General features: G+C 71.6%; 105 protein-coding genes, 1 pseudogene and 1 riboswitch (1 of these 107 cut by a window edge). Of the genes and pseudogenes, 59 read left to right on the top strand and 47 right to left on the bottom strand.

Translation table 11 applies throughout. The annotated features are described in order from the left end of the window. Both plsX and AB0B72_RS28710 read right to left on the bottom strand, forming a co-directional pair. Positions 1-923, bottom strand: partial view of a phosphate acyltransferase PlsX gene (gene plsX, locus AB0B72_RS28715; protein WP_367742196.1) — the 5' portion only. Its footprint begins 106 nt before the window's first position; the window shows 923 of its 1029 coding nt (coding positions 1-923); it begins with the start codon at positions 921-923; its stop codon lies off the left edge, out of view. Positions 924-982: 59 nt separating this feature from the next. Then, complete coding sequence (locus tag AB0B72_RS28710) at positions 983-1552, bottom strand: DUF1707 domain-containing protein (protein WP_367742194.1); 570 nt, start codon at positions 1550-1552, stop codon at positions 983-985. A 549-nt stretch (positions 1553-2101) separates the two neighbouring features. Here AB0B72_RS28710 and AB0B72_RS28705 point away from each other — a divergent pair. Next, positions 2102-3091 carry a hypothetical protein gene (locus AB0B72_RS28705; RefSeq protein WP_367742193.1) on the top strand — a complete coding sequence of 330 codons (990 nt, stop codon included), beginning with the start codon at positions 2102-2104 and terminating at the stop codon, positions 3089-3091. 53 nt (positions 3092-3144) lie between these two features. Here the strand turns inward: AB0B72_RS28705 and AB0B72_RS28700 are convergent, their stop codons facing one another. The 4 genes from AB0B72_RS28700 to AB0B72_RS28685 all read right to left on the bottom strand — a co-directional run bounded on the left by AB0B72_RS28700 (position 3145) and on the right by AB0B72_RS28685 (position 5639). Beyond that, positions 3145-3318: a hypothetical protein gene (locus AB0B72_RS28700; RefSeq protein ID WP_367742191.1), complete on the bottom strand. Its 174-nt coding sequence runs from the start codon at positions 3316-3318 to the stop codon at positions 3145-3147. 62 nt (positions 3319-3380) lie between these two features. Next, positions 3381-3917 carry a YbhB/YbcL family Raf kinase inhibitor-like protein gene (locus tag AB0B72_RS28695; RefSeq protein ID WP_367742189.1) on the bottom strand — a complete coding sequence of 179 codons (537 nt, stop codon included), beginning with the start codon at positions 3915-3917 and terminating at the stop codon, positions 3381-3383. A 26-nt stretch (positions 3918-3943) separates the two neighbouring features. Then, positions 3944-4741: an ABC transporter ATP-binding protein gene (locus tag AB0B72_RS28690; RefSeq protein WP_367742188.1), complete on the bottom strand. Its 798-nt coding sequence runs from the start codon at positions 4739-4741 to the stop codon at positions 3944-3946. Beyond that, positions 4734-5639 carry an ABC transporter permease gene (locus AB0B72_RS28685; RefSeq protein ID WP_367742187.1) on the bottom strand — a complete coding sequence of 302 codons (906 nt, stop codon included), beginning with the start codon at positions 5637-5639 and terminating at the stop codon, positions 4734-4736. Before AB0B72_RS28685 ends, AB0B72_RS28690 begins: the two co-directional genes overlap by 8 nt. A gap of 394 nt (positions 5640-6033) precedes the next feature. Here AB0B72_RS28685 and AB0B72_RS28680 point away from each other — a divergent pair, with 394 nt between their 5' ends. From AB0B72_RS28680 to AB0B72_RS28645, 8 genes are all read left to right on the top strand, one after another. Further along, positions 6034-7719, top strand: a complete 1686-nt coding sequence (locus AB0B72_RS28680; RefSeq protein WP_367742185.1) for an ABC transporter substrate-binding protein — start codon at positions 6034-6036, stop codon at positions 7717-7719. Positions 7720-7846: 127 nt separating this feature from the next. Further along, positions 7847-8773 carry an ABC transporter permease gene (locus AB0B72_RS28675; RefSeq protein WP_367742183.1) on the top strand — a complete coding sequence of 309 codons (927 nt, stop codon included), beginning with the start codon at positions 7847-7849 and terminating at the stop codon, positions 8771-8773. Further along, entirely contained in the window at positions 8766-9716 is a 951-nt protein-coding gene (locus AB0B72_RS28670; RefSeq protein ID WP_367742182.1) for an ABC transporter permease, read from the top strand. The genes AB0B72_RS28675 and AB0B72_RS28670 overlap by 8 nt, the downstream gene beginning before the upstream one ends. A gap of 13 nt (positions 9717-9729) precedes the next feature. Beyond that, complete coding sequence (locus AB0B72_RS28665) at positions 9730-10761, top strand: ABC transporter ATP-binding protein (RefSeq protein WP_367742181.1); 1032 nt, start codon at positions 9730-9732, stop codon at positions 10759-10761. Continuing rightward, complete coding sequence (locus AB0B72_RS28660; protein ID WP_367742180.1) at positions 10745-11761, top strand: ABC transporter ATP-binding protein; 1017 nt, start codon at positions 10745-10747, stop codon at positions 11759-11761. The genes AB0B72_RS28665 and AB0B72_RS28660 overlap by 17 nt, the downstream gene beginning before the upstream one ends. Before the next feature lie 178 nt (positions 11762-11939). Continuing rightward, on the top strand, positions 11940-12221 hold the full coding sequence (locus tag AB0B72_RS28655) for a DUF3263 domain-containing protein (protein ID WP_367742200.1): 282 nt from the start codon (positions 11940-11942) through the stop codon (positions 12219-12221). Continuing rightward, a complete protein-coding gene (otsB, locus tag AB0B72_RS28650) occupies positions 12218-13039 on the top strand; it encodes a trehalose-phosphatase (RefSeq protein ID WP_367742179.1) in 822 nt (273 codons plus the stop codon). Before AB0B72_RS28655 ends, otsB begins: the two co-directional genes overlap by 4 nt. A 9-nt stretch (positions 13040-13048) precedes the next feature. Beyond that, complete coding sequence (locus tag AB0B72_RS28645) at positions 13049-13651, top strand: hypothetical protein (RefSeq protein WP_367742178.1); 603 nt, start codon at positions 13049-13051, stop codon at positions 13649-13651. Positions 13652-13664: 13 nt separating this feature from the next. On the opposite strand, the gene AB0B72_RS28640 is transcribed toward AB0B72_RS28645, so the two are convergent. Then, positions 13665-15089, bottom strand: coding sequence for a trehalose-6-phosphate synthase (locus AB0B72_RS28640; RefSeq protein ID WP_367742177.1), 1425 nt, complete (start codon positions 15087-15089; stop codon positions 13665-13667). A 103-nt stretch (positions 15090-15192) separates the two neighbouring features. Between AB0B72_RS28640 and AB0B72_RS28635 the strand changes: the two genes are divergently transcribed. From AB0B72_RS28635 to groL, 5 genes are all read left to right on the top strand, one after another. Beyond that, positions 15193-15744, top strand: coding sequence for an RNA polymerase sigma factor (locus AB0B72_RS28635; protein WP_367742176.1), 552 nt, complete (start codon positions 15193-15195; stop codon positions 15742-15744). A 96-nt stretch (positions 15745-15840) separates the two neighbouring features. Beyond that, a riboswitch (SAM riboswitch) is annotated at positions 15841-15981 on the top strand. A gap of 14 nt (positions 15982-15995) precedes the next feature. Further along, positions 15996-17246 (top strand): threonine synthase, encoded by a 1251-nt coding sequence (gene thrC / locus AB0B72_RS28630; RefSeq protein WP_367742175.1) that lies wholly within the window; start codon positions 15996-15998, stop codon positions 17244-17246. A 45-nt stretch (positions 17247-17291) separates the two neighbouring features. Then, positions 17292-17567 (top strand): MoaD/ThiS family protein, encoded by a 276-nt coding sequence (locus AB0B72_RS28625; RefSeq protein WP_367742174.1) that lies wholly within the window; start codon positions 17292-17294, stop codon positions 17565-17567. 257 nt (positions 17568-17824) lie between these two features. Further along, positions 17825-18025 (top strand): cold-shock protein, encoded by a 201-nt coding sequence (locus AB0B72_RS28620; RefSeq protein ID WP_030509192.1) that lies wholly within the window; start codon positions 17825-17827, stop codon positions 18023-18025. A 266-nt stretch (positions 18026-18291) separates the two neighbouring features. Next, positions 18292-19914, top strand: coding sequence for a chaperonin GroEL (gene groL / locus AB0B72_RS28615; protein WP_367742173.1), 1623 nt, complete (start codon positions 18292-18294; stop codon positions 19912-19914). A 155-nt stretch (positions 19915-20069) separates the two neighbouring features. Here the strand turns inward: groL and AB0B72_RS28610 are convergent, their stop codons facing one another. The 3 genes from AB0B72_RS28610 to AB0B72_RS28600 form a co-directional block, all read right to left on the bottom strand. After that, a complete protein-coding gene (locus AB0B72_RS28610) occupies positions 20070-20891 on the bottom strand; it encodes a DUF4190 domain-containing protein (protein ID WP_367742172.1) in 822 nt (273 codons plus the stop codon). 136 nt (positions 20892-21027) lie between these two features. Continuing rightward, the gene (locus AB0B72_RS28605; protein ID WP_367742171.1) at positions 21028-21534 is read right to left on the bottom strand and encodes a GNAT family N-acetyltransferase; all 507 of its coding nucleotides are present in this window, start codon (positions 21532-21534) and stop codon (positions 21028-21030) included. 10 nt (positions 21535-21544) lie between these two features. Next, the gene (locus AB0B72_RS28600) at positions 21545-23527 is read right to left on the bottom strand and encodes an AAA family ATPase (RefSeq protein WP_367742170.1); all 1983 of its coding nucleotides are present in this window, start codon (positions 23525-23527) and stop codon (positions 21545-21547) included. Positions 23528-23640: 113 nt separating this feature from the next. Between AB0B72_RS28600 and AB0B72_RS28595 the strand changes: the two genes are divergently transcribed. After that, positions 23641-23946, top strand: coding sequence for a hypothetical protein (locus AB0B72_RS28595; protein WP_367742169.1), 306 nt, complete (start codon positions 23641-23643; stop codon positions 23944-23946). 487 nt (positions 23947-24433) lie between these two features. Here the strand turns inward: AB0B72_RS28595 and AB0B72_RS28590 are convergent, their stop codons facing one another. Next, entirely contained in the window at positions 24434-26104 is a 1671-nt protein-coding gene (locus AB0B72_RS28590) for a DNA repair helicase XPB (protein WP_367742168.1), read from the bottom strand. A gap of 68 nt (positions 26105-26172) precedes the next feature. After that, positions 26173-28599, bottom strand: coding sequence for a helicase-associated domain-containing protein (locus AB0B72_RS28585; RefSeq protein ID WP_367742167.1), 2427 nt, complete (start codon positions 28597-28599; stop codon positions 26173-26175). Positions 28600-28817: 218 nt separating this feature from the next. Between AB0B72_RS28585 and AB0B72_RS28580 the strand changes: the two genes are divergently transcribed. After that, positions 28818-29216, top strand: coding sequence for a cold-shock protein (locus tag AB0B72_RS28580; RefSeq protein WP_367742166.1), 399 nt, complete (start codon positions 28818-28820; stop codon positions 29214-29216). Positions 29217-29255: 39 nt separating this feature from the next. Here AB0B72_RS28580 and AB0B72_RS28575 read toward each other — a convergent pair whose 3' ends face one another. Then, positions 29256-30515 carry an MFS transporter gene (locus AB0B72_RS28575; protein ID WP_367742165.1) on the bottom strand — a complete coding sequence of 420 codons (1260 nt, stop codon included), beginning with the start codon at positions 30513-30515 and terminating at the stop codon, positions 29256-29258. 109 nt (positions 30516-30624) lie between these two features. Here AB0B72_RS28575 and AB0B72_RS28570 point away from each other — a divergent pair, with 109 nt between their 5' ends. Then, complete coding sequence (locus AB0B72_RS28570) at positions 30625-31422, top strand: DUF3027 domain-containing protein (RefSeq protein ID WP_367742164.1); 798 nt, start codon at positions 30625-30627, stop codon at positions 31420-31422. A gap of 2 nt (positions 31423-31424) precedes the next feature. Continuing rightward, positions 31425-34463 carry a hypothetical protein gene (locus AB0B72_RS28565; protein WP_367742163.1) on the top strand — a complete coding sequence of 1013 codons (3039 nt, stop codon included), beginning with the start codon at positions 31425-31427 and terminating at the stop codon, positions 34461-34463. 35 nt (positions 34464-34498) lie between these two features. Here AB0B72_RS28565 and AB0B72_RS28560 read toward each other — a convergent pair whose 3' ends face one another. After that, on the bottom strand, positions 34499-34741 hold the full coding sequence (locus AB0B72_RS28560) for a DUF2530 domain-containing protein (RefSeq protein WP_367742162.1): 243 nt from the start codon (positions 34739-34741) through the stop codon (positions 34499-34501). A 128-nt stretch (positions 34742-34869) separates the two neighbouring features. On the opposite strand from AB0B72_RS28560, the gene AB0B72_RS28555 reads away from it, so the two are divergent. Both AB0B72_RS28555 and AB0B72_RS28550 read left to right on the top strand, forming a co-directional pair. Beyond that, on the top strand, positions 34870-36333 hold the full coding sequence (locus AB0B72_RS28555) for an NCS2 family permease (protein WP_367742161.1): 1464 nt from the start codon (positions 34870-34872) through the stop codon (positions 36331-36333). 245 nt (positions 36334-36578) lie between these two features. After that, on the top strand, positions 36579-37655 hold the full coding sequence (locus AB0B72_RS28550; protein ID WP_367742160.1) for a hypothetical protein: 1077 nt from the start codon (positions 36579-36581) through the stop codon (positions 37653-37655). An 87-nt stretch (positions 37656-37742) separates the two neighbouring features. Here AB0B72_RS28550 and AB0B72_RS28545 read toward each other — a convergent pair whose 3' ends face one another. Together AB0B72_RS28545 and AB0B72_RS28540 are read right to left on the bottom strand one after the other, a co-directional pair. Beyond that, positions 37743-38885, bottom strand: a complete 1143-nt coding sequence (locus AB0B72_RS28545) for a calcium:proton antiporter (RefSeq protein WP_367742159.1) — start codon at positions 38883-38885, stop codon at positions 37743-37745. Positions 38886-38984: 99 nt separating this feature from the next. Continuing rightward, the gene (locus tag AB0B72_RS28540) at positions 38985-39710 is read right to left on the bottom strand and encodes a class I SAM-dependent methyltransferase (protein ID WP_367742158.1); all 726 of its coding nucleotides are present in this window, start codon (positions 39708-39710) and stop codon (positions 38985-38987) included. A 242-nt stretch (positions 39711-39952) separates the two neighbouring features. Between AB0B72_RS28540 and AB0B72_RS28535 the strand changes: the two genes are divergently transcribed. The 3 genes from AB0B72_RS28535 to thpR are packed head-to-tail and all read left to right on the top strand — an operon-like array spanning position 39953 to position 42175. Then, complete coding sequence (locus AB0B72_RS28535; protein WP_367742156.1) at positions 39953-40396, top strand: MarR family winged helix-turn-helix transcriptional regulator; 444 nt, start codon at positions 39953-39955, stop codon at positions 40394-40396. 5 nt (positions 40397-40401) lie between these two features. Continuing rightward, positions 40402-41655 carry an MFS transporter gene (locus tag AB0B72_RS28530; protein WP_367742155.1) on the top strand — a complete coding sequence of 418 codons (1254 nt, stop codon included), beginning with the start codon at positions 40402-40404 and terminating at the stop codon, positions 41653-41655. Further along, the gene (gene thpR, locus AB0B72_RS28525) at positions 41618-42175 is read left to right on the top strand and encodes an RNA 2',3'-cyclic phosphodiesterase (protein ID WP_367742154.1); all 558 of its coding nucleotides are present in this window, start codon (positions 41618-41620) and stop codon (positions 42173-42175) included. The genes AB0B72_RS28530 and thpR overlap by 38 nt, the downstream gene beginning before the upstream one ends. Before the next feature lie 97 nt (positions 42176-42272). Here the strand turns inward: thpR and AB0B72_RS28520 are convergent, their stop codons facing one another. The 5 genes from AB0B72_RS28520 to AB0B72_RS28500 form a co-directional block, all read right to left on the bottom strand. After that, positions 42273-43244, bottom strand: coding sequence for an aldo/keto reductase (locus tag AB0B72_RS28520; RefSeq protein WP_367742153.1), 972 nt, complete (start codon positions 43242-43244; stop codon positions 42273-42275). 145 nt (positions 43245-43389) lie between these two features. Further along, on the bottom strand, positions 43390-44061 hold the full coding sequence (locus tag AB0B72_RS28515) for a class I SAM-dependent methyltransferase (protein WP_367742152.1): 672 nt from the start codon (positions 44059-44061) through the stop codon (positions 43390-43392). A 164-nt stretch (positions 44062-44225) separates the two neighbouring features. Continuing rightward, a complete protein-coding gene (locus AB0B72_RS28510) occupies positions 44226-44873 on the bottom strand; it encodes a PadR family transcriptional regulator (protein WP_367742151.1) in 648 nt (215 codons plus the stop codon). Between the two features lie 103 nt (positions 44874-44976). Next, positions 44977-45603 (bottom strand): class I SAM-dependent methyltransferase, encoded by a 627-nt coding sequence (locus AB0B72_RS28505; protein WP_367742150.1) that lies wholly within the window; start codon positions 45601-45603, stop codon positions 44977-44979. A 12-nt stretch (positions 45604-45615) separates the two neighbouring features. Then, the gene (locus AB0B72_RS28500; protein WP_367742149.1) at positions 45616-46185 is read right to left on the bottom strand and encodes a PadR family transcriptional regulator; all 570 of its coding nucleotides are present in this window, start codon (positions 46183-46185) and stop codon (positions 45616-45618) included. Positions 46186-46240: 55 nt separating this feature from the next. On the opposite strand from AB0B72_RS28500, the gene AB0B72_RS28495 reads away from it, so the two are divergent. Next, a complete protein-coding gene (locus AB0B72_RS28495) occupies positions 46241-47422 on the top strand; it encodes an FAD-dependent monooxygenase (protein ID WP_367742148.1) in 1182 nt (393 codons plus the stop codon). A gap of 183 nt (positions 47423-47605) precedes the next feature. Next, a complete protein-coding gene (locus tag AB0B72_RS28490; RefSeq protein WP_367742147.1) occupies positions 47606-48682 on the top strand; it encodes a hypothetical protein in 1077 nt (358 codons plus the stop codon). Between the two features lie 172 nt (positions 48683-48854). On the opposite strand, the gene AB0B72_RS28485 is transcribed toward AB0B72_RS28490, so the two are convergent. Both AB0B72_RS28485 and AB0B72_RS28480 read right to left on the bottom strand, forming a co-directional pair. Then, positions 48855-49289, bottom strand: a complete 435-nt coding sequence (locus tag AB0B72_RS28485) for a CBS domain-containing protein (protein ID WP_367742146.1) — start codon at positions 49287-49289, stop codon at positions 48855-48857. A 62-nt stretch (positions 49290-49351) separates the two neighbouring features. Beyond that, positions 49352-49714, bottom strand: a complete 363-nt coding sequence (locus AB0B72_RS28480) for a hypothetical protein (protein ID WP_367742145.1) — start codon at positions 49712-49714, stop codon at positions 49352-49354. Between the two features lie 103 nt (positions 49715-49817). On the opposite strand from AB0B72_RS28480, the gene lhgO reads away from it, so the two are divergent. Genes lhgO through AB0B72_RS28465 form a run of 3 tightly spaced genes read left to right on the top strand, consistent with a single transcriptional unit; the run spans position 49818 to position 53129 of the window. Continuing rightward, positions 49818-51008: an L-2-hydroxyglutarate oxidase gene (lhgO, locus tag AB0B72_RS28475; RefSeq protein WP_367742144.1), complete on the top strand. Its 1191-nt coding sequence runs from the start codon at positions 49818-49820 to the stop codon at positions 51006-51008. A gap of 12 nt (positions 51009-51020) precedes the next feature. Then, a complete protein-coding gene (locus AB0B72_RS28470; RefSeq protein ID WP_367742143.1) occupies positions 51021-51731 on the top strand; it encodes a response regulator transcription factor in 711 nt (236 codons plus the stop codon). 45 nt (positions 51732-51776) lie between these two features. Next, positions 51777-53129, top strand: a complete 1353-nt coding sequence (locus AB0B72_RS28465) for an ATP-binding protein (protein ID WP_367742142.1) — start codon at positions 51777-51779, stop codon at positions 53127-53129. Positions 53130-53149: 20 nt separating this feature from the next. Here AB0B72_RS28465 and AB0B72_RS28460 read toward each other — a convergent pair whose 3' ends face one another. The 3 genes from AB0B72_RS28460 to AB0B72_RS28450 all read right to left on the bottom strand — a co-directional run bounded on the left by AB0B72_RS28460 (position 53150) and on the right by AB0B72_RS28450 (position 55873). Beyond that, complete coding sequence (locus tag AB0B72_RS28460; RefSeq protein WP_367742141.1) at positions 53150-53275, bottom strand: hypothetical protein; 126 nt, start codon at positions 53273-53275, stop codon at positions 53150-53152. Further along, the gene (locus AB0B72_RS28455; RefSeq protein ID WP_367742139.1) at positions 53272-53769 is read right to left on the bottom strand and encodes a hypothetical protein; all 498 of its coding nucleotides are present in this window, start codon (positions 53767-53769) and stop codon (positions 53272-53274) included. The genes AB0B72_RS28460 and AB0B72_RS28455 overlap by 4 nt, the downstream gene beginning before the upstream one ends. A gap of 229 nt (positions 53770-53998) precedes the next feature. Beyond that, complete coding sequence (locus tag AB0B72_RS28450) at positions 53999-55873, bottom strand: efflux RND transporter periplasmic adaptor subunit (RefSeq protein WP_367742138.1); 1875 nt, start codon at positions 55871-55873, stop codon at positions 53999-54001. A 132-nt stretch (positions 55874-56005) separates the two neighbouring features. On the opposite strand from AB0B72_RS28450, the gene AB0B72_RS28445 reads away from it, so the two are divergent. The 9 genes from AB0B72_RS28445 to AB0B72_RS28405 are packed head-to-tail and all read left to right on the top strand — an operon-like array spanning position 56006 to position 65968. Continuing rightward, entirely contained in the window at positions 56006-57184 is a 1179-nt protein-coding gene (locus tag AB0B72_RS28445; RefSeq protein WP_367742137.1) for an efflux RND transporter periplasmic adaptor subunit, read from the top strand. Beyond that, a complete protein-coding gene (locus AB0B72_RS28440; RefSeq protein WP_367742136.1) occupies positions 57181-57921 on the top strand; it encodes an ABC transporter ATP-binding protein in 741 nt (246 codons plus the stop codon). Before AB0B72_RS28445 ends, AB0B72_RS28440 begins: the two co-directional genes overlap by 4 nt. Then, positions 57918-59222: an ABC transporter permease gene (locus tag AB0B72_RS28435; RefSeq protein WP_367742135.1), complete on the top strand. Its 1305-nt coding sequence runs from the start codon at positions 57918-57920 to the stop codon at positions 59220-59222. Before AB0B72_RS28440 ends, AB0B72_RS28435 begins: the two co-directional genes overlap by 4 nt. Positions 59223-59253: 31 nt before the next feature. Then, positions 59254-59859, top strand: coding sequence for a hypothetical protein (locus tag AB0B72_RS28430; protein ID WP_367742134.1), 606 nt, complete (start codon positions 59254-59256; stop codon positions 59857-59859). Further along, a complete protein-coding gene (locus tag AB0B72_RS28425; protein ID WP_367742133.1) occupies positions 59856-60545 on the top strand; it encodes a response regulator transcription factor in 690 nt (229 codons plus the stop codon). Before AB0B72_RS28430 ends, AB0B72_RS28425 begins: the two co-directional genes overlap by 4 nt. Next, a complete protein-coding gene (locus AB0B72_RS28420; RefSeq protein WP_367742132.1) occupies positions 60520-61965 on the top strand; it encodes a sensor histidine kinase in 1446 nt (481 codons plus the stop codon). Before AB0B72_RS28425 ends, AB0B72_RS28420 begins: the two co-directional genes overlap by 26 nt. A gap of 9 nt (positions 61966-61974) precedes the next feature. Next, positions 61975-62523 carry a hypothetical protein gene (locus tag AB0B72_RS28415; protein WP_367742130.1) on the top strand — a complete coding sequence of 183 codons (549 nt, stop codon included), beginning with the start codon at positions 61975-61977 and terminating at the stop codon, positions 62521-62523. A 59-nt stretch (positions 62524-62582) separates the two neighbouring features. Beyond that, positions 62583-64298: an ABC transporter gene (locus tag AB0B72_RS28410; RefSeq protein ID WP_367742129.1), complete on the top strand. Its 1716-nt coding sequence runs from the start codon at positions 62583-62585 to the stop codon at positions 64296-64298. Further along, on the top strand, positions 64295-65968 hold the full coding sequence (locus AB0B72_RS28405; protein ID WP_367742128.1) for a YfjP family GTPase: 1674 nt from the start codon (positions 64295-64297) through the stop codon (positions 65966-65968). Before AB0B72_RS28410 ends, AB0B72_RS28405 begins: the two co-directional genes overlap by 4 nt. Here the strand turns inward: AB0B72_RS28405 and AB0B72_RS28400 are convergent. From AB0B72_RS28400 to AB0B72_RS28375, 6 genes are all read right to left on the bottom strand, one after another. After that, positions 65926-67176 (bottom strand): SPFH domain-containing protein, encoded by a 1251-nt coding sequence (locus AB0B72_RS28400; protein WP_367742127.1) that lies wholly within the window; start codon positions 67174-67176, stop codon positions 65926-65928. The two genes, AB0B72_RS28405 and AB0B72_RS28400, sit on opposite strands and share 43 nt — an antisense overlap. A gap of 25 nt (positions 67177-67201) precedes the next feature. Then, positions 67202-67633, bottom strand: a complete 432-nt coding sequence (locus AB0B72_RS28395) for an NfeD family protein (protein ID WP_367742126.1) — start codon at positions 67631-67633, stop codon at positions 67202-67204. A gap of 56 nt (positions 67634-67689) precedes the next feature. Next, the gene (locus AB0B72_RS28390) at positions 67690-68844 is read right to left on the bottom strand and encodes an Ig-like domain-containing protein (RefSeq protein ID WP_367742125.1); all 1155 of its coding nucleotides are present in this window, start codon (positions 68842-68844) and stop codon (positions 67690-67692) included. Between the two features lie 63 nt (positions 68845-68907). After that, positions 68908-70008, bottom strand: a complete 1101-nt coding sequence (gene fahA / locus AB0B72_RS28385) for a fumarylacetoacetase (protein ID WP_367742124.1) — start codon at positions 70006-70008, stop codon at positions 68908-68910. Continuing rightward, entirely contained in the window at positions 70005-71177 is a 1173-nt protein-coding gene (locus AB0B72_RS28380) for a homogentisate 1,2-dioxygenase (RefSeq protein ID WP_367742123.1), read from the bottom strand. Before AB0B72_RS28380 ends, fahA begins: the two co-directional genes overlap by 4 nt. 208 nt (positions 71178-71385) lie before the next feature. After that, positions 71386-72042, bottom strand: a complete 657-nt coding sequence (locus AB0B72_RS28375; RefSeq protein ID WP_367742122.1) for a helix-turn-helix domain-containing protein — start codon at positions 72040-72042, stop codon at positions 71386-71388. 98 nt (positions 72043-72140) lie between these two features. Between AB0B72_RS28375 and AB0B72_RS28370 the strand changes: the two genes are divergently transcribed. Next, entirely contained in the window at positions 72141-73268 is a 1128-nt protein-coding gene (locus AB0B72_RS28370) for an NAD(P)/FAD-dependent oxidoreductase (RefSeq protein WP_367742121.1), read from the top strand. Between the two features lie 91 nt (positions 73269-73359). Here AB0B72_RS28370 and AB0B72_RS28365 read toward each other — a convergent pair whose 3' ends face one another. Continuing rightward, complete coding sequence (locus AB0B72_RS28365) at positions 73360-74589, bottom strand: serine hydrolase domain-containing protein (protein ID WP_367742120.1); 1230 nt, start codon at positions 74587-74589, stop codon at positions 73360-73362. A 318-nt stretch (positions 74590-74907) separates the two neighbouring features. On the opposite strand from AB0B72_RS28365, the gene AB0B72_RS28360 reads away from it, so the two are divergent. The 4 genes from AB0B72_RS28360 to AB0B72_RS28345 all read left to right on the top strand — a co-directional run bounded on the left by AB0B72_RS28360 (position 74908) and on the right by AB0B72_RS28345 (position 77969). Further along, on the top strand, positions 74908-75699 hold the full coding sequence (locus AB0B72_RS28360) for a helix-turn-helix domain-containing protein (protein WP_367742119.1): 792 nt from the start codon (positions 74908-74910) through the stop codon (positions 75697-75699). 238 nt (positions 75700-75937) lie between these two features. Then, complete coding sequence (locus AB0B72_RS28355; protein WP_367742118.1) at positions 75938-76576, top strand: TetR/AcrR family transcriptional regulator; 639 nt, start codon at positions 75938-75940, stop codon at positions 76574-76576. Then, positions 76573-77250 (top strand): VC0807 family protein, encoded by a 678-nt coding sequence (locus tag AB0B72_RS28350; RefSeq protein WP_367742117.1) that lies wholly within the window; start codon positions 76573-76575, stop codon positions 77248-77250. Before AB0B72_RS28355 ends, AB0B72_RS28350 begins: the two co-directional genes overlap by 4 nt. 5 nt (positions 77251-77255) lie before the next feature. Then, positions 77256-77969: an SDR family NAD(P)-dependent oxidoreductase gene (locus AB0B72_RS28345; RefSeq protein WP_367742199.1), complete on the top strand. Its 714-nt coding sequence runs from the start codon at positions 77256-77258 to the stop codon at positions 77967-77969. Positions 77970-78423: 454 nt separating this feature from the next. On the opposite strand, the gene AB0B72_RS28340 is transcribed toward AB0B72_RS28345, so the two are convergent. Continuing rightward, on the bottom strand, positions 78424-78627 hold the full coding sequence (locus AB0B72_RS28340) for an EF-hand domain-containing protein (RefSeq protein WP_367742116.1): 204 nt from the start codon (positions 78625-78627) through the stop codon (positions 78424-78426). A gap of 73 nt (positions 78628-78700) precedes the next feature. On the opposite strand from AB0B72_RS28340, the gene AB0B72_RS28335 reads away from it, so the two are divergent. Next, positions 78701-79393 (top strand): response regulator, encoded by a 693-nt coding sequence (locus tag AB0B72_RS28335; protein WP_367742114.1) that lies wholly within the window; start codon positions 78701-78703, stop codon positions 79391-79393. 47 nt (positions 79394-79440) lie between these two features. Here AB0B72_RS28335 and AB0B72_RS28330 read toward each other — a convergent pair whose 3' ends face one another. Together AB0B72_RS28330 and AB0B72_RS28325 are read right to left on the bottom strand one after the other, a co-directional pair. Further along, positions 79441-80556, bottom strand: a complete 1116-nt coding sequence (locus AB0B72_RS28330) for a cellulose binding domain-containing protein (RefSeq protein ID WP_367742113.1) — start codon at positions 80554-80556, stop codon at positions 79441-79443. 104 nt (positions 80557-80660) lie between these two features. After that, the gene (locus AB0B72_RS28325; RefSeq protein WP_367742112.1) at positions 80661-81605 is read right to left on the bottom strand and encodes a ketopantoate reductase family protein; all 945 of its coding nucleotides are present in this window, start codon (positions 81603-81605) and stop codon (positions 80661-80663) included. A 478-nt stretch (positions 81606-82083) separates the two neighbouring features. Here AB0B72_RS28325 and AB0B72_RS28320 point away from each other — a divergent pair, with 478 nt between their 5' ends. From AB0B72_RS28320 to AB0B72_RS28270, 11 genes are all read left to right on the top strand, one after another. Continuing rightward, positions 82084-83364: a cytochrome P450 gene (locus tag AB0B72_RS28320; RefSeq protein WP_367742111.1), complete on the top strand. Its 1281-nt coding sequence runs from the start codon at positions 82084-82086 to the stop codon at positions 83362-83364. Between the two features lie 15 nt (positions 83365-83379). Then, positions 83380-84276, top strand: a complete 897-nt coding sequence (locus AB0B72_RS28315) for a terpene synthase family protein (protein ID WP_367742110.1) — start codon at positions 83380-83382, stop codon at positions 84274-84276. Beyond that, positions 84273-85874 (top strand): prenyltransferase/squalene oxidase repeat-containing protein, encoded by a 1602-nt coding sequence (locus AB0B72_RS28310; protein WP_367742108.1) that lies wholly within the window; start codon positions 84273-84275, stop codon positions 85872-85874. The genes AB0B72_RS28315 and AB0B72_RS28310 overlap by 4 nt, the downstream gene beginning before the upstream one ends. A 227-nt stretch (positions 85875-86101) precedes the next feature. After that, positions 86102-88405 (top strand): nitrate- and nitrite sensing domain-containing protein, encoded by a 2304-nt coding sequence (locus AB0B72_RS28305; RefSeq protein WP_367742106.1) that lies wholly within the window; start codon positions 86102-86104, stop codon positions 88403-88405. Beyond that, positions 88402-88821 carry a roadblock/LC7 domain-containing protein gene (locus tag AB0B72_RS28300; protein ID WP_367742105.1) on the top strand — a complete coding sequence of 140 codons (420 nt, stop codon included), beginning with the start codon at positions 88402-88404 and terminating at the stop codon, positions 88819-88821. The genes AB0B72_RS28305 and AB0B72_RS28300 overlap by 4 nt, the downstream gene beginning before the upstream one ends. Further along, the gene (locus AB0B72_RS28295; protein WP_367742104.1) at positions 88818-89192 is read left to right on the top strand and encodes a DUF742 domain-containing protein; all 375 of its coding nucleotides are present in this window, start codon (positions 88818-88820) and stop codon (positions 89190-89192) included. The genes AB0B72_RS28300 and AB0B72_RS28295 overlap by 4 nt, the downstream gene beginning before the upstream one ends. Continuing rightward, entirely contained in the window at positions 89173-89760 is a 588-nt protein-coding gene (locus AB0B72_RS28290; protein WP_367742102.1) for an ATP/GTP-binding protein, read from the top strand. The genes AB0B72_RS28295 and AB0B72_RS28290 overlap by 20 nt, the downstream gene beginning before the upstream one ends. A gap of 107 nt (positions 89761-89867) precedes the next feature. Further along, positions 89868-90764 carry an ABC transporter ATP-binding protein gene (locus tag AB0B72_RS28285; RefSeq protein WP_367742100.1) on the top strand — a complete coding sequence of 299 codons (897 nt, stop codon included), beginning with the start codon at positions 89868-89870 and terminating at the stop codon, positions 90762-90764. Next, a complete protein-coding gene (locus AB0B72_RS28280) occupies positions 90761-91474 on the top strand; it encodes an ABC transporter permease (protein ID WP_367742099.1) in 714 nt (237 codons plus the stop codon). Before AB0B72_RS28285 ends, AB0B72_RS28280 begins: the two co-directional genes overlap by 4 nt. Before the next feature lie 52 nt (positions 91475-91526). Further along, entirely contained in the window at positions 91527-92660 is a 1134-nt protein-coding gene (locus tag AB0B72_RS28275; RefSeq protein WP_367742097.1) for a sensor histidine kinase, read from the top strand. Further along, a complete protein-coding gene (locus AB0B72_RS28270) occupies positions 92657-93262 on the top strand; it encodes a response regulator transcription factor (protein ID WP_367742096.1) in 606 nt (201 codons plus the stop codon). Before AB0B72_RS28275 ends, AB0B72_RS28270 begins: the two co-directional genes overlap by 4 nt. Here AB0B72_RS28270 and AB0B72_RS28265 read toward each other — a convergent pair. The 8 genes from AB0B72_RS28265 to AB0B72_RS28230 all read right to left on the bottom strand — a co-directional run bounded on the left by AB0B72_RS28265 (position 93178) and on the right by AB0B72_RS28230 (position 105100). Continuing rightward, positions 93178-94788, bottom strand: a complete 1611-nt coding sequence (locus AB0B72_RS28265; RefSeq protein ID WP_367742095.1) for a glycosyltransferase family 39 protein — start codon at positions 94786-94788, stop codon at positions 93178-93180. The genes AB0B72_RS28270 and AB0B72_RS28265 overlap by 85 nt on opposite strands. A gap of 437 nt (positions 94789-95225) precedes the next feature. After that, a complete protein-coding gene (locus AB0B72_RS28260; RefSeq protein WP_367742093.1) occupies positions 95226-97205 on the bottom strand; it encodes a multicopper oxidase family protein in 1980 nt (659 codons plus the stop codon). After that, on the bottom strand, positions 97202-97663 hold the full coding sequence (locus tag AB0B72_RS28255; protein WP_367742092.1) for a DUF6220 domain-containing protein: 462 nt from the start codon (positions 97661-97663) through the stop codon (positions 97202-97204). Before AB0B72_RS28255 ends, AB0B72_RS28260 begins: the two co-directional genes overlap by 4 nt. 413 nt (positions 97664-98076) lie before the next feature. Next, positions 98077-98616, bottom strand: coding sequence for an N-acetyltransferase family protein (locus AB0B72_RS28250; protein WP_367742091.1), 540 nt, complete (start codon positions 98614-98616; stop codon positions 98077-98079). 21 nt (positions 98617-98637) lie between these two features. Further along, positions 98638-99717 carry a glycosyltransferase family 9 protein gene (locus AB0B72_RS28245; protein ID WP_367742090.1) on the bottom strand — a complete coding sequence of 360 codons (1080 nt, stop codon included), beginning with the start codon at positions 99715-99717 and terminating at the stop codon, positions 98638-98640. Between the two features lie 132 nt (positions 99718-99849). Next, positions 99850-103437: a protein kinase gene (locus AB0B72_RS28240; protein WP_367742089.1), complete on the bottom strand. Its 3588-nt coding sequence runs from the start codon at positions 103435-103437 to the stop codon at positions 99850-99852. Between the two features lie 114 nt (positions 103438-103551). Further along, on the bottom strand, positions 103552-104700 hold the full coding sequence (locus AB0B72_RS28235) for a cation diffusion facilitator family transporter (protein WP_367742088.1): 1149 nt from the start codon (positions 104698-104700) through the stop codon (positions 103552-103554). Next, positions 104693-105100: an ArsR/SmtB family transcription factor gene (locus tag AB0B72_RS28230; RefSeq protein WP_367742087.1), complete on the bottom strand. Its 408-nt coding sequence runs from the start codon at positions 105098-105100 to the stop codon at positions 104693-104695. The genes AB0B72_RS28235 and AB0B72_RS28230 overlap by 8 nt, the downstream gene beginning before the upstream one ends. Positions 105101-105431: 331 nt before the next feature. Here AB0B72_RS28230 and AB0B72_RS28225 point away from each other — a divergent pair, with 331 nt between their 5' ends. Both AB0B72_RS28225 and AB0B72_RS28220 read left to right on the top strand, forming a co-directional pair. After that, the gene (locus tag AB0B72_RS28225) at positions 105432-106223 is read left to right on the top strand and encodes a glycerophosphodiester phosphodiesterase (RefSeq protein ID WP_367742086.1); all 792 of its coding nucleotides are present in this window, start codon (positions 105432-105434) and stop codon (positions 106221-106223) included. A gap of 219 nt (positions 106224-106442) precedes the next feature. Further along, the gene (locus tag AB0B72_RS28220) at positions 106443-107279 is read left to right on the top strand and encodes an NAD(P)H-binding protein (RefSeq protein WP_367742085.1); all 837 of its coding nucleotides are present in this window, start codon (positions 106443-106445) and stop codon (positions 107277-107279) included. A gap of 20 nt (positions 107280-107299) precedes the next feature. Here the strand turns inward: AB0B72_RS28220 and AB0B72_RS28215 are convergent, their stop codons facing one another. The 3 genes from AB0B72_RS28215 to AB0B72_RS28205 form a co-directional block, all read right to left on the bottom strand. After that, positions 107300-108421: a GNAT family N-acetyltransferase gene (locus AB0B72_RS28215; protein ID WP_367742083.1), complete on the bottom strand. Its 1122-nt coding sequence runs from the start codon at positions 108419-108421 to the stop codon at positions 107300-107302. 252 nt (positions 108422-108673) lie between these two features. After that, positions 108674-109048, bottom strand: a complete 375-nt coding sequence (locus AB0B72_RS28210) for a hypothetical protein (protein ID WP_367742082.1) — start codon at positions 109046-109048, stop codon at positions 108674-108676. 175 nt (positions 109049-109223) lie between these two features. Next, a complete protein-coding gene (locus AB0B72_RS28205; protein ID WP_367742081.1) occupies positions 109224-110129 on the bottom strand; it encodes an SDR family oxidoreductase in 906 nt (301 codons plus the stop codon). Positions 110130-110658: 529 nt separating this feature from the next. Between AB0B72_RS28205 and AB0B72_RS28200 the strand changes: the two are divergent. From AB0B72_RS28200 to AB0B72_RS28190, 3 genes and pseudogenes are all read left to right on the top strand, one after another. Continuing rightward, a pseudogene (locus AB0B72_RS28200) lies at positions 110659-111051 on the top strand (MFS transporter); the annotation flags it as partial. 79 nt (positions 111052-111130) lie between these two features. Continuing rightward, positions 111131-111550 carry a hypothetical protein gene (locus tag AB0B72_RS28195; RefSeq protein ID WP_367742203.1) on the top strand — a complete coding sequence of 140 codons (420 nt, stop codon included), beginning with the start codon at positions 111131-111133 and terminating at the stop codon, positions 111548-111550. A 129-nt stretch (positions 111551-111679) separates the two neighbouring features. Then, entirely contained in the window at positions 111680-112021 is a 342-nt protein-coding gene (locus AB0B72_RS28190) for a hypothetical protein (RefSeq protein ID WP_367742080.1), read from the top strand. Positions 112022-112111 lie beyond the last annotated feature (90 nt).

Here is a 112111-nt window from a genome sequence, read left to right as displayed (position 1 = left end):
CCGCGCGCCCGCGAGGAGCCGTGCGCGATCACGACGGTGCCGTTCAGGCCGAGCAGTACGGCGCCGCCCTGGGCCTCGGGGTCGAGCCGGTCGCGCAGCTCCCGCAGGCGTGCCCGCTGGAGAAGGCCGCCGAGCTTCGCCACGCGGCTCTCCTCGATGGTGCCCCTCAGCTCGCTGAAGGCGTACCGGACGCTTCCCTCAAGCGTCTTGAGCGCGACGTTGCCGGTGAATCCGTCGGTGACGACCACGTCGACCCTGCCGGTGAGCAGGTCGTGGCCCTCGATGTTGCCGGTGAAGTCGATGCCGGGGGCGGCGGCGAGGAGCTCGTGCGCCCGCTTGGCGAGCTTGTTGCCCTTCTCCGCCTCCGAGCCGATCGTGAGCAGCCCGACCCTGGGGGTGGCCATGTCGAACCCCACCTGCGCGTACGCCACCCCGAGGTGGGCGAACTGGACCAGCATCTCGGGTTTCGCGTCGGCCGTCGCCCCGGCGTCCAGCAGGACCGTGGGCCGGGGCCGCGTCGGCAGGGTGACCGCGATGGCCGGCCGGACGACCCCTTGCTGGCCGCGCAGCCGGAGCCGGCCGGTCGCGACGACCCCGGCGGTGGACCCGGCGGACACGACGGCCGAGGCGTCGCCGCGCCGTACGAGATGGCAGGCGATCGCGATGCTCGACCGCGGCCGCCGCAGGCTCGCCAGGGCGCCCTCGTCCATGGCGAGCGCCTCCTCGGCGCGCACGATCGGGATCTCCCCGGTGGCGCCGAACTCGTCAAGGGCCTGCTGGAGGACCCGCGGCTGCCCGACCAGCACGACGGGGACGCCGCGCTCCCGCACCGCCTGTACGGCTCCCGCGACGATCTCCCCGGGCGCGTTGTCGCCGCCCATGGCGTCGAGGGCCACAGGCAGGGGACGGCCTCCGGGCTGCATGGCCGCATCCTAGGTCCTGTCAGGAGCGCCAGGTTCGGCCGCACCCGCTCGGGCCGCGCTCAGACGGAGCGACCCCGGGTCACGACGATCTTGCCGAAGCGCGCGCTTCCCGTGATCCGGATCAGCGGGCCGTCGCCGGGGCTGCCGCCCGTGACGGACCGCTTGGAGAACAGCGCGCTGCCCTCGTCGACGACTCTGGAGTTGCCTGGCACGGTCACGATGAGCTTGCCGCACAGGGAGTTCAGCTCCAGCGTCACCTCGCGGCCGGGAAGGACGGCGTCGCTGAGGTCGACGATCAGCGCACCGAACGTGGCGTTGAGCTCGGTGTGCCGCCCGGCGACCCAGCGCCCACGACGAATGATCTTGCTGAAGACCGCGGAGACCCGATGCCGGTCGGCGCCGGGGCCCGGCGTGTGCCGGACCACCTCGGGAGGCAGGTCCTTGACCACGGGGACGAGCTCGCCGAGTGTCACGGCGCTGTAGACGGCGTCGAGCCTGTCGGCGTGCTCTGCGCTGGTCAGGCGGCCGGTGGCGAGGCCTTCGCCGAGGATGGCCGCGACCCGGTCGCGATCGGCGTCGGAGGCGCGCTGAGTGGGATCGTCGCCGGCGTACGGAGTGAGGGAAGTCACGTGCCCAGAGTACCCAGGGTCGAGATATGTCGCGATAGGGGAAAACCCTGATTTCCGGCGTTCCGCCAAGGCGCACTAGTGCGAGCCTCTCGCATGCGCCCCTCGCACGTGCCTCCTGGCACCTGCCTCCTCGCGAGCTCCGCCGCCGCGGCCCGGCCGGACCCCTCCTGGCCGCGGGCCCCAGGGGACGTCCACCGGCCTTCTGACCGTGAGACGCCGGCGATCGGAAGGGAATCGTGGAATGCGGCGTGAGTGCGGCGCTAAAAGGAGAGGAAAGATATGACGCCCGGCCTGGCGCTATTTTTACCGAGCCTTGCTCGCGGCCGGGTGTCGCCTGACTCCTGGGTGGGCGTGGGCCGTTCTTTGTCCGGACTTTCCCGGCCCTGACCTCGGGTGGAGCCCGGCTCCGGCAGTAATCGCACCCCCCGGCCAAGGTGATAGAAATGCCGTCGTCTTTGTCGGCGCACGCCGACGCACGGGGGTTCTTGGGTTCGTCATTCCCACTCTCGTGAAAAGGAATATGAACCGGGGGCAAGTTAAATGAAACGAGTGGTTAGGACAGCCGTCGTCGCCGTCACGGTCGGCATCGCCGGCATGCTCGCCGCGCCCGCTCAGGCCGACGTGTGCGCCGACACCTGCACCGACGCCCGGATCGCGGCCGTCGTCCGGCTCCTGGCCGATCTGCGGGCCGACACGGTCGGCGGGGCGACGGCCGTCGCCACCGCCCAGGCCGACGCGACGGCGACTGTGGCGGTGAACCTGACCGCGAAGCTCCGCGCCGACCTCGTCGCCGTGGCCAACCTCGCGGGCACCACGACCGCCGACCTGTCCGCCGACGCCAACGCGCACATCACCGCCGCGGCCGCCATCGCGGCGAACGTCATCGCCCACGCCACCGTCGACCTCAGCGCCAACGTGGTCGCGGCCCTCCAGGTGCACCTGTGCGCCGTCGTGAACGCGATCGTCGACATCGACGCGCACATCAACGCCACGCTCGCGGCCAAGCTCGACGCCTGCGCGGCTCTCCTCGCCCAGATCGGCCACCCGGTCGTCGTCACCTCGGGTCAGACGGCGGGCGTGGTCTACGGCACCGCTCCGGCCGTCGCCACGGTCGGCGCCGCCGTGGCCGCGAATGTGAACCTGGATCTGGCGGCCCACCTCAACGCGCTCGTCAACCTCAACGGCGCGGTCGCGGCGACCGGCGGCAGCGCCGGTGGTCTGCTCGCGCTGGTCCCGTGCGACACCCCGGCCGCCCCGACGGCCACCACGCTCACGACCACCACCCAGAACACGGCAGCGCAGGTCGACGCCAACGTCAACGCGAACGTGAACGCGGTGGTCACGACCGCACACGACACGGCCGCTGTTCCGGTCGCCACGACGTCCCAGGCCACGGCTCAGGCCACGGCCCAGAGCGCGGCCACCGCCAGCTCGTCGGCCGCCACCGCCGACGCGGCCGCGTCGAGCGCCGTCTCCTCGGTCCCCTCCACCTTCAACGGCGCGATCCCGCAGAACGCGCGGTCGGGTGCGGGGAGCTGACACTCTCCTTCGTCCGACGTGGAAACGGCCGGCACCCTGTGGGTGCCGGCCGTTCAGTGCGCCAAGGTGCCGGTGACGGTGCGCAGATGAGTGCGCCGGGCGATCTGCGCCTGCAGGCGGGCCATCTGCCAGTGCAGGTCCATGAGCTGTTCGGTGAGCGTCCCGGAGGGAAGCTCCAACGGATCCTCGGCGGCCAGATTGTCGATCGCCGTCGCCAGGTCACTCATCCCGCCCCTCCCCTATGTCGAATCTCCGTTCGAATCATAGTGGAACAGCGACCCCGCGTGTATCAGGTTTCGTACACGGGTGCGATATACCCTCGGGCGAGCGTGTTCGCGGTGATGTTGAAGCCGACGACCGCCGGAGGGGTGTCACCCTCCACGTCGAGCTTGTCGACCCCCAGGGCGTGCACGGCGAAGATGTAGCGGTGGGGGTGGCCGGGCGGCGGGGCCGCGCCGCCGTACTCCTTGGCGCTGAAGTCGTTGCGCGCGTGCCGGGCCCCCTCGGGGAGCCCCTTGAACTCGGGACCGGTGCCGGCCCCGGTCGGCAGCTCGGTCACGCCGGCCGGGATGTCGAACAGCAGCCAGTGCCAGAAGCCGCTGCCCGTGGGGGCGTCCGGGTCGAAGCAGGTGACCGCGTAGCTCCTGGTGCCCTCGGGCGCGCCGGACCAGCGCAGGTGGGGGGAGAGGTTCTGCCCGGTCATCCCCCAGCCGTTGAAGACGTGGGCGTCGGGCTTACGCTCGCCGTCGCGGACGTCGTCGCTCTCGACGGTCAGCGCGGGCACCTCGGGCAGGTGGTCGTACGGGATCGGTGGCGGCGTGGGCACGGTGTGAACCCCCTCCTATGCGGTCGTCATGCCTTGTTGTAGGCCTCCAGGACCTCCTGGGGGTCCCCCTGCATCTTGATCTTGCCCTTGTGCAGCCAGATGACCCGGTTGCAGGTCTCCTCGATCACTTCGAGGTTGTGGGCGACCAGGAAGACGGTCCCGGCGGCGTCGCGCATCTGCTTGATGCGGTCCTGGCTCTTGCGCTTGAAGTCGCGGTCGCCGGTGGCCAGGGCCTCGTCGATCAGCAGCACGTCGTGGGTCTTCGCCGAGGAGATGGCGAAGCGCAGCCGCGCGCCCATGCCGGACGAGTACGTCGACATGGGGAACTGGACGAACTCCCCGATGCCGGAGAAGTCGACGATCTCGTCGTACCTCTCCCGCACCTCGGCCGGGGACATGCCCATGGCGTAGCAGCCGAGCACGATGTTGCGCTCGCCGGTGAGCTCCTTCATCAGCGCGGCGTTCACACCGAGGAGGGACGGCTGGCCGTTGGTGTAGACGGCGCCCTTGTGCGGCGGGAGCAGCCCGGCGATGGCGCGCAGCAGGGTCGACTTGCCGGACCCGTTGCGCCCGATGATGCCGATCGCCTCGCCGTGGTGGGCGACGAAGGAGACGCCCTTGACGGCGTGGATCTCCTTCACCTGCGGGCGCGCCTGCCGGCGCAGGACGCGCATGAGCGCCGTCGCGGCGTTGCCCTTCTCGGCCTCGCTGGCCGAGCCGTACACCTTGTAGACGATGTGGAGGTCGTCCACGATGACGGTCGGCGTTCCCACCGGTGCGTCGTCGGAGGTCACCTGGGACAGCTCCTCGGTCAGCTCACCCACGCCCGTACCTCTCCTCGGCCCGCCAGAAGTACCAGAACCCGACGATCAGCGCGAACACGGCCCAGAACGCGCACGTGGTCCACGCCCAGCGCTCGGGGAACCTCTGGTAGATAAGCAGGTCGCGCATGAACTCGATGTAAGCCGCCGCCGGATTGAACTCCAGGGCCCATCTGAGGATGTCCGGCAGGTCCTTGGTCTTGTCGCTGATCTCGTAGAAGACGCCGGAGGCGTACAGCCAGGTCCGCGTGATGAACGGCAGCAGCTGGTTGATGTCCCGGGCGAACGCGCCGACGCGGGCCATGAACATGGACAGGCCGATGTTGAAGACCAGCTGCATGAGCAGGGCGACGGGGATGAGCAGCCACAGAGTGGTGATCGGCATGCCCATCACGAGCACCAGGAGGATCAGCACGCCCATCGACCAGCCGAGCTGCTGCAGTTCCTGCATGGCGTACGCCAGGGGCAGGGAGGCGCGGGGGAAGTGCAGCGCGCGGATCAGCGAGAGGTTGGAGGAGATCGACTTGGCGCCGCCCGTCACCGTGCGCTGGGTGAACGTGAAGACCATCACTCCGGTGATGAGGAACGCCGGGTAGTGCGCGATGGACTTGCTCTGGGCCAGGATGATGCCGAACATCAGCCAGTAGACGAGCGCGTTGAGCAGCGGCGTCAGCACCTGCCAGAGCTGCCCGAGCATCGACTCGGAGTACTTCGAGACGTTGCGCGACGTGGCGTACGTGAGGATGAAGTGCCGCCGGTCCCACAGTTGGCGCAGGTAGGCGGGCATGCTGGGGCGGGCGATGGCGCGTCGAAGTCCGTGACGCTGGGCGAGCGCGGCCAGCGACTCCGGGGCTCGGCCGCCCGCCTGGGCGTCCGCGAGCGCGGATTCCGGCTGGCTCATGGCAAGGACTCTATTGGATGGAGGTCGGTGGGACGGCTGCCGCACCCGCACTGGCTGCGACTTGGTCAAAGGTAGCTCAGGACACCTTGATGTGGGGACAACGGCACGGGTCTCACCGGGACCTCTCGGCCGCAATTGGGGTGATATGTCGCTTAAGTGCCATAATGTGTGGTTTGCAGGGAACCTGGCTGTTTGGTGCTCGCACGATGGAATGCGTGTGACGCCCCACTGACGCACGTGTGACCGAACTGCAACGCGTCAGAGACTCCTCTGGTGCGTATGGTGAGGGATGCTCGCGGACGACTGGCAGGACGTCAGCTGGCTTGACCGTGCCCGGCAAACCGGTGGTCTCACCAGCGGGAACGTTCATCCTTAGAGGGAGGACCAATCCACCATGCGCGTGACTAAGGGCGCGAAGATCGCCGCCGGCACCGCGCTGCTAGCGCTGGGTGTCGCCGCCTGCGGCGGCGGCAGCGGCGGCGGCTCCGGAAGCAGCGGCAACCCCCGCGCGGCCGATGGCACCGTGTACATCCGCGGCTGTGAGCCTCAGACGGGTTTCGTTCCCGGCAACATCAACGAGACCTGTGGCGGCACGATCAACGACTTCGTGTACAGCAAGCTGGTGAAGTTCAACTCGGACACGGCCGCCCCCGAGCTCGACGAGGCCGCGTCGATCGAGACCAGCGACAACAAGGTCTGGACGATCAAGCTCAAGCCGGGTCTCAAGTGGTCCGACGGCAGCCCGGTCACCGCGAAGAACTACGTCGACGCGTGGAACTACACGGCCTACTCGCCGAACGCCCAGATCGGCAGCTCCTGGTTCGCCGACATCGAGGGCTTCGACAAGGTCAACAAGGCCGACCCCGACGGCCCCGACGGCCCGAAGGAGGCTCCCAAGCCCGAGACGGACAAGATGTCCGGCCTCGAAGTGGTCGACGACACCACGTTCAAGGTCACCCTGTCCTCCCCGATCGCGGTGTTCCGGACCAAGCTCGGCTACGTGACCTTCGCCCCGCTGCCCGAGGCCTTCTTCAAGGACCCCAAGGCGTTCGCGGCCAACCCGGTCACCAACGGCCCCTTCAAGTTCGTGAAGTGGGACCACAACTCGCAGATCGTGGTCGCCGCCAACCCCGACTACGTGGGCACGGAGAAGCCGAAGGTCAAGCAGATCGTCTACAAGATGTACAAGGACGACGACGCGGCCTACGCCGACCTGCTGTCCAACAACCTCGACTTCACCGAGCTGGTCCCGCCGTCCGCCCTCGCGGGTGACAAGTGGAAGAGCGACCTCGGCGACCGGGCCATCGAGGGCCAGCAGGGTGTCATCCAGACGGTCTCGTTCCCGCTGTACGACAAGGAGTTCGGCGGCAACGCCGACTTCCGCAAGGCCATCTCGCTGGCGATCGACCGGGTGACGATCACCGACAAGATCTTCAACAAGGGCCGCGTGCCGCTGGACGCCTGGACCTCCCCGATCGTCGAGGGGTACAAGGCCGGCACCTGTGGCGACCTGTGCACCTTCGACCCCGCCAAGGCCAAGGAGTACCTGGCCAAGGCGAAGGCCGCCGGGTACACCCCGCCCAAGGAGTTCCCGATCTGGTACAACGGCGACTCCGCGCACAAGGAGTGGGTGGACGCCACCGCCAACAGCATCAACCAGGCCCTGGGCGCCGACGCCGGCTTCACGGTCGTGGGCAAGGCCATGCCGACGTTCGACGAGTTCCGCAGCGTCATCACGGAGCACAAGATCAAGGGCATGTTCCGCACCGGCTGGCAGATGGACTACCCGCACATCGAGGACTTCCTGAACCCGCTGGTCAAGACCAACGCGTCCTCGAACGACGGGCTCTACAGCAACAAGGCGCTGGACGCCAAGCTGCACGAGGCCGACACCGCCACGGACCCGGCGAAGTCCATCGCCGACTACCAGGAGGCGGAGGCTATGCTGGCGCAGGACCTGCCGACCATTCCGCTGTGGTCGTACGGCCTGCAGGCCGGCACCTCGAAGTGGGTGACGGGTGTCAAGGTCACGCCGTTCGGCGTCCTCGACCCGCTGTCCATCGCGATCAAGGAAGCCTGACCCCGGTTCGCACGTGCCCCGAGGCCGGTTCCGGACCGGAGCCGGCCTCGGCGGCTGTCCGTTGACGCCCCTGTGTTGACCTACGGGGGGCGCATGTACGACCTTTAGCGTCAGACTGGAGGTGCACATGGGCCGATACGCCATCCGGCGCCTGCTGCAACTCGTACCCGTGCTGCTCGGCACGACCTTCCTCATCAACTACATGGTCTGGCAGCTGCCCGGTGACCCGTTCGCCGGCCGGTGCGGCCAGCGCCCCTGCCCTGACGCGTATGTCAGCGCGATGCGCGCGCAGTTCGGCCTGGACCAGCCCGTCCTGGTCCAGTACTGGAACTTCCTCAAGAACATGCTGACGGGGAACATGGGCGTCGACTTCCACGAAGTCCCCGTGGCCAGTCAGCTCGCCGACGCCTGGCCGATCACCATCCGGCTCGCGCTCCTCGCGGTGGCGATCGAGGCCGTCATCGGCATCGGCGCCGGAGTGCTCTCCGGTCTCAAGCGCGGCGGCTTCCTCGACAACATCGTGACGATCTCCACGCTCATCCTGCTGTCGCTGCCGGTCTTCGTCACCGGCTACCTGCTGCAGTGGCTGCTCGGCGTGCAGTTGCAGGTGATCAACCCAACGGTCTCCGACGAGGCCACGATCACCGAGCTCATCGTCCCCGCCTTCGTGCTCGCCAGCCTCAACATGGCTTTCACGGCCCGCCTGACCCGGACCAGCATCGTGGAGAACCGCCGCTCCGACTACGTCCGCACGGCGATCTCCAAGGGCCTGCCGAACCGGCGGGTGGTCGGCGTGCATCTGCTGCGGAACTCGCTGATCCCGGTGCTGACGTTCCTCGGCACCGAGGTGGGCTCGCTGATGGCCGGCGCGATCATCACCGAGGGCATCTTCAACATCCACGGGATCGGCGGTCTGCTCTTCCGGGCGATCACCGGTCAGGACTTCACGATCGTGGTCCCGATCGCCTCCCTGCTGGTGCTCGTGTACCTCATCACCAACCTGCTCGTCGACCTCCTCTACGGCGTGCTCGACCCGAGGATCCGCTATGAGTGACCCGGCTGTTACGCAAGACCTGGTGCAGGGGGTCGGGGACCCGTCGGAGCCCGCGGTCCCCACCCGGTCGAACCGGCCGCGGAGCCTGTGGGTCGACACGTGGGACATCCTGAAGCGGCGCCCGATCTTCTGGATCTCCCTGGTGATGCTCATCCTGTTCCTGCTGATGGCGGCGTTCCCGTCGCTGTTCACCAGCAAGGACCCGAACTTCGCGACGCTCTCGAAGGGCATGGACGGGCCGAGCGGGGAAGCCTGGTTCGGATACGACCTGCAGGGCCGCGACGTCTTCGCCCGCTGCATCTACGGCGCGCGGGCCTCGATCGTCGTCGGCGTCCTGGCCACGCTGCTGACCGTCCTGCTCGGCGGCGTGGCCGGCGTGCTGGGGGCGTACTACGCGCGGTGGGTGGACTCGCTGTTCTCCCGCCTGGGCGAGATGGTGCTGGGCGTGCCGTACGTGCTGGGCGGCATCATCATCCTCGGCACCATCGCCCCGGCGCAGACCAGCCCGAACGAGTTCATGATCATGGCGGTCGTGATCCTCGTGCTCGCGGTGCTGGGCTGGCCGATCCTCATGCGCATCGCCCGCTCCGCCGTCCTCCAGGCCAAGCACCAGGACTACGTGCAGGCCGCCAGGGCACTGGGGGCGGGCCCGTTCCGGATCATCTTCAAGCATCTCCTGCCGAACTCGCTGGCGCCGATCCTCGTGTACTCCACGATCACCGTCGGCAGCTACATCGGCGCCGAGGCGACGTTCTCGCTCCTCGGCATCGGCCTGCGGCCGCCCGTCATCTCCTGGGGCATCGCGATCGCCGACCACACCCGCTACATCAGGACCGGGGCACACGCGATGCTCTTCCCCGCGGTGTTCCTGTCCCTGTGCGTGCTGACCTTCGTCATGCTGGGTGAAGCCGTGCGGGACGCCCTCGACCCCAAGCTTCGATGAGGAGGCACAGCCAGTGACACAGGTGCTTTCCGAGCACGCGGCGGGCGGCTCCCACAGCGGCGCCCTCCTCGAGGTGGAGAACCTCCACGTGGAGTTCCACACCCGCGCGGGGGTGGCCAAGGCGGTCAACGGCGTCACCTACAGCGTGGACGCGGGAGAGACGCTCGCCGTGCTGGGCGAGTCCGGCTCCGGCAAGAGCGTCACCGCACAGACGATCATGGGCATTCTGGACATGCCTCCCGGCAAGATCACCGGAGGGCAGATCCGCTTCCGCGGCGTCGACCTTCTGTCGCTTCCGGAGGACCAGCGCAGGAAGATCCGCGGGGAGGGCATCTCCATGGTCTTCCAGGACGCCCTGTCCGCGCTGAACCCGGTCTTCCCGGTCGGCTGGCAGATCGCCGAGATGTTCCGCCAGCACCGCGGCACCTCCCGGTCGGAGGCCAAGAAGAAGGCGATCGAGCTCATGGACCGGGTGCGCATCCCGGCCGCCAAGGAGCGCGTCAACGACTACCCGCACCAGTTCTCCGGCGGCATGCGCCAGCGCATCATGATCGCCATGGCCATCGCGCTGGACCCGGAGATCCTGATCGCCGACGAGCCGACCACCGCGCTCGACGTGACCGTGCAGGCCCAGATCATGGGGCTGCTGTCGGATCTGCGGCGCGAGAGCGACATGGGCCTGATCCTGATCACCCACGACCTCGGCGTCGTGGCCGACGTGGCCGACAAGATCGCCGTGATGTACGGCGGGCGCATCGTCGAGCACGCCCCGGTGCACGACCTGTACGCCCGCCCGGCACACCCGTACTCCAAGGGCCTGCTGGAGTCGATCCCCCGGGTGGACCTCAAGGGGCAGGAGCTGTACGCCATCAAGGGCATGCCGCCGAACCTGCTGGAGATGCCGACCGGCTGCGCCTTCCACCCGCGCTGCCCCTACCGGCGGGACAACTGCGTGACCGACGTTCCCCCGCTGTACTCGATCAGCGGCACCCGCGACAGCGCCTGCCACTACTGGAGGGAGGTTCTCGATGACGGCTCCCGCTGAGTCCATCCTCGAAGTACGCGACCTGGTCAAGCACTTCCCGCTGACCCAGGGCATCGTCTTCAAGCGGCAGGTCGGCGCCATCAAGGCCGTCGACGGAGTCTCCTTCGACCTGCACCGCGGCGAGACGCTGGGCGTCGTGGGCGAGTCCGGCTGCGGCAAGTCCACCCTCGCGAAGCTCCTGATGGCGCTGGAACGGCCGACGTCGGGGTCGGTGAAGGTCAACGGCCGTGACATCGCCAAGGCCAAGGGCGGCGAGCTCAAGCGGATGCGCCGCAACATCCAGATGGTCATGCAGGACCCGTACACCTCGCTGAACCCCCGGATGACGGTCGGCGACATCGTCGGCGAGCCGTACGAGATCCACTCCGAGGTCGCGCCCAAGGGCGACCGGCGCCGGAAGGTGCAGGAGCTGCTCGAAGTCGTCGGCCTCAACCCCGACCACATCAACCGGTACCCGCACCAGTTCTCCGGCGGCCAGCGGCAGCGCATCGGCATCGCCCGCGGGCTGGCCCTCCAGCCGGAGATCATCATCTGTGACGAGCCGGTCTCCGCGCTCGACGTGTCGATCCAGGCGCAGGTGATGAACCTGCTGGAGCGGCTGCAGAACGAGTTCAACCTGGCCTACATCTTCATCGCGCACGACCTGTCGGTGGTCCGCCACATCTCCGACCGCGTCGCCGTGATGTACCTCGGCAAGATCGTCGAGCTGGGCCGCGACACCCAGATCTACGAGCGTCCCACGCACCCGTACACGCAGGCGCTGCTGTCGGCCGTGCCGGTGCCGAACCCGGAGGGCCGCGAGCAGAGGCAGCGGATCATCCTGCAGGGCGACCCGCCGTCCCCGGCGAACCCGCCCTCGGGCTGCCACTTCCGCACCCGCTGCTGGAAGGCGCAGGACGTCTGCGCCGAGAAGGAGCCCCTGCTGGAGATCCGTCCGGGCGCCGACCACCCCAGTGCCTGCCACTTCGCGGAGGCGCGCGACGTGGTCGACGCCCGCTAGGGACGGCCGGAAAGGCCCCGGGCGGCGGCCGCAGGGCGCGCCCGGGGCGGTGGCGGTCTCCGGCGGTCTTACGCGTGCGCGCCATACCTGGAATCCCCGCATCCGCCGATCCGGCCGGAACACCCCGAGTTGGCCTACTACGATGGGACGGGTCTGCGAGCCCATCGAGGAGGAGCGGATGGACACCGAACCGGCCGGCGAAGACCGAGTCCCCCTCTCCGACCGCGACCGCGAGATCCTCGCCTTCGAGCGCCAGTGGTGGCGTTACGCGGGCGCCAAGGAGCAGGCCGTCCGCGAGACGTTCGGCGTCTCCGCGACCCGCTACTACCAGTTATTAGGCGAGCTCATCGACCGGCCCGAGGCCCTGGAGCACGACCCCATGCTGATCAAGCGGCTGCGCAGGATGAGAGCGGGCCGCCAGCGCGACCGCGCCGCCCGCCGCTTCGGAATGAGACCATGACCCTTCCCCGGAACGCCGCCCTCGACGCGATCCTCGCCGATCCGGCCGGAGCCGTGATCGGGCTCGACTTCGACGGCACACTTTCCCCGATCGTGCCGGACCCCGCCGCCGCACGCGTCCACCCCGCCGCTCCCGCAGCTCTGGCCGGCCTCGCCGTCCTGGTCCGCGCCGTGGTGATCGTCACCGGCCGCCCGCCGGCCACGGCCATCGCGCTCGGGGACGTCCCCGGAGGGCCGTCCCTCGCGGACGTGCCGGGCCTCGTGGTGCTCGGCCACTACGGCCTGGAGCGCTGGGAGGAGGGCCGGATCGCCGCGCCGCCTCCGCCGCCCGGCCTGGCGCTGGTGCGCGCGCGGCTGCCCGAGCTCGCGGCGCCGTACGAGGGCGTCCTGATCGAGGACAAGGTCCAGGCCGTGGCCGTGCACACGCGCAGGTGCGCCGACCCGGACGCCGTGCTCGCGGCGCTGCGCGGCCCGGTCGCGCGGCTCGCCGAGGAGGCGGGGCTGGTCGTGGAGCCGGGACGTCTGGTGCTGGAGCTCCGGCCGGCCGGGATGGACAAGGGCCAGGCGCTGGCGGCGTTCCTCGCCGAGCGGGAGGCGCGGTCGGTCATGTTCTTCGGCGACGACCTGGGAGATCTCGCGGCGTTCGCGGCTGTCGAGACCGCGGGCGTCCCGGGGGTCACCGTCTGCAGCGGCTCGGCCGAGGTGACCGAGCTCGCGGCCCGGGCCGATGTGGTGGTGGACGGCCCGGCGGGGGTCGTGGCCCTCCTCCGGGAGCTGGCCGAAGCGATCGGCAAGCGTTCTGCAAGCGCCGGGGCCTAGCCTGCGGGCATGCCGAACAAGACGATCACGGCCGGCCTGGCCGGCCTCGCCGTGCTGGCGAGCGTGGCCGCGAGCCCCGCGGCGGCCTTCGCGAGCGACAGCGGGAGCACCAAGCAGCTCCACCTGCGCAAGGGCCTCACCCTGACCATTCCGAAGACCTGGAAGATCGTCGAGCGGCAGAAGGACTGGCTGCGAGTGATCACCGGCCCGTGCCCGCCCTTCCGCACGGACACGTTCGGCTTCCGCGACTCCGGCTGCCACAGCTTCTGGGTCATGGGGCCCAAGGCGCTCAAGGTGGGCCACGAGCTGTTCCGGCCGTACAGCCCTGACGGCCCGTTCTATCCGGCCACCGACGTCGGGCCCTGCCCGTACGACAAGCGGCTCTACATCGGGCAGATGAAGCCGGCGGGCAAGGGGCTGCGCCAGATCGGCCCCGGCCACAAGGCCTACTACCGCGAGTGGTCGGGCACCTGCGTGTCCATGACGACGTACAAGGTGAAGGGCCACTACACGCAGCGGGAGTGGTACCTGCCGAAGTCCAAGATCCTGGTCATCGACCAGTGGAACACCCCGGGGCTGAGCGCCATCCTCAAGCACGCGTCGTGGAACTGACGCCGGCCCCACGTCACCAGAGGGCGGCCAGCTGGTCCTCGAACCAGCGCTGCGGCGGCAGGGCCGTGGCCGCCTCGCGCAGCCGGGCGCACCGCTTTACCCGCTCCTCCTCGGGCAGGATGAGCGCCTCGTGCAGGGCGGCCGCCGTGCCCGTCACGTCGAAGGGGTTGACCAGCAGCGAGTCGGCCCCGAGCTCGACGGCCGCGCCGGCCTCGCGCGACAGCACGAGCGCGCAGCGCGGGGACAGGATCGGGCCCTCCTTGGCCACCAGGTTCATGCCGTCCCGGATGGGGTTGACGAGCAGCACGTCGGCCAGCCGGTACGCCGCCAGCGACCGGGGGTAGTCGTCGTGGACGTTGAGGATCAGAGGGTCCCAGTCCTCGGTGGCGTACTCGTCCTCGATCTCCTTGGCGCACCGCTGCACCGCGGCGGTGTACTCGCGGTACTCGGGCAGGTCGTGCCGGGACGGGTAGGCGAACGCGAGGTGCACGACCTTGCCGTGCCACTCGGGATGCGCGGCCAGGAACTCCCGGTAGGCCGTCAGCCCCCGCACGATGTTCTTGGACAGCTCGGTGCGGTCGATCCGCACGATCAGCCTCCGGTCGCCCACGAGGGCCCTGATCGCCGCCATGTGCGACTCGACGTCGGGCTCGGCCGCCCGTTCGCGCAGCGCCTCTCCGTTCACGCCGAGCGGGTGGACGCCGATCCTGGTGGTCCTGCCCTCGTACGCGACCGTGCGGGCGCCGTGGTCCACCTGGGCGCCGAGGAAGGCCTCGCAGCAGTCCATGAACGCGCGGGCCCACCGCGCGGTGAGGAAGCCGGCGTGGTCGGCCCCGAGGATCCCCGACAGCACCTCGGCCGCGACGTCGTCGGGGAGCAGCGAGAAGTACTCCGGCGGCGCCCAGGGGGTGTGGGAGAAGTGCGCGATGCGCAGATCGGGCCGCTCCACCCGGAGCATCGCGGGAGTGAGGGTCAGGTGGTAGTCCTGCACCATCACCCGCGCCCCGTGCGCCGCCTCCTCGGCCAGCGCGAACGCGAACGCCCCGTTGTAGTCGCGGTACGACTCCCACTCCCGCCGGAAGCGGGTGCCGAACTGCGGCGACTGGGGCGTGTTGTACAGCAGGTGGTTGACGAACCACAGGGTGGAGTTGGCCACGGCGTTGTAGGCCCGGTGGAAGATCGCCGGGGGGATGTCCAGCATCCGGACCGGGCCGGTGTCGAACGCCTGGTCCAGCCGGCCGCCGGGGGCGAGGCGCACGGCGCCCCTGTCTCCGTCGGACAGCGCGGCGCAGACCCACACGGCGGGGGAGTCGCCGACCACCTCCGACAGGCCCGATACGAGCCCGCCCCCGCCTCTGCGCATGGTCAGTGCGCCGTCGTCCGACAGTGTGAAGGAGACCGGCCCTCTGTTGGAGGCGATCAGGACGGTGCTGCTCATGGTTCGGCTCCCCGGGGCTGAGCGGGCGCGCATGCCGGAAGATTAATTAAAAGCCGACAGCGGGCAATAGGATGTCAGCGATTGGGGAAAGGCTTGGTTCGGCATGGCACTGGACGACACGACCGAGGACCTGGCCCGATCGGCCGCTCAGGGTGATCACCGTGCGCTCGGCGAGCTTCTCCGCCGGATCGAGCCCGACGTGCTGCGGCACTGCGAGCGCCTTCTACCGTACCGGCAGGACGCGGAGGAGGCCTGCCAGGACACGCTGCTGGCGGTGGCCCGCAACATCGCCAGGTTCGAGGGGCGCGCGAAGTTCAGCACGTGGCTGCACATCGTGACCGTCAACTGCGCCAGGACCACCTACCGCACGCTCAAGCGCCGCGCGTCCGAGCAGGCGGAGGAGCTGCCCGACCAGCGTCCCGACCCGCACCGGGTCAGCGTCATCGCCGGGTCGCGGCTCGACCTGCTCGACGCCATGGAGTCCCTGGAGGCGGAGAGGCCCGAGCTCGCCCAGGCGCTCGTGCTGCGCGACATCTGCCAGCTCGACTACTCCGAGGTGGCCGACCAGCTCGGAATCCCCCTGGGAACGGTCAAGTCGCGCATCCACCAGGCCCGCAAGTACGTGCAGGCCGCGCTCGGCGAGGCGTACGGCTGACACGTCCCATCTCGCCTTTCGAGACAGCGGAACGGACAACGGGGACGGCGAGGTACAGTGCTGAAGACCTGTCTCGCGACAGGTGACAACTGAAGATGCTCATCCAGAGGGGTGGAGGGACCGGCCCTGCGAAGCCCCGGCAACCTTCCCGGTGACCGATCTCGTGTCCACGAGGCCCGGCCGGGACAGGTGCCAATTCCGGCTCGCGACCAAGGTGGCCGCGAGCGAAGATGAGGGAAAGGCCTCGCTTCATGGCGCACACCGACGCTCCCGAGTTCGGCCCCGCGAAGGGGCTCTCCTGCCGCGAATGCGGAACCCTCTACGATCTCGGGCCGATCTTCGCCTGTACCGAGTGTTTCGGGCCACTTGAGGTGGCCTACGACTTCGGACAGGTGCGCCGGGAGGACATCGAGTCCGGCCCGGCGAACATCTGGCGGTACCGATGCCTGCTCCCCGTCCCCGCCGGCGTGCTGGACAAGCCCAATCTCCAGCCCGGCTGGACCAAGCTCGTGAAGGCCGACCGGCTGGCGGCCGAGCTCGGGCTCCGCTCCCTGCACGTCAAGGACGACTCGGGCAACCCCACCCACTCGTTCAAGGACCGCGTCGTGGCCATCGCGCTTGAGGCGGCGCGCAACTTCGGCTTCCACACGCTGTCGTGCTCCTCCACCGGCAACCTCGCCGGGGCGGTCGGCGCCGCCGCGGCCCGCGCGGGGCTCGACTCCTGCGTCTTCATCCCCTCCGACCTCGAAGAGGCCAAGATCACCATGGCTGCGGCGTACGGCGGCCGCGTGGTGGGGATCGACGGCACCTACGACGAGGTGAACCGCTTCTGCTCCGAGCTCATCGGCGACGAGCTGGGCGAGAAGTGGGGCTTCGTCAACGTCAACCTCCGGCCGTACTACGCCGAGGGCTCCAAGACGCTGGCCTTCGAGATCGCCGAGCAGCTCGGCTGGCGGCTGCCCGACCAGATCGTCATCCCGGTGGCGTCGGGCTCGCAGCTCACGAAGGTGGACAAGGGCTTCCGGGAGCTCATCAAGCTCGGTCTCGTGGAGGACCGGCCGTACCGGATCTTCGGGGCCCAGGCCGAGGGCTGCTCCCCGGTCTCGGGAGCGTTCAAGGCGGGGCACGACGTGGTGCAGCCGGTCAAGCCGAACACCATCGCCAAGTCGCTCGCCATCGGCAACCCCGCCGACGGGCCGTACGTGCTCGACATCGCCCGGCGCACGGGCGGCGCCGTGGAGGACGTGAACGACGGCGAGGTGGTCGACGCCATGCGCCTGCTGGCCCGCACCGAGGGGATCTTCGCCGAGACCGCCGGCGGCGTCACGGTCGGTGTGCTGCGCAAGCTGGCTCGCGACGGCCGGCTCGACCCCGATGCGGAGACCGTCGTGCTCAACACGGGGGACGGGCTGAAGACGCTCGACGCCGTCGCCTCCCACGCGCGGCCCGCCGCCGTCATCCGTCCCTCCCTCGACGCGTTCCGTACGGCTTTCGCCAACTGAATACGCTTCCCGAAACCCATATCGAGCAACGAAAGCGAGACAGCAATGAGCGTTTCCGTGCGGATTCCGACGATTCTGCGTACGTATACCAACGGGGTCGCGGAGGTGTCGGGAGAGGGAGGAACGCTCCGCGAGGTCCTCCAGAAGCTGGACGCCGACTACCCCGGCATCGGGGGAAGGATCCTCGACGAAACGGGCAAGCTGCGGCGTTTTGTCAACGTCTACGTAGGGGAAGAGGACGTCCGATTCTCTGAGGGACTGGACACACCCACGCCGGATGGCGTGCAGGTCTCGGTCATCCCCGCCGTCGCGGGAGGCTGAGCCGTTACGCCGGGTGCGAGCACCTGACATGGGCTTCTATCGTTGCCGAAGTTGAGAGGCCTATCCGCATATGATGCAATTCTCAACTATCGCGTACTAAACCGAATAAGGCCCGATCCCGCTTTCAGCGAACGGTGTCGTGTAGTTTGCGGATTGACTCTGTTGTCCTACGCCTTGACACGGGTATGGTCGATGACGATCGACGAAACCGGGGGCTTCTTGTGTGTGGTCCCCAGCCCAGCAAGAGGAGTCGGAAAGTGGCGCAGGGCACCGTCAAATGGTTTAACGCGGACAAGGGCTACGGCTTCATCGCGGTAGACGGTGGTAAGGACGTGTTCGTCCATTACTCGGCAATCATGATGGACGGTTACAAGGCCCTCGAGCAGGGTCAGCGGGTGGAGTTCGACATCACGCAGGGTCAGAAGGGCCCCCAGGCGGAGGCTGTCCGGGCCGTCTGAGCCGTCATGGACCATCCGGAGGCCCGGCCCGCCACGCGCGGGCCGGGCCTCCGACATAGCTGGACATCTTGTCCAACCTGGTCAGCATGGCTTCCGCTTGCACTCGCAGGGGTAGAGTGCTAAATACTTGTTTGGCACTCTGAGGTCGAGAGTGACAACAATCGGGATCGGGGCGATGGGGCTCGTAGTAGGGAAAGCGGGCCCATGCCGTCGCGGGCGTCGGCTCGGTCCGCTGAAGCCACCCTGCTACTGGGAGGTCTAGCCTTATGGCAGCCAAGATGATCGCGTTTGACGAGGACGCCCGGCGCGGTCTCGAGCGCGGTATGAACCAGCTCGCCGACGCCGTGAAGGTGACTCTCGGCCCGAAGGGCCGCAACGTCGTGCTGGAGAAGAAGTGGGGCGCTCCCACGATCACCAACGACGGCGTCTCCATCGCGAAGGAGATCGAGCTCGAGGACCCGTGGGAGAAGATCGGCGCCGAGCTGGTCAAGGAAGTCGCGAAGAAGACCGACGACGTCGCGGGTGACGGCACCACCACGGCCACCGTGCTCGCCCAGGCGCTGGTCCGCGAGGGCCTGCGCAACGTCGCCGCCGGCGCCAACCCGATGGCCCTGAAGAAGGGCATCGAGGCGGCGGTCGAGCGCGTGAGCGAGGAGCTGTCCAAGCTCGCCAAGGACGTGGAGACCAAGGAGCAGATCGCTTCCACCGCCTCCATCTCCGCCGCCGACCCCGAGATCGGCGCGCTCATCGCCGAGGCGATGGACAAGGTCGGCAAGGAAGGCGTCATCACCGTCGAGGAGAGCAACACCTTCGGCCTCGAGCTTGAGCTCACCGAGGGCATGCGCTTCGACAAGGGTTACGTGTCCGGGTACTTCGTGACCGACCCCGAGCGCATGGAGGCGGTCTTCGAAGACCCCTACATCCTCATCGTCAACTCGAAGGTCTCGGCGAACAAGGACCTGCTCCCGCTGCTCGACAAGGTCGTGCAGTCTGGCAAGCCCCTGGTCATCATCGCCGAGGACGTCGAGGGCGAGGCCCTGGCGACCCTGGTCGTCAACAAGATCCGCGGCCTGTTCAAGTCCGTGGCCGTGAAGGCCCCCGGCTTCGGTGACCGCCGCAAGGCCATGCTGGGCGACATCGCCATCCTCACCGGTGGCCAGGTCGTCTCCGAGGAGGTCGGTCTCAAGCTCGAGAACGCCACCCTCGACCTGCTCGGCCGCGCTCGCAAGGTCGTCGTGACCAAGGACGAGACCACGATCGTCGACGGCGCCGGTGACGCCGAGCAGATCTCCGGCCGGGTCAACGAGATCCGCGCCGAGATCGACCGCACCGACTCCGACTACGACCGCGAGAAGCTCCAGGAGCGCCTCGCCAAGCTGGCCGGCGGCGTCGCCGTCATCAAGGCCGGCGCGGCGACGGAGGTCGAGCTCAAGGAGCGCAAGCACCGCATCGAGGACGCCGTGCGCAACGCCAAGGCCGCGGTCGAGGAGGGCATCGTCCCCGGCGGTGGCGTGGCGCTGCTGCAGGCGGGCGCCAACGCCTTCGACAAGCTCGAGGTCAACGGTGACGAGGCGACCGGCGCGGCGATCGTCCGCAAGGCGCTCGAGGAGCCGCTGAAGCAGATCGCCGTGAACGCCGGCCTCGAGGGCGGCGTCGTGGTGGAGAAGGTCCGCAACCTGCCTGCGGGCGAGGGCCTCAACGCCGCGACCGGCGAGTACGTCAACATGTTCGAGACGGGCATCATCGACCCGGCCAAGGTGACCCGCTCGGCGCTGCAGAACGCGGCGTCCATCGCGGCGCTGTTCCTCACCACCGAGGCCGTCATCGCCGAGAAGCCCGAGAAGGAGAAGGCCCCCGCCATGCCCGGCGGCGGCGACATGGACTTCTAGTCCCTCGCTCCATCCGAGGGGGTCGCTCCGGTGCTTTTCCGGAGCGGCCCCTTCTCGGTTTCCGGGGGACGGATCCGGCCACCACCGGGAACCCGCTGGTTCGTCGGGTGGTCGTCGTGTCCCGAGCCCCGGCCGCAGTGGGGCGGCGCCCCGCCCTAGGATCGCGGCACGGCGCCCGTCAGCTTGCCACGGGAGGCGTCGATCACCATGCAGCTGACCGACCTGCTCCGCCGCCACGACGCCTCGTCGGGCGGGTAGAGCACGAAGCTCTGCAGCCGGTCGAGCATCGGGCTGTCGGCCAGGAGACGGCCGAGCCGCCGGTCGCACTGGTCCGCCGCCGTGTCGCCCGCCGCCTCACGGCCCGGCCAGGCCGACACGGGAAGATCGAACTGGAGGATCACCTCCGCGTCGTGGGGCTGCGCGCACGGCACGCCCTTCACGGCCGTCACGACCACGCCGTCGGCTATCCCGTTGACGCAGTCGCCCGCGCGGATCTGCGTGCTCAACATCGAGCCGCCGTCGGTGATCGTGCCCGTGGCGTCCCGCTGGGGCGAGGTCAGGATGGCTATCACGACGACCGCGGCGACGAACAGGATCCACAGGCTCGACAGGACGAGCCCGGCGACGGCCAGGCCGCGTCCTCTGTCGCCGCGCCTCCTGATCTGGACCAGGGCCACGATCCCGAAGATGACGGACAGCGGGATGCCGCCGATGATCCCGAAGATGAGCGAGGCGATCGCCAAGCCGTTGGTCCGGGGAGGCTGGGGTGGTGCCTGACCGTACGGCGCGTACTGGGCGTACTGCGGATCCGGCGAATACGGGTAGTTCGCCGGATAAGGACTGTTCGGCTGGTACGGGCCGTTCGGTGGGTGAGGACTGTTCGGCGGGTACGGGGGCTGGGGTTGGCCGTACGGGTCGTATGGGCCCGCCGGACCGGGAGGCGGCGCCGGCGGGCCGCCGTAGGAGGAGTTGGTCACGCGGCACCATGGTGGCGGGCGCGAGTCACGACGGCAACGCCGATTCGTTACGTTGCACGCCGTCCCGCTCGTCCCGCGCCGTCCCATCGGCCGCCAGGGGGTCATCGGGAGGTGATCGTGGCGGGCCGTGGGGCGGTCAGGGCTGGGGCATCGGCTTGATCCAGCGGGCCCACTCGGGTTGGGGGGCGTATCCGGCGGCGGACCAGGCGTGGTGCGCGAGCAGGTTGTCCGTGAGCACCATGGCGTCCACGCGGAACGCCCCGAAACCGCGGAACCGCTCCTCGGCCGCGGCGATCAGCGCCCGGCCGACGCCCTTACGGCGATGCTCCTCGGCCACGGCCAGCCGGTAGAGGTGGGCGCGCCAGCCGTCCCAGCCGGCGATGACCGTGCCGACCATCTCACGGGCCGTCTCACGGGCCGTCTCACGGGCCGTCTCACGGGCCGTCTCACGGGCTGTCTCGGGGGCCGTGTCGCGGCTCTCGCCGGCGAGCTCGGCGATCAGCAGCGCCCCGGGGTCCCGCTCGATCAGGGCGACGACCTTTTCGCGGTCGTCGTGCCGATCCGTGCCCTCCGCGGCCTTTCTCCAGAAGTCCAGTACGGCGGTGACGTCGCCCGGCCCGCCGGCGCGGATGTCAATCTTCATGCCGGCCACGCTAACCGAGCAGCTCGGGCGGGAGGTCGTCCCTGTGGACGACGGTCAGCGAGGTGACGGCGCGGGTGAGTACCACGTACAGCCGGGCCAGGCCCCGGTCCTCGGCCGCCACGATGTCGGCGGGCTCGACGACCACCACGTGGTCGTACTCCAGGCCCTTGGCGAGTGTGGCGGGCACGACGAGCACGCGCCCGTCCCCGGTGGAATCAGGGCCGAGCACCGTGTGGGGCACCCCGTCCAGCGCCGCCGAGACCGCCGGCACGGAGGTGTCGGCGGCGATGACGCCGATCGACCCCTCCCGTGCCAGCGCCTGCCGCAGGGCCTCCTGGAGGGCGGGAGCGACGTCGGGGGCCCGCCGTACGGTCAGGGAGCCCGCCCCGGGGCGCAGCGAGCGGGGGGCGGCGAGCTCGGGGGCGACCGAGGGGAGCAGCCGGGCGGCGTAGTCGAGGATCTCGCGGGGCACACGGAAGCCGAGCGTGAGCTCGGTCACCTCACCGGACGCCTGGCCGAGGTGGTCGAGCACGGTCTTCCACGACCGCGCCGACCACGGCGTCGTGCCCTGCGCGAGGTCGCCGAGCACGGTCGCCGACCCGGTGCGGCACCGCCGCCCGAGCGCGCGCAACTGCATGGCGGACAGGTCCTGCGCCTCGTCGAGGACGAGGTGTCCGTGGGAGGGCGTCCGCTCGATCAGGTCGGCCAGCTCGTCGAGCAGCGCGGCGTCCGCCATCGACCACTTCGCCGACTTGTGTGACTTGTACGGCTTAGCCCAAATGATCGCCTCCTGCTCGCGCTGCGACAGGTCCGACCGGGCCGCCCGGGCGAGGAAGCCGGCGTCCGACAGCAGCCGGAAGAGCACCTGCTCCGGCGTGAGCTTCGGCCACGCCGCGTCCACGACCGCCTTGACGGGCTTCGAGCGGGCCACCGCGTCCTGCACCCGGTCGTCGGGCGACTCGCCGCGCCGCTCCATCTGGACGAGCACCGCGTGGGCGAGACGCTGGGCGAGGGTGGCCCGGCCGGGGCCGTACCTCGTCGTGCCGCGCAGTGAGGCGACGATCTCGCGGACCTCGTGATCGGCCACCCGGTAGCGGTTGATGCCCTTGGTGAACAGGACACCCTCCTCGGGCTTCGCCACGTGCAGCCACAGGGCGCGCCGGAGCACCTCGGCCATCCGGGCGTCGCCCTTGACGGCGGCTGCCTCCGGCTCCTCGGGGAGCGCGTGGTCGCCGAGGATGCCCGCCACCGTCGTCTGGTCGACCTTCACCTCGCCGAGCGCGGGGAGCACCGACGAGATGTAGGCCAGGAAGGCGCGGTTGGGCCCCACGATCATCACGCCGGAGCGGGACAGCTTCTCGCGGTGGGTGAAGAGCAGGTAGGCTGCCCGATGCAGGCCGACGGCCGTCTTGCCGGTGCCGGGTGCCCCCTGGACGCACACGGTCACGTCGAGGCCGGCCCGGACGATCTCGTCCTGGTCCGGCTGGATGGTCGCGACGATGTCCCGCATCGGGCCGGTGCGGGGCCGCTCGATCTCCTCGGTGAGAAGCCTGCTCTGGCCGAGCGCCCTGCCGTCCAGGGGCTCGTCCTCGTACGCCGTGAGGTCGCCGCCCCGGTAGCCGAACCGGCGGCGCAGCGCCACGCCCATCGGGTCGGCCGGGCTCGCCTGGTAGAACGCGCGGGACACGGGGGCACGCCAGTCGATCACCAGGGCGTGGCTGCCCTCGTCGTGGACGTGGCGGCGGCCCACGTAGAGGGTGCTGGGCAGGTCGTCGCCGGCCGACCGGTCCAGGCGGCCGAAGAAGAGCGGGGTGTCGGGGTGGTCGGCGAGGGCGGCGACCCGCTGGTCGAGCAGACCTTGGAGCACCTGCTGGGAGACCCAGTCTCCGGCGGCGTCGGCGGACAGCGACTGCGCGTGCTCGCGCATCGCCCTGAGCGCGGCCCGGGAGGCCGCCAGGTGCGCCCGCTCGGCGTCGAGCACATCTCCAGGCATGCGGAATCTCCTCAGGAGGCGGGAAAGACAAGAGCCTACCGACGGCCCCGTGGATGCCGAAACGGTATTTCTCGCGCGTGTCGCCGTTTCGCGGGGCGGGTATCTGTACCCGAGTGACGCGCACCTGGGTTCCTCCAGCGATCCCGGCCGTGGCGAGCCTGCTGCTCGCGGCCTTGTGGGCTCTGTCGGTGTTCGGCGGCTGGGGTCAGGAGGCGTTCTGCTCGGGGGCGCAGCCGTCGCTCGACTGCACCGACCGGATCGCCTCGGTCACGGTGGTCTCCTGGGTCGTCGCGCTGGCCGCGACGGGCATGACGGGGGTCGCCTGGCTCACCCGGCGCGAGTCGCTGTTCGGCGTCGCGGTGGCGGCCTGGCTGGTCGCGCTGGCAGTGCTCTTCGTGGGCGGTGTCGCCGCGCGGTAAGGGCGTTTGAGGGCGGCGTCACCGTGGGGCCCGATGCGGCGGGCCCGGTGTCGCCGGAGGGCCCCCGAGGTGGCGCGCGGTGTCGTCGTTCAGCGTCCGAGGCGGCGGACGGTGGCGCGCAGTGTGTGTGAGGCGGCGGACGGTGTCGTCCAGCGTTCGAGGTGGTGGACGGTGTCGCGCAGTGTGTGAGGCGGCACGCCGTGTGAGCGCGGTCCGGCAGTCCGTTGACTGTTTCTCCCGGTAACCCCTCGCGCCGACGACTATGTCGGAAAATATGGGCATATCAGGTGCATTGCGTGGAACGGTTGGGTAGGTCCGCCATCACGGTGGAACGGTGCGGGGGTCGCGTACGAGGAGGTGGTGTGGTTGTCCCGGGCCTACGGCATTTCGTGGACCTAGATCGTGATTCGTTGGATCGGAGCCGCAGCGCGCCCGGCGATCACGGCATCTCCCTCCAGGCGTGCCCCGCGCCCGTACCCGGCGAGGATCATCTCGCCGGGTTCTCCTCGCCGACGTCGTCGGCGTCGATGATGTGGTAGGCGTAGCCCTGCTCCGCGAGGAACCGCTGACGGTGCGCGGCGAACTCCTGGTCGACCGTGTCACGGCTGACGACGGAGTAGAAGCGCGCGCCGCCCCCGTCGGCCTTGGGCCGCAGCACGCGGCCCAGCCGCTGCGCCTCCTCCTGCCGTGAGCCGAACGTGCCCGACACCTGGATGGCCACGGCCGCCTCGGGCAGGTCGATGGAGAAGTTGGCGACCTTCGACACGACGAGCACCTGGATCTCCTTGTCGCGGAACGCCTGGTAGAGGCGCTCCCGCTCGCGCACCCGCGTCTCACCCTTGATCACCGGCGCGTCCAGGTGCTCTCCCAGCTCGTCGAGCTGGTCGATGTACTGCCCGATGACCAGCACCTGCTCGCCCGCGTGCCGCCGGACCAGGGCCTCCGTCACGCGGAGCTTCGAGGGCGTGGTGGAGCAGAACCGGTAGCGCTCCTCGGGCTCGGCCATCGCGTACGCCAGCCGCTCCTCGTCGCTCAGCGTCACGCGGACCTCGACGCAGTCGGCCGGGGCGATCCAGCCCTGGTTCTCCATCTCCTTCCAGGGCGCGTCGTACCGCTTCGGCCCGATGAGCGAGAACACGTCGCCCTCGCGGCCGTCCTCCCGCACGAGGGTCGCGGTGAGCCCGATCCTGCGGCGCGCCTGGAGGTCGGCCGTCATCCGGAAGATCGGCGCCGGCAGCAGGTGGACCTCGTCGTACACGACAAGCCCCCAGTCGCGCGCGTCGAACAGCTCCAGATGCCGGTAGACGCCCTGCCGCCGGGTGGTCATCACCTGGTACGTGGCGATGGTGACGGGGCGGACCTCCTTCTTCGTGCCGGTGTACTCCCCGATCTCGTCCTCGGTGAGCGTCGTCCGCTTGAGCAGCTCCTGCTTCCACTGGTGGGCGGAGACCGTGTTGGTCACCAGGATGAGGGTGGTCGCCCTGGCGTGCGCCATCGCCGCCGCTCCCACGATCGTCTTGCCCGCCCCGCAGGGCAGCACGACCACGCCGGAGCCGCCGTGCCAGAACGCGTCCGCCGCGTCCTTCTGGTAGGCGCGCAGCGTCCAGCCGTCCTCACGCAGGTCGATGGGGTGGTGCTCGCCGTCCACGTAGCCGGCGAGGTCCTCGGCGGGCCAGCCGAGCTTGAGCAGCGTCTGCTTGATGTTTCCGCGCTCGGAGGGGTGGACGGCCACGGCGTCGGCGCCGATCCGGTCGCCGATGAGCGGCTGGATCTTCTTCGAGCGCAGCACCTCCTCCAGCACGGCCCGGTCGGTGCTGGTGAGGACCAGCCCGTGGACCGGATCCTTGTCCAGCTTCAGCCGCCCGTAGCGCGCCATCGTCTCCGCGATGTCGACCAGCAGGGCGTGCGGCACCGGATAGCGGCTGTGGGTGATCAGTGCGTCTATGACCTGCTCGGCGTCGTGGCCGGCGGCCCGGGCGTTCCACAGCGCCAGCGGCGTCACCCGGTAGGTGTGGACGTGCTCGGGCGCCCGCTCCAGCTCGGCGAACGGCGCGATGGCCTTGCGGCAGTCGCCGGCCTTCTCGTGATCGACCTCCAGCAGCAGGGTCTTGTCGGACTGGACGATCAGCGGCCCGTCGTTCACTGCCAACTCCCTCATACGGTTGTCGCTTATCAAACAAGAGATCGAGCCGAATCAGTCCCGTTTCGCCGAGCCTGGGGACAGGGTCAGCCGAGACGCTCGCCGTACCCGGCCACGCCGGTGATGCGGTGCAGGGCGAAGCGGTGGACCGTGGCCCTGGTCTCGTCGTAGGCGGTGAGGTAGCCGCCCTCCATCCGAGCAGGTTCCAGGATGCGGCTTGTCGCGTGGCCCTGGGAGTCAAGGTAGCCGATCCACACCCGCGTCCCCTGGCGGATCGCCTCCTGCAGCGCGGTGATGGTGGCGGTGGCGGGGGATCGGGGCAGCTGGCCGTCCGGGGCGTCCGCCGGGGGGCGGCGGGTGCGGTGCGCCTCGTCCCCGGCCCGTACGGCCCTGATCGCCGCGGCGACGACCTCGGGATCGGGCGCGGTGGAGGCGGCGGTGCGGGGGTGGGGCTGGCCGTCGGTGCGCCGGGCGTCGGCCCGCGCCACGACCACGTCGCCGTCGAGCGACTCGGCGACCGGCGCGTAACCCATCGCCCGCAGCGAGTCGACCAGCGCCGCCCGGGAGGTCTTGGACGCCAGCACGGTCGGCGCGAGCCGCCGCAGGCGCAGCAGCCCCGCGCGCTTGTCCGCGAGCACCTCGTCCAGAAGGGAGGGGTCGTCGCACCGGACGTACGCCGAGGCGGCGCCGACGCGGATGCGGCCGTGCCGGCGGGCCACGTCGGAGACCAGGTAGCTCAGCGGCTGGGGGACGGGCGTCGTGGAGTGCTTGTCGAGCATGGCGATCACGTCGTCGGCCGACTGGCCGGCGTCGAGCGCCCGCCGGATCGACTGCTCGCCGAACCGGTAGACGGTCGCGCCGCCCTTGGACTCCACGTCAGCCGCGAGCGCGAGCCAGCGGCCGAGGTCGCCGGTGAGCGGGCCGGGCGCCACGGCCGTCAGGTCGGCCTGCAGCAGCACGTGGTCGACAGGCTCGGGCAGCAGCGGGGCGAGCAGGTCGGCCGCCGTGCCGTCCGCGCGGATCATGGCGCGGCCGTGGGAGGACGGCACGCCGAGCCCGGTCACCCCTAGGTGCTCGGCCTCCCGGAGGGTGAACTCGGCGAGCCGGTCGCGCAGCGCCGCCCGGCGGCGCGGCTGCTCCCAGGCGAGCCTGGCCAGGACGGACTCCGAGGTCGGCGCGAGCCCGGGGGCGGCCGACGCCAGCACGCCGAGCGTCCGCGTGCGCACCTGGACGGCGGCGGGCCTGCGCAGGTCGGGATGGAGGGCGTTCAGCGGCCGGTCGCGGTCGTCGCGCTCGCCGATCAGCCCGGGGACCCGGTCCATGCCGGCCCACGCCGACGCCAGCGCCGCCCACCGGTCCTCCGCCGCCCGCACCCGCCACATGTCGTAGCCGGGAGTCGGCAGCCACTCCCCCTCGCCCGCCGCGACCAGCCCGGCCGCGTGGGCGACCTCGACGACCAGCCCGGCCGCCCACTCCGGCACGTCGAGGAGCTGCGCCGTCCTCTTCAGGTCCCGTACGGCGAGACCGCCCGCCCGCAGGACGCCGGGCGGGTCGGCGCTCCACAGCTCGCACAGCTCCTCGACCGTGCGGACGAACGTGAACGCCTGCCCGGCCGCCGTGCGGTCGGCGAGCACCTGGTCGCGGGAGGAGCCCTCCAGCTCCGGAGGACAGGGCGACAGGTCCCTGTGGATGCGGCCGTCGCGCAGGAAGAGGGCCACCTCGCGGGGCAGCGTCACGGTCTCCTCGCCGGTCGCGCCCAGCAGGCCGCGGGCCAGGAGTTGCTCGATGGGGGACTGCGCGGTGGCCACGCTCACCTCGCGGCGGGCTCCCTTCACCCGGCCGCTCGGCGGCCCCCACGCCAGCTCGTCGAGGGCGGCCCTCGCCGGAGGCGAGACCTGGGTGAGGAGGCGTTCGACCGTCGCGGGGTCGGCGAGCAGCGCCGCGAGCCGCTCGCGGGCCGTGCCCCGCCGATCTCGGCCGTTCCCCTTTCCCTTCCCGGCACGGCCGTTCCGCCTGTCCTGTTCTTCCTGCCCGGCGATGCCCGCGACCATGGCGTCGAGCACCTCGGGGGAGTGGTGCCGGAAGACGTCCTCGGCCGGCGGCCCGAGCGCCGCGGGCGGGTCGAGGGCCTCGGCCACCCCGGGAGCGGGCAGCAGCCCGTCGGCGTGGTCGTAGATCAGCGCTCGGGTGCGGAGCCGTTCGAGCGTGTCGTCGAGGGCGGCGTCGAGCCGGTCGGCGCACGCCGTGCCCGACGCGGCGCGGGCGAGCGGCTCGCGCAGCGCCTCCCGGGCGGCGGGGACGGGCCGCAGCACCAGCGTCTCCAGCACGGCGAGGGCGAACCGGTCGAGCCGGTCGAGGGCCCGGCCGATCGCCGACGGCGTACCGGCCCGCGCGGCCAAGCCCTCGATGTGGGCGGGGACGGGCGTCACGAGCTCGGGCCGCGCCGCCACGAGCGCCCGCAGCCGCTCGTCGGAGCGGCCACGCAGCCACTCGCTGAAGTCGGTCCCCATCATCGGTTCCATCGTAGGGCGCGGGTTCCGGCACGGGGCCGGACCGGACGGCGGGGGGTGCTAAAGGGGCGGCGGGGACGGGGCATCCAGTGCGATGATCGCCTTACGAGTGGATCTCCAGGAGGGAAGCTGCATACTCCCCCGGAGTGGGTCCACCTGGCCCCTGTGTGGGCATAACCTACATCCATCACCTTCACGACAGTCTGAACGAGGTCACCCCTGTGCCGAGTGGCAAGGTCAAGTGGTACGACGCCGACAAGGGATTCGGCTTCCTCACCCGCGACGACGGCGGCGAGGTCTTCGTGCATTCCTCCGCTCTGCCGAAGGGCGTGGAAGCGCTCAAGCCCGGGCAGAAGGTGGAGTTCGGTGTGGCCGAGGGCCGTCGTGGCCAGCAGGCCCTCTCGGTCCGGGTCCTGGAGCAGCCGCCCACGCTGGCCAAGGCCGCCAGGCCGAAGGTCAAGCGGAAGAGCCCGGACGAGATGGTGGTCATCGTCGAGGACCTGATCAAGCTGCTCGACGACGTCTCCAACTCCTACCAGCGGGGCAAGCATCCCGACGGGGCGCACGCCAAGAAGGTGGCGACCGTCCTGCGGGCCGTCGCCGACGACATCGACGGCTGAGACGGCTGAGACGGCTGATCGTGGCGTCGGCCGAGGGGTTCAGACCGTTTCGACCGCGGCCGTCCCGAGCCGGCGGCGCCGTACGGCGACCAGCCAGCCGAACGAGATCGCCAGCCCGGCGGAGATCACCGCGAGCCCGGCGGGCGCCGCGACGTACAGCGACATGACCAGGCCCAGCAGGCCGCCGAGCACCCAGGCGATCTGAAGCAGGGTCTCGACGACGCCGAACGTGGACGAGCGCACCTCCTCGCCGATCTCACGCTGGATGATCGCGTCGAGGGCGAGCTTGCCGAGGCCCTGCGCGAACGCGCCGACCAGCGCCACGACGACCGCCGTCCACACGTTGAAGACGGCGGCGGCGGCGATGGTGCTCACCGTGGCCAGGGCGAGCGTCGCCAGCACGGTCAGGTGCGGTGAGCGGCTGCGGGTCCACGAGCCGACGGCCGCCCCGGCCAGCCCGCCGGCCCCCGCGGCGGCGGCGAGCAGCCCGAGGGCCACCTTCGGGTCGGTCCCGCGCAGGTGGCCGTCCTGCACGAGGAACAGCAGGAAGAACACCAGGAACCCCGACTGGACGCGGACGGCCGCGTTGGCGTTCATCGCCTCGGTCACGACGGGGCCGGCGCTGAGCGCCGTGCGCCACCGCGGCCTGGCCTCCGCCCGATCGCCGCCGGGCGCGTCGACGTGCCGCGGGAGCCGTACGGCGAACACGCCGGCCACGAGGAACAGCGGCACGGTGGCGCGCAGCACCCAGTCCGGACCGGCGAGGGCGGCGACGGCGGTGGCGGCGCCCGCCCCCGCTCCGGCGGAGACCAGGGCGAACAGCGCGACCCTCGCGTTGGCGGTGACCAGCGGTATGTCGGCGGGCAGCAGGCTCGGCATGATGGCCGCACGGGAGACGTTGTAGGCCTTCGACAGCACGAGCACGGCGAGCGCCGCCGGGAACAGGGTGATCGCGTCGGAGGAGTGGACCGCCCCAGCCATCCCCCAGCACAGCAGCCCCCGGGCGAGGAGCGTGCTCGCCATGATGTAGCGGCGTCCCGAGCGGAGCCGGTCGAGCACCGGCCCGACGAAGGGCGCCACGACGGCGAACGGCAGCATCGTGATCACCAGGTAGAGGGCGACCTGCCCGCGCGCCTGGCCCACCGGGAGCCGGAAGAGCAGCGCCCCCGCGAGCGACACCGTGACGAGCGCGTCACCGGCCGAGTGGGCGGCCGTGAGCTCGATCAACCGGCCCAATCCGGTGCGGCCCGCGCCGTGCGCGTGCGTCAGCCGGCGCGCCGCGCGTCCCGGCGCACCCACGACATGGATAGCGTTCGTCCAAAAATTCACCATAGGTGTCGACAGTCCTTCCAGCATTCCCCCATCCAGCCGGTGCGGTCCGCTCGCGGCGTGGGTGAAAATGGAGAGTGTGAGTCGTACCCGGATCCGTAGCACTCCAGTCGACCAGGCCTGTGCCGCGGCGGTCGACCTGGCCCGCCATGCCGCGGAGAGCATCGCCCGCCCCGGTGAAGTGGGTGAGCACCAGGGCTTCGACAACGAGGGCGACCGAATCGTGACCCACTACTTCGAGTGCCTGGACCGGGCGTACCGGGGCTGGCGCTGGGCGGTCACCGTCACACGGGCCTCGCGCGCCCGCAACGTCACCGTGAGCGAGACGGTGCTGCTGCCCGGCTCGGGCGCGCTGCTCGCGCCGGACTGGGTGCCGTGGAACGAGCGGCTGCGCCCCGGCGACCTCGGGGTGGGCGACCTGCTGCCCGCGCAGGCGGACGACGACCGGCTGGTCCCCGGCTTCGCCACCCCCGACGAGGACCTCGACCAGCAGATGGTGTTCGAGATCGGGCTCGGCCGGGCCCGGGTGCTTTCGGCCATCGGCCGCGACCTCGCCGTCCGGCGCTGGCACGCCGGGGACGCCGGCCCGCACACCCCGATCGCGCACGCCGCCCCGGCCCAGTGCTCGACCTGCGGCTTCTACTGGCCGCTCGCCGGCGCGCTGCGGGTCGGCTTCGGCGTCTGCGCCAACGAGTACGCCCCGGACGACGGCCGCGTCGTCGCGGCCGACCACGGCTGCGGAGCGCACTCGGAGGCCACCACGGTCCCCTCCATGGTCGTGGACCCCGTTCCGCCGATCCTCGACGACCTCGGCTACGACCTGATGGAAGCCGGCTCGGTGGACGAGGCCGGGTCCGAGCCGCTGGGTCATTCCTGATCATGTTCGATACCGCGCGGCTGCGCGACACGGTCCTCGCGGCCTGGACGGCCTCGCCCGCCCGCTTCCGCGAGGACGCCAACGCCGAAGAGGACTTCGCGCTCGGCGGCTACCGCGACCGGCTGGTCGTCGAGCTGGCCCAGAACGCGGCGGACGCCGCCCTGCACGCCGGGGTGCCCGGCCGCCTGCGGCTGACGCTCGACGGCGGAGTGCTCGTCGCCGCGAACACCGGCGCCCCCCTCGACGAGGCGGGCGTCGAAGGGCTGTCCACGCTCCGGGTCTCGGGGAAGAAGGACGCCGCGGGCGCCGTCGGGCGCTTCGGCGTCGGCTTCGCCGCCGTGGTCTCGGTCTGCGACGCCCCGGCGATCGCGTCGCGCAAGACCGGCGGGGTGCGCTGGTCCCGCGAGGAGGCCGCCGCGCTGGTCGCCGCCCGCCCGGAGCTGGCCGCCGAGCTCGCCGGCCGGGCCGGTCACGTGCCGCTGCTGCGCCTGCCCTTCCCGGAGGACGCCCTCCAGGTCCCCGAGGGCTTCGACACGGTCGTACGGCTCCCGCTCCGCGACGAGGCCGCCGAGCGGGCCGTACGGCGGATGCTGGAGGAGGCCGGGCCCGCGCTGCCGCTGGCGATGCCCGCTCTGGAGACCGTCGAGATCGAGGTGGACGGCCACGTCCGCGTCCTGTCGGCCGAGGGCTGGCACCGGGTGGGCGCGTCGGGCGTCTTCGGGCCCGAGCAGGTGGCCGAGTTGTTCGCCGACCGTCCCACCGAGGAGCGGGCCCGGCCGTACTGGGAGGTCCGCTGGGCCGTGCCCGGCTCGGAAGGGGCTTCGGGGGCGGGCGGCGCCTCGCCCTGGGGGGCGGCTTCCCGGCCGGGAGGCGCCGCGGATGTTCCCCGGGTGGTGCACGCGCCGACGCCGAGCGACGAGCCGCTGGAGCTGCCCGCGCTGCTGATCGCGACGTTCCCTCTCACCACCGACCGCAGGCACGTCGCCCCCGGCCCGCTGACCGACTTCCTGGTGGCCCGGGCCGCCGAGGCGTACGTGCGCCTGCTCCAGGAGCTGCCGGCCACCCCGGCGCTGCTCGATCTCGTCCCCGGCCTGATGGGCAAGGGCGGCCTCGACGCGGCCATCCGGGGGGAGATCATCCGGTTGCTGCCGGACGCGCCGCTGCTCCCCGTCCTGTCCCGGCCCGCCGGTTCCGAGCCCGGCTCCGAGCCCGCCGGCTCCGGGGTCGTCCCGGCCTCCGAGACGCGGGCCGTCCTCGGGTCGGCGGAGTTCCTGGAGAAGATCGCGGACTTCGTCCCGGGGCTGCTGCCCGCCGGGTGGGCGTCCAGGCATCCGGCGCTCACGACTCTCGGCGTACGGCGGGTGGAGCTCGCCGACGTCATGGACATGCTGTCGGGCGACGCCGTAGCCGGCCGGGACCCGTCGTGGTGGCGGTCGCTGTACGAGGTGCTGCCCGCCGACGACCTGGAGGCCGTGGCGGCCGTGCCTGTGCCGCTCGCGGACGGCCGCCTGGTCCGCGGCGCGCGCGGCACGCTGGTGCTCTCCGGCGGGCCGGACGCGCCGGCCGCCGTGGACCCCGCCGTCCTGGCCCCTCTCGGCCTGCGGATCGTGCATCAGGACGCCGTCCACCCGCTGCTGCTGCGGCTCGGCGCGGCGGAGGCGACCCCCCGGGCCGTCCTGGAGGACCCGCTGACCCACGCCGCCGTCGCGGAGTCGGCCGGTAGCGCCGACCCCGAGCCGGTGGCCCAGGCGGTGCTCGCCCTGGTCGACGCGGCGCACCTGACGGCGGGGGAGGCTCCCTGGCTCGCCGACCTCGCGCTGCGCGGCGCGGACGGCGAGCTGTACGCGGCGGGCGAGTTGCTGCTGGCCGAGGGCGCGCTGGCCGGGCTCATCGATCCGGACGTGCCGTTCGGCGTCGCCGCGCCCGACCTCGTCGAGAAGTACGGTCCGCACGTCCTGGCGGCTGCCGGGGTGCTCGACGGGTTCGCCGTGGTCAACGACTCCGACGTGCTGCTCGACCCGGCCGACTGCGACCACGACCTCGACCTGGAGGACGAGTGGCTGGAGGCGGTCCTCGACCTGCTGCCCGAGCTCGACGTGCCGCCGGTGGCCCGGGAGTTCACCGCCGTCCGTGACCTGGAGTACGTCGCTGACTGGCCGTCCGCGCTGGCCCTGCTGGCCCGGCCTCCGCTGCGCTCGGCCCTGCTGCCGATGCGGGTGCTGGTGGCGGGGGAGCCCGTCGAGGTCCCTTCGTACACCTCCTGGTGGCTGTCCAGGCACCCGGTGCTCGGCGGGCGCCGTCCGACCTCGCTGCGGCTCGGCTCGGGCGACCCGCTGCTGTTCGGCCTGTACGGCGAGGCGCCTGCGGGGATCGACGACGGCGCACTGACGATGATCGGCGTCCGGTCGTCGCTGCCTGAGCTGCTCGCCTCGCACGGAGGCCCGGAGGAGCTGCTCGACCTGCTGGCCGACCCCTCGCTGGAGGTGGACCGGGCCCAGCTCCGCGCCCTGTGGATCGCCCTCGCGGCCGTCGACCCGGAGCGGATCAGCCCGCCGGAGGCCGTCCGGGCCGTCGTGAAGGGCGTGGTCCAGGTGGCCGACGTCGAGGACGGGCCGGTCGTCGTGGAGGCGCCCGACCTGCTGCCCCTCGTCGCCGACCGGCCTCTCGTGCTGGCGCCGTTCGACCTGGCCGAGGCACTGTCGGAGGTGCTCGACCTGCCGCTCGTGGGCGAGGTCGTCACCGGCGCGGTCACGTCGTCGGGGGTGGACAGGCCGGTCCCGCCGGAGGTGCGCTCGCTTCTCCCGTCCGCCCCGGACGGCTACGTGGAGCACGAGGAGCTGCTGGTGGACGGCGTCCCGGTGCCCTGGCGGTTCTGGGAGGGCCGGGTGCACGCGTGCGGCGTCGAGGGCCTCGCCCGGGGGCTCGCGTGGGCGTCCGGGCAGTGGGGCGACCGTCTCGCGGTGGCCGCTCTGCTCCGCGACCCGGCCAGGGTGCCGCTGCTGCTCGCCGAGGCCGACCTCGACCCCGTGGCGTCGCTCTAAGCGGCTCCAGAAGGCTTGGGCGGCTCCGGGCGGCTCTAGACGTCGCTGGAGGCCGTGTCCCGTGGACGGGCGCGCGCGTCGCGGCGCCGCACGTAGAGCAGGCCGAAAACGCCGAGCCCGATGCCCGCCACGCACGTCCAGACGGCCCGCGAGTCGTACGGCCTGACCCCCAGCAGCACCACCACAAGGGCGATCGCCCACAGGGCCGTCCCGGCCAGGACCGTCAACGTGTCCTTGGTCTGAAGAGGCTCGGGATCCGGCCGGCGGGGCTCGCTCACGCTGCCAGCTTAGGAGATGGGGGAGCCGCAAGGTAACTATGTGACAAATCGGTCACGAAAGGACAACGCTGCTCACCAGGCTCTTTCCGCTGGTGGTAACGGGCTGCGACTCTGCGCGCGTGAATGCCATGAACACTATCCTTGATCGTTATTTCTTCATCTCGGCCCGTGGATCGACGGTCGGCCAGGAGGTGCGCGGCGGGTTCGCCACGTTCTTCACCATGGCCTACATCGTGGTGCTCAACCCGATCATCATCGGCACGGTGGCCGACAAGACCGGCCAGTTTCTCGGGGACGGCTCCGTGCCCGATTTCCCTCTGGTGGCGGCGGCGACGGCGTTCGTCGCGGGCATCCTGACGATCGCGATGGGGGTCTTCGGCCGCGTGCCGTTCGCTCTGGCGACCGGGCTCGGGCTGAACGCGTTCGTGGCGTTCGGCATCGCCAGTCAGGTGTCCTGGGAGGACGCCATGGGCCTGGTGGTGCTTGAGGGCATCGTGATCACGATCCTCGTGGCGACCGGCTTCCGGGTCGCGGTGTTCCACGCCATCCCCGCCGAGCTCAAGACCGCGATCAGCGTCGGCATCGGCCTGTTCATCGCGCTGATCGGCTTCGTGGACGCCGGGTTCGTACGGCGCATGCCGGATGCGGCGGGTACCACCGTCCCGGTCAAGCTCGGCGTGCTGGGCAACGGCTCGCTGACCGGGTGGCCGACGCTGGTGTTCGTCGTCGGCCTGCTCGTGACGGCGTTCATGGTCGCTCGCAAGCTCAAGGGCGCCATCCTGCTCGGCATCATCGGCACGACGGTGCTCGCGATCATCGTGGAGGCGATCGCCAAGATCGGCCCGCAGATCGCCGGGGGCAAGCTGGTCAACCCCGACGGGTGGTCGCTGAACGTCCCCGCGTGGCCGGGCAAGCTCGTGGCGCTCCCCGACCTCTCGCTGATCGGCCAGTTCAGCCTGTTCGGGAGCTTCGCCAAGATCGGCGGCCTGGCGGCCGTCATGCTCGTCTTCACGCTCATGCTCGCCGACTTCTTCGACACCATGGGCACGATCGTCGGCGTAGGACGCCAGGCGAACCTGGTGGGGGCGGACGGCACGGTCGAGCGCACGCGGGAGATCCTGCTGGTCGACTCGCTCGCCGCCGCGGCGGGCGGCGCGGCGAGCGTCTCGTCGAACACCACCTACATCGAGTCGGCCGCCGGGGTGGGCGAGGGAGCCAGGACCGGCCTGGCGAGCGTGGTCACCGGCCTGCTGTTCCTGCTGGCCATGTTCTTCGCCCCGCTGACGGACATCGTGCCGTTCGAGGCGGCGACCCCCGCGCTGGTGATCGTCGGCTTCCTCATGATGACCCAGGTCAAGGAGATCGACTTCAGCGACTTCGAGACCGCGATCCCCGCGTTCCTGACGATCGTGCTCATGCCGTTCACGTACTCCATCACGGCGGGCATCGGCGCGGGCTTCGTGAGCTATGTCGCGATCAAGGCGTTCCGCGGCAAGGCGCGCGACGTCCACCCGCTGCTGTGGCTCGTGGCGGCGCTCTTCGTCGTGTACTTCGCCCTGGAGCCGATCAAGAGCCTGCTCGGCCTGTCCTGATCAAGCGGTCTTCCCCGGTCTTCGCCGGATCCACGTAGGAGCCTGCCACGCGGTCCGCGGAAGTGGACTTCGTGGCGGTCTCCTGCTTCTCGGCAGGGTGGTTTCGAGCCGTTCAGCGCACTGGCGCCCTTCCATTGATGATCACGATGCTGCATGCTGGTGAATTTCCCCGGGGAGCAGTAGTGATCAACCGGCTTGCCGAGACGGCATCTCTCCTCTCACGTCACCATGCCTCGCCTGTCACCGTGCTCGATTGGCAGCGGCTGGAGCCTTGGGCCGTCGCGAGAGCACAGGTGGGAGGCCTCGCCCGTCCCGAGCACGTGATCGTCAAATGGGTGCGGTCCCACCATCCGGACCAGACTCGTCCCGAGGCGTGGCGGTTCCGCACCGAGCTGGCCGCTCTGCGGTTCCTCTCCGAGGATCTCGCCCTGAACCTGGCTCCGCGTGTCATCGCCGCCGACGTCTCAAGGGGACTCCTCGTGCTGGAGGACCTGGCCCCGCGTGTGGCGTTGGATCAGCTGTTGCGTGCGGAAGGTGCCACGGCCCATGCGGATCGGCTGGTCGCCTTCGCCCGCGTACGTGGTGAGTTAGGCGCGGCCACCGCAGGCATGGCGGCGACCTACTACACACGCCGGGCCGCTCTCGGGCCGGTCGATCCAGCCGCCGACCGCCTTGGACGATGGGCCGGGCTTTGCGACGAGGGCCGCAGGCACGCCGCCGGCGCCGGTGCGCCGATCACCGGGCAGGCCGAGCGCGAGCTGGTCGCCGTGCTGGGAGAACTGGCCGAGCCGGGACCTTTCCTGGCTCTCAGCAACGGCGACCCAGACGCCAACAACGTCCTCGTGCACGCTTCAGGCTTTCCAGACCCCCGCCTCATCGACTTCGAGTTCGCGGGCTACACCCACGCTCTCAACGACGCTGTCCTGCTGCACGTGCCTGGTCCCGCGTGGCTATCGGTCGGAGACGCCATCGCCGACGGACTCGCGGACACCTATCGCCAGGCTCTGGCACGCGGTGTGCGCCAGGCCGAGGACGACCGGCAGTACGGCTTCGCCCTGGCGGCGGCATGTGTCTTCTTCGCCCTCGTCCGGCTGCAACGACTCCCGCTGCTGGACACCCGCGCGCCAGGCGACGACAGCCGTCCCCAGCTGGTGGCGACGCTGGAGGCCACCGCCCGCACCGCCGAGGCCCACCACACCCTGCCCCACCTCACCGGCTGGGCGCGGCGGGTAGCCGGCCTGCTCCGCCGACGCTGGCCCGACGCAGATCTGAACCTCACCGACCGAGCAGCGTTCCCGCCCTACTCGGTACGCCGCCGGTAAGCGTCCCAGCCGTAAGCTCAAGAGCGCTGCCACCTTCAGCGCCGGGATTCGCCGCTGGAGGAGTCATCTCGGCGGCCTCGTCCGCTGTCACGGGCTGGCCGCCAGGAAGAGGAACGCGGCGCAGACGGACAGGTGCAGGGCGGCCTGGAGCAGGGTGGCGCGACCGGGCATGACGGTCAGCACGCCGACGCCTGCGGTGAGGGCGAGCAGCACGATCTGGACGGGGCCGAGGCCGAGGACCAGAGGCCCCTTGAGCCAGATGGAGGCGACGGCGATCGCCGGGATGGTCAGGCCGATGCTGGCCATGGCTGAGCCGAGGGCGAGGTTGAGGCTGATCTGCACCCGGTCGCGGCGCGCGTTGCGGACCGCGGCGAGGGTTTCGGGCAGCAGGATCAGCAGGGCGATGACGACGCCGACCACGGAGTGGGGAAGGCCGGCGGTGGCGACGGCGGCCTCGATGGTCCCGGATTCGACCTTGGCGAGGCCGACGACGGCGACCAGCGCGGCGACGAGCAGGACGAGGCTGGTAAGGGCGGTGCGCGGTGAGGGGGCGGCCGCGTGCTCGTCGTCCGGGGCCTCGGCGGCGGCCGGTGACGCCGCGCCCGCGGTGTGCCGGCCGACGCTGGTGACGGGGAGGAAGTAGTCGCGGTGGCGCACGTTCTGCACCACCACGAAGAGCACGTACAGGGTCAGCGACGCCACGGCGGCGAAGGCCAGCTGCGGTCCCGTGAACCGCGGCCCGGGAGTGCCGGTGGTGAAGCTGGGCAGGACCATGCTGAGCGTGGCGACGGTGATGACGGTCCCCAGGGCGGCGCCGGTGCCCTCGGGGTTGAACACCGCGACACGGCGGCGTAGCGCGGTGACGAGCAGCGACAGGCCCGCGATGCCGTTGCAGGTGATCATCACGGCGGCGAAGACGGTGTCGCGGGCCAGCGACGAGGTGCCTGCGCCGCCGGAGATCATGAGGGTGATGATCAGGCCCACTTCGATGACGGTGACGGCGACGGCCAGGATCAGTGATCCGAAGGGTTCCCCGACGCGATGGGCGACGACTTCGGCGTGGTGGACCGCGGCGAGCACCGCGCCGGCCAGCAGGACCACGACGACGCCTTCGACGACCGCCGGCAGGTCGCGGCCCCACACCGCGATCAGCGCCGCCAGGCCGAGCAGCGGCACGACGACGGCCAGGCGGTGCAGCGGCGAGCCTTTGGCGGCCGGTGATGGCGTCACGGTGACCCCTTCTGCGGGACTACCGGGATCCTGCCCGCGCCGGCGGTCTTTCCTCCATTTCCGGCACCCGGGACGGCCCGCCCCGTTCCGGCGTCGCCCTCAGGCGGGCCTGCGCGCGCTCACCATCCGGGTGCCGAACCACGGCCCGCCGTACCAGAAGCGCCAGCCCAGGTCGCGTACGGTCACGTCTTCCGCGCCGAGGCGGCGCAGCACGCTCGCGTACTCCTCGCCGTGCTGGAAGTCCGCGACGCGCAGCCGTCCCCCCGGCGCGAGCACGCGGTACGCCTCGGTGATCGCCCGCTCGCGCCCCTCGCCGCCGGGGATGTTGTGGACGGCGAGCGAGGACAGCAGGAGATCGAACGACCCGTCCTCGAACGGCAGGGACCGCATGTCGCCGGTGACGAGATCCACGCGGCCGGACACCCCCTCGGCCTCGGCGTTGCGCCGGGTGGCCTCCTCGGCGTTGCCCGACTGGTCCACCGAGCGCCACAGGTCGATTCCCGTGACCCGTCCTCGTGGCACCAGCCCGGCGGCCATGGTGAGGACGGCGCCGCGCCCGCATCCGAGGTCGAGCACCCGTTCCGCGCCGTCGAGCCGCAGCTTCGCCAGCTCGTCGGACCACACGGCGAACTTGCCCCGTGATGTGGTGTGCGCGTAGCAGGCCGCGCTCGCGACGGAGTACGCCGCGCACAGCAGCAGGAGCCAGGCGATCCACCATCCGGCGGCGAAGGCGGCGACCGTGGCGATCAGCGCGATGACGGCGCCCGCGACGAGCCCGATGAGCGCGCCGGGGGCGTCGACGCCGTACGAGCCGCGGCGGCTCACGGCGTCACCGTCGATGCCCGTGGAACCGGTGACTCGTGGGAAACGCTCACCAAATGACACGACATATCTTGACTTTAGCCGATCCACTGGCTCATCCACAGGCGGAAGGGAGGACCCGCTGGTCACTGTTACCTTCGTCCCATGGCCGCATCGACCCCCCGATCACCGGTGGCCGCTCCCCGTGCGCCTTTCGGTTGGCGGAATACCATTTTGGTGCTTATAGTTAGCAAAGGTAATGACTCATGCTAACGAACACCCAGAACCTACGCAGCGACGCCGGTCTCGCCTCCGCGTTGCGCGTGTCGCTCGCGCGGCTGACGCGGCGGCTGCGCACGCAGGCCGCGCGGCACTCGCTTACGGCCACACAGCTCGCGACGCTGTCCGCCGTCGACCGCCACGAGATCATGACACCCAGCGAGCTCGCGGAGCACGAGAAGGTGCAGCCGCCCTCGATGACACGCGTGATCGCCAAGCTGGAGGAGCGGGGGCTGCTGGAACGCAGGCCGCACCCGACCGACCGGCGCCAGGTGACGGTGACCGTGACGGCGGCGGGATCGACGCTGCTCAAGGAGGAGCGCCGCGCGAAGGAAGCCTGGCTGGCGCAGCGGCTCGGGGAGCTGACCCCGGCGGAGAGGGCGGCGCTGCGGGCGGCGGCGCCCATCCTGGAGAAGCTCTCGACGATGTAGGCGGCATGTTCCGCTCCCTGCGGAACCACAACTACCGGCTGTTCGCGGCGGGCGGTGTCGTCTCCAACATCGGCACCTGGATGCAGCGCACCGCGCAGGACTGGCTCGTCCTCGACCTCACCCATGGCAGCGGCTCCGCTCTCGGCGTGACCGTGGCGCTGCAGTTCCTCCCCGTGATGCTCTTCGGCCTGTTCGGCGGGATGCTCGCGGACCGCTATCCCAAGCGCCGCGTGCTCGTCGTCGCCCAGTCGCTCATGGGGCTGCTCGCCCTCACCATGGGCCTGCTCGTGGTGACCGGATCGGCGCACGTCTGGCACGTGTACGTCATGGCGTTCACCCTCGGCCTGATCTCCTGCGTCGAGGTGCCCACGCGGCAGTCGTTCGTGGTGGAGATGGTGGGGCGGCGCGACCTGCCGAACGCCATCGCGCTGAACAGCTCGACGTTCAACCTCGCCCGGGTCGTCGGGCCCGCGCTGGCCGGAGTGCTCATCTACTGGCTGGGCACCGGGCCGATCTTCCTGCTGAACGCGGTGTCGTTCGGGGCCGTCATCGCCGGGCTGGTGCTGATGCGCTCCTCCGAGCTGCGTACGCCCGAGCCCGTCCCGCGGGCCAAGGGCCAGCTCAGGGAGGGGCTGCGCTACGTGGGGAGCCGTCCCGACCTGCTGCTTCCCCTGCTCATCGTGGCCTTCATGGCGATCTTCGCGCAGAGCTTCTCGACGAGCATCGCGCTCATGGCCAGGCAGGTGTACGGCGCCGGCGCCTCGTCGTTCGGCATCGCCTCCAGCGCGTTCGCGGTGGGCGCCTTCGGGGGCGCGCTGCTGGCGGCGCGACGGGTCAAGCCGAGCCGCCGGTTCCTGCTCGCGGGGGCGGTCTGCTTCGGCCTGTTCCAGGTGGCCGCCGGGCTGGCCCCGGGATATCCGGCGTTCCTCGCCCTGCTCGTCCCGGCGGGAATGGCGATGATCACGGTCAACACGACCGCGAACACCATCGTCCAGCTCGGCGCCTCCAGCGCGATGCGCGGCCGGGTGATGGGCATCTACGTGCTGGTCTTCACCGGGGGAGCGCCCATCGGGGCGCCGCTGGTCGGCTGGCTGTCCGAGCTGGCCGGCCCGAGGGTCGCCGTCGTCGCCGCCGGGGTGTTGAGCATGGCCGGCGTCGGGCTGGCCGTGCTGGTGACCCGGCTCGTGGCCGCGAAGAGGGCCGCCGCGGAAGAATCGGCGCGTGAGCAGATTGTTCGTGGCGCTGCTGCCACCGCCTGAGACGCTCGCGGAGGTCGCCGCCGCGGTGGAGCCCGCCCGCGCGGCATGGCCCGATCTGCGGTGGGTCGATCCGGCGCTGTGGCACGTGACCGTGGCGTTCCTCGGTGAGGTGCCCGACCGCGTGCTCCCCGGCCTCAACGTACGGCTGGCGCGGGCGGCCGCCCGGCACGCCCCGGCGACGCTGTCCTTCGACGGGGCCGGGGCGTTCCCCTCCGCGGCTCGCGGCAGGGTCGTGTGGCTCGGGCTGCACGCCGAGCCGCCGCTTCTGAGGCTGGCGGAGTCGATCTCGGCCGGCGCCCGGCGGGCCGGGGCCGGGGAGACGGACCGCAAGCGGTTCCATCCCCATCTGACCCTGGCCCGCTCACGGGACGGAGGCGATCTGAGTCCTCTCGTCGGCTCGCTGAGCGCCTTCGCCGGCCGCCGCTGGGAGGCGACGGCCGTCCACCTCGTGCGCAGCCACCTGGGGCCGCCGGTGCGTTACGAACCCGTCGAGGCCTACCCACTGGGCGCCCGCGACTAGGCTCGAAGGTGTGGATCGTCCTCGTCGCTGGCTGCTGCCCACGGTGCTCGCGCTGCTCGTGCTGCTCGTCGTTGTGGGCGCGCTGCTCAACGCATGACTACCAGGCGTACGCCTCGGGGGCGGTGCCGCCGGGACCGGGGAAGATCTCGTCCAGACGGGTCAGCGCCTTGTCGTCCAGCTTGATCTCCAGCACCCGCAGGGCGCCGTCGAGCTGCTCGATCGTACGAGGGCCGATGATCGGCGCGGTGACCGCCCGCTGGTGGAGCAGCCAGGCCAGCGCCACGTTGGCCGGCTCCTCGCCCAGCTCGTCGCAGAACGACTCGTACCGCTCGACCTTGTCGCGGTGCTTGTCGAGCTCGGCGGCGACGCGGTCCGCCGCGGACCGGCCCTTGTCGATCTTGCGGAGGATGCCGCCGAGGAGACCGCCCGCGAGGGGGCTCCACGGGATCACGCCGAGGCCGTAGTCCTCGGCGGCCGGGAGCACCTCCAGCTCGACCGTGCGGGTGAGCAGGTTGTAGTGCGACTGCTCGCTCACCAGGCCGAGGAAGCCGCGCCGCCGGGCCGACTCCTGGGCCTTGGCCAGGTGCCATCCGGCGAAGTTGGAGGAGCCGACGTACAGGATCTTGCCCTGCTGCCGCAGCACCTCCATGGCCTCCCAGAACTCGTCGAACGGCGTGTTCCGGTCGACGTGGTGGGCCTGGTAGATGTCGATGTAGTCGGTCTGGAGGCGCTTGAGCGAGGCGTCAGCGGCCCGCCTGATGTTCAGCGCGGACAGCTTGTCGTCGTTCGGCCAGTCGCCCATGGAGCCGTAGAGCTTGGTGGCGATGACGGTCTTCTCCCGGCGGCCGCCGCCCTTCGCGAACCACCGGCCGATGATCTGCTCGGTGACGCCCTCGCCCGTCTTCCAGCCGTACACGTTCGCCGTGTCGAAGAAGTTGATCCCCACCTCGTGGGCGCGATCCATGATCGCGTACGAGTCCTCCTCGGTCGTGATGGGGCCGAAGTTCATGGTCCCCAGGCAGAGCTTGCTGACCGACAGGCCGGTCCGGCCCAGTTGTCCGTATTCCATGACCGCCAGCTTATGAACCTGGAGTGGACTCCAGTCGAGCCGGGCCCGTACGGATCTTCACAGTGCCTCCAGAGGAGGCGTGGCCCGGGCCGCGTGCCGTAGGGGACGGACTCACGAGCCCGGACCGGCCCTTCCGTGTGCGAGGTCAGGCAGCCCGGCGCTTGGTCAGCCGGGCCTCCAGGGTGATCCCGTCCGTCCGGATGTCACAGGTGCGGAAGGCGCTCTCGGCGGCGAGGCTCTCGAAGCGGGCACGCGAGTAGGCGCGCCGCCGTAACGTGTTCAGCGGGATCCTGGTCATCAGGGAGTTCAGCCGGCTGAGCTCCATCTTCGCGACTTCCTCGTCGATGTCGGCACGTGACGCGTCCCTGTTCATGTCGTGGATCACGGCCGTCCCGCCGTCGCGCAGCACCCGGTGCATCTCGTTCAGGGCTCTGACCGGCCGCCCGAAGTTCTTGAAGGCCGCCTGGCAGACGATCAGGTCGAACGACTCGGCGTCGAAGGGGAGGTCGGCCGCGTCACCCAGCTTGACGTCGACGTCCACTCCCGCCCGGCGGGCATTGGCGGTCGCGATGTCCACGAACGTGCGGCTCAGGTCCAGCCCGGTCACCGCGAACCCGAGCCGTGCCATCTCGACGGCGAGGTATCCCGGGCCGGGGGCCACCTCAAGGATGGCCGCGCCGTTCGGCAGGCCGGCGGTGATCTGGGCGGCGTATCGCCGGACCTGCGCGACCTGGGGCGCCGAGCCGCGCTGGCGGGCGTACCACCGGGCCATGGCGCCCTCCATCTTGGGCGCCTGTGATTGACGTGTGTTCTCCATGATTCCTCCGGTTTCGGATCGTGCATGTCCGAACCGGCCCAGGGGGAGGAGCCCGGCTATTCTTGCGGTTGCCACCTCGTGGCCGGGTTCCGTTCCGCGGGTTCGGTTCGAGGATGAGGGCTCCGGCGGAAGTGTTCCCGCACTCCGCCGGGGCCCGCAGCGGGTCAGTCCGGGGCGCCGCCCCTTTCCGCGAGCTCCGCCACCTCGGGCGGCATCTCGCCCCGCTCGTGCCAGGCTCGCCACGCCGCGAGGTCGGGGAACGAACCGGTGGTCAGCTCGTCCAGGAGCGACCGGGTCCAGGCCGCCTCCGCCTCGCGGATCGCCAGCTCGTACTCCACCTCGACGAGGAACAACCGTGGCACCTCGCGCCTGTATCCGGTCAGCGCCTCCCGCTGCCCGTCGATCTCTTTCTCCAGCAGGGCGAGCCGCTGCCGGAGCAGGTCCGTCACCTCGTCGGGCGCGATGACCTGCCACACGGAGAGCCCGGCCAGGAACCTCGGCTGCTCCCGCTCGGGCACCGCGATCAGCTCGCGGACCCAGTCGGCGAGCTCCTCGCGCCCCGCGTCGGTGATGCGGTAGATCGTGCGCTCCGGGTGCCCGCCGTCCCGGACGCTCTCCGCCACGTCGAGGAAGCCGTGCTTTTCGAGGTTGCGGACCACGGTGTAGAGCGAGCCCCACTTGATCGGCATGTCCCGGTCCTTGCCGCGCTCGCGCATCAGGGAGGCCATCTCGTACGGATGCATCGGCTTGGCGGCGACGGTCGAGAGCACGGCCAGGCCGAGCAGATTGCTCACCTTGCGCTGCTTGGCCATGCCGTCACCCCGTTCTCGGTACTCGTAAACGAGTATACGCAGGCGAGTACCTCGTGGACCAGCCTTGTTCGCGGCCGGGACGGCCGGTCGTGGCGACGTCGGGTCACGGCCGGGTGGCGAGCACCCGGAAGCTGATGCCGCGCGTCATCCGGGACACCGAGTCGATCCGGAGGCCCGCCTGTTCGAGGAAGGGCCGGGGATCCCGGGTCAGGTGGTCGGCCTCCAGCCGTACCATCAGTGGCTCCACCAGCCGCATTCCCGCACGGATGACCGGGTTGGCGGACGGGCCGTGCTCGGCCAGCACGAACCGGCCTCCGGGCTTCAGCACGCGGTACGCCTCCCGGGCCGCGGCGGCGGGGTCCGGGATCGTGCACATCGTGAAGGTGGACAACACCGTGTCGGCGATTCCGCCGGGCAGCGGCAGGTGCTCGGCGTCGCCCTGGCGCAGCTCCACCCGGCCGGTGAGGCCGGCCTGCTCCGCGCGCCGTCTCGCCAGGCTCAGCATGCGCTCGGACAGCTCGATGCCGATGACGGTGACGCCGGGGGCGTACAGGGGCAGGTTCAGCCCGGTGCCGATCCCGATCTCCACGACGTGCCCGCGGGCCTGGCCGACGGCCCACTCGCGGCTCCCCGGGAACAGCCGCCGCTCCCAGACCAGCATCTGACCGTCGTACCGATCGGCCATCTTGTCGAACACGCGAAGCACGTCGGCGTGCGTGGAGGCCCGCATGGAGATCTCCTCTCAGAGGCGGTAGTCCCAGTCGATGTGGCCCGCGCGGACGTCAGCGACGAGGCCGCGGACGAAGCCGAGCTCGGTGCTGACCGCGGCCTGCTGGTACTCGGTCTCGATGAGGAAGACACGCGGGAGGAACGTCGCGGTCGTGGCCAGCTCCTCGCCGAGCGCGGAAAGCCGGGCCTCCAGGGCGGCGATCCGCTCCTGAAGCGCCTCCAGCGCCTCATCGGGCGCCAGCACGGGAAGGAAGGCGAGCGCGGCGGGGAACTCGGGGAACTCCCGGGCGGGGGTGGACACCATCGTCCGCATCCATTGCCTCAGCGTCTCCCGGCCCGCGTCGGTGGGCTCGTAGACGGTCCGCTCCGGCCGGTTCTCCTCGCGCGAGGTCTCCAGGACGGCGATGAGCCCGTCGCGCAGGAGGCGCTCGATGGTCTGGTAGACGCTGTTGCGCTGCGCGACGTTGACCACGTCGTCCTTGTGCCGCTCCTTGATCAGTTGCTGCATCCGGTACGCGTGCATGGGCGTCTCGCAGACCAGGGAGAGCAATGCCATGGCCAGAGGGGAACGCCGCGTCGACATGGCCTTCATCGTAACGGCCTTGCGCTTCTTTAGTCATAATATGTATAGTCATTTCATGACCAAAAGAGCTTTGATCATTGGCGGAGGCATCGCCGGGCCCGTGACGGCCATGGCGTTGCGGCGCGCCGGCATCGACAGTGACGTCTTCGAGGCGTACGACCGTGGGTCCGACGGAGTGGGCGTCTTCCTCACGCTCGCGATCAACGGGCTTGAGGCCCTGCGCGTCCTCGACCTGCACGATCTCGTCTGCGACCTGGGCATGGACTCGTCCGTCATGGAGATGAGCAACGGGAGCGGCAAGTGGCTGGCCTCGACCCGGCAGCCGAGCCGCTCGCTCCGGCGCGCCGACCTCTACAAGGCCCTGCGCGACGAGGCCGTACGGCGGGGTGTGCGGATCCACCACGGCAAGCGCTTCGTCGACGCGTCGTCCACCTCGGGAGGCGTCCGCGCGGTCTTCGCGGACGGAAGCTCCGCCGAAGGCGACCTGCTGATCGGCGCCGACGGGCTCCACTCACGCACCCGGACCCTGATCGACCCCCAGGCGCCGCGCGCCCGGTACGTCGGGCTGCTGAACACCGGCGGCTTCGCCGACGGCATCGAGGTGCCGGGGAAGCCGGGCGCCTACTACTTCATCTTCGGTAAGAGGTGCTTCTTCGGTTACCTGATCCATCCGAGCGGAGAGGTGTGGTGGTTCGCCAACCCGCCGAGCCGTGTGGAGCTCGCCCGGGAGGAGCTGGCGAAGATCACCCCCGAGCGGTGGCGCGCGAAGCTGATGGAGCTGTTCGAGGGGGACGCCGGTCCGATGCGCGACATCATCGCCGCGACCGGGAACATCGCGCCCGGCTGGAACACCTACGACTTCCCGACCGTGCCGAAGTGGTTCAGCGAGAACATGGTGATCGTCGGGGACGCCGCGCACGCGACCTCGCCCTCCTCCGGCCAGGGCGCGTCCATGGCGATCGAGGACGCCGTGGTGCTGGCCATGTGCCTGCGTGACCTTCCCGGGAACGCGGACGCGTTCGCGGCCTTCGAGCGGCTGCGGCGGGAGCGGGTGGAGCGGGTCGTCCGGCACGGCAAGCGCAATGGCGACGGCAAGGCGCCGGGAGCCGTCGGCGCGTACTTCCGCGACCTCGCCCTGCCCATGGTCATGAAGCAGGTGGAGAAGAGGAACGCGCTGGCCTGGATCCACGACTACCGGATCGACTGGGACGACCGGGTGACGGCGGGCGCCCGCTGACGGCCGCCGCTCGTCGGGATCGCGCGTGCCGGCAGGGCCGCGCCTGTACGGCCAGGCATGTCTTGCGGGCTCCTGACCATGCCGGGATCTTTCCGGTACCCGGCGCACGGCGCGCGGACGCCCCTCATCCGCGATGATGGCCGCATGGGGAGCGGGCGGGGGAATCGGGCAGGGGTGAGGCATGTGTCCTGGCTGGCCCTGCCACTCCTCGCCGCTGTCTCGGCCACTCCGCTGGCCGTGGCGAGCGCCGCAGGCGCGGCGGGGACGACAGCGAGTGTCGGAAGGATGCTCGGCGCCGGCTCGTCGGCCGGATCGCGGACTGCCGGGGACGACAAGCCTCTGTTCAAGATCCGTGACGAACGCGTCACCGAGTCGAGCGGGTTGGCGGTCTCCCCGACGCACGACGGCATCGTCTACACCCACAACGACAGCGGCGGCGGCCCGCAGGTCTTCGCCGTGGGGCCGGACGGGCGCACCCGCGCCACCTTCACACTCGCCGGCGCCGTCGCCCGCGACTGGGAGGGCATGGCGGCCTCGGTGGACCCGGCCACCGGCAGGGGCGTGCTCTGGATCGCCGACATCGGCGACAACCTCGACGGCGGCTGGCCGGACGTGTCGGTCTACAAGGTGCCGGAGCCCAGGACCATGGCGGACGCCACCGTGCAGGCCATCCGCTACCGCTTCCGGTACGCCGACGGCGGTCGCAACGCCGAGGGTGTCATGGTCGACCCGCGCACCGGCCGGCTCTACATCGTCTCGAAGGAGATCTCCGGATCCGTCTACGCGGCCCCCGCCAAGCTGCGGACGGACCGGGTGAACGTGCTGCGTCGTGTCGGGCCCGCGCCCATCATGGCCACCGACGCCGCGTACGCCCCCGACGGCTCCAGCTTCGTGATCAGAACCTACTTCTCGGCGTCCGTCTACCGGGCTCCCGGGAAGCTTCTCGCCCACGTGACGATGCCGCCGCTCGAGCAGGCGGAGTCGATCACGTACACGCGCGACGGCGCCGCGCTGCTCACCGGCTCGGAGGGCAGGCGCAGCCCCGTTTACCGGGTGCCCCTGCCGGCCGAGGCCCGCCCTTCGCCGTCCCCACAGCATCACACCGCGAAGCCTCGCACGCCCGCGACCCCCCGGGCCGTCTCCGCGACCCGTCCTGTGGACAACGGTGGCGTGCCGGTCTCGCTGACGCTGTTATGGGTGGGCGCCGCGCTCGGCGCGGTCGGTGTCATCGCCGTCGTCGCGTACCGGACCGGCCGCTGACACTTCGCCGCCGAACACCGGCGCAGCCGAGACGTGCTCCGCCCGAGACGTGCTCCGCCCGAGACGTGCTCCGCTCGAGACGTGCTCCGCCGAGGCGCGCTCTGGTGAGACGGGCTCCGGCGGCTGGATGTCCGGGCGGGCGGTCCGCCCGCCCGGATCGGCTGCCGGCCTGTCACGCCCCCGCGTAGATGCGGTGGACGAACTCGGCGAGCTTGCTGTCCGGCAGCTCCTTCGCCAGGTCGGCCTCGCTGATCATCCCCACGATCCGGTGATTCTCGATCACCGGCATGCGCTTGATCTGGTGCTCCTCCATGGTGACCAGCGCGTCCTCGACGCTGGTCTGCGCGTCCACCCACACGAGCCCGCGGGCCAGCTCGCCGGCCGTGGTCTCGTTCAGGTCCTTGCCCTCGGCGCAGCATTTGATGACGATGTCGCGGTCGGTGATGATCCCCTTGAGCCGGTCGTCGTCGCCGCAGATGGGCAGTGCGCCGACGCTCAGGTCGCGCATCATCTCCGCGGCCGTGCGGAGGCTGTCGTGCTCGCCCACGCACTCCGCCCCCTGGTGCATCACGTCTCGGGCCGTCTTGCCAGGTCTCTCCGTGGTCATCGCGTCCCCCTGGTGCCTTTTTGGTGCCTTAAATGGCTTATGCCCGGTTTCGCGGCCCTACCTCAGAGTCTCGGCACGAAATGCTCCCCGCGAAGGGCGCGCTCCACGAGCTCGATCGACTCCGCCAGCCGCACCAGCCGGGGGCCCTCCTGTCGGTAGACGTCGAGCACGGCCTCGATGGCGTGCGGAGGCAGGTGCTCCTTCAGGTCGACGGCCGCGCCGCGATAGCCGTCCCTGGCGGCCTCGATCGAGGCCCGGACGTGCCGGCGCGCCATCCCGGCCAGCGCGATCGGGTGCCGGCGCAGCACGTCGTACGCGCGGTAGTCGGGCGGCACGGCGTCGAGCAGCCACGACGCGGCCGAGATCGCCCAGTCCTGGCTGCCGGGCGGCCGCACCTCAGGCGGCCAGCCGGGTGGTACGTACACACCTCCACCATACCGAACACAGGTTCGATCGACGGGAAGGCGGGCCGCTGCGAGACAATGTCGGCATGGCGCCTGCACCTGGCCGCTCGGCGGCCGTACGGACATGAGGATCGGGATCGTCGGCGCGGGCATCCTGGGCCTCGCGGTCGCGCGGGAGATGGCGCGCAAGGGCGCCGACGTGACCGTGCTGGAGAAGGAGGACCGGGTCGCGGCCCACCAGACCGGCCACAACAGCGGGGTGGTCCACGCGGGCGTCTACTACGCGCCCGGCTCCCTGAAGGCCGATCTGTGCCGCGAGGGCGTCGCGCTGCTACGCGAATACTGCGCCGAGCACGGCCTGCCGTACCAGGAGGTGGGCAAGCTGATCATCGCCTCCACGCGCGCCGAGCTGGCGGGGCTGCGCCGGATCGCCGACCGGGCCAGGGAGAACAAGGTGCCCGGGATCGCCGAGCTCGACGGGCTGGGCCTGCGGGAGGTGGAGCCCGGCGCGGTGGGGGTCGGCGCCGTCCACTCGCCGCACACGGCGATCACGGACTTCGCCGCCGTCGCGCGCCGGCTCGCCGCCGACGTCGAGGCCGCGGGCGGCGCCGTACGGCTCTCGCACCCCGTGCGCGCGATGAGGGAGACCGCGGGCGGCGTGGAGGTCGTGGCGGGAGGGGCGCGGTTCAGGTTCGACGGCCTGATCTCCTGCGCCGGTCTGGGGACCGACCGGGTGGCCGCAATGACAAGGGCGGCCGGAGACGTCCGGATAGTCCCGTTCAGAGGGGACTACTACCGGCTGGCCGGGGCCGCCCGCCACCTCGTGCGGGGGCTGATCTACCCGGTGCCCGACCCCCGCTATCCCTTCCTCGGCGTCCACCTGACCCGGCGGGTCGACGGCGACGTCCTCGTCGGGCCGAACGCGGTGCCGGCCCTGGCGCTGGAGGGCTACTCCTGGCGGAAGGTCTCCCCGCGCGATCTGCGGGAGATCGTCGCCTGGCCCGGCACCCGGAGGATGGCCGCCGAGCACTGGCGCACCGGCGTCCGGGAGATCTACGGCTCCCTCACGAAACGGGCCTTCGTGGCCGCCGCGCGGCGGTACGTCCCGGCGCTGTCCGCGGGCGACCTGGTCGGAGCGGAAGGCGGAGTGCGGGCCCAGGCGGTGGGGAGGGACGGACGGCTGCTCGACGACTTCGTCATCGATACGCACGGTAGGATCATTTTGGTACGCAACGCCCCGTCGCCGGCCGCGACCTCCAGTCTCGCGATCGCCCGACATATAGCCTTAACGGTTCCCTTACCCCGACCCGCCTAGAGTGCATCCGCCATGGTCGCTGAAACCCTCGAAGCTCGGCTGCTCGTCGTCGAGGACGAGCCGAACATTCTGGAACTGCTCGCCGCCAGCCTCCGGTACGCCGGGTTCGAGGTGCACACCGCCTCCACCGGGACCGAGGCGGTCGCCGCGGCCCAGCGTCATCGGCCTGACCTCATCGTGCTCGACGTCATGCTGCCCGACATGGACGGCTTCGACATCCTCCGCCGGCTGCGCGGGGGCGGCACGCACACCCCGGTGGTCTTCCTCACCGCGCGGGACGCCACCGAGGACAAGATCCGCGGTCTCACGCTCGGCGGCGACGACTACGTGACCAAGCCGTTCAGCCTGGAAGAGATGATCGCCAGGATCCGGGCCGTGCTGCGCCGTACGGCGGGCGACCCGATGTCGGCCCCGCCACGGCTGACCTTCGCCGACATCGAGCTCGACGAGGAGTCTCACGAGGTGTGGCGGGCGGGCTCGGCCGTCCCCCTGTCGCCCACCGAGTTCAAGCTGCTGCGCTACTTCATGGCCAACGCCGGACGGGTGCTGTCCAAGGCGCAGATCCTCGACCACGTGTGGGACTACGACTTCCGCGGCGACGCCGGGATCGTCGAGTCGTACGTGTCGGTGCTGCGCCGCAAGCTCGACAACACCCCTCCGCGGCTCATTCACACCCTGCGCGGCGTCGGGTACGTCATGCGGGTGCCGCCGGCCGGCGCCTGAGCCGTGTCCGGGCGCACGCCACTGCGGATCCGGCTCAGTGCGGCGATGCTCGCGCTGGTGGCCGTCGCGCTCACGGTCATCGGAGTCGCCAGCGTGTCTGTGCTCCGCGGATACCTGGTCAGCCGGGTGGACATGCAGGTCGCCATGGCCGCGAGGGAGGTCACCATGCGGCTGCAGCGCGGTCCCGCCGTCTTCGGCAGGCTGCGGGTGCCGCCCGAGGGCCGGGTGGAGATCCGCGACCGGAACGGCAAGACGGTCTTGGCGCAGGCCGGGATGGGGGTGGAGAGCCTGCCAGGCCCGGGGCCGGTGACCTCCCAGACCCCGCGGACCGTGGCGGCGGTCTCCGGCGAAGGGCTGTGGCGGGCCCGGGTCGTCCCGATCGACGGCTTCGGCTCCGTGGTCGTGGCGGTCGACATGGCGTCCGTCGGGCAGATCACCACGCGGCTCGCCCTCATCGAGCTGCTGGGCGGCGGCGTCGTGATGGCCGTGCTCGCCGTCGTCGGCGTCGTCATCGTACGGCGGAGCCTGCGGCCGCTGTCGGAGATCGAGGAGACCGCCGAGGCCATCGCCCGGGGCCACCTGGGCAGTCGCGTGCCCGACCGCGACCCCCGTACGGAGGTCGGGCGGCTGGCCCGCTCGCTCAACGGCATGCTGGCGCAGATCGAGGCCGCGTTCGAGGCCCGGGCCGCGTCGGAGGCGGCGGCGCGCGAGTCGGAGGCGAGGATGCGTCGGTTCGTCGCCGACGCCTCACACGAGCTGCGCACCCCGCTGACGTCGATCCGGGGGTTCGCCGAGTTCCACCGGCAGGTGCCGGACGCCGACTCCATCCGGTTGATGGGGCGGATCGAGAGCGAGGCCGCCCGCATGGGCCTGCTCGTCGACGACCTGCTGCTGCTCGCCCGCCTCGACCAGCAGCGCCCGTTGGTCCAGCAGCCCGTGGACCTGCTCGCCCTCGCGGCGGACGCGGTGCACGACGCGCGAACCCTCTGCCCCGGCCGGGTCGTCTCGCTGGAGGTGGAGGGGGACGCGGCGCTGATCGTCTCGGGAGACGAGGTGCGGCTGCGGCAGGTCGTGGGAAATCTGATGAACAACGCGACGACCCACACCCCCGAGGGCACCCCGATCACGGTCAGGGTGGGCAACGCGCAGGAACAGGCCTTCATCGAGGTCGCGGACAAGGGCCCGGGGCTCACCCCGGAGCAGGCCGGCCGGGTGTTCGAGCGGTTCTATCGGGCCGACCCGTCAAGGACGCGTCCCTCGGGCGGCACGGGCCTCGGGCTGGCGATCGTGGACTCGCTGGTCCGGGCCCACGGGGGGACCGTGGACGTGCGGTCGGAGCCGGGCGCGGGGGCCGCCTTCCGGGTCGTGCTGCCCCTGGCCCCCGAGGCGCTGCCCTGAAGCGGTCCGAGCGACGAGGGCTACGAGGTGAACGGTGACCGTCGGCGTACGAGCCCCTCAGGGGTGTCGACGTGCACCGGAACCATGAGTGAGCCGTCGTCGCGCTCCGCGCGCTCGTCGGCCGTCCGGCCCGTCCGCCTGTTCACCGGCAGTTCTCCTGACTCTGTCCTTTCCGGTCGAACTCCTCCTGCGACACCACTGTGCCGACCCCCCTGAGTACGCTGCCGGGCCGCAGCGTCGCGAGGTCCGCGACGTCGAACTGCACGTGAAGGGTCGAGTGCGTGTTGTCGTTCGACCAGCCGTAGGCCAGATAGGTGATTGACGGATCCGGCCTGAAGCGTCCTCGTGAAAGCGTCCAGCCACCCGACGGCGCATCCGGCTGGAACGAGGCGGTCTGGCCCGTCAGCGCCTGCGCGTCGTAGCTGGCGTCGCTCACGCTGGGCTCATCCGAGGGGCCTGGGGACAGCCGGTTGTGGTAGATGGTCACCCCGTCCGGGGCGGCCCCACACCAGGCGAGGACCACGACGAGACGACCGGCGGCGTCCACGCTGATTCCGGTGTCTCCGTTCGTCTCGACGGTGCAGCCCGTGACGCCCGCCAGGAGCACACCGGCGAGAGCCGCGCTGAGCCATCGACGCATGCCCCGACGGTACGCCTCATGCGATCTTGTGCGCAGTCCGCGATCGCGACTCGTGACACGATCGCCCCGAACCCGTTACGCCCGGCCGCGAGGCGATCTTCCCGCGTGCGGGCATCGCCTCGCGAGTGAGCCCGTCTTCCGCCATGGCGACTCCGGCGCGGGAGCCGGGCGCGGATCGCGGTGTCATGCCGGTCCGGGTGATCACACTCCGCTGATCACACCCCGCTGATCACACCCCGGCGGGGAAACCGTCGTCGGGAAAGCCGCCCGTGGTGGCGCTCGCCGGGAGCACGATCTGGTCGCCTTGGGACAGTCCGCTGAGGATCTCGGCGTACCGGTCGCCGCGTACGCCGACCTTCACCGGGCGCTGGACCTGCCGCCCGCCGTCCATGACCGTGACCGCCGTGGTGCCGTTGGCGAGCGTCCGTACGGCCTGCACCGGGACGGCGACGGCCTGGGCCGCCTCACCGGTCGTCACCCGCACGGTCGCGGTCTGCCCCAGCAGCAGCCGGGCGGGCCGGCTGTCCAGGGTGATCGTCACGCCGTAGCGGACCAGGCGGTTGCTGGTCGTCGCGGTGGGGTCGATGTGGGCGACCTTCCCCGCGAACTCCTGACCCGGGCTGGTGACCACCGAGACCGACGCCTTCTGGCCGACTTTGAGGGCGCCGACGTCCGACTGGGTGAACATCGCCTCCACCTGGAGGTCGTCGAGGTCTCCCAGGGTGATGAAGGCGCCGCTCGTGTAGCGGGTCCCGACGGTTCCGGCCACCGACAGGATCGTGCCGGTGGAGGGCGCCTTGATCGTCACACCGGCGAGGGCCTCCTTGGCGTCGGCGTAGTCGGTCGTGGCCTCGCTGACCGAGGCCTCGGCCTGGGCCTCCGTGAGCTGGGCGCCGCCGCCACCTGCACCGCCACCGCCTCCACCGGTGAAGCCGCCTCCGCCTGCGCGACCGCCGCCGGTGAAGCCGCCTCCGCCGCCGGGTCCACCGCCCGCGCCGCCGCCCTGACCGCCCTGACCGCCTTGACCGCCTTGACCGCCCTGGCCTTGCCCGTTACCGCCTTGTCCGGTCCCCCCGGGGCAGCCCGTGGTGGGGCGGCCGCTGGGAGACTGGGTCGGATGCGGAGAAGCCGGGGGTGTGGCCGTCGGAGGCACCGAGATGCTGACGGTCACGTGAGGCTCGGGGGCCGGCTTCGCACCGTGAGCGTGCGTGGGAGCGTGTGTGGGAGTGGGACGAGGAGCGTGCGTGGGAGCGGGGCTGTGCGCCGGGGTGGGGTGTGGCTTGTGGGGCGCGCTGGGGCGAGGGCTGTGCGTCGGCTTGGGGGAGGGGCTGGGTGAAGGGCCGGACGTCTTCTTGCCGCCCTCTTCGTAAAGCGCGAGCGAGACGGCCGTCGCTCCCATGGCATCGCCAGCCACCGTTCCAGCGCCGGTAGGGGCGCCCCCGGTGGAAGGCGTACCGGTGGGAGCCGCTCCGGTGGGGGCGCCGCCGGTCGGGGAGACGGCCGGTGTCGGCTTCGACGTCGGGCAACTGGACCCTGTCCCGCCCCCGGCACCCGAGCCCCCGGCACCGGACCCACCGGCTCCAGAACCTTCAGCCCTTGCCCCAGTCCCGGAACCGCCAGTCCCGGAACCGCCGGCTCCAGATGTGCCGCCGCTCCCACCGCCGCCGTGGGCTCCGCCCCCGGTGCCGCCCGCGCCGCCCGTGCCGCCCGAGGTGGCCGTCGCGCTCACGTAGGTGCCGTTCTGGACCTTCTCCAGGGTGTCCTTGGCCGCCGCCAGGGCCGCCTTCGCCGCGTCGTAGTCCTCGCGGGCGATGGTGTCGTCGATCCGGGCGAGGACCGCTCCCTTGCGGACCTTGTCGCCCGCCTTCACGTAGAGCTTCTGGACCGTCCCCTCCGCTCCGAAGGCCAGGTCGCGCGTCCCGTTGTCCACGGTCGTGCCCGCGGCGGAGACGTACGCCGTCACGGTCCCGACCGTGGCCGAGGCGAGCGAAACCCGCTCTGCCGCGGGGGAGTCACCGTGGGCGGCGTAAACCATGGCGCTGCCCGCGAGGACGATCCCGGCCAGTGCCGGCCCTCCCACACGGAGCGTAGTGGTCGATCTCATGGCGGCCATCCTGCTGAAGCCACGTCACCGCCGGCTTGGTCGTACCTGAGAGTTTTCTGTAAATGCGACTGTCAGCAAATCCTCAGGGTCGGCCGAGGTTGCCCGAAGCGGGGTTTGCCAGTCTCCGGGGTCGTGAAGCTGTCGACGAAGCGCAGAGCGCTGATCATCAACGGCGCCTTGGTGGTGTTGCTGCTCGGCGGGATCGCCGCGGCCTGGGCGTCCCTGGGCGACGACTCATCGACCGGCTCGTCGCCCACGACCATCCGCGTCACCCGCGGGACGGTGCTGGCCTCGGTGTCCGCGTCCGGCGCGGTCGAGAGCGCGCGTACGCGGGCCCTCGACTTCGGGGCGAGCGGCACGGTCGAGACCATCCATGTCGAAGCGGGCGACAAGGTGAAGAAGGGCCAGGTGCTCGCCCGCCTCGACGACACCGCCGCCGAAGAGAGTCTCGAAGCGGCCAAGGCGAGTTACGACGCCGCCGAGGACGAGGACACCTCCACCCCCTCCGGCTACTCGCAGTACATCAGTGCGCGCAACGCCTACCGGGCCGCCAAGCGGACTCTCGCCGGGACCGTCATCAAGGCTCCCTTCGCCGGCATCGTCACCGCGGTGAACGGCAGCGAGGGCGGCTCCTCGGGCGGCTCGGGGTCCGGGTCGCCGACCGGATCCGGCACCGGTTCGCAGGGGGGCTCCGGAGGCTCCTCAGGAGCCTCTGCCGCCTCGTCGTCCAGCGCGAACACCGGCTCCACCGGCGGCTTCATCGATCTGGCCGACCCCGCCCGGTTGCAGGTGGTCGGGAACTTCACCGAGGCCGACGTGACCCGGCTGAAGGTCGGGCAGGCGGCCACGGTCTCCTTCGACGCCCTTCCCGGCGTGACCGCGACGGGCAAGGTCACCACGATCGACCCGCAGGCGCAGACCAGCAACAACGTCGTCCAGTACGCCGTGACCATCTCGCTGAGCGGTGTCCCGCAGACCGTACGGCTGGGGCAGACGACCTCGGTCCAGGTGGTCGTCGGCCGTGCCGAGGATGTGCTCACCGTGGCCGGCAGCGCGGTCACGACGGCGGGCGGGCAGAACACGGTCACCGTCCTGCAGAACGGCAGGCAGGTCGTACGGCGCGTGGAGGTCGGCCTCAAGGGCGACTCGACCACCGAGATCACCTCGGGCCTCCAGGAGGGCGACCAGGTGGTGCGGCCGCAGACGACCGGCGGCACGGGCGGCGCCGGCGGCTTCCCGATCCCAGCCGGCGGTGGCGGCGGCGGACTCGGCCGCGGCTTCGGCGGCGGCGGGGGAGGGGGAGCCCGATGACGGGCGGCCCGGCGCCGGTCCTCGACATCCGGCAGGTCACCAAGGTCTACGGAGAGGGCGAGACGGTGGTCCACGCCCTGCGCGGCGTCACGCTGTCGGTCGACCCCGGCGACTACGTGGCGATCATGGGGGCGTCCGGATCGGGCAAGTCGACGCTGATGAACATCATCGGCTGCCTCGACGTGCCGTCCTCGGGGCGCTACCTCCTCGACGGCACCGACGTCGGCGCGCTCGACGACGTGCGGCTGGCGATCGTACGCAACCGCAAGCTCGGGTTCGTCTTCCAGTCGTTCAACCTGATCCCCCGGATGAGCGCCCTCGCCAACGTGGAGCTTCCCCTGGCGTACGGCGGGGTCAAGCCGGCGGAGCGGCGCAGCCGCGCGCTCGCCGCGCTCGACCGGGTCGGGCTCGCCGACCGGGTCGGGCACCAGCCCAACGAGCTGTCGGGCGGGCAGCAGCAGCGGGTGGCGGTGGCGAGGGCCCTCGTCACCGCGCCGACGCTGCTGCTCGCCGACGAGCCCACGGGAGCACTCGACAGCAAGTCCAGCGAGGACATCATGACCATCTTCGACCGTCTCAGCGTGAGCGGCCGGACCATCGTCGTCATCACCCACGAGGAGGAGGTCGCCTCGCACGCCAAGCGGGTCATCCGCCTCCTGGACGGCCAGATCATCGAGGACGCCCGCATGTCGCCCGTCAGCGGCCTGCCGCCCCGGTTCGCCGAGGTGGCGTTGTGAGCACCGTCGAGGTCCTGCGGTTCGCCCTGCGAGGGCTGGCCGCCAACAAGATGCGCAGCGGCCTGACCATGCTCGGCATCCTGATCGGCGTCGCGGCGGTGATCCTGCTGGTCGCCGTCGGCCAGGGGTCGTCGCAGCAGATCCAGCAGAACATCCAGCGGCTCGGCGCCAACTCCCTGACGGTCATGCCCTCGACCTCCGGAGGCGGAGGCGGTGGCGGAGGCGGGTTCGCCCGGATCTTCGGCGGCGGCGGGGGCGGTGGTGGTGGACGTGGTGGTGGAGGCGGCGCGCAGCAGAACACCGGCCCCCGCACGCAGGCCAAGGACCTGACCGTCGAGGACGCCAGGGCGCTCGCCGACGCCACCGGCGCCCCCTCGGTGAAAAGCGTCTCGCCGGTGGTGACGGCCCAGTCCCAGACCGCGACGTATGAGGGCGCGAGCCACTCGATCAGCCAGCTGGTCGGCACCTATCCCAGCTACTTCGAGGCGTCGAACAAGCCCGTCGTCAAGGGCACCTACTTCTTCAACGACGACGTCATGGCGGCCAGGAAGGTCGTCGTGATCGGGCACACCGTGGCGGAGGACCTGTTCGGCACGGTCGACCCCGTGGGCAGGCAGATCACCGTGTCCGGCGTGCCGTTCACCGTGGTCGGAGTGCTCAAGGAGGCCGGCTCGACCGGCTTCCAGGACGCCGACGACGTGGCGATCGCCCCGCTGCCCGCCGTACAGCAGAGCCTGACGGGCTTCGGCCCGCTCGGGCAGATCCTCGTGCAGGCCAAGAGCGCCGAGACCGTCGACGCCGCGCAGAGCGAGGTGACCGAGATCCTCAACGCCAGGCACGGCATCACCGGCGCGGCGGCCGCCGACTACCGCATCCTCAACCAGGCCACGCTCCAGGAGACCGTGAGCGCCGCGACCGGCACGTTCACGGTGCTGCTCGGCGCGGTGGCCGCGATCAGCCTCCTCGTGGGCGGCATCGGGATCACCAACATCATGCTCGTCACGGTCACCGAGCGGACCCGGGAGATCGGCATTCGCAAGGCGATCGGGGCGCCGAAGGGCGCCATCCTCGGCCAGTTCCTCGCCGAGGCGACGATGCTCAGCCTCGTGGGCGGCCTGCTGGGCGTGCTGATCGCCGTCCTGGGCGCCCAGTTCACCATCGCGGGAGTGGAGCCGGTGATCGTCCCCACGTCGATCGTGCTGGCCCTCGGCGTGTCCATCGCCATCGGGCTGTTCTTCGGCAGCTACCCCGCCAACCGCGCCGCGAAGCTGCGGCCGATCGAAGCTCTCCGCTTCGAGTGAAAGCCTTCGAGTGAAAGCCAGGGAGACGAATGTGAGCAGGCACGGGATCGAGTCTCCGCTGGAGACATCGCCGTTCGACGACGACCTGCAGTCCGTGCTGGCCGCGAACCCGCCGCGCGCGAGGGCGTCGAGGCTGACGCTGGCGCTGAGCGGGGGCGTCCTGCTGGTGGCCGGGCTGCTCCTCGGCATCCAGGCCCACAAGCTGTTCGGCGGCGACACGAGCCGACTGACGGCGGCGCGCAACGGCGGGTTCGGCGGAGGCGGGTTCGGGGGCTTCGGCGGCGGGCAGGGTGCGGGCGCTCCGGGCGGCGCGCGCGGGGCCGGGGGCGCCGGTGGCGGCGGCGGCGGCGCCGGAGGTGGGGCCGGCGCCGGTGGCGGCGCGGGAGGCAACGTCACCGTCGGCACCGTCAAGCTGGTGGACGGCGACAAGATCTACGTCCAGACGTTCGCCGGCGCCCTGGTCACCGTGAAGACCAGTGGCGACACCAAGGTGCAGGTCGCCAAGCCCGGCAAGGTCGCCGACCTGGCGGCCGGCGGGTTCGTGACGGTCAGCGGCCCCAAGGGCGCCGACGGGACGGTGAACGCCACGTCGGTCACCCAGGGCTCGGCCATGGGCGGCGGGAGGCAGGGATCATGACAGCCGAAGGCCGGCTGCTCGTCGTCGACGACGAGCCGAACATCAGAGAGTTGCTGTCGGCCAGCCTGCGGTACGCCGGATTCGAGGTCATGACCGCCGCGGACGGCCGGGAGGCCGTGCAGGTGGCCGAGCGGCTGCGGCCCGACCTGATCGTGCTCGACGTGATGCTTCCCGACATGGACGGCTTCGCCGTGTCCGACCGGCTGCGCGCCGCCGGCCGGCGGATCCCCGTCCTGTTCCTCACCGCGAGGGACGCCACCGAGGACAAGATCAGCGGGCTGACGCGGGGGGACGACTACGTCACCAAGCCGTTCAGCCTGGAGGAGGTGCTGGCGCGGATCCGCGCGGTGCTGCGCCGCACCCGCGGCGGCGACGCCCTTCCGTCGCGGCTGCAGGTCGCCGACCTGGAGATGGACGAGGACTCCCACGAGGTGTGGCGGGCCGGCACTCCGGTGCGGCTGTCGCCGACGGAGTTCAAGCTGCTCCACTACTTCATGGTCAACCAGGGCCGGGTGCTCTCGAAGGCCCAGATCCTCGACCACGTGTGGCATTACGACTTCGGCGGCGACCGCAACGTGGTCGAGTCGTACGTCTCCTACCTCAGGCGGAAGGTCGACACGACGGAGCCGAAGCTCATCCACACGCTCCGCGGCGTCGGCTATGTTCTCCGTGCTCCGCGCCGGTGAGCTGAGACGACGCGCCGCCCGGACCCCGCTGTGGCTGCGGCTCGTCGGGGGGACGCTGCTGGTGGTGGCCCTGGCCGTCACGCTGACGGGCGGCTTCGCGGTCCATCTCCTGCGTGGCTACCTCGTCGAACGGGTCGACACCCAGCTCCTCGCGATCGGCGAGCGGCTGCCGGACATGCCGGACATGCCATGGCCTCGCGAGCAGGAGGCCGGGCCGCCGCGGCTTTTCGGCTTCTTCTACGTCGCGGACGTCGACGCGAACGGCGCGGTGGTCCGGGTCATCCAGGAGCCCCCGAACGGCGAGCTGCCCGCGCTGCCCAGACCCTCCGATCGCACACACCCGTGGCTGTTCACCGTGGAGGCTCCTTCGGGGACCCTGTGGCGGGCGATCGCCGTACGGAGCCGCGCCGGCGGCTTCCGCGTCGCGGCGATCAACCTCGACGACATCGACCGCATCGTCTCCCGGCTCGCCTTCATCGTGTCGGGGGTCGGGTTCGGCGTGCTCGCCGCGCTCGCGGTCGCCTGTTTCGCGCTCGTACGGCGGAGCCTGCGCCCGCTGGGCGAGATCGAGCGGACGGCCGGGGCGATCGCCGCGGGCGACCTGTCGCGGCGCGTCCCGCTCCGGCATCCGCGTACCGAGATGGGCCGGCTCGGCCGGGCCATCAACGGCATGCTCTCGCAGATCGAGGCGGCCTTCCGGGACCGGGAGGCGTCGCAGGAGCGGATGCGCCGCTTCATGGCGGACGCCTCCCACGAGTTGCGCACGCCGCTCACCTCGATCCGCGGCTTCGCCGAGCTGTACCGGCAGGAGGGCTCGCAGGACCCCGGGCGGCTGCTGCGCCGGATCGAGGACGAGGCCGTCCGGATGGGCCTGCTCGTCGACGACCTGCTGCTGCTCGCCCGCCTGGACCAGCAGCGGCCGCTCGAGCGCCGCCCGGTCGACCTGCTCAGCCTGGTGGCCGGGGTCGTGCTCGACGCTCAGATGCTCGCCCCCGACCGGGAGATCGACCTGCACCGGCTGGACGGGTCCGACCGGCCGGTGCGGGTCGTCGGCGACGAGGCCCGGCTTCGCCAGGTCGTCGGCAACCTCGTCGGCAACGCCCTGCGGCACACCCCGGAGGGCACCGCCTTCCGGGTCGGTGTGGGCCTCAAGCCGGGGCTCCGCCCCGACGCGGTGATCGAGGTGGCCGACGACGGCTCGGGGCTGCGGCCGGAAGACGCCGAAAGGATCTTCGAACGGTTCTACCGCGCCGATCCGGCCCGCAGCAGGGCCGACTCGGGCGGCACGGGGCTGGGGCTGTCCATCGCCGCCGCCCTCGTCCATGCCCACGGCGGCACCATCACGGCTGAGAGCGGGCCCGGCGGCGGCGCGGTGTTCCGCGTACGCCTGCCCACGTGCCCGCCCGTAACGAAAGGTTAGGTCGATCCCATGCGCCACCTGTACGCCGCGGCCCTCGTGGCTTTGGCCGTCTCGATCACCGGATGTGGCGGAGGCGACACCTCGGCGAGCGGCGCCGGCGGTACTCCCACGGCGGGCACGGGCTCCGGCGCCGGCGGGGACTCCCGCGCGGCGTTCACCGAGTGCCTGCGCAAGAACGGTGTCACCATGCCCACCGGACGCCCCACCGGACGCCCCAGCGGGCGTCCGGGCGGATGGCCCAGCGGACGGCCGAGTGCGTGGCCGAGCGGACGCCCCAGCCGGGGGCCCGGCGGCTTCCCGTCGCCGTCCGGTGAGATGGGCAAGGCCTTCGAGGCGTGCCGCTCCCTCATGCCGCAGGGCGCCTTCGGCCGCGGGAACGGCCGTGGGGCGGACCCGAACGCCCTGCAGGCCTTCCGTACCTGCATGAAGGACAACGGGGCCGAGCTGGCGCAGGGAGCGGGGATGAGGGACATCGACCGCGGCGACCCCAAGGTGGCCAAGGCGTTGGAGAAGTGCCGGGTGCTCCTCCCCGCGTCCACGCCCGCGCCCACCGGCTGACGGGCGTGTCGGTGCCCGGTGCCTGATTCGAGGGGCCTCCTGCGGGAAGGTCGTTGGGTATGCCGGGGAACGACGGGCTGCTGGCGGCCCTGCAGGCTCTGCGGCGTCACCTCGGCCAGGATCTGTTCCCCCTGGCCATCGGTGACGTCGCGGCTGATCGCCGCGCCCTCAAGGAGCTGAGCGGGCAGCTCGACGACTACCTGCTGCCCCGGCTCGCCGCGATCGACGCGCCGTTGCTCGCCGTCGTCGGCGGCTCCACCGGGGCGGGGAAGTCCACCCTCGTCAACTCGCTCGTCGGGGCCACGGTGGCCGAGCCGGGCGTGCTGCGGCCGACCACGCTGGCCCCGACGCTGGTCGCGAACCCGGCCGACTCGGCGTGGTTCACCTCCACCAAGATCCTTCCTGGGCTGGCGAGGGTCACGGGGGGAGGCCGCGGCGAGCCGGGCACGCTGAAGGTCGCGACCGCCGACAGCCTGCCCCCCGGCCTGGCGCTGCTCGACGCCCCCGACATCGACTCGGTGGTCACCGCCAACCGCGAGCTGGCCGCGCAACTGCTCGCCGCCGCCGACCTGTGGCTGTTCGTCACCACCGCCTCCCGGTACGCCGACGAGGTGCCGTGGGGCTTCCTGCGCCTCGCCCGGGAGCGGAGCACGGCGCTCGCGGTCATCCTGCAGCGGGTGCCGGCCGAGGCCCGCGACCCCGTGGTCGCCGACCTGGTCCGGCTGCTCAAGGAGAACGGCCTGGCGGGCACGCCGCTGTTCACCGTCCCCGAGCTGGAGCTCCCCTCGGAGCGGGCCCGGCTGCCCGCCGCCGTCGTGCAGCCGATCGCCACATGGCTCGCCACGCTGTCGGTGGACGCCAAGGCACGCGCGGGCGTCGTACGGCAGACCCTCACCGGGGCGCTCGACAGCCTCGCGACCCGGGTGCCCGACCTGGCCGGCCGGATCGACCGGCAGCGGGACGGCATCGCCGAGCTGCGCGACGTCGCCGACAAGGCGTACGAGCTGGGCATGTCGTCATTCGACGAGGGCATGCGGGACGGCAGGCTCCTGCGCGGCGAGGTGCTGGCCCGCTGGCAGGACTTCGTCGGCACCGGCGACCTCATGCGCTCGCTGGAGTCGCGCATCGGATGGCTGCGCGACCGGATCACCGCGGTCTTCCGCGGCCGCCCGGCCCCGGACCGGGAGCTGCGGGTGGCGCTGGAGACAGGCGTCGAGTCGCTGATCCGCGCAACAGCCGACGGCGCCGCCGAGCGTGCCGTGGAGTCGTGGCTCGTCCTTCCGGCGGGGCGAGACCTGCTCGAACGCTCCGGCGTGGCCGTGTCGGGCCGGCTCGGCCGCGCCTCTCCCGAGCTCCAGGCGCGGGCGCGTGAGGCCGTACGGTCCTGGCAGGGGTTCGTGCTCGACCTGGTCAGGTCCGAGGGGGCCGACCGGCGGACGCTGGCGCGGGCCGCGTCGTTCGGCGTCAACAGCCTCGGCGTGCTGCTGATGCTCGCCGTGTTCGCCTCCACGGGAGGGATCACCGGCATCGAGCTGGGCATCGCGGGCGGCACCGGCGTGCTCAGCCAGAAGCTCCTGGAGGCCGTCTTCGGCGACCAGGCCGTCCGTACGCTGACCCAGGAGGCGCGCGACGACCTGCGCCGCCGGGTCCGGGAGTTGCTCGACGAGGAGCGTGCGCGCTTCACCTCGCTACTCGACGGTCTCGGCCCCGCCGACGACACCGCCGCCCTGCTGAGGGACGCCGCCAAGGCCGTAGCGGAAAGGGGCGAGCTGTGAAGCTCCTGCGCAGGAAGGCGGGGGTGCCGCTGGACGACCGGCTCGCCGCGCTCGCCGAGGCGGCCGACCTGGCGGAGGGGCGGCTCGACCAGGTCGCGGTCGACCGGACCCGCGCCGTCGTCGCCCAGGCGGGAGTACGGCGCGGCCTGTCCGTGGACCACACCGCCGTGGCCCTCGCCGGGGCGACGGGCAGCGGGAAGTCGTCGCTGTTCAACGCCTTGTCGGGCACCGAGCTGGCCACCGTGGGGGTGACCCGGCCGACCACCTCCAAGGCGCAGGCCGCGCTGTGGGGGCCGGACGGCGCCGGACCGTTGCTCGACTGGCTCGACGTCCCTCTGCGCCACAACGTCGCGGCGGCGGCGGACGGCCCGGATCCCGAGCACGGGCTGATCCTGCTCGACCTGCCCGACCACGACTCCATCGAGCTGTCCCACCGGCTGGAGGTCGACCGGCTGGTGGCCGTCGTCGACCTGCTGGTGTGGGTGCTGGACCCGCAGAAGTACGCCGACGCCGCCGTGCACGACCGCTACCTGCGCCCGCTCGCCCGCCACGGCGACGTCATGGTGGTCGTGCTGAACCAGGTCGACCGGCTGCCGGACCGGGCGGTCGAGCGCTGCCTCGACGACCTGCGCGGGCTGCTCGCCGCCGACGGGCTGGAGGGCGTGCCGCTCATCGGCGTCTCCGCACGGACCGGGAAGGGCGTGCCCGAGTTGCGGGCGCTGCTCGACCGCCAGGTCTCGCGCCGCCAGGCCTGGGCGTCACGGCTCGCGGCCGACGTCGCCGCGGCGGCATCCGGCCTCTGGCCGGGCACGTCGCCCCCGGAGGCGCCGGGGGCGCAGGGGGTGCAGGGGGTGCAGGGGGTGCAGGGCGCGCCGAGGTCGGCAGGCGTGCCGGGGGAGGCCACCCTGCCGGAGGTGACCATGGGCCGGCCGCTCGCGCGGGCGCTGGAGCAGGCGGCGGGGGTGCCGCTGGTGGTCGAGGCGGTGGCCAAGGCGCACCGGCACCGGTCGGTCGCGGCGACGGGATGGCCGGTCACCCGGTGGCTGCGCCGCCTGCGGCCCGACCCGCTGCGCCGGCTCCACCTGTCCCGGGGCGGCGGGCACACGTCGCTGCCCAAGGCGTCGGCCGTACAGATCTCGGCTGTCGAGACGGCCCTGCGGGACGTCGGGGCGGCCGCGTCGGCCGGCGTGCCCGAGCCGTGGGCGACGGCCGTACGGCACGCGGCCCGGTCACGGGAGGGCGAGCTGACCGGCGCGCTGGACCGCACGGTCGCGAGCGGCTCGCTCGGCGCCTCGCGCGCACCCCGGTGGTGGCGCGCGGCGGGGACGCTGCAATGGCTGACCGTCGCCGCCATGGTGGCCGGCGGGCTCTGGCTTCTCGCGCTGTTCGCGCTCCGCTCCCTGCTGCTGCCGGAGCCGCTGACGCCGACGCTCGGCAGGGTGCCGTGGCCCACGGTGCTGCTCGTGGGCGGCGCGATGGCGGGCCTGCTGCTGGCGGCGTTGTGCCGCGTGGTGGCGTGGCTGGGCGGCCGCCGCCGGGCGCGCGGGGCCGCGAAGGCCCTGCGCGCCGGCATCACGCAGGTCGGTGAGGACCTCGTGATCGCTCCGACCAGGGACGAGCTGGCCCGTTACGGCCGGTTCGTCGAGCGGGTCACGGTCGCCGGATCCTGACGTTCGTCCAGCCCGCCGAGGGGGTCGGTCACCTCGGTGGCCCCGCTGGATTCAGTGGGCGGTTCGTGGTGCTCCGCGCCGCTCGCCGCGGCGTCCGGTATGGCATTCGGCACGGTGTTCGGCGTGGCGTTCGGCGCGGTGTTCGGGGCGCCTTCGATCGCGCCGAGCTGCCTTCCGCCGCCTGCGAGCCGGCGGGGGCCCATCTCGCTGTCGTCGGCGGTGGCCTTGGCCTCCTCGGCGGCGCGCTGGGCCTCGGCGACGGCCTCGCTCGCGCCCGCCGCCCGCTGCCGCTCGCCGGCGAACCGCTCCGCGTGCTCGCGGGCGGCGGGAGAGGTGGGCAGCGCCTCGCTGAACGCCTTGGACACGCCCTGCAGCGCCGAGGTGACCTCGCTCGGGATCACCCAGAACGTGTTGCCCGGCCCGTTGGCGAGCTGGGGGAGCATCTGGAGGTACTGGTAGGCGAGCAGCTGCGGGTCGGGGTCGTTGCGGTGGACCGCCTGGAACACCTCGTCGATCGCCTGTGACTGGCCCTCTGCCTTGAGGATCTGCGCGGTCCGCTCGCCCTCGGCGCGAAGGATCGCGCTCTGCTTCTCACCTTCGGCCGTGAGGATCTTCGACTGCCGCTGGCCCTCGGCGGTGAGGATCGCCGCGCGCTTGTCCCGCTCGGCGCGCATCTGCTTCTCCATCGCCTCCTTGATGGTCTTCGGCGGGTCGATCGCCTTGATCTCGACCCGGTTGACCCGGATGCCCCACTTGCCGGTGGCCTCGTCGAGGACTCCCCGGAGCTGGCTGTTGATCGTGTCGCGGGAGGTGAGCGTCTTCTCCAGGTCCATGCCGCCGACGACGTTGCGCAGCGTCGTCACCGTGAGCTGCTCGACGCCCTGGATGAAGTTGGCGATCTCGTACGCCGCGGCCCTCGGGTCGGTGACCTGGAAGTACAGGACCGTGTCGATGTCGACGACCAGGTTGTCCTCGGTGATGACCGGCTGCGGCTTGAAGGACACCACCTGTTCACGCAGGTCGATCAGCGGCCGCACCCGGTCGATGAAGGGGATCACGAAGTTCAGGCCGGGGCCGAGCGTGCGGTAGTACCGGCCGAGCCGCTCCACGTTGCCCGCCCGGGCCTGGGGCACGATGCGGACCGCGCGAAGCACTATGAAGACCGCGACCAGGGCGATGACGATCCCCGCGATAAGGGCTCCGTCCATGCTCACTCCTGTATATAGGTGCTGCTCAATCCCGTGGATAGACGAGAGCGGTGGCGCCCTCGATCTCGATGACGTCGACCGTGGCCCCCGTGGGAATGACGAGGGTCTCGTCGTAGGCGCGCGCCGACCACTCCTCGCCGCCGATCCGCACCCGGCCGTCCCGGCCCGTCACCTCAGCCGTGACGTACGCGGGCCTGCCGACCAGTGAGGAGACGCCGAAACGCTGGAGCGGCGGCTGGCGGATGTGGCGGCGGGCGATCGGGCGGACCCCGAGGAGCCCGGCGGAGGAGGCGATGACGAAGACGGCGAGCTGGAGGGCGGGAGGAAGCCCGACGAGTGCGACTCCGGCCGTGAGGAAGGCCGCGATGGACAGCAGGCCCAAGGCGGCGGTGAGCGTGAAGAGTTCCGCGACGCCGAGCGCCGCTGCCAGGATGAGCCAGACGATCCAGGAATCCACTGCCGCCTCCACAGCGATGAACGAATCACGCTCGGATTGCGTTCCTCCTTCTCACGTTAACTCCGTATGGCGTCGCCGTGCAGTGCGCTGCCGTCGAGCCAGGCGGGCCACGGCAGCTGCCAGAAGCCCCAGCCGTTGAGCGGCTCCAGCAGGCGGTCGGTGCCGGTGACGACGACAGGGTCGCCGCGCAGCGCGTGCTCGTAGAACCACCGGGCCTGGTCCGGCCGGGCGTTCACGCAGCCGTGGCTCTGGTTGACCCGGCCCTGCGCCCACACGTTGCCCATCGCGTGGACGTACTCCCCGCTGTTGGAGATCCGCACGGCGAAGTCGATCAGGTTGTCGTAGTACTCCGGGTCGCCCTTCTGGCGGCCGGGCGAGATCATGCGGACCGGGTTGCCCTTGTCCATGGTCAGGTGCACGCCGCTCGTCGTGGTGTACTCCGTGGTCGTGGCCATGCCGGCGCTGATGGCCATCCGCTGGGCCACCTTGCCGTCCTGGCGCACCACCATCTGGTGGGTGCGGGTGTCCACCGTGCTGACCATGGCCCGCCCCACCGTGAACGCCACGCTCCGGTCGGCGGCGCCGTACGTGCCGGGGCCGGCGCGGACACCCGCGAGGTGGGCGGTGAAGGCGACGGCGCTCCTCGCCGGCCACATCCGTCTCGTCCGGTAGACGGCCTGGCCGGGGCCGAACCAGTGCCACGCCCCCTCGCCGGGCCCGCGCACCTCCAGTGCCCGCTCGACGGCCGCCCGGTCCTGCACGGGCCGGGTGAAGGTCACGATGATCGGCATGCCGATCCCCACCGTCTCCCCGTCGTACGGCGTGACCGAGGCGACGGCGAGCGCGTGTTGCGGGCGGAGAGTGCGGAACCGGGCGGCGAGCCGGGAGGTGACGCCCTGGGAGCCGGTCGCGACGGCGTTCACGACGTAACCGGTGCCCGGGCGGAGAGTCCACGACGAACGCCACACCGTGCGCGACGGGTCGAACGCCCCGGGCACCCGATCCCGCCCCGCGAACGCCACCACGCTCGTCAGCCTGCCGCCGTCGGCCCTGACCACAAGCCCGGCGTCGGGCGGCGCCGCCACGGCGTCGGGCGCGGGCGACATCGTGATGCGCGGCGCGGGAGGAACCCGCACGGCGCAGCCCGCCAGGCTGCCCGCCATAGCGCCGGCCATGAGGAGGAGGGCCGTCGCCCAGGCGATCCACCGCATGCGTTCCCGCCCTTCGCTACTCGGAGAGCCCTCAGAGTAGCGATGGGTGACGACAGAAATACGTTAAGTGGCGGGAAGGACGGTCCCCGAGACCTCGCCCAGGCGGATGCCGCCGGGGGCGGTGGCGGTGACGGTGACGGTGTCGCCATCCTCCAGGAAGGTCCTGGCGCGGCCGTCGGCCGCTTTGAACGGCTCGGCCCCGTTCCAGGTCAGCTCGATGAGCGAGCCAGGCTCGCCCGCTCCCGAGACCGTCCCGCTGGCGAACAGGTCGCCGGTGCGCAGGGTGGCGCCGTTGATCGTCATGTGGGCGAGCATCTGGTCGGGCGTCCAGTACATGTCCCGGTACGGCGGCTCCGACACCACCTCGCCGTTCAGCTCCACGCGCAACGTGAGGTCGAGGCCCCAGCGGGCGCTCCTGCGCAGGTAGGCGGCGGGCTTCGGATCCTGCGGCCGGCCCTCGACCCGGGCGGCCTCCAGCGCGTCGAGCGGCGTGATCCACGCCGAGACCGACGTGGCGAAGGACTTGCCCAGGAAGGGGCCGAGGGGGACGTACTCCCACGCCTGGATGTCCCTGGCGCTCCAGTCGTTGACGAGGGTCACGCCGAAGACATGGTCCTCGAACGCGCCGGGCCGCTCGCCGGGCCTCGTGGGCACCCCCACCACGAAGCCGAGCTCGGCCTCGATGTCCAGCTTCTCCGTCGGCCCGAACGACGGCCGCTGGCCGTGGGGGCGCCTGATCGGCGTGCCCGACACCACCACCGTCCCGGCCCGTCCGTGGTAGCCGACGGGAAGATGCCGCCAGTTCGGCTTCAGCGGCTCCTCCCGCGGCCGGAAGATCCGCCCGAGGTTCGACGCGTGCTCCAGCGAGGCGTAGAAGTCGACGTAGTCGGCCACCTCTATCGGCAGATGGAGGGTGACCTGGTCGAGCGGGACCAGATGGTCGCCGCGGCCGGCGGCCTCACGTACGCGCTCGCGCGTCTCCCGCCATGCCGTGGGGCCCAGCGCCATGAAGGGGTTGAGGCTCGGCGCGGAGAAGACCTCGTCTCCCAGGGCCGCCGCCAGGTCGAGGACGTGGTCGCCGGCCCGGACCCCGGCGCGCCGGGGCTCCCCGGGCCGGGAGAACACGCCGTAGGGCAGGTCTCCCGGGTTCGCGCCGCCGTTCACGCCCGGCCCGCCCAGGTCCAGGCGTACGCGGGGTCCTCGCACTCCAGTGCCGCCGCGCCGAGGTCGAGCGGGCGGAAGGTGTCCAGCATGACGGCCATCTCGCTGGTGTCCGTGCGGCCCTGCCGTACGGCCTCGACGGCGGCCTCCACCGCGCCCGGCTGCGGGCCGTGCGTGAAGCCCGCGGGGTGGAGCGAGACCGATCCGACGTCGATGCCGGAGCCCTTCCTCGCCGTGTAGTCGCCGCCCGCGTAGAACATGAACTCGTCGGAGTCCACGTTGTGGTGGTTGTACGGGATCGGCACCGCGTCGGGATGGAAGTCCAGCGGCCGGGGACAGAACGAGCAGATCACGAATCCCGGCCCCTCGAACGTCTGGTGGACCGGCGGCGGCGCGTGGGTCCGCTTCACGATCGGCTCGAAGTCGTGGATGTTGAAGGCGTACGGATACAGGCAGCCGTCCCAGCCGACGACGTCGAACGGGTGGTTCGCGTAGGTGAGCCTTGTCAGCCCGCCTCTCGTGCGGACCAGGACCGGCACCTCCTCGCCGTCGGCCAGCAGCGGCTCGGCGGGGGCGCGCAGGTCGCGCTCGCAGTACGGCGCGTGCTCAAGGAACTGGCCGTGCTGGGACAGGTAACGCCGGGGCGGCCTGATGTGCCCGGCGGCCTCGATGACCAGCGCGGTCATCCTTCCCTCCGGGACCCAGCGGTGGATCGTGCCGGTCGGGATCACGACGTAGTCGCCCTCGCCCACGTCGAGCGCGCCGTACGCGGACTCGAACCTGGCCCGGCCGCTCGCGATGTACACGCACTCGTCGCCCATCGAGTCGCGGTAGAGCTCACTGGGCGCGCCGGTGGCGACGTACGAGATGCGCACGTCGGTGTTGCCGGCCAGCGGCATCCGCCCGGAGACGAGGTCACCGCCGGCAGGCAGGTCCTGTGTGCGGAAGTGGCGCGGCGAGAGCGGCAGGTTCGGGGTCAGCCGCGCCGTTCCGGCGTCGACCGACTCCGCCTTGACGATCGCCGTGGGCGCGTGGCGGTGATAGAGGAGGGACGAGTCCGAGGAGAAGCCCTCCTCGCCCATCAACTCCTCCTTGTAGAGGCCGCCGTCGGGCCGGCGGAACTGCACGTGGCGCTTGCGCGGGACCTCTCCGACGACGCGGTAGTACGGCATGGCCAACCTCCATGTGTCCGATTAACGGACGACAGTGTCCTCTATATGTACGACGATCCGACTCCGAGCGGTCGATGTCAAACGGGCCGTCCCATAACCGGGGTCCGGACGGCAGTGAGGCGCCGGTCGGGCGGAGGCCGTGACGCGGCATGGTGATCAGGCGGCCTGGATCGGCGGAGGATTCAGGCGGACCCGAAGCGGCGGAAGATCAGGCGCCGGACGGCTGGGACAGGGCGTGGGCGAGCTGGTCGGCGGCGTCGAGGACGAGCGGCCCCACCCTTTCTGCGTCCAGGTCGGTGAAGCTCACGACCCCGACCGACGCCTCCAGCCACGCGAGCCCGCGGACCGGCGCGGCGATGCCCTGCGCGCCCTCCTGGAGCTGCCCGCTGCTCGTCCGCAGCGGCGACCCGCCGGCTCCCGAGCGGAGCGCGAGCAGAGCCAGCCCGGCCGCGCCACGCGTGAGGGGATGCCGCGAGCCCTCCCGGTACGCCACGTGGAAGTCGGTCCACGAGGGCTCGACCACCGCCACCGCCAGCCCCTCATCGCCCTCGGCCACGGTGAGGTGCGCCGTCGCCCCGGCCCGTTCGGCGAGGGAGCGCAGCGCCGGGAGCGCGGCGGCGCGCATCAGCGGCTGGACGGCCTGGGCCAGCACGAGCACGCCGAAGCCGAGGTGGACCCGGCCCTCGGCATCGCGGTGGGCGAAGCCCTCCGCCTGCAGGGTCGTCAGCAGGCGGTAGACGACCGGGCGGCTCAGGCCGAGCTCCTGCGCCAGCTCCGTGGGCGTGCGGCCCCGGCCCGCGTCCGCGAGCAGCCGCAGCAGGCGCAGGCCCCGTTCCAGCGTCTGCGCCGACTCGGCCGCCATCATGATTCGATTATCGCGCCCCTGCGCCCCCGCGATCGCGGGGGCGCGATGTGGGGGGCGACCATGCGCGGGCCGGAGGCCCTGTCCGTTAGGGAGCTGCGATGAAGTCGGCGATCGTGGTGGGGGCCGGGATCTGGGGAGCGTCGCTGGCGCTGCGCCTGGCGGACGAGGGCTGGCGGGTGACGCTCGTCGAGCAGTACGCGCCGGGGCACGTCCGGCAGGCCAGCGCGGGGGAGACCCGCCTGCTGCGCTGCGCGCACGGCTCCGACGACTGGTACCCCCGGATGGCGTGGCGTGCCAGGAACGGCTGGCGGGACCTGGAGGAGCGCGCGGGCGAGGAGCTGTACCAGGAGGCCGGGCTCATGTGGCTGGCCCACCGTGAGGACGGGTGGGAGAGCCGCAGCGCCGGCGTCCTGGCCGCGCTGGACATCCCGCACGAGTTGCTGGAGCCCGCGCAGGCGGAGGCGTTGTTCCCCGGTCTTCGCGGCGACGACCTCGCGTTCGTCCTGTGGGAGCCGAACGCCGGCGTGCTGCGGGCGCGGCGCGCGACCCAGGTGACCGCCCGCCTCGCCCGCGCCGCGGGTGTCCGCCAGGTCCGGGCGAGGGCGGCGCCGTACGGCGGGCGGCGCGTGGTGGCCGACGGCGAGGTGCTGGCCGCCGACCGGGTGGTCTGGGCGTGCGGCGCGTGGCTGCCGGGGCTGTTCGGTGACCGCCTGGGCGTGGACATCGAGGTGACCAGGCAGGACACCTTCCATTTCGGCGTGCCGCGGGAGTGGTCCACGCCGCCGCTGCCGGCGTTCTGCGACTACGAGCAGTCGGCGTACGGCCACGGCGACCTCGACGGCGCGGGCATGAAGGTGACCAGCGACGCGGAAGGCGACCCGTACGACCCGGAGACCGGCGGGCGTCAGGTGTCGGCGCACGGGGAGGCGCTGGCGCGTGACTACCTCGCCCGGCGGTTCCCGTCGCTGGCGGGCGCCCCGGTCGTGCTCGGGCAGGTCTGCCAGTACGCGCTGACGAAGGACGCGGAGTGGATCGTCGCGGAGGTGGAGGACGGAGTCTGGGTGCTCGGCGGGGACTCGGGACACGGGTTCAAACACGCCCCGGTGCTGGCGGAACTCGTCGCGGAGATCCTCGACGGCACGCGGGAGCCTGACGCCAGGTTCGGCCTGCGGGAGCGGCAGCCGGTCCGGGGGCTCAGGACCAGCGGCCGTACGGCGGAGGGCTGACCCAGGCCTTCGAGGAGCCCGAGCGGGCGCCGGAAGGGTGAGCCTCTCGGCGCAGCCGCGTCCCGGGGGCCGAAGGGACGTGGGCTCGGTGTCAGTCGTCGATCGACTGGTAGACCGTGGTCCAGAAGTCGTGGATGAGCCGCGCCGGATCCGGGGTGGACATGCCGACCTGGGTGAGCAGGATCCCGGTGAGCTGGTTGTCCGGGTCGGCGTAGGTCGAGGTGCCGCTTCCGCCGTCCCAGCCGAACTGGCCGATGGGCGCGTAGTCGCCGCGGTAGGTGCGCACCGCCATCCCGAAGCCCCAGCCGCCGTGCTGCCCCTGGCCGAACGACACATGGACGTTGTCGACGGCCATGGCGTGCCGGGCGGCTTGTTGCTCGGGCGTGAGGCGGTTGGTGGTCATCAGCTGGACGGCGGGCCGGGACAGGATCCGTTCGGTCCCGTGCGTCCCGTGATTCAGCAGCATCCGGAAGTAGGCGTGGTAATCGTCGACGGTGGAGACCAGCCCGCCGCCGCCGCCCTGGAACGCCGGAGGCCGGCTCCAGCGTCCGTCCTTGGCCTCGTCCCACACGATGAACTCCCCGGTCTGCGGGTTGGGAGCGTAAAGGGCCGGCAGCCGGTCGATCTTTTCGGCGGGCACGTGGAAACCGGTGTCCTTCATGCCCAGGGGGTCGAAGATGCGTTCACGCAGGAACGCCTCGAACGACTGGCCCGTGACCCTGGCGACGAGCACCCCGAGCAGGTCGTTGCTGATCTGGTACTGCCAGCGCTCTCCGGGCTGGTGCATCAGCGGAAGCGTGCCAAGGCGGCGCATCCACTCATCCGGCTCGGGCATCGGCTCCGGCAGATCGGGCGTGAGCCCCTGCTCGAAGATCGCGCCCATGATCGGAGTGCCGAGCGACGTCATGTCCATGCCGAGCCCGAACGTGGAGGTCAGCAGGTCCCGTACGGTGATCGGCCGCCGCGCCGGCACCGTGTCGTCCAACGGGCCGTCGATCCGCTTCAGCACCCGCCGGTCGGCGAGCTCCGGCAGCCACGGCTCCACCAGGTCGTCCAACCGCAGCCTGCACTCGTCGAGCAGGACCATCGCCGCCGCGACCGCGACAGGCTTCGACGTCGAGGCCATCCGGAAGATCGTGTCCCGGCGCATCGGCGCGCCACCCTCATGGCGCATCGTGCCCATCGCCTCGACGTGTGTCTCATCTCCCCGGCTGACCAGCGCGACAAGCCCGGGGATCTTCCCGGAGTCGACATGACGTGCCAGCACGTCACGCAGTCTGCGCAGCCCTGCTTCGGAGAAGCCGCCGTTGTTTCCCATCATGGATCTCCTTGCCTGGAGCCTTCGACCCGCCGTCGTGACGAGCTCAGTCATGGGGGACTCCCTTTGCGGCGTCACCGCCATCGTTCGGGAATCGCTGAACGCCTGCGACACTACATTGCGTTCATAAATCATGCAACGAATTATGGATGTCGCTTTGCCTGTTCTAGCTCGATGTCTCGGTTTGTTTTGCAATGGACGTGCAGCTGAATGCAATGGATGCTCGGACGTGCATTGCAATGGGCTGCGAGTGAATACATACTGTGCAGCGGGTGTGCGGGCGGAGAGCTCCGCATGTCGGCAGATGGGAGACGAGCACCGATGCCCGGAGGCAGGCTCACCAACGAGGATCGTCAGCAAATCGCCGCCGGTCTGGCCGAGGGGCTCGGATACGCGGAGATCGGCCGGCGTCTGGACCGGCCGGCCTCGACCATCATGCGAGAGGTCACCCGCAACGGCGGGCCCGGCGATTACGGGGCGGACCAGGCGCACGAGGCCACGCGGCATCGTGCGCGCCGGCACAAGCAGGCCCGGCCTCCGGCGCCGCCGATCCCCGACGGCGCCCACGGGCGTGACCCCCAAGCGGTGCGGGACTTCACGGAGTCCTTCACCGCTCTCCTCATCCAGCAAGGGCTGCCCCGGATGGAGGCCAGGGTGATGGCCTGCCTGTACACCACTGACTCCGGCGTCCTCACCGCCGCCGACCTGGTCCAGCGGCTTCGCGTCAGCCCGGCGTCGATCTCGCACGCCGTCGCCTTTCTCGAACAGCAGGGCATGCTCAGGCGGGAACGGCCTCCCGGCGTGCGGCGCGAACGCTATGTCATCGACGATGAGATCTGGCTACGGTCTCTCATCGCGGCTCTGCAGATGAACGAAGCCCTGGCGGCGGCGTCGCAGCGCGGAGCCGCGATTCTCGGGGCCACAACCCCGGCGGGCGCCCGCTTCGAGTCCTCCGCCGAACTGCTTCTCCTTGTGAGCGAGGCCTTTCATCGGGTCATAGAGCAGTGGCGGCAGAGCGCGGCCGCCCGGAGCGCCCAGCAAGCCGGACACGCTGACCACACGGGACGAGCTCGCGTACTGGACCGAGAAGACGAGCCGGCGGCGGGCGGGTGATTGTCGACGCCCTGGGCTTGCGGGCGGAGGCTGCTTCATGAGCGGTCGCTCTTCCATTGCCGTACGCCGCCCCCGTCTCCGCGCGCCGCCCCCCGCGGCTGTCCTGTCCCTGCGGCTGGCAAGGCGCGATTGCACTGACCCTCCACGGGGACGCCGAGTACCTCCGCAGCGAGCGCCACGCCGACGGCGTGGCAGCGCGCTCGACAACCTATTTATCTGGCTGTACCTTTTTTTATCTATGCAGATAAAAAAACCGTCGCGGGACAGCGTCACCAACGCCGCGCGCCGGACGCAGATCGTCCGAGCGGCTGCCGAGACCATCGCCGAGCTCGGTTACGACAAGGCCACCTTCGCCACCATCACCGAGCGCGCCGGCCTCAGCAGCCCCCGCATGATCTCCTACCATTTCGCGGGCAAACAGGACCTCATCCGGCAGATCGTCGAAGACGTCTACCTCGCGGGAGCGGCCTTCATCCTGGAGCGCGTCAAAGCCCAGGCCACCGCCGCCGGACGGCTGCGGGCCTACCTGGAGGCGAACCTGGAATTCCTCCGAGACCACCCGGTTGAACTGGCCGCTGTGACCGAGATCGGACCCCATCTGCGGGACCAGGCCGGCGAGCCGTACTCCGCCACCGGCTATCAGGAGCCGAGCGTCCAGGGACTCGTCATGGTGCTGGAGGAGGGGCAGCGCGGCGGCGAGTTCGGCGACTTCGACGCCCGGTCGATGGCCGTGATGATGCGTGCCGCCATCGACGCGGCGGCCCCGAGGCTGCGCGGCGAGCACCCGTTCGACTTCGACGCCTACCGCAGCACCGTCGTCGACACCTTCGTCCACGCCGTACAACAGGCTGAGCAGCGGGACGCGGTGGAGCGGTGAGCGGGGTGCATCGCGGCCTGGTGAGTGTCGTGGCCCTGGAGCTGGCCGGGCCGCTGGTGATCTTCTACGGGCTCAGGACGGCCGGGGTGAGCCAATGGATCGCGTTGCTGGCCGCCGGTGCGCTGCCCGCGGCCCGAGCCGTCCGCGGCCTGGTCGTCGAGCGGCGCGTCAGCGGGATCACGGTGTTCGTGCTCGGCGCGATGGTGCTCACCGTGGCCATGTCGTTCGTCGCCGGCAGCCCGCGCGTGCTTCTGATCCGCAACGCGTGGGGCACCTGCGCGCTGGGGGTGTGGGCGTTGATCACGCTGTGGGGCCGCCGCCCGTTCCTGTACGAGGCCATGCGCATGATCTCCAATCGCGACAAACAGCAGCGGTGGGAGGCGAACTGGAGGGATCACCCGCCGTTCCGCCAGGTGCTGCGGGTCGCCACAGCGGTGTGGGGCGCCGCGCTGCTGGCCGATGCGGCCCTGCGCGTCGTCATGGCCGCCACGCTGCCCATCGACGCGGTGCCGCTGCTGGACGACGTCCTGCTGGTGGTCACCCTCGCCGCCCTGCTCGCCTTCCAGCGTCTGTACGGCCGCGCCTACCTGCGCCGTCACGGCTTGCGACTCAGGGGCGTCGAGCTGGTTCGCCTGCCGGTCGCAGCGTCCGGCCCGCCCGGGGAGTCACGTTGACCGTGATGCTGATCACCGGCGGCGCCAGCGGCATCGGCGCTGCCGTAGCACGGCGCATGGCGAGCAAGGGGCGAAAAGTGGTCATCGCCGACAAGGACCGCTCGCGCGGCGAGGAGGTCGCCGCCGAGATCGGCGCCCGGTTCGTACCAGCCGACGTCTCCCGCCCGGAGGACAACGAGGCAGCCGTGGCCGAGGCGATCTCAGCCTACGGCGGGCTCGACGTGGCAGTGCTCAACGCCGGCATCCCCGGCCAGTGCGGATGGCACAACTTCACCCCGGTCGCCTACCGCACCACCATCGCCACCAACCTGGACAGCGTCGTCTACGGAATCCATGCCTGCCTCCCGCACCTGCGCCGAGGCGGCTCGATCATCGTCACCTCCAGCCTGGCCGGCCTCAAGGAAGCTCCCGACCCGTTCTACACCGCGAGCAAGCACGCCCTGGTCGGCCTCATCCGGTCCACGGCCATGCACCTGGCCCGAGACGGCGTCACGGTCAACGCGCTGTGCCCGGGCCTGGTCGACACCCCGCTGGTCGCCCCGTTCCGCGAGTTGCTCGCCGAGGCGGGACACGTCTTCGCCAGCCCGTGCGAGGCAGCCGATGCGGTGGAGGCCATCCTGGCCGGCGGGCGGAGCGGACAGGCCTGGATCGTGCTGAACGGGCGCCCCCCTTACCCGGCACGGTTCCCCGACGTGACTGTGAACGCAGAGGGTGGATGATCGCCGACCGGTCTGTCCAGGGACGCAGCGACCGGCCAGCCCGGCGACGCCCCCGCCTGGCCTGCCTCCGGTTCGACCGCCGAGCCTCGTGCCAGGCCCAGTGCCGGGCCTGCTCACACTGCCGAACGCATCGCTGATCAGGAGTGGTTGTTCGACCTGGCCAGCGGCCAAAAGCCACCGTCTGACCCCAGGGTGGATGAAGCCTCATCACCAATGAATGAGACCGGGGCAGGCGCGATGCGCGGACCTGGGAGGTGGCGGTAGCGCGCGACCAGCCGGTAGCCCACCTCGGCCAGCCAGTTCACCGGCGGGGCCGGGCACCATAAGGGCGGTGCCGCATGTTCGCGCACGAGCGGTCGCACTGGGGATCATCGAACCCGGTCACGGGCGTTCGGCGGGGACGACCGGCGCGCGATGCCGGTGAGCACCGCGCCCCGAAGTTCGTCGTCGGGTTTCAGCGCCCGCTCAGCCAGGCGCCGAACTCGTCCAGGTCGATCAAGCCGTCGCCGTCGGTATCCACCTTGGTGATGGCACCTTGGGCGGCTTCCGTGGTGATCGTCTCTCCGAGCACCTCCATCAACCGGACCAGTTCCTCGGCGGAGATCCGCCCGTCCTTGTCCACATCGATGAGGTCAAATGTCACTGCATATTCGCTCATGTCGTCCTCCTTGGGATCGCGCTCAGCACACTAGCCGATCAGTCGGGCTACCCTCAGGCCGTAGCCTTGAACAGTGGGGACCCTGGCGTCCGGTTCGACGACTCGCATTCTCGTGGTCGACGACGAGCCTCAGCTGCTGCGCGCGCTGCGCATCAATCTGGCCGCCCGCCACTACGAAGTGGCGGTGGCGGCCGACGGCGCGCAGGCTCTGCGGGCGGCCGCCGACTGGCACCCCGACCTGGTCGTCCTCGATCTCGGCCTGCCGGATATGGACGGGGTGGAGGTCATCCACGGCCTGCGGGGGTGGACGAGCGTCCCCATCATCGTGCTGTCCGGCAGGGCAGGTGGCGCCGACAAGGTCGACGCGCTCGACGCCGGCGCGGACGACTACGTGACCAAACCCTTCGGCGTCGACGAGTTGCTCGCCCGGATCCGCGCGGTCACCCGGAGGACGGCGCCGCACGACCCGGACCAGGCCCGGGTGCAGCTCGGCGACGTCGTGGTCGACCTGGCCGGCAAGACAGTCTCCACCGGTGTACGGCTGACGCCGACCGAATGGCATCTGCTGGAGATCCTTCTGCGCAACCCCGGCAAGCTCATCAGCCAGCGGCAGTTGCTGACCGAGGTGTGGGGCCCGGTGTACGTCAAGGAGAGCCACTACCTACGGCAGTACATGGCTCAGCTCCGCCGGAAACTGGAGCCGGACCCGGCCCGGCCGGTGCACCTGCTCACCGAGCCGGGCATGGGTTACCGCTTTCAGCCTTGAGCCCGCCGAACAGCTCAGATCGTTCAACGCGCTTACGTATCGCGCCCTCAGGCCGCCGTGCAGGTGGGCGAGGGGGCGGCGTTCGAGCCGTTCCATGAGGCCAGGAAACCGAAGGTCGCGGTCGATCCCGCGGCCAGCCCGCCGTTCCAGTTCACATTCGTGGCGGTCACTGCGGCCCCTGACTGTGTGAGCGTCCCGTTCCACGACTGGGTCACCTGCTGGCCGCCGGCGAAGGACCACCGCACGGTCCAGCTGGTGATCGGCGCCGTGCCCGCGTTCCGCACGGTGACCTCACCCTGGAAGCCGCCCGCCCACTGGTTGATGATCGTGTACGTCGCCGTGCAGCCGCCCGTCGTCCCTGTGGGAGTGGGTGACGGCGATGGCGTCGGAGAAGGCGTGGGTGTGGGAGTAGGCGAAGGCGTGGGGGTGGGGGTCGGTGGGGGCGTAGGGGTCGGGCTCGGGCTGGGGGTGCCGCCCGACAGCAGCGCGGCCAGGGCCGGATACCACCGGTCGGACATCTTCTGGTCGCCGGACGCGTTCGGGTGGACTCCGTCGTAGGTGTCGGCGGCCGTGCTGAAGCCGGTCCACTGGTCGACGACCACCACAGGGGACGCGGCGGTGGTCTTCGAGGCCGCCCACGCGGGGATCGCGTCGTTCAGCGCGACGACCCGCTGTCCGCACTCGGCGCAGGTGGACGGGTTCATCGGAATGATCTTCGCGACGAGGACCTTCATGTTCGGATTGGCGGCCCGCATCTGGTCGACGAGCTTGCCGTACGCCGCGAGGATCGTGGCGGTCGGCCTGTTGCTCCACACGTCGTTGGTGCCGAAGTGCATCAGGACGATGTCGGGACGGGTCGCGGAGAGCCAGCCGGGGAGCTGGTTCTGGTCCGCCACGTTCGTCACGAGCGCGCCGCCGTGGCCCTCGTTGTCCCCGTCGTACGGCACGGAGCAGCCCTGGGGGCCGAGCGTGCCCACCATGTCGATCGCCGTGTAGCCCGTGCTCTGCAGCTTGTTCCACAGCAGGGCCCGCCAGCAGCCGGGTGACCCGGTGATCGAGTCGCCCAGCGGCATGATCCTCACGGTGGCCGCCTGGGCGGGCCGGGCCACCAGCATCCCGAGCACCACCAGCAGCGCCGCCACCGCCGCGCTTCGCTTCGACATCGCACGCTCCCTCGTGGTCCGGGGGCGATGCTAGGGAGCCGGGGCGTCTCCGCCCAGGATCACTCCTCGGCAGCCCCCGTGACCAGCGGCGATGTATGTAACGTTCACCCGATTAACCGGGCAAGCTCCGCGACGCCCAGCGTGCCGGGAGGCCGGCGCTCGCGCGCGAACCGGTTGGCCTCGCGCTGCAGGACGAGGTTGACCGGCGTGGGCACGCCGTGCATGCGGCCGAGCAGCACGATCTCGCCGTTGAGGTAGTCGACCTCGATCGAGCCGCTGCCCTTGGCGAGGCTCTGCCACGACGATCCGCCGGGTCGTTCGGCCCCGTGGAGGGGGGCCATCTCGACCGACTCTCCTCGTCTGGCCCGCTCCTCCTCGTCGGAGGCGTACAGGATGCCGGCGGCGTCCAGGACGGCGCGGCCCTCGGCGTACGCGCGGTCCGCGATCGCGCGGGCTCCCTCGACCGGGCCGCACATCGCCTCGACCGCGTTGCCCAGGTTGCCGAGCAGTTTGGCGTACTTCCACCGCATCACGTCGGGGGTGGCGAAGCTGGAGAACGAGCACGCGGCGAGGTCGCCGGCCATCCGCCGCGCCAGGTCGTCCACCCCTTCGGGGTAGCGGCCGACGGGCAGCATGCCCGACATCGGCGTGCCGTACGCCGCGACGACCCCGGGTTCGAGGTGCAGCGTGGGCATCCACAGGCACATGCCGTACACGGTCTGGAACCTGCGCAGCGCGATGCGCTCGTTCTCGACGGCGTTCTGGGCGCAGACGACGGGGGCGTCCCCCCACCCGTCGAGGGCGGCCGCCGTGTCCTGTGTCTTGGTCGCCACCATCAGCACGTCGCCGTCGCGTATCTGGACGGGCCGGTCGGTGACGGGGATGGGGAGCGTCGCGTCGCCCTGGGGAGTGAGCAGGCGCAGGCCGCCGTCGCGCAGGGCCTCGTAGTGGGCGCCCCTGGCCACCAGGAGGACGTCGTGGCCGCCCTGGAAGAGCCGTCCGCCGATGGTCCCGCCGATCGCTCCGGCGCCGATGATGATGTACCGCACCGCACGATCCTGGCACGTGGTTCCCCCTGGCCGCACGAGCGAATATGCTGCGTGCGGTCCCGTTTACGCACGTCCCGAGAGGTTCGGCCGCATGTACAAGGAGTTCCTCGGCGAGGTCGTGGTGTGGCTGATCCCCGTCGTCATCCTCGTGGGCCTCGCGCTCATGGTCACCAGCCACGCCTGATCACCCCTGAGACAGGGGCCCGGCCACGACGGCCAGGGCCCCTGTCGGCATGTCCCCACAGGCTCTCCACAATCACCGCAAAGTGCCGTCAATCCGGCATGTTGGTCACATATGGACAAAAGTGGCACTTGTCCAAATATTGATCAATGCGCGCCCATCATGTGATACTTCGCAAATGGTGTGATCGTCCGGTGGGGAGCAAGACGGATGTCAATCGAGCTGGGCGAGGGACTTGCCCGAGATGCCCGGATTGTCCCCTTTCGTCAAGTAATTCCCCGGCTTCTAAAAGACCCGGTGCGTGCGCTCCTCGACATGGGCCGTGAGGCCGACGGGAAGATCATCCGGATGAACCTCGGCCCGTTCCGGCCGTATCTCGTGACCCATCCCGATCATCTCCAGCACATCCTGCGCGGCAATTCCGCGAACTACACCCGTGACGGTGTCTTCTGGCGGCCACTGCGGAGGTTGTTCGGCGACGGCATCATGTCCGACGGTCCTTCCTGGGAGCTGAGCCGCAGGACCCTGCAGCCGGTGTTCACGGCCAAGCACGTGGAGTCGCTCGCGGATCTCATGGCGGAGGCGATCGTGGAGGGCGTCGACGAGCTGGCCGGCCCGGTGGCCTCCGGCCGTCCGATCGACGTCCCCGCGGCCATGGCGCGCATCGTGAACAGAACCGTCATGCGGGTCTTCTTCGGCGACAAGATCGACATTGCGGACGCCGAGCGGCTGGCCCCGGCCTTCGACACGGTCGGCACCTCGGTGATCTTCCGGTACCTGCTGCCGTCCGTGCCCGAGTCCGTTCCCGTGCCGGGGGACCGGGCCTTCCGGCGGGCCGTACGGACGATCGACGAGATCGTCACCCCGCTGGTTCAGCGGCATCGAGGGCGCACCTCCGAGGGGTACGACATCTTCTCGGTGCTCTGCCGCGCGCGTGACGACACCGGCGCCGAGCCGAGCCCCGCATGGGTCCGCGACAACCTCGTCGCCATGCTCGCGACCGCCACGGAGACCACGGCCGGAGCCCTCACCTGGTTCTGGCTGATCCTTGAGGCACACCCCGACGTGGCGGCCAGGCTCGTCGGCGAGATCACCGGTGTGGTCGGAGACGAGCGTGTGAGGCACTCGCACCTGAAGGACCTGCCGTACACCGGGCAGGTCGTCCAGGAGCTCCTGCGGCTGTACCCCGTGGGCTGGCTTTTCCCGCGCATGATCGTCGAACGCGAGGCACTGGGCGGCGTGTGGCTCGAACGGGGCGAGACGGTCATTGTGAGCCCCTATGTGACCCACCGGCTCGAATCCTTCTGGGACCGGCCCGACGAGTTCGACCCCGACCGGTTCTCCCGGCAGCGCTCCCAGAACCGGCACCGGTACGCGTACTTCCCCTTCGGAGGCGGACCGCACCAGTGCATCGGCATGCACGTCTTCATGATCGAGACACGCCTCGTGATCGCGGGAATCCTCAGCCGCTACCGGCCTGTCTCGAACGGCCGCGCGATCGCCCCGCCCAAGATGGGCGCCTCTCTCCGCCCCAGCCGGCGGGTCGAGCTGACCTTGCGTCCCTTGTCACACGCGTAGCCGGAAAGGTCGTACATGACAGAGTCAGCTGGCGCCGCTGAGTTTCGCGAGGCCAGGAAGCGGGGCTCGGTGGCCGCTCTGGCCACCAGATCGCAGCGGGACCTGCTCGAATGCGTGGCGGCCCACCCGGATCTCTTCCCGGACAGGCCCTTCGACCACACGCTGGTCAGCGCGGTCGCACTCGCGAACGCGTTCGGGAGCCCCGACGCGACGGCCGACCGCGTGCGGGTCGCCAACCGTACGGCACTGTGGATCTTCGCGGTCGACTGGCTGCTGGACCACGTCGCGGCCACGCGTGCCGAGGTGGAGCGACTCGTGGAGGGCTGCCTCGACGTGGCCGATGGACGTCCCCCCTCACCCGGGTTCTCTCTTGGCCGGTTCCTGGCCGGCCTGCGGGCGGAGATGGCCGCGGCACCGGCGTTCGCCGGGCGTGAGGTCCTGTGGATGGACGCGTTGCGCGACATGCTCACGGCGATGGCCCGGGAGTGGGACTGGAAGGCGGCGGCACGCGAGGGGGAGACGCTGCCGAAGCTGGAGGAGTACCTGGGCAACGCGGACAACTTCGGCTCGTCCTTCGTGAACGTCTCCCACTGGATCCACGGTGGAGACCCGGAGACCCTGAGGCGCCTCGACGAGCTGCGGATCGCGAGTGACGAGGTTCAGCGGGTGCTGCGTCTCCTCAACGACCTCGCGACCTATGAGCGGGACATGGCGTGGGGCGACCTCAACGCGCAGATGCTCGGCGTGGGCCGCGACGAGGTGCTCGAGCGGATCGAGGCTCTGACCGAGGAATGCTGGAGGCTCTTCGCGCCGCTGCGGGACCCGTGTCCGGACGAGGTGGCCTACTTGGAGCGGCAGCTCGGTTACAGCGCGGGCTTCTACGGGGGCGCCGACTACTGGGGTGAGCTGTGACGACGGGCGCCCTCGCCTCCCCCAAGGCGGTGGACGTCGCCGCCGCGGCGGACGATCTGGTCTCGGACCTGATGCTGAGGCCATGGGGCACGGTCTCTCCGTCGGTCTACGAGACCGCCCGGCTCGTGAGTCTCGCCCCTTGGCTGATCGGCCACCGGGAGCGACTCGACTTCCTCCTGCGCACCCAGCAGCCGGACGGGCATTGGGGACGGCCCGACGGGTACGGCCTGGTCCCCACGCTGAGCGCCACCGAGGCTCTCCTGTCGTCGCTGGGCCGCCCCGGCCGCACCGACGACGAGGCGATGATCCTCGCGGCCGACCTCGGCCTGCGCTGGACGCTCCGCCGGCTGGCCGAGGATGAAGGGCCGGCGTTTCCCGACACCCCGGCGATCGAGCTGATCGTGCCGTCACTGATCGAGCTGGTCAACGGACACCTCGACCGGCTGGAGGATGCGGCGGTGACGCCGGCCGTTCATCAGCGCCTCCGCCTGCCCGCCTCCATGAGCCACCGGACCCTGACCGCGGTCAGGGCGCGGATGGCGTCGGGTGCGGCGCTGCCGGAGAAACTGCTTCACGCGCTCGAAGTGGTCGGCGACGCGGCCCGTGGGGCCCACAACGTCCTGCCCTCCTCGATCGGCACGGTCGGCGCGTCCCCGGCGGCCACCGCCGCCTGGATCAATGAGGACATGCCGCGCGACCCGGAGGAGGCCGCCCGGCGGCATCTGGAGGCGGTCGTGCGGCGGCATGACGGCCCCGTCCCGGTCGGATTCCCCATCACGGTCTTCGAACGGGGCTGGGTGCTGAGCTGGCTGGCCCGGGCCGGCATCCCCTTCGACGTACCTGCGGAGATGCTGGCCGATCTTCGGGCGGCGATCCGGCCGGAGGGCACCGCCGCGGGCGCCGGGCTGCCGCCGGACGCCGATACCACGTCGGTGGCCCTGTACGCCCTGGCGCTGCTCGGGATGCCGTGCGAGCCGGAGAGCCTGTGGACCTTCGAGACGCCGACCCACTTCTGCACCTGGCAGGGGGAGGAGGGCTCCTCGGTCAGCGTCAACGCCCACGTGCTCGATGCCTTCGGCCAGTACGTCGCGGTCCGGCCGGCGGAGTCGGCCCGCTACGCCCCGGCGATGGAGAAGATCTCCTCCTGGCTCCGCCACCAGCAGGGGGCCGACGGGAGCTGGCAGGATCGGTGGCACGCCTCGCCGTACTACGCGACCGTCGCCTGCGGGCTGGCGCTGCACGAGTTCGGTGGGCCGGCTTCCGCGGTGTCCGTACGCGAGGCCGTCCGCTGGGTGCTGGGGACGCAGCGCCCGGACGGCTCGTGGGGCCGGTGGGCCGGCACGGCGGAGGAGACGGCCTACGCCGTGCAGCTCCTGCTGCTCGCGGCGGATGAGCGGCGGGTGGAGGAGGCGGTGACGCGGGGCTACCGCTACCTGCTGTGCGCGACCGACCCGGCGGACGGCCCGGCGCTGTGGCATGACAAGGACCTCTACCGCCCGGTGGCGATCGTGCGGGCGGCCGTCCTGGCGGCCCTCCATCTCGTGCAGTCCAACCGGTTCGTCATGAAGCGCTGCCGGCAGCTACGGCCATCAGGCTGACAGCCTCTTTGGGAAATGGTAAATTAGCTCGTTTAGCGCATCGTTTCGCCTTTGAGTAGCTTGAGGGAATTTGAGAGCGTTGCTAGGGTGTCCGAGACGTAGCGCGGCCATATTTGTTGGGCGATGTCCGCCGTCTTGGTGGTGAGCCATGTTAATCGCCGGTAAACGTGCTGCGAGGGCTCTCTGAATGTCGCTTGGTGGGTGTTATGCGCTTCCGCAATTCGAGCATGCGGACCAAAGTCACGGCCGTGCTCGTGTCGCTCGCCGCTCTCTGGGCATTCGCGGCATGGGTCACACTGCGGGATGGGCTGAACCTCGCCTGGGTGGCGGTGTACAACAAGGCGGTCGCGGAGCCGAGTGACACGCTCCTGCTCGAACTTCAGCAGGAGCGGCGGCTCTCGGTCGTCCGCCTGGCAGCCCCCGGGCTCGTCAAGCGGGACACGCTCGCCGCCCAGCGCGCCCGGACCGACAGCGCCATCGCGAACTTCCGGCGGCTCGCGAACGGCAGTGACGTCAGGTTGGCGGCGAGCGATGAGCTGCGGCAGCGGATCAGCGAGTCGTTCCTGCGGCTGGACCAGCTCGGCCCCGGGCGGGACGCGATCGACGCGGGCCACGTGGACCGGGCCCGGGCGGTCGCCATCTTCACCGCCGCCATCGACTCCCTGTTCAAGAACTACAACTCGCTCGCCACCCTTGACGACGAACAGATCGCGAAAGACACGCGGTCGCTGATCGGCGTGAACTGGTCAAGGGAACTGCTGTCGCAGGAGGACGCGCTGCTCGCCGGCGTCTTCGCGGCGGGGCAGTTCACAGAGCCGGAGCACCGGCATTTCACCGAGCTGGTAGGAATTCGGCGATACGTCCTCGAGACGGCCGTCGCCAACCTTCCCGAGGGGAACAAGCCGGCGTACAGCGACTGGTCGTCATCCGCGCAGGTCGTCGCCCTGACGGGCATGGAGGACGAGCTCGCGCAGAGCAAGCAGTCCGGCCGCCGGCCCTTCCTCACCGCGATCCAGTGGCAGGGTGTTTCCGAGCCCGCTCTCGCCGGGCTGAAGAAGATCGTCACCGAGGCGGGTGACGATGTGGTGGGCCGGGCCTCCGCGGTCGCGGCCGGGGTCATCATCCGGCTGGTCCTGGCCGGCGTGCTGGGACTGGTCGCCGTCGTCGCGTCCGTCATCTTGTCGGTCAGCACGGCCAGGGCGCTGGTGCGGCAGCTGGAGCGGCTGCGGGCCGCGGCGCTCGAGCTGGCCAACGAGCGCCTGCCCGGCGTGGTGGCCCGGCTCGCGCAGGGTGAGAAGGTGGACGTCAAGGCGGAGGCGCCGCCGCTGGCGGTCGGCGACGACCTCATCGGCCAGCTGGGCGCGGCCTTCAACACCGTGCAGGAAACCGCGATCCGCACCGCCGTCGAGGAGGCCCAGCTCCGGCAGAGCATCCGCGACATCCTGCTCAGCCTCGCCCGGCGGACGCAGTCGCTGGTCCACCGCCAGCTCACGCTCCTCGACGTCATGGAGCGGCGCGAATCGGACCCGGCGGAGCTGAAGGACCTGTTCCGCATCGACCACCTCGCCACCCGCATGCGGCGCAACGCGGAGAACCTCATCGTGCTGTCCGGCGCGTCCCCGGCCCGGTCCTGGCGGCGTTCGGTGCCGATGGTGAACGTCGTACGCGGCGCGCTCGCCGAGGTCGAGGACTACACCCGGGTGAGCGTGCTCCCGATGGGGCAGGTCGGGCTCGGCGGCCGGGCGGTCGGAGACGTCATCCACCTGCTCGCCGAGCTCATCGAGAACGCGGTGTCGTTCTCCCCGCCGTACACGAGCGTGCAGGTGGGCGGCCAGGTGGTGGCCAGCGGCTACGCGATCGAGATCGAGGACCGCGGCCTGGGCATGACCCCCGAGGACCTCAAGGCGAGCAACGAGCGGATCGCCAACCCGCCGGAGTTCAACCTGTCGAGCACCGCGCGTCTGGGACTGTACGTGGTCAGCCGCCTGGCCGAGCGGCACGGGATCCGGGTCGCGCTGAAGGCGTCGCCGTACGGGGGGACCACGGCGGTCGTGTTCATCCCACGCGAGCTCGTGATCCAGGGCGACGACGGCCTTTCGGACCAGGAGACCGACCCCGCCCTGAGGCGGGGCGCCCGGCGGGGACCGGGCGAGGAGACCGGCCCCGCCCCGGAGCGGGGCGCCCGGCGGGGGCCGGAGCAGGAGCGGAGCGCGCGCAGGATCGCTCTGGTGGGCGCGCCCCGGGTGGTTCCAGAGCCAGCCCAGGAGGTGGTCCCCGTGCAGAGCGTTCCCGAGCCGCCGACGCCCCCGCCGCCGGCCTCGTTCACCCCGTCCGGTCTGCCGTTCCGGGTGCCGCAGGCGAGCCTGCCCCCGGAGCTCGCGGAGAACTCGTCGCCGGTGCACGACGACGATGACACCGAGGACCGCTCGCCCGACGACATCCGCAAGATCATGGGCTCGTTCCAGTCCGGGACCCGCAGGGGCCGATCCGAGGCCGCGAGGCTGGTAGGCGAAGGAGAGGACGACCAATGACGCAGACGACGGGTGCCTCCGCCGACCTCGCGTGGCTCCTCGACGACCTCGTCGGGCGGGTCCGCGAGGCGGAGCACGGCATCGTCCTGTCCACCGACGGCCTGCTGCTGGCCGCCTCGAACGGCCTGCGCGTCGACGACGCCGAGCATCTGGCGGCCGTGGCCGCCGGGCTGCAGAGCCTCGCCCGCGGTGTGGGCGAGCGCTTCGAGGGCGGCGCCGTACGGCAGACCATCATCGAGATGAAGTCGGCCTACCTGCTGGTGACCGTCGCCGGCCAGGGAGCCTGCCTGGCCGTCCTGTGCGCCGGTGACGCGGACGTGGGCCTGGTGGCGTACGAGATGGCCATGCTGGTCGTCCGGGTCGGGCAGTACCTCACCTCCCCCGCCCGTACGACGGGGAGCGAGGCCCACCGATGAGCCCTGACTGGAACCAGGACGACGACCGGCTGCTCGACGCGCCCACCGTCAGGCCGTACGTGATCGCGCGCGGGCGCACCGAGGCGCAGGACCGGTTCGACCTGATCTCGCTCGCGGTGACCGTGCGCCCCACGACGGGATCCGAGGTCGGCCTCGACCCGGAGCACCAGGCGATCGTACGGCTGTGCCGCAGGCCCCTGTCGGTCGCCGAGATCGCCGCGCATCTGGACCTTCCCGCGGGGATCGTCCGCGTGCTCCTCGGCGACCTGTTCGACCGGGGTTTCGTCGCGGTGCAGCAGCCCCAACCGGAGACGAACGTGCTGGACGAGCGGATGTACAAGGCGGTGCTCGATGGCCTACGAGCACTCTGAACAGCCGAAGATGCCCACGGCGATCAAGCTTCTGATCGCCGGGGGCTTCGGGGTCGGCAAGACCACCATGGTCGGCTCGGTGTCGGAGATCCGGCCCCTGCGCACGGAGGAGACGCTCAGCGACCGCGGCGTGGGCGTCGACGACCTGTCAGGGGTGGAGAAGAAGCTGACCACCACGGTGGCCATGGACTTCGGCCGCATCAGCGTGGGCGAGGACTTCGTGCTCTACCTGTTCGGCACGCCGGGGCAGGAGCGGTTCTGGTTCGTCTGGGACGAGCTGGCCCGCGGCGCGATCGGCGCGGTCGTCCTGGCCGACACCCGCAGGCTCGCCGACTGCTTCCCGTCGGTGGACTACTTCGAGCGGCGCGGCACCCCGTTCCTCGTGGCCGTCAACTGCTTCGAGGACGCACCCGTCTTCGCCCTCGACGAGGTGAAGCTCGCGCTGAACCTCGGGGAGGGCGTCCCGGTCATGCTGTGCGACGCCCGCAAGCGCGACTCGGCCAAGGAGGTCCTGATCGCGCTGGTCAAGCACGCCTATACCAAGCGGCCGACGGCCGCCGTGGGGTGAAGGCCCGGCGACCGTCGGCGCGGGCTGTGGCATGGGTGACATCTGTCGTGGGCCGGTCGTGACATACGACGGAGGTGGGGAGGCCGCCGTCGGCGAAGGCTTGCCCCATGACGACACACGCGGTGGCCGCTCGGCGGCTACGTAAGGACCACGGCGGCACACGTGCCGTCGACGGCGTCGATCTGCTGATCACGCCGGGTGAGGTGGTGGCCCTCCTCGGCCCCAACGGCGCGGGGAAGTCCACCCTGATCGAGATGATCACCGGCCTGACCCGGCCGGACACGGGCGAGATCACGGTCTTCGGCGACGCTCCCGTCGCCGCGGTCCGCTCCGGGGCGGTCGGCGTGATGCTCCAGGAGGCGGGGCTGCTCGACGACGTGACCGTCCAGGAGGCCGTGGCGATGATCGCCTCACTGCACCGCGCCCCGCTGCCGGTGGAGGAGGCGTTGCGCCGGGCGGGCCTGACGGACCTGGCCGCGCGGCGCTCCGCGCGGCTTTCCGGAGGCGAGAAGCAACGCGTCCGGTTCGCCATGGCGCTGGTGCCCGGCCCGGACCTGCTCATCCTCGACGAGCCGACCTCCGCCATGGACGTCGCCGCCCGCCGGGACTTCTGGCGGTCGATGCGCGACTTCGGCGCCGCCGGGCGGACGGTGCTGTTCGCCACCCACTACCTGGAGGAGGCGGAGCAGCACGCCGACCGTGTGGTGTTCATGCGGGACGGAGCCGTCGTGGCCGACGGCCCGGTCTCCGTCGTCCTGGCCCGGGTGTCCGGCCGTACGGTGCGTGCGGCCGTTCCGGACGCGCGCCTGGACGAGCTGCGCGCCCTGCCGGGGGTCGCCGGGGTGGAGCTGCGCGGGGGCCGCGCCGAGCTGCGGTCCGCCGACGCCGACGCGGTCGTACGGGAGCTGCTGGCCCGCTTTCCCGGCACGCACGACATCGAGGTGATCGGGGCCGGGCTGGATGAGGCCTTCATCCGGCTGACCGAGGAGGAGGCGGCGTCATGAGGACCGGATACGTGGTGTTCGAGATCAGGCGGGCGTTCCGCGACTCGAAGTTCTTCCTGTTCGCCGTCGCCCTGCCTGTCGGGCTGTTCGTCCTGGAGTCCAACGTGATCCGCGACGTCCCCGCGTCGTACCTCATGGGCAGTCTCGCCGCTTTCGGCGCGTTCAAGGCCGCGCTCGACACCGGTGCCCGTACGGCGGTGGAGCGGGGCATCGGATGGCAACGCCAGCTCCGTCTCACCCCGCTCACCGGCGCCGGATATCTCACGGCCAAGGCGGCGGTGGCGATGCTGGTGGCGCTGCCCCCGGTCGCCGGGGTGTCGCTGGCGGCCGCGCTGCTGTCCGGCGTGGAGCTGACCACCCCCGCCAAGCTGGCCACGCTACTGGCGATCTGGGCGGGCATCGTGCCCTTCGCCCTGCTCGGGCTTCTGATCGGCCAGCTGGCGACGCCCCAGAACCTGCAGGCGTACCAGGGCGGGGTGGTGCTGGTGATGAGCTTCGTCGGAGGGCTGTTCATCCCGGTGACCAGCTTCCCCGCCGTGCTCGCCCGGATCGCCGAAGTGCTGCCCAGCTACTGGCTGGCGGAGATCGGGCACTCCGTGGCCCCGGGCGGCGGCCGGATCGGCCAGGCCGCGCTGGTGCTCGCGCTCTACACGCTCGCGCTCGGCGTGGCCGTCGCCGTCCGCTACCGGCGGGACCAGGCACGCCCATGATCGCGATAGGACGGCCGCGCCGGCGCCCCGGGACGGAAACTATGGTGACCGCATGAGGGAGGGCATCTTCACGGTGGGCGCGTGGCCGGAGCGGCACTTCGCCCGCTCCCGGGACGGGCGGTGGGGCCAGGCGAGCGGCGTCGCCGTGCTGACGGCGTGCCTGGTGTGGCCGCTGTGGAGGATCGCCGCCGCCGCCGTCGAGCGGATGACGGGCCCGTCGCGCGTGGCGGCCGTCCTCCTCATGGTCCTCTACGGAGTGAGCTGGGTCGCCGTGATGGCCTACGGGACCGCGAGACCGCCCCGCGACCGGGTGCTGCTGACCGGCTGGCTGCTGGCGCTCGGGGCCGCGATCGCCGTCCTGCGCGGGGACTGGACCAGTCTGGGGCACCTGGCGTTCGCGCTCATGGCCGCGGTGTGGCTGCTGCCCGTCCGCTGGGGCGTCCTGGTCGCCGCGGCCGTCCTCACCGTACGGCTGGGCGCGCAGGCGGTGACCGGCGGCTCGGCCCCCTGGGGCACGGCGGCGGATTTCGGGCTGCAGATCCTGGGCTCCGTGTCCTTGATCCTGGTGATCCGGCTGCTCGTTCAGCTCGGCCAGGCCCGTGAGGAGATCGAAGCGCTGGCGGCGGCGGCGGAACGGGCCCGCCTCGCCAGGGATCTGCACGACGTCCTCGGCCACACCCTCACGGCGATCGGCGTGAAGACCGGCCTCGCGCGGCGGCTGCTGGAGAGCGGGGCCGATCAGCAGGCGGCGGTCACCGAGCTGCGCGACGTCGAGCGCCTCTCCCGGGAGGCGCACGCGGAGATCCGCGCCACCGTCTCCGGCCGGCGCCGGCCGTCCCTCGTCGCCGAGCTGGCCGGGGCCCGTGCGGCCCTGCGGGCGGCCGGGATCGGCGTGACCCTGCCACGGGACGTCGCCGGCGTGCCGGAGGACCTGGTGGAGCCCTTCTCCTACGCGCTGCGCGAGGCCGTCACGAACGTCATCCGGCACAGCGGGGCGACCCGGTGCGAGGTCCGGGTCGGCGGCACATGGCTGGAGGTTCGCGACGACGGCGGCTCGGCCGCCCGGTCCGCCCCGCCGGGGAACGGCCTCGCCGGGCTCGCCGAGCGGCTCGGAGCGGCCGGCGCGACGGTCGAGGCCGGGCCCCTCCCGTCGGGAGGCTTCCTGCTGAGGGCGAGCCGGGCATGATCAGGGTGCTGCTCGCCGAGGACCAGGCGCTCGTCCGTGGGGCGCTCGCCGCGATGCTCTCCCTGGAGCCGGACATCGAGGTGGTCGCCCAGGTCGCGTCGGGGGACGAGGTGCTCGACTCCGCCCGCCGCAGCCGTCCCGACGTGGCCCTGATCGACGTGCAGATGCCGGGGAAGGACGGCCTGGAGGCCGCCCTGGAGCTGCGCTCGGCGCTGCCGTCCTGCCGGGTCGTCATCTGCACGACCTTCGGCCGCCCGGGGTACTTCGCGCGTGCCATGGAGAACGGCGCGTCGGGGTTCGTGGTGAAGGACTCGGCGCCGGAGCACCTGGTGGACACGGTGCGGCGGGTGCACGCCGGGCTCCGGGTGGTCGATCCCGCCCTCGCCGCCGAGTCGCTGGCCAGCGGCGCCAGCCCGCTGACGCCTCGGGAACGCGACGTGCTCAGGGAGGCACGGCAGGGCGGCACGGTGGCCGAGATCGCCAGGGCCCTGCACCTGTCGGGCGGGACCGTGCGCAATCACCTGTCGGCGGCCATCGGCAAGACGGGCGCGGGCACCCGTGCCGAGGCCGCGCTGATCGCCGAGGAGCGCGGCTGGCTCTGAGCAGTGCCCTTCCTGACGTACAGCCGCACGGCGTAGCCGGGGACCCGGGCGACCCACGCGCGGTTGTAGCCGTCGCGCAGCAGGGTGCGCTTGACGGTGTCGCGCGGCGACGACAGGTCGGAGTCCCGGGGATGGGACCGGCTGATCACCCACACCCGGGGAGCCGGGCCCAGCGCCGCCGCGATCCGCTCGTCCGGCAGCTCGCGCCCGGCCAGGGTGCCGGAGGCGGCTCCGGACACGCGCAGCGCCACGTCGCGTACCTGACGGAACGACTGGGGGTACGCCTCGGCGACCAGGCGGCGGATCGACGGGAGGAACAGCACGGCGTCCCCCGGCCGCGCCCCCGCTCCGACGAGCCGGGCGGCGGCCGCCGGGTCGTCGGGACGGCTGCCGGCCCGCCGGACCTCGGCGTGCGCCGGCAGGGTGGGCACGACCAGCAGGGCCAGGAGCCCGCACGAGGCCAGCCCTCGCCACATCCCGGCGGGGATCCGCCGTACGGCCGCCGTGATCCCCGCCCCGGTCAGAAGGGCCTGCCCGGCGACCGCGTAGAGGACGTAACGGTCCTGGTAGAAGGGCTCGATCTGGGACACGGTCAGCAGCACGGCCGGCGGGAGGATCGTGAGGGGCACGGCCACCGCTGCGAGCGAGACCGGCGCGCCCTCGGGGCGGCGGAGGGTCAGCGCCGCCACGGCCAGGACGGCGGCCAGTGCGAGCGGCACACCCGTGCCGGCGAAGCGGGTGACCAGCTCTCCCGCCGTCGCCCAGCCGGGCGGCTCCAGCCAGGAGATCTGACCTCGCTGCCCGAAGCTCACCCACGCCACCGGCGCGACCGGAAGCAGCCCCGCCGCGCAGGCCGCCGTCCATCGCGCCATCACGCCCGGCCTGGCGCGGCCGGCGAGCAGCGTCACGGCGTGCGCCAGGAGGGCGAGCGCGGCGAAGAGGTTGAGCAGGCACCCGGCGGCCACCGCCACCGCGTACCACACCCACCGCCCCGTCCGGCGCGGCTCGTCCAGCGCCCGCACGAGCAGGTGGGTGGCGAGCACCGCGGCCGCTGTCACCAGCGCGTACGACCGCCCCTCCTGGGCGTAGTAGCTGACGACCGGGCTGAGGGCGTAGACGGCCCCGGCGTACACGCCCGCCGGTGCCGAGACCAGCCGCCGCCCGAGCGCCGCGACGCCCGCGGCCGCGACGGCGGTCGCCAGAGCCGAGGGCACCCGGATGACCACCTCGGCGGGCACGACGCCGTCCGCGAGTGACAGGAGCGGGTGGAGGAGCAGGTAGTGGACGCCGTGAACGGCGTCGACGTTGCCGAGGGTCCGCCACAGGTCGGGCAGCGGACGGCTCGCCACCGCGAAGGTCGTCGCCTCGTCCTGCCACATGGAGCCGCGGTCGATCCCCCAGAGCCCCGCGAGGAGCGCGATGCCCGCGCAGACCAGGAGCGGGGCGGCGCTGGGGGCCATGGCGAGGAGCGCCGGTCGCACCGGCCGGAGGAAGGCGGGCGCGCCCGCACGGCCGATGACGCTCAAACGCTGCCCCCACGTGCTCGTACGAGATCCCGCTCCGATGGCGGGGTGATCTGTTATCACCCTGCCTGGGAAGGAGAAATCCGGATGAACACGTCCTAAGGTGAGCGGAACGGTGGGGGAACTCCCAGATGAGGCCCGGCCCGCGCCGGGGCGACCTCGGCCTCAGGCCCGAGCTCGCCGCCCCGGGCACGATCCCGGGCCCGCGGCGCTTTTCGTTGTCCCGTCCCCGGCCGGGGGGACGCCGGGGACGGGATGGGGGGAGATCCGGGGCAGGCGCCGGGGGCTCCGCGTCTCCCGCGATCGCGCTCCGGAACCGCCACTCACTGTTGTGCTCGTTGACTGTCCGTTTACACCCCTGAGGGGCGCGGGGTCGTTTTCTTTACCCGCGCAGGCCAGGGGGAGGGCCGCAATTCGCCACTGACCGGGCGGATCGGGAGTCAGCCGCCGTGGGCGCCGTGGAAGGGACTGGTCACGCCCTCGTACATCAGGTGGAGGACCATCCCCGACTCCGCGTGGCTCAGGTTGTGGCAGTGGTTCATCCACAGGCCGGGGTTGTCGGCACGGAACGCGACCTGCCACACCTCGCCGGGCCGTACGTCGAAGGTGTCCAGCAGGAGCGGGCTGCCTGTGGGAGCGCGGCCGTTCCGGGAGAGCACCAGGACGTGGTGGCCGTGCAGGTGCCAGGGGTGGGTCTCCCTGCCGCGGTTGACCACGGTCAGCCGGACCAGATCGCCTTTCTTGACCTCCTCGGTGGGGATGCCGGGGAAGGCCTGCCCGTTCACCGTCTGCGCGTAGAGGGGGCGGCCCTCGGAGATCGCGAGGCCGCGGTCGAGCACGAGCGTGAAGTCCCGGTCGAAGTGGTCGCGCGCGGTGAAGGGCGCGGGGGCGGGGGTGCCGTACCGCGTCAGGTCGAGCTCGGGCCACTTGCTCGTGTCCGCGTTTTCGCCCGTGTCCTTCCCCGTGCCGCCGCTGCCCGCGCCGGTGAGCCGGAGGGCGACCGCGCGGTCGTCCACGCGCAGCACGACGGCGTCCGTGGGAGCCGGAGGCATGGTGAAGGCGAGGTCGTAGCGGCTGCCCGCGGCGAGCCGGAGGCCCACGCCTCCGAGCGTCCCCGGTTCGTGCAGGTCCGTGCCGTCCACGGCGGCCAGCCGGTACGGCACGCCCGCCAGCGTGAGGCGGTGCGGGGTGTTGTCTGTGTTGATCAGGCGCAGGCGTACGGGCGTGCCTGCGGGGACCTGCCGTTCGATGGGCTGGTCGTGGTCGCCCGCCACGGTCGCGCCGGCGAACGTGTGCACCGGCAGCGCGAGATCCAGCCCACGCGGCGCGGCGCCCTTCGGCGTGACGACGAGCGTGCCGTACAGGCCCATGCGTACGCCCAGGTCGGAGACCTCGTGCGTGTGATACCAGTACGTGCCGGCCTGTGAGGCGAGGAACCGGTACACGAACTCGTGCCCGGGCATGACGGCGTCCTGGGTCAGCCCGGGCACGCCGTCCTCGCCCGAGGGCACGTCGTATCCGTGCCAGTGCACGGTCACGCCCGCCGTGATGTCCGCGTTACGCAGCCGCACCTCGATGAGGTCTCCCTGGGTGGCGGTGATCGGCGGGCCGGGGACCCGGCCGTCGAAGGTCCAGGCGCTCACCCGCCGCCCGGACGACAGCGTGATGGTGGCCGTGCGGGCGGTCAGTGTGTACCGGCGCACGGTGCCGCCGGGTTCGGGCGCGTCCGGCCCGTGCAGGTCGGTGACCGGCACGCCATGGCCGGTGGGGGACTCCATCCCGGGCATCCCAGGCATTCCAGTCATCCCGGCCGTCGCCGACACGGCCGGGTCGGCCGGGTCAGCCGCATCGGCCGTGGAGGCCACGGCAGGTGCGACCGCGAGACCGCCGCCGACCAGGCCGACCGCGATTGTCACGGCGACGGCGGCCCGCAGGCGGGGGACGTCGGCGGCGACGGCGCGCCAGGTGATCAGAACGGCGCCCGCGACCACGGCCACCAGGATCAGGGCGCCGCTCCAGGTCGCCGGGTACCCGAGCAGGAAGGTCTGCACGGGCCCGGCCGCGGCGGCGTACGCCGCGCCCAGCAGCGGCACGACCACGGCTGGCGCCCTGGCCTCCTCCGCCCGGCCGTGCCGTACGGCGGAAAGCAGTCGCGGGCCGCTGAGCGCGACCGCGGCCCCGCCGCCCAAGACGAGCAGCGGCAGCGCGACCGTCACCTTCTCCTGGACGAACCACCATCCGTCGCCCGCGAGCGCGATCACGGAACCGGCCCGCAGGAGCGAAACCAGGACGGCCACCCCGAGCAGAGCGGCCGCCGCGGCCGGGCGACGTGCGGCGGCGGTGACTCCGGCCGCCGCCCACGCCGCGACCGCGACGACGGAGACGAACAGGTCGAGGGTCATGACTCCGGAGGTGGTCATGAGGCTCGCGCCGACGATCCCTCCCGCGGCGCGCCTCCGGCGGCGGGGCGCGACCCTGTGACGGCGAGCTGCCTCGCCCCCCGGAACACCCACGCCGAGACTCCGATGATCGCCATGCCGTTCAGCGCGTGCAGGCCCAGCACGGCGAGCGAGAGCGGGGTCGTGTTGCCTGTGCTGTCGTCGAACGCGCCTCCGAGCGCGATGATCAGCATCTGGACGATGACCAGGCCGAGGGGCAGGATGGTCAGCCCGATCTGGCGGCCGGGCACGCGGGCGGCGGCCGCCACGACGGTCGCCAGCAGCGACAGCGCGGGGATGATCATCATGCCGGTCACGCTGTGCAGAGCGAACGAGTCGTCGTCCTGGGGCTTGTCGAAGGCCCCCACGGCCGCGAAGTACATCTGGGCGACGACGGCGACGAGTAACAGGCCGGCGAGCACGGCGTAGAGCTTGCGCATGGCGGCACTCCTTTCGGTGGGTACGTGCCAGAGCGGCACGGGCAGAGCGGGACGGGGCAGATGGAAAACGGGACGGGGTTACCGTGATCGTGCCCGACCCCGGCCCGCGTCGTCGTCCGCCGCCCGGCCAGACGTCGCCTACCACCGGGGGAGTACGGCGGCGCTCGCGCCCTGCGCCCGGCGGAGCGAGCGACCCCTCGATAGTCGCCGCCGGGGACGCCCCGCGTCGTCGTACGGGGGAAGGCTCTCCCGCCTACCACCGCGGACGCAGGTATGCGACGAGCTACTTCACACGCGCCGGCCGGTCCGCGAGCCGAGGCGGCCATGATCCCGGCGAAGGCGCGTGTCCAACACATCGCGCGCCCAGGACGAGACCTGGCGCCTCAAAGCGACGGCGGCCGGGCCCCTGCGGCTCAGATCGCGGGGCTGCGCCGCTCCACCAGGATCACGTCGCGCCAGACCCCGTGGTGGCGGCCGATCCGCTCCCGGATGCCGACGACGCGGAAGCCGGCCGCCTCGTGCAGGCGGAGGCTGGCGACGTTCTCCGGGAAGACGCCGCTCTGGATCGTCCAGATCCCCTCCTCCTCGGTGGCGGCGATGAACGCGCCGAGCAGGGCACGGCCGATGCCCCGCCCCTGATGTCCCGGAGCGACGTAGCAGCTGTGCTCGACCACTCCCGCGTACACGCGCCGGGAGGACACGCGCGAGGCGGCGATCCAGCCGATCACCCGGCCGGTGCCGGTGTCGACGGCGACGGACGTCAGCCCGGGGATCTTGCCGGCGAGGAACGTCTCCCAGTCGGGCGCGGCGGTCTCGAAGCTGGCGTCGCCTGTGTCCAGGCCGGCCTGGTAGACGGCGAGCACGCCGGCGGCGTCGCCGTCCCGGACGGGGCGGATCTCGAAGCCGGGCGACGTGGACGCGGCGGAGGGCTTGGGGGGCGTGTCGCTGGTCATGACTGGTGATGCTCCCGTCGGTCAGCCGGCGGCAGGCGGACCGTCCGGCGCGAGTAGGTCGGCCGCCTGTTCCAGCACCTCCTCGACGGAGACGTCGGCCACCCACGACGGGTCGTGCGGGCATCGCTCCGCCTCGGGATCGAGGCCGCCCGCCCCGCAGACGGGGCAGGCGGAGGTCCAGGAGATCAGGGGCCTGTGCCGAGCGCGCATGAGCGGCCCGGCGTTGACGAGGTTGGCGCAGAAGTAGATGCCGATGGTAGGCGTGCCGACCGCCGCCGCCAGATGCCGGGGGCCGGTGTCGTTGGAGATGACGAGCGAGCACCGTTCGTACAGCGCCGCGAGGCCACCGAGGCTGAGGGCGTCGACCGCCCGCGCGGCGGGGCGCCGCATCCCGGCGGCGACCTCGTCCACCACTTCGCGCTCCCGCTCGATGCCCGTGATCACGATCGGCCGGTCGAGCCGGTCGGCGACGGCCGCGAAGCTCGCGGCCGGCCATCGGCGACGCGGGTCGGTCGCCCCCGGATGCAGGGCCACGAGACCGGCCGGCGGTTGGCCGAAGGCGCGGGCGAGCTCCGCCCGATCGGCCTCGGTGACCTCCACGCGCGGCTCGATGCTCTCGGGCGCCGCGCCGAGCAGGGCGGTGACCTCCAGGTGGCGCAGCGTCTCATGGTGATGATGCACGTAGGGCACCCACAGGTCGAGGCGCTCCGCGTCGGGGGTGCACAGCCCCGCCGTGAGGCGAGCGCCGAGCCGCCGGATGAACGGGTTCGTGTGGCGGCCGCCTCCGTGGATCTGCACCGCGACGTCGAACCGGCGCTCCCGCAGCTTCCTGATCAGGCTCTCGGGGGCTTCGTGGCCGCCGGCCGCGACGGAGACGCCGCTGATCGGCGGCAGCGCGATCACCTCGTCCACCGGCCCCGGCCTTCCGTCCAGGAAGCCCGCGTGCCACGACCTGCCGAGAAGCGTGATCCGGGCGCCGGGATACGTGCCGCGGATCGCATCGAGGGCGGGCATCGCCAGCACGAGGTCGCCGAGGGCGTTGGCCCGCAGGACGGCCACTCGCTCCACGCCGTCGAGCACCGGCCCGAGCGTGCCGGTCATGGGCCGTCGAGCACGAGGTCGGACGGGGCCACCATGCGCGCCTGATACCCCTGAGGTCATCGGGCAAACGACCGGATGTGACGGCGATCACACCATGGCCGTGAGAGCCCTGTTGTCAGGGGGAGGCGGCGCTCAGCGGGCGCAGACGTCCCGGTACGGCACGCCGGGGAGGTGGCGACGCCACTCCGGCTCCTTCAGAGTCCGCCCCGCTCGCGCGCACACGGCCCGGGCCACCTGGTCACCGCCCGCGGGCAGCCGGTAGATCGTGCCGTCCTGCGTCACCAGGATCAGGTCCGCTCCGTCCTGGTCGAACGCCATGGCTGTGAGGATCGCGTTGTGCAAGGTGACGGGATCGCCGAGACGTCGCTTCTCCTTGACGTCCCAGAACTGGACGGTGCCGCCCTCGGCGCTAACCTCGGCGCCCGACGTGGCGAGCACGTCACCGGTGGGGGAGAAGGCCATCAGCTGGATGATCCCCGTGTCACCGTGCAGCACAGGCGGCACGGGAGACGGCTCCCGGCCCCGCGTGTCCCACAACGCGATCCGCCCGTCCTCGCCGCTCACGGCGAGCAGCGAGCCCGAAGGGCTGAGCGCGACCGCGTTGGTCCCGAGCCTTCCGACGGCGGGGCCGATCTGCCGGCCGGTCTCGGCGTCGATGAGCCGGCCCGCCGCGGTGGCGATCATCCTGCCGTCGGGGGTGAAGCGCATGTCCCCCGTGCCGGCCTCCAGCCGGACCGTGCCGAGCAGGCGGCCGGTCCGGGCGTCCAGCCTGAGCAGGCGGGGGTCCTCCTCCTGTCCTGGCGGGCCCGCCAGCGCCACGGCGAGCGTCGCGCCGTCCGGGGAGAAGGCATGCCCGTCGACGCTGTAGTCGGCCGGAAGGGGCTGCGTCCACAGCGAGGCGCGCGTGGCGATGTCCCAGGCGCACAGCGTGGTCTGTCCCACTCTGGCGGTGCCGAGACTGGTTTGCCGCGTTGTCACGAGCGTCCTGCCACCGGGGTCGAGCGCCAGCGGGTCTCCCCATCGGGCCGTGGTGCCGAGGTCGGCGGCGATCCGGCCCCGCCGCACGTCCCAGAGCCGGATCTCCTCGTCCTGGCGGCCGGTGTCCTTCACCACCAGCCATCGTCCGTCCGGGGTCAGGGCCTCGGAGGAGGGGGTGCCGGGGACGCGCGCCGACGTCACCTGGGGCCGGATGTCGAGGCTGACCACGGTGTCGTCCATGAGATAGCGCAGGGTGTGCCCGTCAGGGTCGAGCCGGGCGTCGGACACCTGCTCCTCGGCCTGATGCGTGAAGATCTGCCGTTCGGTGGCGACCTGCCAGACGTGCAGGCCGCGATCGGCGAAGCCCACCAGGAACCGCCCGTCCGCGGTGAACACAAGCCCGCGTCCCGCGGCGGGCCCCTGCTCGGACGTGCCGAGCTCGGGCCAGGGCAGCCACGGCCGGTCCTCCCAGCCGGGGAGACGCCCCGTGGCTTCCGCCGGCAGGAGACTGATGCTCCGCGCCGCACAGGCGAGGGTCTTGCCGTCGGGGCTGAAGGCGGCCAGCAGGACGCCGGGGCAGGCGTCGCGGAAGCGCGGATCCCGCGTCCCCTCGGGCATCCGCCACACCTCCAGCGTGCCCCTCCCCTTGGGCATCGCGGCGAGGTTCCCGGAGGGGGAGACCGCGGGCACCGTCACCTCGCCGTCGCTGTCCTCGTGGTGGCCGTACACGCGGCCGGCGACGTGATCCCAGACGAAGGCGTCGCCGTCCTCGAGGAATGCGAGCTTCGACTCGTCGGCGCCGAACTCCAGGCCGCCGCCGACCCTGGCGCCGTCACTGTGCCGCTCCGCCTGCTTCTGACCGGTGTGCGCGTCCAGCACCAGGGTCGCGGCGTCCGTGAGGATCGCGACCAGGCGCCCGCTCGGGCTCAGGGCGACGTCCCGGGGGATCTGCCCGGCGAGCGAGGGCGTGGCCACGGTCCGGATGAGCCGCCCCGCCCGCACGTCGTATAGGCGCACGCCGCTCGCGGAGGCGCTGACGAGCACCCGGCCGTCCCGGCTCAGCGCCCGCACCGAGAGCTCCTTCACCGGTGGTTCAGCGAACGCGGCGATCTCCGGCTGCTGGAGGGCGGACATGAGGCCGGAGCGGGTGTCGGCTCCCGGCGCCAGCCGCCATCCGGCGACGCCGAGCAGCATGGCCGTGACGGGATCGCTGGTGCGCAGGGCCCCGGAAAGGTAGGCGAGCTCACGCCCGCTGGCCCGGTCCCGCTGGTCGGCGATCCGGCCCGACTGGTGGACCGACAGCGCGCCACCGGCCAAGGCCAGCACGAGCAGCGCCGCCAGTGCCGTGGTCAGCAGGCGGCGCCGCCTGGCCCGCTGCCGGGACAGTGCGGCCGAGGCCTCCAGGAGGGCGCGTTCGAGCGGGTTCAGGACGAGACGGCGGCGGCCGGTCGCGGCCCACGCGACCGCTGCCTCCAGCCGGCTGCCGTGGAGCAGGTCCCCGTCGCGGCGCCCGTGCCCCTCCCATTGCCGGGCCTGCGCGCGGATCGCCGCGTGCGCGGTCAGGCCGTCCCGTTCGCCGGCCGCCCAGGAGCGCAGCCTGGGCCATGCCCCGAGCAGCGCGGGACGGGCGAAGACCTCCCCGTCGCGCCTGGACAGCACGGATGAGAACGCGTCGAGCACCGGGCCGGCCCCTGCGGGCAAGTCGTCCTCGGGCACCGCCTGAGTGGTGAGCTCCCCGTGGGGATCCACCGCGACCATGCGCAGGAAGATCTGGACGGCCACATCACGCTCGGGCCGGGACAACATCCGGTAGGCGTCCTCGGCGAGCGTGCCCAGCGGCGCGGCGCCGGCGCTCGCCCCCACTGTCCCCGCCGCCCGGCTGCCCTCCGCCAGCAGGCCACCGGTGTCGAGCCCGGCGCCGCCGACGAGGGACAGCAGGAGGTCGCGGGCGGCGGGACGGTCGAGCGGGTCCTTGGCCAGCGCCTTGGCGACCAGCGGGCGCAGCGCCTCGGGGAGGGCGGTGAGGTCGGGGTCGACCGACAGCACGCGGTGCATCACGCCGCCCAGGCTCTCGGCCCTGAACGGGTCGTCCCCGGTGGCGGCGAACAGCACGATCCCGCCCCACGCGAACACGTCGGACGGCGGTCCGGCCCGCCGGCCGGTGAACACCTCCGGCGCCATGTAGGTGGGCGTCCCGGCGACCCGTCCGGTCGAGGTGAGCGACATCTCCAGGGTCCGGGCCACTCCGAAGTCGATCACGCGAGGCCCGTCGGGGCCGAGCAGCACGTTGTCCGGTTTGAGGTCCCGATGGATCACGCCCGCCTCGTGGATGGCGGTCAGCGCCGTCGCGATCGCGGTCGCCAGGCGGTGCAGGTCGTCACCGGCGAAGACCCGGCCATCCCGTACGGCCTGGCGCAGGCTGGGGCCTTCGACGTACTCGCTCACGATGTACGGCCGGGGGCCGTCGAGGTGGGCCGCGAGCACGCGGGCCGTGCAGAAGGACGCCACCCGGCGGCCCGCCGTGACCTCCCTGCCGAACCGGTGTTTCAGCTCCGGATCCGCCGAGGCGTATCCGTGCAGCACCTTGATGGCCACCCGGCGTCCCTGGTCGTCGTAGGCCTCGTAGACCACGCCCTGCCCGCCGGTGCCGAGCCGGCCCGCCAGCCAGTAGTCACCCAGCCTGGCCGGGTCTTCCGCCCGCAGATCCTCGGCCACCACCATGAGACCAATCCCGAGACGCATGTGGACGCATGTAGTCGTTACGTCTTGTTGGATGCGCCCGAGCCAGGAAAGGTTTGCGCACACCGATCGCACGCATCGATCGCGCGTACCGACGGGGCCGTCGGGCCGGGGCCGTCACCCGTGTTCGCGGTCCGGTGTGAGGTCGCGCCTGTCTCGTCCGGGGAACCGCATCCGCCGCCGCCCGGGGCAGGCAGCCGCCGTGCCGCCGGGGTCGCCGTTCGCCTGCTGCGGCCCGCCGGGGTGGGCCGGGCCGTGGGAATCGGCGCAGTGCGGGGCGGCTTCGCCGATGGCGAGGAGCTCGGGAGGGGCGTGGTCCACCTGGAGGGTGGTGTGCTCGATCCCGTACTCGTCGTGCACCATCCGCTGCGCCGCCTGCCGTACGGCGTGGCAGTCGGAGCCGGGGGCGACGAGGATGTGCGCCGACATGGCCGGGTAGCCGGACGTCACCTCCCAGATGTGCAGGTCGTGCACCTCCACCACGTGCTCCAGGCCCGCGGTCTTGCGGCCGATCTCGGCGGGGCTCATGCCGGCGGGGGCGGCCTCCATGAACACCCGGCCCGAGTCGCGGACCAGGCCCCAGCCGGCCTTCAGCATCAGCCCCGAGACGACCAGCGCGGCGATGGCGTCGGCCCGGGCCCAGCCGGTGAGCCATATGACGAGCCCGGCGACGGTCGTCGCGATGAAGGCGTAGAGGTCGTTGAGGATGTGCTGGAACGCGCCCTCGACGTTCAGGCTCGACCGGTTGGCCCTGCTCAACAGCCATGTCGCGGCGACGTTGACGACGATGCCGGCCAGCCCGGTCGCGACCACGTACGCGCCTTCGACGTCAGGCGGGGTGATCAGCCGCCGCACGCCCTCGTACACGAAATAGACGCTGAGCAGCAGCAACGTGATGCCGTTGAGCTGGGCGGAGACGATCTCGGCGCGCTTGAGCCCGTAGGTGAAGCCGCCCTGAGGAGGACGGGCGGCGATCCGCATCGCCACCAACGCCAAGGCGATGGCGATGGCGTCGGTGAGCATGTGCCCCGCGTCGGAGATGAGCGCGAGGGAGTGTGCGATGACGCCCACGACGACTTCGGCGGCCATGAAGCCGACGATCAGCACGAGCGCACCGGTCAGGGGGCGGCGGTCGGCCTCGGCGCTGAGCGCGTGCCCGTGACCATGCCCGTGTCCATGCCCGCGCCCGCGGCCGTTCTCGTGCGCGTGCTCCTGACCCTGCGCGTGCTCCTGTCCCCGGCCGGGGACCCGCACGTGCTCATCCATCGTCCCGGTCCCCCCTGTCGTGCCGCATGTGAGTGATCGCCAGGTCGAACAGCATGCGCACGTGCGAGTCGGCGAGCCGGTAGTAGGCCATGCGCCCGGAACGCCGCACCTTCACCACGTTGTGCACGCGTAGCAACCGTAGGGCGTGGGAGGCGGCGGACATGCTGTGCCCCGTCGCCGCCGCCAGGTCGCACACGCACATCTCCCCGCCTTCGAGCAGCGCGGAGATCAGGCGCAGCCGCCCGGGATCGGCCAGCAGGCCGAAGATCTGGGCGAGCTCCTCAACCACCTCCTGGTCCGGCAACGCCAGCCGGACGCTCTCCACCCGGGAGGCGTCGACCACCGGCAGGACGCAGGAGTCGGCCGGGCCGAGGTCGATGACGGTTGAAGGCTCATTCATATGTGCAAGCTTACAAGGAAGGAGCGACAGGTCAATGTCCCTGTGCGGCCGCCCCGGCGGATCGAGGTGTTAAACAAAGAGTAATTGGATAACTACTCTGAGCAAAGAGGCATCTCCGCCGGCTCATCGGTTCCCGGTCCCCGCGGTGGTGCGGAGCGAAGGGAGACAGCGTGACACCCAGCGCCTCCGTGGGCCGCCCCCGGCTCACCCGGCGACAAGGGGACGGCCCGCAGACGGCCGTGCCCAGTCGAGTGTCCAGTGGAGTGTCCAGTCGGGTGACCGGCCGCCGGCGTCCGGCCACGCCGTACGGGCCCCGCAGGGCGGCGGCGGAGTGAGACGGGTCATCTGGTGGGCGGCGGTTTCGCTGCCCACGCTCGCGCTGATCGGCGGGGGCGGCGGTCTGGCCCCGTCGTCCGAGGTGAAGGCGTGCTCGGCTCCCGGTGTCGTCGCCCATCGCGGCGACCGGTCCGGGGGCACGGAGAACACGGCGGGAGCCTTTCAGGCGGCGCTGGACGCCGGGGCGGACCAGGTGGAGCTCGACGTGCACTTCACCAAGGACCACCAGCCGGTCCTCATGCACGACGCGACCGTGGACCGGACGACCACGGGCACCGGCGCGGTCTCCGGCATGACCCTCTCGCGGTTCCGCGCGCTGCGGACCACCGACGGCGGGCGGCCCCCGACCCTGGCCGGCGTCCTGGACCTCGTCCGCGAGGCGGGCGCCCGGGTGCTCGTCGAGCTCAAGCAGGTTCCCGATGCGGGAGACCTGGAGTCCCTGCGCCGGACGTACCGGAGCCGTGACGCGTACGGCTGGGCGAGCATGATGTCGTTCTCCCCGCAGGCCCTGCGTGCCGTACGGTCGATTCCCGCGTCCCAGGGCCTGCTGTCGACGTCGGCGCCGCCGGTCTCGGCGGCCAGGAGGTACGACTTCGTGGGCGTCCGCCACGACGCCCTCAGCCGGGCCCGGGTGCGTGCGTACCGCGACGCCGGTGTGGCGGTCTACGCCTGGACGCCCAACGACCCGGCGTCCTGGCGGCGCCTCGCGGGGTACGGCGTGAACCGGGTCGTCACGGACCGGCCGTACGCGTATCTCGCGTGGGCCGGCGCCACCTGCGGCGACTGAGAGGGAGCCGTGGCCGCGGGGTGCGCTGGAGGCCGGCTCGTGAACGGCCACCGCCGAGGAAGGGCGCCCGATTCACCGGAGGTGGCGGGATTCACGGGGCGGCCGGCCCCGGGCGGCGGGCTCATGGGAGGGGGCCGTGAGCCCGCTCGGGGAGCCCAGGCCTGACTAGAGTGGTTCCCGATCACCGCTGAGGCGCGGGCCTTTCAGGGGAGGATGACGATGATCCTGGTGACCGGAGCCACCGGAAGAGTCGGCCGCGGTGTGGTCGAGGAGCTCGCCGAGGCCGGGCGTGACGTACGCGCCCTGACCCGGCACCCGGACGGGGCGGGACTGCCCGGCTCGGCGGAGATCGTACGCGGCGACCTGTCCCAGCCGGAGACCTTCCCTGCGATGCTGGCGGGCGTCGAGGCGGTCTTCCTGTACGCGCTGAGCGGCACGGCCCCCGCGTTCCTGCGGGCGGCCACGGAGGCCGGAGTGCGCAGGGTGGTGGTGCTGTCCTCGCTCATCGTGAACGACGACGTCGAGGTGCAGCGGAACCTGATCGCGGCCACGCACGCCGAGGTGGAGGACGCCGTCAGCGACGCCGGCCTGGAGTGGACGTTCCTGCGGCCCGGCACGTTCGCGGCCAACTCGTTGCAGTGGGCCGGGCAGGTCAAGAAGGGCGACGTCGTCCGCGTTCCCTTCGCCGACGAGGTCACCTCGCCCATCCACGAGGCCGACATCGCGGCCGTCGGCGTGCGGGCCCTGACCGACGAGGGGCACGCGGGCGAGAAGTATCTGCTGACCGGGCCCGAGTCGCTGACGCAGCGCGACCAGGTCCGGATCATCGGAGAGGCGATCGGCAGGCCGCTTCAGGCGGAGGGGATGTCGCTCGCCGAGGCCAGGGAGCAGATGATCCAGCACATGCCCGCCCACGTGGTGGACGCGCTGATCGCGATAAGGCGCGCGGCGATTGGGCGCGAAGCCCTCGTGACGGACACGGTGGAGAAGGTGACCGGCCGTCCGGCCCGGACCTTCGCGCAATGGGCCGCCGACCACGCCGCCGAGCTGCGCTGACCCGCCCGCCCGCCCGCCGGTCAGGTGCGGTCGGCCTCCCACAGCACCCAGTCCTGTGCTGGGAAAAGGAGGCGCAACTCCTCGGGAGCCTGCGGTGCCGCACCGCCGAGCAGGAGCCTGACGAGCTCCGCCGGGGAGTGCCGGAACTCCTCACGGGCCGCCCCCGACGGCGCCGGCCGGACGCCGTCGGGGCCGATGTTGAAGGCAGGCCCGCGCGGAGCGTCGACGGCGATGTCGAAATCACGCGCCGGCGGCCGGGCCGCCGCGAGCCGCGCGAGCACGTCGCGCAGGGCCGCCGGGTTGAGAACCCGCAGCACAGGGCCGGGCCCGGTTTCGACTCGCGGCCGGCAGTCCGGTTCGAGCAGCACCCGGTACGAATGGGGGAGGTGCCCGGTCAACGCCCCGTCGTACGGCCGGGCGACCTCACCGAGGAGGGCGCGTGCCGTGCCGCGGTCGCCGTGCGGCACGGTCAGCTCCAGGATCTCGACGTGGTCGGGGCGGCGGCGGCTGCGGACGTACCCGCCGATCTCGCCGTCGCCCGTCCGCGCCACGAGGAAGCCGCGCCGGTCCTCTTCGAGCCAGTTGAGCTGGCAGCGCCAGTAGCCGAGCGACCGCACCGTCGTCCCTGGGAGGGCCACGTCGCCGCGGCACGCGAAGGCCTCGAGCTCCGGCAGATCGTCGTCCCGGAAACAGGCGATCCCGCTCGCCGGCTCGGCGGGCACGGTGGCGGATGTGGTCTCCAGCATGAGCGGGTCGAACCCGTGGCCGCCGCCGGCGCCGACCGTGGGCGGCCACGCCATCGCGAAGGCGTACTGCTCCGTTTCGAGCGAGCTCAGAACGGTCTCCAGCAGATGCTCCATGTGTCCGTGACCACGCCACGGCGCCGAGGTGATCGCGTCGCCGAGGGCGGCGACCGGCAGATCCGCCGGCCCCAGCCGCAGCGTGCGGGGGAACACCCGGACGTGGGCCACGAGACGGTGGTCCACCTTCATCACCCAGGACTGGCTCGGCTCATAACACGGATCGCCGTGGTAGAGCGCCTCCAGATGTGAGCGCCGCGGGTCGTAGTGGACGAGCAGGTCGACGATCGCGTCCACGTCGCCGGCCTCGCCCCGGCGTGGCGTGACGGATTCCGGGCTCATCGTCCCTCCGCGCCGACCAGTCGATCCACCATGTCCGGCATCGCGAGCGTCCCCGTTCTCGCGCGTGCAGCCACGCTATCCGCTAACCGGCAAGGCGCCGTTCAACGGAGATTAAGGTCCGGGCCGTGCCGTGACCGGGCGACCTGATCACCCACCGGTTCGGGCGGGCACCGCGGAGCGGGCCGGGGCCGGGGCCGGGGATGACGCGCCCGGCCCACCGCTCGCCCCGGCCCTCGTAGCGATATGTCCCGGTCAGTAGTAGCCGAAGCCGGAGATGGTGACCGGTGTCGTCCCCGGGTTCCTCACCCGGTATCGGATGCACGCCGGAGGGGCGCCGACGGCCGCGGCCACGTAGGCCGCGTGGTCGCCGGCCGCGATCGGGACTGTGCCGAGGTACTGCCCCTTGCAATTACCGATCTTGATTTCCACCGGGCCCGGGTTCTGGTCGAGCTTGACGAGGACGTTGCCCTTGTAGATGGCCGTGGGCGCCAGCTCCGGGGTGAGGAAGATCTCGGCGCCGGGATTGACCGTCGCGGTCAGTGTGAAAGTGGCCGCGTGGGCGGGTGTGCTCGCCGCCAGGACCAGTCCCGCCATGGCGAGGCCGACGATCGCGGATGACTGACGCATCAGGGGTGTTTCTCCTTCCGGTGACGGATGTACGCCGGCCAGTGATGCTACGCATCGTGATCGCGTCGGATCGCCATGTGAACCGCGAGTTGCGTAAAGGCTGGGTCGAGGTGACTCCTGGCGGATCCCGGTGACCGGGTCTGACGCGGGATCGCGCGCCGGCAGGGCGCGGAAGCTAGGGCTGGAAGTGGTGAGCGTGCTCGGCCGCCCACTGGGCGTACGTTCGCGGCGGGCGGCCGATGACCTTCTCCACGGCGTCGGTCACGGTGGTGCCGTACGGATTGGGCGTGCCGTACACCCTAAGGAGGATCTCCATCAGTTCGGCGTCGCCGAGCCCGGGGTTCCCTCCGGTGAACGCCTTGAAGATGAGCAGATCCGGCAGCCCTCCCCGCACGACCCACTCCTCCCGCGTCTGCTCGGGGGTGAGCTCCTCGAACGTCAGGTCACGGCCGGTGGCCTCGGCGAGGATCCGGATCTTGTCTCGTGCGGTCAGCACTTCGGGCCCGGTGAGGTGGTACGCCTCACCCGCGTGGCCGTCCTCGGTCAGGACGGCCGCCGCCACGGCCGCGATGTCGGACTCGTGGATCGGCGGGCTCTTCCGGTCGCCGTACGGCTCGCGGACGACGCCGCGGGTGCGCAGCGACTCGCCCCAGTCGGACAGGGAGTTGCTCATGAACTCCACCGGCCGCAGGAGCGTCCATTCCAGCGCGCTCGCCCGTACGGCGGGCTCCAGGGTGCCCTCCTCCCAGCCGCCGAGGACGGTGACCTTGCGGATCCCGGCCTTCAGGGCCACGGCCACGATCTCCGGCCCGTTGCGCAGGGGCTGGTACCCCTTGCCGAAGTTGATCAGATGGGCGGCGGTGACGCCGTCGAATGCGGGCGCCAGAGAAGAGACGTCAGTGAGGTCGCCGGCGACCACCTCCACGCCGTCCGGCAGATCGGCGGTGGCCGGGTGGCGGGTCATCGCCCGCACTTTGTGGCCCGCCGCCAGCAGGTGGCCGACGACGTGGCCGCCGACGGTCCCGGTGGCTCCCGTGACGAGGACGGTCATGCCGGACGGAGTGCCGGTGTCTACGGTCATGGTGTGTCTCGCTCTCCCGTGTCAGCCCGTCGATTCCGTCGTACGGGCAGGTCGCATCCTGAGAGCGCGCAGGCGCCGGGAGTGTGACATCCGGGTTCGGACGCGGCCGCCATGCGGGAGAAACCAGCCCGGTCCCGGGCCTGCGCGAAGTCACGCGGCGCGCGGCCGGCCGTTCCCGGCGACGAGGGCCACCACTGGAGGGAGCGCCGCCGCGGACGGAGGGCCGTGACGTGCCGCCAGCGCCGCGCCATCCGCACGCCAGCGCCGCGCCATCCGCATGCCAGCGACGCGGAGGAGAATCGGAAGATCATCACCAGATGAGAGGAGTGGCCGGCATGGTCAAGGTCAGCGAGGAGCCCCTGCGCGTCGGCAGCGTGCTCGCCTCCGGCGGCGGGAACTAGACCCCGATTTGGGTCGTGTCCTTTGGTTCTTCTGGACACTCCCTGGCGATCGACCCGTACGGCCCCCGCACGCGTGCCGGGGCCGTACGGGCGACGCGTGGCAGACGGGAGACGCTCCATGAGCCGGCTTGACGCTCTTCTGGAGTGGGCAGACCGTGTCGGCGTTGGGCGACGCCATGGTCACGGTCGCCCTCGCCTTCGCCGTGCTGGAGTCGACGCGGTCGCCCGGCTGGCTCGGGCTGGTCCTGACGGTGATGCACGTGGCCAGGACTTGCAGCTACTTCATCGGGGGCGTCCTCGGCGACCGCCTGCCCCGGCGGCTCATCATGATTGCCACGGATGCGGCGAGGGTGGCGACCCAGGCCGTCGTCGCGGTCCTGCTCGTTCGGCACGAGGCGCTGCTGTGGCACCTGATCCTGCTCGGAACGATCTACGGCGCGGCGGCCGGCCTCTTCCGGCCGGCGTCGGCCGGCCTCGTGACGCAGGTCGCCGACGACCGGAGGCTCCAGGAGGCGAACGCGCTGCTCGGCTCGGTCCGCTTGTCGCGATGCGCAGTCTCGGGGGAGTGCTCGACTGGGGAGTCATCAACACCACGGGGCGGTGGGCGCCGTGCTCGGCGGGGTCCTCGCGCTCAAGGTCGTGTTCCGGCGTCCGCTGGTGGCCGCGAACGCCGGAGGCCTGGGGCTCGGCGTCCTGCTCGGCGCGATGGCCGGGCCGCTCCCGACCGGAGTGATCGCCGCCGCCGCGCTGCTCAGCGGGTTCGGCTGGGCGATCAACGACATCACGTGGACCGCCACCGTCCAGCAGCGGGTGCCCCGGCACGCCGTGTCCCGGGTCATCTCGTACGAGTGGACGACAGGCCAGATCGTGACATCGGCCGGATTCGCCCTCGCGGGCCCCATGGCCGGGGCCTTCGGCATCTCCACGGTCCTGCTCACCCTCGCGGCCGTCGTGGTGGTGGCGTCGCTGTCCACCTGCTTCCTGCCCGCCGTCTTCCGCGTGACGTACGGCACCTCGTGATGCTCGCGAGACGCCGGAGACCTCCGGACGTCAGCGGGGCGGTGCGACGGGTTCCGATACGATGGAGCTCACGTGCTGAGTGATTCCTCTCCGAGGGGCGTCAGCCGCTATCTGAGAGCGAGACGCGACATGAGCAGTGCTCGCACCGAAAACGATCAGGCCGTCATGGAGCCCGCGCGGCGGGCGGAGGTCGACGAACGGGCCGAACACGCGGCCAACGCGCAGTGGCTCAAGGACAATCCGGCGGCGGTGCCGCAGACGAGCGCGGGCAACTGGGACGTGTACGACCGCGTCGGCCATCTGTGCGGCCACCTTGTCGGCAACGGGCCGACCCGCGACACCCGCTTCAAGGCCATCGCCGCGGTGAACGAGTGGATGCCCGCCGCCGGCATGCCGGACGCCTACGGCATCACCGTGAACGACGCCGGGGCGCACCTCCTCGACGCCGCCGCACGGGTGAGCCGTCCCTAGTGTCCTGCGCCTGAAATTCGTCGGCAATATCGTGCGAGGGATTCGAGGATCTCCTCTGCGGTCTTCTTCCATACGAACGGCCGAGGGTTG

Source organism: Microbispora sp. NPDC049125 (assembly GCF_040802045.1).
Taxonomy (GTDB): Bacteria; Actinomycetota; Actinomycetes; order Streptosporangiales; family Streptosporangiaceae; genus Microbispora.
The sequence above is the reverse complement of the archived record's forward strand: the minus strand, read 5'-3'. Positions and strand labels throughout refer to the sequence as shown.

Coding starts and splice junctions, on each gene's coding strand:
- AB0B72_RS28700 (WP_367742191.1), bottom strand. CDS start 3,318: ATGAGTGACCTGGCGACGGCGATCGACAATCTGGCCGCCGAGGATCCG.
- AB0B72_RS28685 (WP_367742187.1), bottom strand. CDS start 5,639: ATGAGCCAGCCGGAATCCGCGCTCGCGGACGCCCAGGCGGGCGGCCGA.
- AB0B72_RS28680 (WP_367742185.1), top strand. CDS start 6,034: ATGCGCGTGACTAAGGGCGCGAAGATCGCCGCCGGCACCGCGCTGCTA.
- AB0B72_RS28675 (WP_367742183.1), top strand. CDS start 7,847: ATGGGCCGATACGCCATCCGGCGCCTGCTGCAACTCGTACCCGTGCTG.
- AB0B72_RS28670 (WP_367742182.1), top strand. CDS start 8,766: ATGAGTGACCCGGCTGTTACGCAAGACCTGGTGCAGGGGGTCGGGGAC.
- AB0B72_RS28660 (WP_367742180.1), top strand. CDS start 10,745: ATGACGGCTCCCGCTGAGTCCATCCTCGAAGTACGCGACCTGGTCAAG.
- AB0B72_RS28655 (WP_367742200.1), top strand. CDS start 11,940: ATGGACACCGAACCGGCCGGCGAAGACCGAGTCCCCCTCTCCGACCGC.
- otsB (WP_367742179.1), top strand. CDS start 12,218: ATGACCCTTCCCCGGAACGCCGCCCTCGACGCGATCCTCGCCGATCCG.
- AB0B72_RS28645 (WP_367742178.1), top strand. CDS start 13,049: ATGCCGAACAAGACGATCACGGCCGGCCTGGCCGGCCTCGCCGTGCTG.
- AB0B72_RS28640 (WP_367742177.1), bottom strand. CDS start 15,089: ATGAGCAGCACCGTCCTGATCGCCTCCAACAGAGGGCCGGTCTCCTTC.
- AB0B72_RS28635 (WP_367742176.1), top strand. CDS start 15,193: ATGGCACTGGACGACACGACCGAGGACCTGGCCCGATCGGCCGCTCAG.
- thrC (WP_367742175.1), top strand. CDS start 15,996: ATGGCGCACACCGACGCTCCCGAGTTCGGCCCCGCGAAGGGGCTCTCC.
- AB0B72_RS28625 (WP_367742174.1), top strand. CDS start 17,292: ATGAGCGTTTCCGTGCGGATTCCGACGATTCTGCGTACGTATACCAAC.
- groL (WP_367742173.1), top strand. CDS start 18,292: ATGGCAGCCAAGATGATCGCGTTTGACGAGGACGCCCGGCGCGGTCTC.
- AB0B72_RS28605 (WP_367742171.1), bottom strand. CDS start 21,534: ATGAAGATTGACATCCGCGCCGGCGGGCCGGGCGACGTCACCGCCGTA.
- AB0B72_RS28600 (WP_367742170.1), bottom strand. CDS start 23,527: ATGCCTGGAGATGTGCTCGACGCCGAGCGGGCGCACCTGGCGGCCTCC.
- AB0B72_RS28590 (WP_367742168.1), bottom strand. CDS start 26,104: ATGAGGGAGTTGGCAGTGAACGACGGGCCGCTGATCGTCCAGTCCGAC.
- AB0B72_RS28585 (WP_367742167.1), bottom strand. CDS start 28,599: ATGATGGGGACCGACTTCAGCGAGTGGCTGCGTGGCCGCTCCGACGAG.
- AB0B72_RS28565 (WP_367742163.1), top strand. CDS start 31,425: ATGTTCGATACCGCGCGGCTGCGCGACACGGTCCTCGCGGCCTGGACG.
- AB0B72_RS28555 (WP_367742161.1), top strand. CDS start 34,870: ATGAACACTATCCTTGATCGTTATTTCTTCATCTCGGCCCGTGGATCG.
- AB0B72_RS28535 (WP_367742156.1), top strand. CDS start 39,953: ATGCTAACGAACACCCAGAACCTACGCAGCGACGCCGGTCTCGCCTCC.
- AB0B72_RS28530 (WP_367742155.1), top strand. CDS start 40,402: ATGTTCCGCTCCCTGCGGAACCACAACTACCGGCTGTTCGCGGCGGGC.
- AB0B72_RS28520 (WP_367742153.1), bottom strand. CDS start 43,244: ATGGAATACGGACAACTGGGCCGGACCGGCCTGTCGGTCAGCAAGCTC.
- AB0B72_RS28515 (WP_367742152.1), bottom strand. CDS start 44,061: ATGGAGAACACACGTCAATCACAGGCGCCCAAGATGGAGGGCGCCATG.
- AB0B72_RS28510 (WP_367742151.1), bottom strand. CDS start 44,873: ATGGCCAAGCAGCGCAAGGTGAGCAATCTGCTCGGCCTGGCCGTGCTC.
- AB0B72_RS28505 (WP_367742150.1), bottom strand. CDS start 45,603: ATGCGGGCCTCCACGCACGCCGACGTGCTTCGCGTGTTCGACAAGATG.
- AB0B72_RS28500 (WP_367742149.1), bottom strand. CDS start 46,185: ATGTCGACGCGGCGTTCCCCTCTGGCCATGGCATTGCTCTCCCTGGTC.
- AB0B72_RS28495 (WP_367742148.1), top strand. CDS start 46,241: ATGACCAAAAGAGCTTTGATCATTGGCGGAGGCATCGCCGGGCCCGTG.
- AB0B72_RS28485 (WP_367742146.1), bottom strand. CDS start 49,289: ATGACCACGGAGAGACCTGGCAAGACGGCCCGAGACGTGATGCACCAG.
- lhgO (WP_367742144.1), top strand. CDS start 49,818: ATGAGGATCGGGATCGTCGGCGCGGGCATCCTGGGCCTCGCGGTCGCG.
- AB0B72_RS28470 (WP_367742143.1), top strand. CDS start 51,021: ATGGTCGCTGAAACCCTCGAAGCTCGGCTGCTCGTCGTCGAGGACGAG.
- AB0B72_RS28465 (WP_367742142.1), top strand. CDS start 51,777: ATGCTCGCGCTGGTGGCCGTCGCGCTCACGGTCATCGGAGTCGCCAGC.
- AB0B72_RS28455 (WP_367742139.1), bottom strand. CDS start 53,769: ATGCGTCGATGGCTCAGCGCGGCTCTCGCCGGTGTGCTCCTGGCGGGC.
- AB0B72_RS28450 (WP_367742138.1), bottom strand. CDS start 55,873: ATGAGATCGACCACTACGCTCCGTGTGGGAGGGCCGGCACTGGCCGGG.
- AB0B72_RS28440 (WP_367742136.1), top strand. CDS start 57,181: ATGACGGGCGGCCCGGCGCCGGTCCTCGACATCCGGCAGGTCACCAAG.
- AB0B72_RS28425 (WP_367742133.1), top strand. CDS start 59,856: ATGACAGCCGAAGGCCGGCTGCTCGTCGTCGACGACGAGCCGAACATC.
- AB0B72_RS28420 (WP_367742132.1), top strand. CDS start 60,520: ATGTTCTCCGTGCTCCGCGCCGGTGAGCTGAGACGACGCGCCGCCCGG.
- AB0B72_RS28415 (WP_367742130.1), top strand. CDS start 61,975: ATGCGCCACCTGTACGCCGCGGCCCTCGTGGCTTTGGCCGTCTCGATC.
- AB0B72_RS28410 (WP_367742129.1), top strand. CDS start 62,583: ATGCCGGGGAACGACGGGCTGCTGGCGGCCCTGCAGGCTCTGCGGCGT.
- AB0B72_RS28400 (WP_367742127.1), bottom strand. CDS start 67,176: ATGGACGGAGCCCTTATCGCGGGGATCGTCATCGCCCTGGTCGCGGTC.
- AB0B72_RS28390 (WP_367742125.1), bottom strand. CDS start 68,844: ATGCGGTGGATCGCCTGGGCGACGGCCCTCCTCCTCATGGCCGGCGCT.
- AB0B72_RS28380 (WP_367742123.1), bottom strand. CDS start 71,177: ATGCCGTACTACCGCGTCGTCGGAGAGGTCCCGCGCAAGCGCCACGTG.
- AB0B72_RS28375 (WP_367742122.1), bottom strand. CDS start 72,042: ATGATGGCGGCCGAGTCGGCGCAGACGCTGGAACGGGGCCTGCGCCTG.
- AB0B72_RS28370 (WP_367742121.1), top strand. CDS start 72,141: ATGAAGTCGGCGATCGTGGTGGGGGCCGGGATCTGGGGAGCGTCGCTG.
- AB0B72_RS28365 (WP_367742120.1), bottom strand. CDS start 74,589: ATGATGGGAAACAACGGCGGCTTCTCCGAAGCAGGGCTGCGCAGACTG.
- AB0B72_RS28360 (WP_367742119.1), top strand. CDS start 74,908: ATGCCCGGAGGCAGGCTCACCAACGAGGATCGTCAGCAAATCGCCGCC.
- AB0B72_RS28355 (WP_367742118.1), top strand. CDS start 75,938: ATGCAGATAAAAAAACCGTCGCGGGACAGCGTCACCAACGCCGCGCGC.
- AB0B72_RS28345 (WP_367742199.1), top strand. CDS start 77,256: ATGCTGATCACCGGCGGCGCCAGCGGCATCGGCGCTGCCGTAGCACGG.
- AB0B72_RS28340 (WP_367742116.1), bottom strand. CDS start 78,627: ATGAGCGAATATGCAGTGACATTTGACCTCATCGATGTGGACAAGGAC.
- AB0B72_RS28330 (WP_367742113.1), bottom strand. CDS start 80,556: ATGTCGAAGCGAAGCGCGGCGGTGGCGGCGCTGCTGGTGGTGCTCGGG.
- AB0B72_RS28315 (WP_367742110.1), top strand. CDS start 83,380: ATGACAGAGTCAGCTGGCGCCGCTGAGTTTCGCGAGGCCAGGAAGCGG.
- AB0B72_RS28305 (WP_367742106.1), top strand. CDS start 86,102: ATGCGGACCAAAGTCACGGCCGTGCTCGTGTCGCTCGCCGCTCTCTGG.
- AB0B72_RS28300 (WP_367742105.1), top strand. CDS start 88,402: ATGACGCAGACGACGGGTGCCTCCGCCGACCTCGCGTGGCTCCTCGAC.
- AB0B72_RS28295 (WP_367742104.1), top strand. CDS start 88,818: ATGAGCCCTGACTGGAACCAGGACGACGACCGGCTGCTCGACGCGCCC.
- AB0B72_RS28290 (WP_367742102.1), top strand. CDS start 89,173: ATGGCCTACGAGCACTCTGAACAGCCGAAGATGCCCACGGCGATCAAG.
- AB0B72_RS28285 (WP_367742100.1), top strand. CDS start 89,868: ATGACGACACACGCGGTGGCCGCTCGGCGGCTACGTAAGGACCACGGC.
- AB0B72_RS28280 (WP_367742099.1), top strand. CDS start 90,761: ATGAGGACCGGATACGTGGTGTTCGAGATCAGGCGGGCGTTCCGCGAC.
- AB0B72_RS28275 (WP_367742097.1), top strand. CDS start 91,527: ATGAGGGAGGGCATCTTCACGGTGGGCGCGTGGCCGGAGCGGCACTTC.
- AB0B72_RS28270 (WP_367742096.1), top strand. CDS start 92,657: ATGATCAGGGTGCTGCTCGCCGAGGACCAGGCGCTCGTCCGTGGGGCG.
- AB0B72_RS28260 (WP_367742093.1), bottom strand. CDS start 97,205: ATGACCACCTCCGGAGTCATGACCCTCGACCTGTTCGTCTCCGTCGTC.
- AB0B72_RS28255 (WP_367742092.1), bottom strand. CDS start 97,663: ATGCGCAAGCTCTACGCCGTGCTCGCCGGCCTGTTACTCGTCGCCGTC.
- AB0B72_RS28250 (WP_367742091.1), bottom strand. CDS start 98,616: ATGACCAGCGACACGCCCCCCAAGCCCTCCGCCGCGTCCACGTCGCCC.
- AB0B72_RS28245 (WP_367742090.1), bottom strand. CDS start 99,717: ATGACCGGCACGCTCGGGCCGGTGCTCGACGGCGTGGAGCGAGTGGCC.
- AB0B72_RS28240 (WP_367742089.1), bottom strand. CDS start 103,437: ATGCGTCTCGGGATTGGTCTCATGGTGGTGGCCGAGGATCTGCGGGCG.
- AB0B72_RS28235 (WP_367742088.1), bottom strand. CDS start 104,700: ATGGATGAGCACGTGCGGGTCCCCGGCCGGGGACAGGAGCACGCGCAG.
- AB0B72_RS28230 (WP_367742087.1), bottom strand. CDS start 105,100: ATGAATGAGCCTTCAACCGTCATCGACCTCGGCCCGGCCGACTCCTGC.
- AB0B72_RS28220 (WP_367742085.1), top strand. CDS start 106,443: ATGATCCTGGTGACCGGAGCCACCGGAAGAGTCGGCCGCGGTGTGGTC.
- AB0B72_RS28215 (WP_367742083.1), bottom strand. CDS start 108,421: ATGAGCCCGGAATCCGTCACGCCACGCCGGGGCGAGGCCGGCGACGTG.
- AB0B72_RS28210 (WP_367742082.1), bottom strand. CDS start 109,048: ATGCGTCAGTCATCCGCGATCGTCGGCCTCGCCATGGCGGGACTGGTC.
- AB0B72_RS28205 (WP_367742081.1), bottom strand. CDS start 110,129: ATGACCGTAGACACCGGCACTCCGTCCGGCATGACCGTCCTCGTCACG.
- AB0B72_RS28190 (WP_367742080.1), top strand. CDS start 111,680: ATGAGCAGTGCTCGCACCGAAAACGATCAGGCCGTCATGGAGCCCGCG.